The sequence below is a fragment of the Cylindrospermum sp. FACHB-282 genome (assembly GCF_014697195.1).
Taxonomy (GTDB): domain Bacteria; phylum Cyanobacteriota; class Cyanobacteriia; order Cyanobacteriales; family Nostocaceae; genus Cylindrospermum.
Genome location: NZ_JACJRJ010000010.1, coordinates 57,672 through 142,625 on the forward strand (window position 1 = coordinate 57,672; position 84,954 = coordinate 142,625).

General features: G+C 41.8%; 88 protein-coding genes, 2 tRNA genes and 6 pseudogenes (1 of these 96 cut by a window edge). 53 read left to right on the plus strand and 43 right to left on the minus strand.

Annotated elements, in window-relative coordinates; all coding sequences use genetic code 11:
• The 3 genes from efp to H6G32_RS07295 form a co-directional block, all read left to right on the plus strand.
• Positions 1–339, plus strand: the 3' portion of a protein-coding gene (gene efp, locus H6G32_RS07285) for an elongation factor P (protein ID WP_190456594.1). It extends 219 nt beyond the left edge of the window; only the last 339 of its 558 coding nucleotides appear in the window; its start codon lies off the left edge, out of view; it ends in the stop codon at positions 337–339.
• Positions 340–451: 112 nt separating this feature from the next.
• Positions 452–970 carry an acetyl-CoA carboxylase biotin carboxyl carrier protein gene (gene accB, locus H6G32_RS07290; RefSeq protein ID WP_190456597.1) on the plus strand — a complete coding sequence of 173 codons (519 nt, stop codon included), beginning with the start codon at positions 452–454 and terminating at the stop codon, positions 968–970.
• 62 nt (positions 971–1,032) lie between these two features.
• Positions 1,033–1,380 carry an ArsR/SmtB family transcription factor gene (locus tag H6G32_RS07295; protein ID WP_190456599.1) on the plus strand — a complete coding sequence of 116 codons (348 nt, stop codon included), beginning with the start codon at positions 1,033–1,035 and terminating at the stop codon, positions 1,378–1,380.
• A gap of 53 nt (positions 1,381–1,433) precedes the next feature.
• Here the strand turns inward: H6G32_RS07295 and H6G32_RS07300 are convergent, their stop codons facing one another.
• The 4 genes from H6G32_RS07300 to proS form a co-directional block, all read right to left on the minus strand.
• Positions 1,434–2,051: a GerMN domain-containing protein gene (locus tag H6G32_RS07300; protein ID WP_190456601.1), complete on the minus strand. Its 618-nt coding sequence runs from the start codon at positions 2,049–2,051 to the stop codon at positions 1,434–1,436.
• A 632-nt stretch (positions 2,052–2,683) separates the two neighbouring features.
• Positions 2,684–3,172, minus strand: coding sequence for a DUF3368 domain-containing protein (locus H6G32_RS27245; RefSeq protein ID WP_190456603.1), 489 nt, complete (start codon positions 3,170–3,172; stop codon positions 2,684–2,686).
• Entirely contained in the window at positions 3,169–3,450 is a 282-nt protein-coding gene (locus H6G32_RS07310; protein ID WP_190456606.1) for a UPF0175 family protein, read from the minus strand. Before H6G32_RS07310 ends, H6G32_RS27245 begins: the two co-directional genes overlap by 4 nt.
• A gap of 179 nt (positions 3,451–3,629) precedes the next feature.
• Positions 3,630–5,438, minus strand: coding sequence for a proline--tRNA ligase (proS, locus tag H6G32_RS07315; RefSeq protein ID WP_190456607.1), 1,809 nt, complete (start codon positions 5,436–5,438; stop codon positions 3,630–3,632).
• A gap of 392 nt (positions 5,439–5,830) precedes the next feature.
• On the opposite strand from proS, the gene H6G32_RS07320 reads away from it, so the two are divergent.
• Positions 5,831–7,213, plus strand: a complete 1,383-nt coding sequence (locus tag H6G32_RS07320; RefSeq protein WP_190456775.1) for a 1-acyl-sn-glycerol-3-phosphate acyltransferase — start codon at positions 5,831–5,833, stop codon at positions 7,211–7,213.
• Positions 7,214–7,317: 104 nt separating this feature from the next.
• Positions 7,318–7,899 (plus strand): hypothetical protein, encoded by a 582-nt coding sequence (locus H6G32_RS07325; RefSeq protein ID WP_190456608.1) that lies wholly within the window; start codon positions 7,318–7,320, stop codon positions 7,897–7,899.
• Positions 7,900–8,145: 246 nt separating this feature from the next.
• Here the strand turns inward: H6G32_RS07325 and H6G32_RS07330 are convergent, their stop codons facing one another.
• The 8 genes and pseudogenes from H6G32_RS07330 to cysE all read right to left on the minus strand — a co-directional run bounded on the left by H6G32_RS07330 (position 8,146) and on the right by cysE (position 13,076).
• Positions 8,146–8,721 carry a Uma2 family endonuclease gene (locus tag H6G32_RS07330; RefSeq protein WP_190456609.1) on the minus strand — a complete coding sequence of 192 codons (576 nt, stop codon included), beginning with the start codon at positions 8,719–8,721 and terminating at the stop codon, positions 8,146–8,148.
• Positions 8,722–8,856: 135 nt separating this feature from the next.
• On the minus strand, positions 8,857–9,399 hold the full coding sequence (locus H6G32_RS07335; protein WP_190456610.1) for a (2Fe-2S) ferredoxin domain-containing protein: 543 nt from the start codon (positions 9,397–9,399) through the stop codon (positions 8,857–8,859).
• A gap of 137 nt (positions 9,400–9,536) precedes the next feature.
• Entirely contained in the window at positions 9,537–9,740 is a 204-nt protein-coding gene (nifT, locus tag H6G32_RS07340; RefSeq protein WP_190456611.1) for a putative nitrogen fixation protein NifT, read from the minus strand.
• A pseudogene (locus tag H6G32_RS07345) lies at positions 9,715–10,003 on the minus strand (nitrogen fixation protein NifZ). Before H6G32_RS07345 ends, nifT begins: the two are co-directional and overlap by 26 nt.
• Complete coding sequence (gene nifV / locus H6G32_RS07350) at positions 9,990–11,123, minus strand: homocitrate synthase (protein WP_190456613.1); 1,134 nt, start codon at positions 11,121–11,123, stop codon at positions 9,990–9,992. The pseudogene H6G32_RS07345 and the gene nifV overlap by 14 nt, the downstream one beginning before the upstream one ends.
• Before the next feature lie 399 nt (positions 11,124–11,522).
• Positions 11,523–11,720, minus strand: coding sequence for a DUF2949 domain-containing protein (locus H6G32_RS07355; RefSeq protein ID WP_190456615.1), 198 nt, complete (start codon positions 11,718–11,720; stop codon positions 11,523–11,525).
• Between the two features lie 349 nt (positions 11,721–12,069).
• Positions 12,070–12,327: an Asr1405/Asl0597 family protein gene (locus tag H6G32_RS07360; RefSeq protein ID WP_190456616.1), complete on the minus strand. Its 258-nt coding sequence runs from the start codon at positions 12,325–12,327 to the stop codon at positions 12,070–12,072.
• Positions 12,328–12,329: 2 nt separating this feature from the next.
• Positions 12,330–13,076, minus strand: a complete 747-nt coding sequence (cysE, locus tag H6G32_RS07365) for a serine O-acetyltransferase (protein ID WP_190456618.1) — start codon at positions 13,074–13,076, stop codon at positions 12,330–12,332.
• A 610-nt stretch (positions 13,077–13,686) separates the two neighbouring features.
• Here cysE and H6G32_RS07370 point away from each other — a divergent pair.
• The 4 genes from H6G32_RS07370 (at position 13,687) to H6G32_RS07385 (ending at position 15,792) form a co-directional block, all read left to right on the plus strand.
• On the plus strand, positions 13,687–14,193 hold the full coding sequence (locus tag H6G32_RS07370) for a hypothetical protein (RefSeq protein WP_190456621.1): 507 nt from the start codon (positions 13,687–13,689) through the stop codon (positions 14,191–14,193).
• A gap of 36 nt (positions 14,194–14,229) precedes the next feature.
• Complete coding sequence (locus tag H6G32_RS07375) at positions 14,230–14,913, plus strand: hypothetical protein (RefSeq protein WP_190456623.1); 684 nt, start codon at positions 14,230–14,232, stop codon at positions 14,911–14,913.
• Positions 14,914–15,109: 196 nt separating this feature from the next.
• Entirely contained in the window at positions 15,110–15,442 is a 333-nt protein-coding gene (locus H6G32_RS07380) for a DUF433 domain-containing protein (RefSeq protein ID WP_190456625.1), read from the plus strand.
• The gene (locus tag H6G32_RS07385) at positions 15,439–15,792 is read left to right on the plus strand and encodes a DUF5615 family PIN-like protein (protein ID WP_190456628.1); all 354 of its coding nucleotides are present in this window, start codon (positions 15,439–15,441) and stop codon (positions 15,790–15,792) included. Before H6G32_RS07380 ends, H6G32_RS07385 begins: the two co-directional genes overlap by 4 nt.
• A gap of 13 nt (positions 15,793–15,805) precedes the next feature.
• On the opposite strand, the gene H6G32_RS07390 is transcribed toward H6G32_RS07385, so the two are convergent.
• A complete protein-coding gene (locus H6G32_RS07390) occupies positions 15,806–16,750 on the minus strand; it encodes an NAD(P)-dependent alcohol dehydrogenase (RefSeq protein ID WP_190456629.1) in 945 nt (314 codons plus the stop codon).
• 1,099 nt (positions 16,751–17,849) lie between these two features.
• On the opposite strand from H6G32_RS07390, the gene nifB reads away from it, so the two are divergent.
• From nifB to H6G32_RS07430, 8 genes and pseudogenes are all read left to right on the plus strand, one after another.
• Entirely contained in the window at positions 17,850–19,295 is a 1,446-nt protein-coding gene (gene nifB, locus H6G32_RS07395) for a nitrogenase cofactor biosynthesis protein NifB (protein ID WP_190456777.1), read from the plus strand.
• Between the two features lie 189 nt (positions 19,296–19,484).
• Positions 19,485–19,829: a 4Fe-4S binding protein gene (locus tag H6G32_RS07400; RefSeq protein WP_190456631.1), complete on the plus strand. Its 345-nt coding sequence runs from the start codon at positions 19,485–19,487 to the stop codon at positions 19,827–19,829.
• Between the two features lie 123 nt (positions 19,830–19,952).
• Positions 19,953–21,161, plus strand: a complete 1,209-nt coding sequence (nifS, locus tag H6G32_RS07405; protein WP_190456633.1) for a cysteine desulfurase NifS — start codon at positions 19,953–19,955, stop codon at positions 21,159–21,161.
• 217 nt (positions 21,162–21,378) lie between these two features.
• On the plus strand, positions 21,379–22,290 hold the full coding sequence (gene nifU / locus H6G32_RS07410; RefSeq protein WP_190456635.1) for a Fe-S cluster assembly protein NifU: 912 nt from the start codon (positions 21,379–21,381) through the stop codon (positions 22,288–22,290).
• A 189-nt stretch (positions 22,291–22,479) separates the two neighbouring features.
• Positions 22,480–22,833: a group I truncated hemoglobin gene (locus H6G32_RS07415; RefSeq protein ID WP_190456637.1), complete on the plus strand. Its 354-nt coding sequence runs from the start codon at positions 22,480–22,482 to the stop codon at positions 22,831–22,833.
• Between the two features lie 293 nt (positions 22,834–23,126).
• The gene (gene nifH / locus H6G32_RS07420) at positions 23,127–24,020 is read left to right on the plus strand and encodes a nitrogenase iron protein (RefSeq protein ID WP_190456639.1); all 894 of its coding nucleotides are present in this window, start codon (positions 23,127–23,129) and stop codon (positions 24,018–24,020) included.
• A 174-nt stretch (positions 24,021–24,194) separates the two neighbouring features.
• Positions 24,195–25,130 (plus strand): annotated as a pseudogene (locus H6G32_RS07425) (nitrogenase component 1); the annotation flags it as partial.
• A gap of 77 nt (positions 25,131–25,207) precedes the next feature.
• Entirely contained in the window at positions 25,208–26,611 is a 1,404-nt protein-coding gene (locus tag H6G32_RS07430) for a site-specific integrase (RefSeq protein ID WP_190456643.1), read from the plus strand.
• Here H6G32_RS07430 and H6G32_RS07435 read toward each other — a convergent pair.
• The 4 genes from H6G32_RS07435 to H6G32_RS26670 all read right to left on the minus strand — a co-directional run bounded on the left by H6G32_RS07435 (position 26,594) and on the right by H6G32_RS26670 (position 29,166).
• Positions 26,594–27,208: a Uma2 family endonuclease gene (locus H6G32_RS07435; RefSeq protein ID WP_190456779.1), complete on the minus strand. Its 615-nt coding sequence runs from the start codon at positions 27,206–27,208 to the stop codon at positions 26,594–26,596. The two genes, H6G32_RS07430 and H6G32_RS07435, sit on opposite strands and share 18 nt — an antisense overlap.
• Positions 27,209–27,584: 376 nt before the next feature.
• Positions 27,585–28,157 (minus strand): KilA-N domain-containing protein, encoded by a 573-nt coding sequence (locus tag H6G32_RS07445; protein WP_190456647.1) that lies wholly within the window; start codon positions 28,155–28,157, stop codon positions 27,585–27,587.
• Positions 28,136–28,366: a KilA-N domain-containing protein gene (locus H6G32_RS27055; protein ID WP_190456649.1), complete on the minus strand. Its 231-nt coding sequence runs from the start codon at positions 28,364–28,366 to the stop codon at positions 28,136–28,138. The genes H6G32_RS07445 and H6G32_RS27055 overlap by 22 nt, the downstream gene beginning before the upstream one ends.
• A gap of 149 nt (positions 28,367–28,515) precedes the next feature.
• Positions 28,516–29,166, minus strand: coding sequence for a hypothetical protein (locus H6G32_RS26670; RefSeq protein ID WP_242046521.1), 651 nt, complete (start codon positions 29,164–29,166; stop codon positions 28,516–28,518).
• Between the two features lie 329 nt (positions 29,167–29,495).
• Between H6G32_RS26670 and H6G32_RS07460 the strand changes: the two genes are divergently transcribed.
• Both H6G32_RS07460 and H6G32_RS07465 read left to right on the plus strand, forming a co-directional pair.
• Complete coding sequence (locus H6G32_RS07460) at positions 29,496–29,888, plus strand: hypothetical protein (protein WP_190456651.1); 393 nt, start codon at positions 29,496–29,498, stop codon at positions 29,886–29,888.
• Positions 29,889–30,050: 162 nt separating this feature from the next.
• A complete protein-coding gene (locus H6G32_RS07465) occupies positions 30,051–30,239 on the plus strand; it encodes a hypothetical protein (protein ID WP_190456653.1) in 189 nt (62 codons plus the stop codon).
• Between the two features lie 875 nt (positions 30,240–31,114).
• Here H6G32_RS07465 and H6G32_RS07470 read toward each other — a convergent pair.
• The 5 genes from H6G32_RS07470 to H6G32_RS07490 form a co-directional block, all read right to left on the minus strand.
• Positions 31,115–32,050, minus strand: a complete 936-nt coding sequence (locus tag H6G32_RS07470; protein WP_190456655.1) for an Arm DNA-binding domain-containing protein — start codon at positions 32,048–32,050, stop codon at positions 31,115–31,117.
• 176 nt (positions 32,051–32,226) lie between these two features.
• Positions 32,227–32,547, minus strand: coding sequence for a hypothetical protein (locus tag H6G32_RS07475; protein WP_190456657.1), 321 nt, complete (start codon positions 32,545–32,547; stop codon positions 32,227–32,229).
• 67 nt (positions 32,548–32,614) lie between these two features.
• Positions 32,615–32,971 carry a hypothetical protein gene (locus H6G32_RS07480; RefSeq protein WP_190456659.1) on the minus strand — a complete coding sequence of 119 codons (357 nt, stop codon included), beginning with the start codon at positions 32,969–32,971 and terminating at the stop codon, positions 32,615–32,617.
• A gap of 54 nt (positions 32,972–33,025) precedes the next feature.
• Complete coding sequence (locus H6G32_RS07485; RefSeq protein WP_190456661.1) at positions 33,026–33,400, minus strand: hypothetical protein; 375 nt, start codon at positions 33,398–33,400, stop codon at positions 33,026–33,028.
• A gap of 45 nt (positions 33,401–33,445) precedes the next feature.
• Complete coding sequence (locus H6G32_RS07490) at positions 33,446–34,096, minus strand: hypothetical protein (protein ID WP_190456663.1); 651 nt, start codon at positions 34,094–34,096, stop codon at positions 33,446–33,448.
• Positions 34,097–34,313: 217 nt separating this feature from the next.
• Between H6G32_RS07490 and H6G32_RS07495 the strand changes: the two genes are divergently transcribed.
• A complete protein-coding gene (locus H6G32_RS07495) occupies positions 34,314–34,481 on the plus strand; it encodes a hypothetical protein (RefSeq protein ID WP_190456665.1) in 168 nt (55 codons plus the stop codon).
• A gap of 242 nt (positions 34,482–34,723) precedes the next feature.
• Positions 34,724–35,272, plus strand: a pseudogene (locus H6G32_RS07500) (nitrogenase component 1); the annotation flags it as partial.
• Between the two features lie 187 nt (positions 35,273–35,459).
• On the opposite strand, the gene H6G32_RS07505 reads toward H6G32_RS07500, so the two are convergent.
• The 12 genes and pseudogenes from H6G32_RS07505 to H6G32_RS07560 all read right to left on the minus strand — a co-directional run bounded on the left by H6G32_RS07505 (position 35,460) and on the right by H6G32_RS07560 (position 44,523).
• A complete protein-coding gene (locus H6G32_RS07505; protein WP_190456667.1) occupies positions 35,460–35,747 on the minus strand; it encodes a hypothetical protein in 288 nt (95 codons plus the stop codon).
• Between the two features lie 244 nt (positions 35,748–35,991).
• Positions 35,992–36,288 (minus strand): type II toxin-antitoxin system RelE/ParE family toxin, encoded by a 297-nt coding sequence (locus H6G32_RS07510; protein ID WP_190456669.1) that lies wholly within the window; start codon positions 36,286–36,288, stop codon positions 35,992–35,994.
• Positions 36,273–36,458, minus strand: coding sequence for a hypothetical protein (locus H6G32_RS07515; protein ID WP_190456671.1), 186 nt, complete (start codon positions 36,456–36,458; stop codon positions 36,273–36,275). The genes H6G32_RS07510 and H6G32_RS07515 overlap by 16 nt, the downstream gene beginning before the upstream one ends.
• Before the next feature lie 353 nt (positions 36,459–36,811).
• Positions 36,812–37,339: a hypothetical protein gene (locus H6G32_RS07520; protein WP_190456673.1), complete on the minus strand. Its 528-nt coding sequence runs from the start codon at positions 37,337–37,339 to the stop codon at positions 36,812–36,814.
• Between the two features lie 117 nt (positions 37,340–37,456).
• Positions 37,457–38,995, minus strand: a pseudogene (locus tag H6G32_RS07525) (slipin family protein).
• 411 nt (positions 38,996–39,406) lie between these two features.
• A tRNA-Met gene (locus H6G32_RS07530) sits at positions 39,407–39,482 on the minus strand.
• 2 nt (positions 39,483–39,484) lie between these two features.
• Positions 39,485–39,579: transfer RNA gene (locus H6G32_RS07535), tRNA-Met, on the minus strand.
• A 443-nt stretch (positions 39,580–40,022) separates the two neighbouring features.
• Complete coding sequence (locus tag H6G32_RS07540) at positions 40,023–40,601, minus strand: hypothetical protein (protein WP_190456675.1); 579 nt, start codon at positions 40,599–40,601, stop codon at positions 40,023–40,025.
• 646 nt (positions 40,602–41,247) lie between these two features.
• Positions 41,248–41,814, minus strand: a pseudogene (locus H6G32_RS07545) (N-acetylmuramoyl-L-alanine amidase family protein); the annotation flags it as partial.
• 123 nt (positions 41,815–41,937) lie between these two features.
• Positions 41,938–42,156: a hypothetical protein gene (locus tag H6G32_RS07550; protein WP_190456679.1), complete on the minus strand. Its 219-nt coding sequence runs from the start codon at positions 42,154–42,156 to the stop codon at positions 41,938–41,940.
• Between the two features lie 129 nt (positions 42,157–42,285).
• On the minus strand, positions 42,286–42,936 hold the full coding sequence (locus H6G32_RS07555; RefSeq protein WP_190456681.1) for a GIY-YIG nuclease family protein: 651 nt from the start codon (positions 42,934–42,936) through the stop codon (positions 42,286–42,288).
• 285 nt (positions 42,937–43,221) lie between these two features.
• Complete coding sequence (locus tag H6G32_RS07560) at positions 43,222–44,523, minus strand: site-specific integrase (RefSeq protein ID WP_190456784.1); 1,302 nt, start codon at positions 44,521–44,523, stop codon at positions 43,222–43,224.
• Between the two features lie 445 nt (positions 44,524–44,968).
• On the opposite strand from H6G32_RS07560, the pseudogene H6G32_RS27250 reads away from it, so the two are divergent.
• The 16 genes and pseudogenes from H6G32_RS27250 to H6G32_RS07640 form a co-directional block, all read left to right on the plus strand.
• Positions 44,969–45,130 (plus strand): annotated as a pseudogene (locus H6G32_RS27250) (nitrogenase molybdenum-iron protein alpha chain); the annotation flags it as partial.
• 243 nt (positions 45,131–45,373) lie between these two features.
• Positions 45,374–46,909: a nitrogenase molybdenum-iron protein subunit beta gene (nifK, locus tag H6G32_RS07570; protein WP_190456684.1), complete on the plus strand. Its 1,536-nt coding sequence runs from the start codon at positions 45,374–45,376 to the stop codon at positions 46,907–46,909.
• Between the two features lie 201 nt (positions 46,910–47,110).
• Positions 47,111–47,437 carry a Mo-dependent nitrogenase C-terminal domain-containing protein gene (locus H6G32_RS07575; RefSeq protein WP_190456686.1) on the plus strand — a complete coding sequence of 109 codons (327 nt, stop codon included), beginning with the start codon at positions 47,111–47,113 and terminating at the stop codon, positions 47,435–47,437.
• A 123-nt stretch (positions 47,438–47,560) separates the two neighbouring features.
• On the plus strand, positions 47,561–48,928 hold the full coding sequence (gene nifE / locus H6G32_RS07580) for a nitrogenase iron-molybdenum cofactor biosynthesis protein NifE (protein WP_190456688.1): 1,368 nt from the start codon (positions 47,561–47,563) through the stop codon (positions 48,926–48,928).
• 207 nt (positions 48,929–49,135) lie between these two features.
• Positions 49,136–50,464 (plus strand): nitrogenase iron-molybdenum cofactor biosynthesis protein NifN, encoded by a 1,329-nt coding sequence (gene nifN, locus H6G32_RS07585; RefSeq protein ID WP_190456690.1) that lies wholly within the window; start codon positions 49,136–49,138, stop codon positions 50,462–50,464.
• Positions 50,465–50,522: 58 nt separating this feature from the next.
• Positions 50,523–50,936 carry a nitrogen fixation protein NifX gene (gene nifX / locus H6G32_RS07590; protein WP_190456789.1) on the plus strand — a complete coding sequence of 138 codons (414 nt, stop codon included), beginning with the start codon at positions 50,523–50,525 and terminating at the stop codon, positions 50,934–50,936.
• A complete protein-coding gene (locus H6G32_RS07595; RefSeq protein WP_190456692.1) occupies positions 50,933–51,409 on the plus strand; it encodes a NifX-associated nitrogen fixation protein in 477 nt (158 codons plus the stop codon). Before nifX ends, H6G32_RS07595 begins: the two co-directional genes overlap by 4 nt.
• 90 nt (positions 51,410–51,499) lie before the next feature.
• Positions 51,500–51,700, plus strand: coding sequence for a CCE_0567 family metalloprotein (locus H6G32_RS07600; protein ID WP_190456694.1), 201 nt, complete (start codon positions 51,500–51,502; stop codon positions 51,698–51,700).
• A complete protein-coding gene (gene nifW, locus H6G32_RS07605) occupies positions 51,697–52,014 on the plus strand; it encodes a nitrogenase-stabilizing/protective protein NifW (protein WP_190456696.1) in 318 nt (105 codons plus the stop codon). Before H6G32_RS07600 ends, nifW begins: the two co-directional genes overlap by 4 nt.
• Positions 52,015–52,024: 10 nt before the next feature.
• Complete coding sequence (locus tag H6G32_RS07610) at positions 52,025–52,813, plus strand: HesA/MoeB/ThiF family protein (protein ID WP_190456697.1); 789 nt, start codon at positions 52,025–52,027, stop codon at positions 52,811–52,813.
• Positions 52,814–52,931: 118 nt separating this feature from the next.
• Positions 52,932–53,303 carry a HesB/IscA family protein gene (locus H6G32_RS07615; RefSeq protein ID WP_190456709.1) on the plus strand — a complete coding sequence of 124 codons (372 nt, stop codon included), beginning with the start codon at positions 52,932–52,934 and terminating at the stop codon, positions 53,301–53,303.
• 248 nt (positions 53,304–53,551) lie between these two features.
• Positions 53,552–53,851 (plus strand): 2Fe-2S iron-sulfur cluster-binding protein, encoded by a 300-nt coding sequence (locus H6G32_RS07620; RefSeq protein WP_190456711.1) that lies wholly within the window; start codon positions 53,552–53,554, stop codon positions 53,849–53,851.
• 105 nt (positions 53,852–53,956) lie between these two features.
• Positions 53,957–54,205 (plus strand): FeoA family protein, encoded by a 249-nt coding sequence (locus tag H6G32_RS07625; RefSeq protein WP_190456713.1) that lies wholly within the window; start codon positions 53,957–53,959, stop codon positions 54,203–54,205.
• Between the two features lie 631 nt (positions 54,206–54,836).
• Complete coding sequence (locus tag H6G32_RS07630; RefSeq protein WP_190456715.1) at positions 54,837–55,301, plus strand: ankyrin repeat domain-containing protein; 465 nt, start codon at positions 54,837–54,839, stop codon at positions 55,299–55,301.
• Positions 55,288–56,574, plus strand: a complete 1,287-nt coding sequence (locus H6G32_RS07635; RefSeq protein WP_190456717.1) for a nitroreductase family protein — start codon at positions 55,288–55,290, stop codon at positions 56,572–56,574. The genes H6G32_RS07630 and H6G32_RS07635 overlap by 14 nt, the downstream gene beginning before the upstream one ends.
• Positions 56,575–56,592: 18 nt before the next feature.
• Entirely contained in the window at positions 56,593–56,967 is a 375-nt protein-coding gene (locus H6G32_RS07640) for a hypothetical protein (protein WP_190456719.1), read from the plus strand.
• 14 nt (positions 56,968–56,981) lie between these two features.
• On the opposite strand, the gene H6G32_RS07645 is transcribed toward H6G32_RS07640, so the two are convergent.
• A complete protein-coding gene (locus tag H6G32_RS07645; RefSeq protein ID WP_190456722.1) occupies positions 56,982–57,458 on the minus strand; it encodes a hydrogenase maturation protease in 477 nt (158 codons plus the stop codon).
• 162 nt (positions 57,459–57,620) lie between these two features.
• On the opposite strand from H6G32_RS07645, the gene H6G32_RS07650 reads away from it, so the two are divergent.
• A complete protein-coding gene (locus tag H6G32_RS07650) occupies positions 57,621–57,989 on the plus strand; it encodes an SET domain-containing protein (RefSeq protein ID WP_190456724.1) in 369 nt (122 codons plus the stop codon).
• A 53-nt stretch (positions 57,990–58,042) separates the two neighbouring features.
• Here H6G32_RS07650 and H6G32_RS07655 read toward each other — a convergent pair whose 3' ends face one another.
• Together H6G32_RS07655 and H6G32_RS07660 are read right to left on the minus strand one after the other, a co-directional pair.
• Positions 58,043–58,384: a XisI protein gene (locus tag H6G32_RS07655; RefSeq protein ID WP_190456725.1), complete on the minus strand. Its 342-nt coding sequence runs from the start codon at positions 58,382–58,384 to the stop codon at positions 58,043–58,045.
• Positions 58,372–58,788, minus strand: a complete 417-nt coding sequence (locus tag H6G32_RS07660) for a XisH family protein (protein ID WP_190456728.1) — start codon at positions 58,786–58,788, stop codon at positions 58,372–58,374. Before H6G32_RS07660 ends, H6G32_RS07655 begins: the two co-directional genes overlap by 13 nt.
• A gap of 543 nt (positions 58,789–59,331) precedes the next feature.
• On the opposite strand from H6G32_RS07660, the gene H6G32_RS07665 reads away from it, so the two are divergent.
• Both H6G32_RS07665 and H6G32_RS07670 read left to right on the plus strand, forming a co-directional pair.
• Positions 59,332–59,628 (plus strand): hypothetical protein, encoded by a 297-nt coding sequence (locus H6G32_RS07665; RefSeq protein ID WP_190456730.1) that lies wholly within the window; start codon positions 59,332–59,334, stop codon positions 59,626–59,628.
• Positions 59,607–59,978: a type II toxin-antitoxin system PemK/MazF family toxin gene (locus H6G32_RS07670; RefSeq protein WP_190456732.1), complete on the plus strand. Its 372-nt coding sequence runs from the start codon at positions 59,607–59,609 to the stop codon at positions 59,976–59,978. Before H6G32_RS07665 ends, H6G32_RS07670 begins: the two co-directional genes overlap by 22 nt.
• Before the next feature lie 94 nt (positions 59,979–60,072).
• Here H6G32_RS07670 and H6G32_RS07675 read toward each other — a convergent pair whose 3' ends face one another.
• The 3 genes from H6G32_RS07675 to H6G32_RS07685 all read right to left on the minus strand — a co-directional run bounded on the left by H6G32_RS07675 (position 60,073) and on the right by H6G32_RS07685 (position 63,340).
• Positions 60,073–60,495, minus strand: a complete 423-nt coding sequence (locus H6G32_RS07675) for a hypothetical protein (protein WP_190456734.1) — start codon at positions 60,493–60,495, stop codon at positions 60,073–60,075.
• Between the two features lie 203 nt (positions 60,496–60,698).
• Positions 60,699–62,294, minus strand: a complete 1,596-nt coding sequence (locus H6G32_RS07680) for a nickel-dependent hydrogenase large subunit (RefSeq protein ID WP_190456736.1) — start codon at positions 62,292–62,294, stop codon at positions 60,699–60,701.
• Positions 62,295–62,377: 83 nt separating this feature from the next.
• Positions 62,378–63,340: a hydrogenase small subunit gene (locus H6G32_RS07685; RefSeq protein ID WP_190456738.1), complete on the minus strand. Its 963-nt coding sequence runs from the start codon at positions 63,338–63,340 to the stop codon at positions 62,378–62,380.
• A gap of 607 nt (positions 63,341–63,947) precedes the next feature.
• On the opposite strand from H6G32_RS07685, the gene H6G32_RS07690 reads away from it, so the two are divergent.
• The 11 genes from H6G32_RS07690 (at position 63,948) to hypB (ending at position 75,286) form a co-directional block, all read left to right on the plus strand.
• Entirely contained in the window at positions 63,948–64,919 is a 972-nt protein-coding gene (locus H6G32_RS07690; protein ID WP_190456740.1) for a hypothetical protein, read from the plus strand.
• Positions 64,920–64,976: 57 nt separating this feature from the next.
• Positions 64,977–65,243 (plus strand): hypothetical protein, encoded by a 267-nt coding sequence (locus H6G32_RS07695; protein WP_190456741.1) that lies wholly within the window; start codon positions 64,977–64,979, stop codon positions 65,241–65,243.
• 8 nt (positions 65,244–65,251) lie between these two features.
• A complete protein-coding gene (locus H6G32_RS07700) occupies positions 65,252–65,476 on the plus strand; it encodes a hypothetical protein (protein WP_190456744.1) in 225 nt (74 codons plus the stop codon).
• Between the two features lie 355 nt (positions 65,477–65,831).
• The gene (locus tag H6G32_RS07705) at positions 65,832–66,698 is read left to right on the plus strand and encodes a NifU family protein (RefSeq protein ID WP_190456747.1); all 867 of its coding nucleotides are present in this window, start codon (positions 65,832–65,834) and stop codon (positions 66,696–66,698) included.
• Positions 66,699–66,936: 238 nt separating this feature from the next.
• Complete coding sequence (locus tag H6G32_RS07710; RefSeq protein ID WP_190456791.1) at positions 66,937–68,124, plus strand: hypothetical protein; 1,188 nt, start codon at positions 66,937–66,939, stop codon at positions 68,122–68,124.
• 692 nt (positions 68,125–68,816) lie between these two features.
• Positions 68,817–71,198: a carbamoyltransferase HypF gene (gene hypF, locus H6G32_RS07715; protein ID WP_190456749.1), complete on the plus strand. Its 2,382-nt coding sequence runs from the start codon at positions 68,817–68,819 to the stop codon at positions 71,196–71,198.
• 52 nt (positions 71,199–71,250) lie between these two features.
• A complete protein-coding gene (locus H6G32_RS07720) occupies positions 71,251–71,547 on the plus strand; it encodes a HypC/HybG/HupF family hydrogenase formation chaperone (protein WP_190456751.1) in 297 nt (98 codons plus the stop codon).
• 70 nt (positions 71,548–71,617) lie between these two features.
• Positions 71,618–72,736 (plus strand): hydrogenase formation protein HypD, encoded by a 1,119-nt coding sequence (hypD, locus tag H6G32_RS07725; RefSeq protein WP_190456753.1) that lies wholly within the window; start codon positions 71,618–71,620, stop codon positions 72,734–72,736.
• Between the two features lie 50 nt (positions 72,737–72,786).
• Positions 72,787–73,878 carry a hydrogenase expression/formation protein HypE gene (gene hypE / locus H6G32_RS07730; protein WP_190456755.1) on the plus strand — a complete coding sequence of 364 codons (1,092 nt, stop codon included), beginning with the start codon at positions 72,787–72,789 and terminating at the stop codon, positions 73,876–73,878.
• 239 nt (positions 73,879–74,117) lie between these two features.
• Positions 74,118–74,459, plus strand: a complete 342-nt coding sequence (gene hypA, locus H6G32_RS07735) for a hydrogenase maturation nickel metallochaperone HypA (RefSeq protein ID WP_190456757.1) — start codon at positions 74,118–74,120, stop codon at positions 74,457–74,459.
• Positions 74,450–75,286, plus strand: a complete 837-nt coding sequence (gene hypB / locus H6G32_RS07740) for a hydrogenase nickel incorporation protein HypB (protein WP_190456759.1) — start codon at positions 74,450–74,452, stop codon at positions 75,284–75,286. The genes hypA and hypB overlap by 10 nt, the downstream gene beginning before the upstream one ends.
• Before the next feature lie 11 nt (positions 75,287–75,297).
• Here hypB and H6G32_RS07745 read toward each other — a convergent pair whose 3' ends face one another.
• Complete coding sequence (locus tag H6G32_RS07745; protein WP_190456761.1) at positions 75,298–80,844, minus strand: trifunctional serine/threonine-protein kinase/ATP-binding protein/sensor histidine kinase; 5,547 nt, start codon at positions 80,842–80,844, stop codon at positions 75,298–75,300.
• Positions 80,845–81,212: 368 nt separating this feature from the next.
• Here H6G32_RS07745 and H6G32_RS07750 point away from each other — a divergent pair, with 368 nt between their 5' ends.
• Positions 81,213–81,488: a hypothetical protein gene (locus H6G32_RS07750; RefSeq protein WP_190456764.1), complete on the plus strand. Its 276-nt coding sequence runs from the start codon at positions 81,213–81,215 to the stop codon at positions 81,486–81,488.
• Between the two features lie 104 nt (positions 81,489–81,592).
• The gene (locus H6G32_RS07755) at positions 81,593–81,919 is read left to right on the plus strand and encodes a hypothetical protein (protein ID WP_190456766.1); all 327 of its coding nucleotides are present in this window, start codon (positions 81,593–81,595) and stop codon (positions 81,917–81,919) included.
• Positions 81,920–82,159: 240 nt separating this feature from the next.
• Here H6G32_RS07755 and H6G32_RS07760 read toward each other — a convergent pair whose 3' ends face one another.
• Positions 82,160–83,239, minus strand: a complete 1,080-nt coding sequence (locus tag H6G32_RS07760; RefSeq protein WP_375539789.1) for a chromosome segregation protein ParM — start codon at positions 83,237–83,239, stop codon at positions 82,160–82,162.
• 469 nt (positions 83,240–83,708) lie between these two features.
• Positions 83,709–84,719 (minus strand): hypothetical protein, encoded by a 1,011-nt coding sequence (locus H6G32_RS07765; RefSeq protein WP_190456768.1) that lies wholly within the window; start codon positions 84,717–84,719, stop codon positions 83,709–83,711.
• Between the last annotated feature and the right edge of the window lie 235 nt (positions 84,720–84,954).

Sequence of the window (84,954 nt, forward strand, 5' to 3'; positions counted from 1 at the left end):
TATAAAGAGGGCGAAGAGTTGGTCTTTATGGATATGGAAACCTACGAAGAAGGCAGATTGACCGTAGCGGAAATTGGCGATCGCGTAAAATACCTGAAAGAAGGTATGGAAGTCAACGTGATTCGTTGGGGTGAGCAAGTTCTAGAAGTGGAATTGCCCAACTCCGTGGTTCTGGAAATCGTGCAAACAGATCCTGGCGTAAAAGGTGACACAGCAACAGGTGGTACTAAACCAGCAATTGTGGAAACTGGGGCAACTATTATGGTTCCCTTATTTGTTTCCCAAGGAGAACGTATCAAAATTGATACGCGTGAAGATAAATACTTAGGCAGGGAGTAACTTTCATCTCGACAGAGATGCTTGATTGTGATTTCAATCCCTTGTCTAGAGGGATTAAATCCCTGCCACACTTCAAATTCTCACTTTATGGATAGGTCGAGGTAAAAAAACTGTGCCATTGGACTTTAATGAAATCCGCCAGCTACTGGTAACTATTGCCCAAACAGATATTGCCGAAGTAACGCTCAAAAGCGATGACTTTGAGCTAACAGTGCGTAAGGCTGTAAACGTCAGCAATCATTTGCTATCGGTAGGTCAAGCAGCCTTAAGCAGTGTAGTTAGTTCGGGAACACCTACAGGCCACCAGACGCTATCCACGCCGTTAACAGAAACGCCGACAGGTCGCGCCTTTGATAATGCCGCCTTGTCAGTTAATGCCCCCTCTGCAAGATTAGTAGAGGTGCTGTCCCCAATGGTGGGAACATTTTATCGCGCACCAGCGCCGGGTGAGGCGGCATTTGTGGAAGTGGGCGATCGCGTTCGTAGTGGTCAAACAGTTTGTATCATTGAAGCCATGAAGCTAATGAACGAAATCGAAGCTGAAGTTTCAGGACAAGTGATGGAAATTTTGGTGCCAAATGGCGAATCTGTAGAATATGGTCAGCCTTTAATGCGAATTAACCCTGATTAAGTATTAATCTAGATATCAAATGAGTCATTGTTAACACTCTCCGTTCTTGTGGGTCAATCCTGATGAAACAAGCGTTGCCTGTACCACCAGAAGTGGTGCAACAAGTAGCTGAATACTTCAGCCTGTTAAGTGAGCCGATGCGCCTGCGGCTATTGCACTTACTGAAGGATGAAGAAAAATGCGTGCAAGAGTTGGTAGAGGCAACACAGACGTCTCAGGCAAATGTGTCTAAGCATCTGAAAGTAATGTGGCAAGCAGGCATCCTTAGCCGCCGCAGTGAAGGAACTTGCGCTTACTACCGGGTGGAAGATGAAATGATCTTTGATTTATGCAATCGGGTTTGCGATCGCCTGGCCGCCAGGTTAGAACAGCAAGCCCGTAGCTTTCGTGTGTTAAACAGCAAAATCTAAGTCAGTTGTCAGCTGCAAAGAAAACCGATTGACCACTGACTACTGACTAATGACTAAAGTGGATAGTTTTCCTTAAAGCTTTCACGAGTCAGTGGCTGTTCGAGTTCCACACCTTCGCCGCCTAAAACATCCAACTGCTTGCCGTTCACCTCAATGTACACCTTGGCATTGGGATTTAAAGTTGTTGCAGTGTAGACAACTTGTCCCACGCGACCCATCATTGAGGTACTACCTCCTCCACTGGTAAAATCTTCAGATAAATTAACGTGGATCTCATCATTATCCATTTTCAGCCCCAGTAGTTTGGTGTCTTTAGGGATGGTTGTTGATTCTGTCCCTTCTGTGGGGCCTGCTAACAAAGCTTGGAAAGCTGCTTCTAAAGCTTGGTTTGGTTGGGTTGCGGCAATTTTCACTGGCTGGGGAACCAAATCAACGCCCTTTTCCGTTGGTTTGAGCCAATAGATATTAGCTGTTTGCTGATTACTTGGTGGCGTTGGTAATACCTGTACCGGCTGCTTGATAGTTTGAGAGGGATTTGACGTTAATGGTGCAGGAGTATTACCAGATTGCGAAGCAACCCAAGCCGCGCCGCCACCTACCGCTACAACCGCAGCTGAGACTGCTGCTATCACTCCTGAAGAAATACGGTTAGATCCTTGTTGGTCTTTCATAATGCAAAACCTGCTTGACTGAGGGCTGAAATGGTATTTTTTATGAGGAGCAGCCTGGTTAAAGACGATACTGACGAGGGGAGAGTTTCCGAAAACCTAAAGATGCCTTGATCAACAAAAATGTTGCTAAGTTGAATGTTGCCTGTTTAATACCAATTTTGGTTTTTAAATTAGGAATCCTCTTAGTTAAGCTATTTCAGCAATTTGTAATTCCGCTCTCATAGTCACTTTATCTCATCTTTAATTTTAGGTTGACAGTTCTAGTCCGTCACCTAAACCTGCATGTAAATATAATCGTTTCTTGAAATACGGATACTAAAACGGTGGATGGGAAGATATTTAATACTCTGCATCCTCATTGCTGGTCAAATTAAATATCCAGATATCTGGTGTATCTAAACCTTTGCGTACCACTGGGTTTAATTTATATCCTTGCTGCTTGAATCTACTCCTTTAATATATTAATCACTTCCTCAATGGCGATTTCCTGAAATTAGTGCTGGGATTTCTATAAAACTTAGATACCCGACTTCTTTAAGAAGTCGGGTATCTGAATATTTCAATTTTACAGCGTTTACAAGAGTTAGAAAAACAATTGCGGGATGCGGGAATCGGAGATTAAGAATCTAGGATTAAGACAACTCTTGTGCAGCTGATATAGCTTCTTGATAGAGTCGTGAACTAATGTGTTTACCTTCGGAGATTAAATCATCTAAAACATCTTTGACTCTGGGAATTAAACCTTGTTGTTTGGCTACTAATAAAATGCCAATTGTTCCAATAATTTTTAAGTTTCGAGATAAAGCAACTCGTCTAGCATCCAAGTCATCCATTAATAATTGATCAGCTGCCAACTCTTCAGCAATAATCATTGCAGTGCATTCACCTGAACCTAGACTCGTTGCTTTTTTTAGATTAGATAGTTTTTCTAAATTCCTAACTGATATTATCTCTATCCAATCTGCTGATTTGACTAAATTAACTGCTGGATGAGTTCCTGTTGTTACTTCATTATAAACTTCTTGCGGAATAATAACTTTACTAAAAATATCCCGCAGTAAATTGAGTTGTCCAACTTTTGCTAATTCACTTAAAGGTGTGGTATCAGAGACAATAATCACTTTTTATACTGGCTTAACATTTCTAATGTTTGAGTTACTTCTTGCTGTAATTCTTCCTTGGTTTGTGTGGGGAAGGGAGAGATTTTATAGCTATCCATTAAATCAGAAAGTTGCCACCGTTCAATTTCTAATAATTCTGCTGCACGTCCAGCACTAATATCTCCATGACGTAATAATGTCATGATGTATGCTTCTTTGGCTTTTTTCTCAGCTTCTAGACGATGAATTTCTGGGACTTCTGGTAAAATAAGGGTAAATTTGATTTCTGTTGTAGCCATTTTATTTTACCATTCCTAAGTTTAGAAAGTGTTGGGTTTCCTTCTTGCGTCAGTTTAATCTATAGCGATTCTAAATTTTTTATTTGCTTATATTTTTCAAGATTTACCAAATTTTACTAATACAGATATTAATAAACTAACTATGGCAGGCAAGATGCCTGCCCTACAAGGGTTTTATTTTAGCCCTCTGTCGCTTCTTTAACCCACTGTTTGAGGGTATTTACTACGTCATCAATGGCAATTTCTTGAGCTTCGCGGGTAGCGCGTTTGACAACTTCTACCTTGCCATTAGCGATCGCTCTCCCTGTGACTATTCTAAAGGGAATGCCAATTAAATCCGCATCTTTAAATTTTACCCCTGCCCGTTCGTCGCGGTCATCTAGCAGAGTTTCTACACCGGCTTGATTTAGTTCTGTGTAGAGTTTTTGGGCTACTTCGAGTTGTTGCGCGTCCTTTATGTTGGGAATGGTGACGATCGCATGATAAGGTGCGATCGCCACTGGCCAGATAATCCCATCTTTATCGTAAGATTGCTCTACAGCCGATTGCGCCAAGCGGGACACACCCACACCATAGCAACCCATAAATAAAGGCTTCTCTTCACCCTGTTCATTGGTATAAGTTGCACCCATCGCTTCGGAGTACTTTGTGCCCAATTGGAAAATGTGACCGGCTTCAATTCCCCTAGCGCTTTGTAGGGTTTGTTCTGGGTTGTGGAGAGAGCGATCGCCTGGTCTTGCTTTCCGAATATCTACTATGGTGGGAGGTAACTTAAACTGCTCACCCCAATTAGCACCAACTGAGTGAAAACCAGATTCATTTGCACCGGTGACAAAATTCTTTAACTCCACGGCTGTTTTATCCACCAACCGCACAAACTGGGAATGTACCGTTTTACTACCAGCGATATAGTCATCAGCGATATCGGTTGCAATGTAGCCTAAAGGTAGAGATTTCGCCGCCCAGGTTTGTTGCGCTTCTTCATTGGGTACAGTTAAAGAGATAATAGTTTTAGCACCGAATTGAGGAGCGAGTTTGGTCAATTCATTTTGCAACTTGACCTCATTAACTTCTTGATCCCCTCGGATGCTCACCAAAACCAACACCGTCAACCCATTATCATAAACAGTCTGGTAAAGGACATTTTTGACAACTTGGGTAGGAGAACAACTGAGTAATTTACACAACTTCTCAATTGTGTCAGTTCCCGGTGTTGGCTGTTTTTGGTAAGTTGTAAATATTGAAGTTTCAGCATCAGCAGCAAGAGAAACCGCCTTTTCGACGTTAGCGGCATATTTGCCATCTTCGGTGTAGAGAACTTCATCTTCTCCAGCTTCCGCTAACACCATAAATTCTGTCGAACCAGAACCACCAATTGCACCAGAATCAGCTTCAACTGCACGAAAAGCCAAACCAGAACGCCGCAGCATATTACTGTAGGCTGTGTACATATCCTGGTAAGTTGCTTTCAGGCTTTCTTCATCAGCATGGAAAGAATAACCGTCCTTCATAATAAATTCTCGTCCGCGCATCAAACCAAAGCGGGGACGAATCTCATCGCGGAACTTGGTTTGAATTTGGTAGAGATGCAGCGGTAGTTGACGATATGAGCGAATCATATCACGGGCAACAGTTGTAATTACTTCTTCATGAGTGGGGCCTAATCCTAATTGTTGCTCACGACGGTCAATTAGGGAAAACATAATTCCCTCAGCTTTGGTGTAGGTATCCCAACGTCCCGATTCTTTCCATAATTCAGCCGGTTGTAATTGGGGTAACAAACATTCTTGGGCGCCGGTGGCGTTCATTTCTTCCCGGACAATTTGGGAGACTTTTTGCAGTACCCGCCACATCAGCGGCAGATAAGCATAGATACCGCTACCGATGCGACGGATATAACCTGCACGGAGTAATAATTTATGGCTGGGAATTTCCGCATCAGCAGGATCATCCCGTAGTGTTACAAATAACATTTGTGACAGTCGCATCGTTTTTTCCCTTTCTAGAATTACTAATTTGTCTATCAAGTTTATAAAATACCTGGCGATGAGAAATCGCTAGGGTAGCTTATAGCGGTTTTAGCTTGGATACAATACGCTGTAGGGGCACAGCCAGGGCGAATGGAATTCGCTACACAAACAAAGTCCGCCTCCGCGGACTAAGGAAAAATTAAGGGTTTGAAACCCAGGTCGGTGGCCCTCCCTTTGGGAAGCCGCTACGCGTCTTGCCTGTGTAGACGCGGTTTCTAACCGCCCTTTTAACTACGAATGATCTGTATTGCACACAAATAAACACTGCAATAAAAAAACTCTATAAACATTTTCATTGTTCAGTCTAAACTGTCTCATCGCAACTTCAGGCGTAAACTACCTTGACCGATATGATTTATCAAGCACAACCACCCCTAGAGTTTATCCCGCCGGCGTTTAATCCGTTATTTCTCCGATTTTTTCATCTGTTGTTACCGAACTTGATCCGCTGGCAAACACCTATCAGCGAAATTGAAGCAGATAACGTCGAAGAGTTGGTGGATCTTTATCGCCAGTTTCAGGAAGGTAAAATCCGCTTTATGCTGGCTTTTCGCCACCCGAAAACGGATGATCCATTTGCTTTAACCTACTTGTCTTCGCAACTCGTACCCAAGATAGCGCGATCGCAAGGTATAACGCTACAGTCTCCGATTCATGCTCATTTTATCTACGATCGCGGAATTCCTCTATGGGCGGGTAGCTATGTCGGCTGGGTGGCTTCTCGTTTAGGTGGTACTCCCATTCAGCGGGGTAAGGCTGACTGGGCGGGGTTACGTTCAGCGCGGGATTTGTTTGCTAATGGCAAATTCCCGATGGCTGCGGCGCCAGAAGGTGCAACTAATGGTTTATCGGAGATTATCAGCCCTTTAGAACCGGGAATCGCCCAAATGGGTTTTTGGTGCGCTGAGGATTTGCTGAAGGCTGGACGCTCTGAGCAGGTTTTAATTGTACCAGTTGGGATTAAATATAGTTATGTGGATGCGCCTTGGGATGCGATCGCCAATTTGTTAAGCGAATTAGAAGCCGCTAGTGGTTTACCTCTGAATCAAGGTAATGTCGCTTCTGTGGAGTCCCTTTATCCTCGGCTGTTGACTTTGGCAGAACATTTATTATCTTTGATGGAGCAATTTTACACCCGTTTCTATCATCAAAAACTGCCAGATGCCAAGATTACAGATAAGGAAATTACAGATAGAAATGAAGCCCTCTCACATCGATTACAAGCTGTAATGAATGTAGCGTTATTTATTTCAGAGCAGTATTTTGATTTATCATCAAGAGGTAATTGGACTGACCGTTGTCGGCGGGTAGAACAAGCGGGATGGAATTATATATTTAGAGAAGAGTTTAAGGATATTACAGCATTATCGCCCATTGAGAAAGCTTTAGGCGATCGCATAGCTGAAGAAGCAAATTCTCGAATGTGGCACATGAGGTTGGTAGAAAGTTTTGTGGCGGTTTCTACTAGTTACATCCTCGAAAAACCAACGGTAGAAAGGTTCGCTGAAACAACTTTAATTTTATGGAATATGGTAGCCAAAATCAAGGGTAATTATCCTTCCCCGCGTCCGCAATTGGGTAAGCAAAAAGTAAAAATTACTGTGGGAAAACCGTTATCTGTTTCTGACCGGTTTCCGGGTTACAAAACTAATCGCGTCGGTGCAAAGCAAGCTGTTGCTGAGTTAACAAATGATTTACAGCAAGCCTTGGAGGGAATGATTACCAAGGGATGATAAGGACGAAATATTAATAATTAGCTTAACCTGTTAATTGCTACCTAAGTCATTGTATAATTTATAAGTTTTAACCCTATCTACTAAAAGGTTATAAAACTTAATTGACTACCATTGGCAGTTATCAGGTAAAAGTCCTAATCCAATCAGCATCTGAGGAAACTGCTTTGATTTCTCCAGCTAGCGCAGATGATATGCCCACGAATTGGTCTTGTAACTGGGTAAATTTTTGGCGAAATATGGATTTTGAGTGTCAAAACATAGTCAAAATCGTATATGACGGTCAAATTTGGGGATTAGTGCATTACAGTTTGTATCCATATTTTTATCCCGTTCCTGCTCCTCCCAGATTTATAGAAATAGCACATATAGAAGCCCACCCTACCAGTCGAGGCAAGGAGACAGAACGGTTCATAGAACCAATTGGCAAATGGTTAATATGGTATGCAACAAAGGTTGCTTTTGAGTTTTGTCAAACAGAAGCTGACGAGCCGCTAGTTATCCTAGAAGCTTTCGATACTGCTGTGTCATACTATAGAGACAAGGTTCAGATGGAGTATCTTGGTTTCTCACTTAGCACTCCTGGAGAAGATTTATATGGCTTCAGATTCTCACGAACAGCAGCAGCAGAATTCTGTCAGCGACACGAAAGCCAATTGGGAGGAGCAAAGCTATATGAACAGTGATGAAATCAGAGCAGGGTCAAGGGAGATGATGACTCATGCCCAAAGGCAAGCTTTTTTAAAAACATCTTCTTTGGGAAAACTATTCGGAGTTGCACATTTGTTGCCTGAAGTTACGGAGGTAAAAGAAGAGATACCAAAATATTTATCACACCTGAAGCGAGTACGGGGACTATTTAAAGATGGGGAACTAAAAAATGATCAGCATTATTCTAAAAGATTTCGCAATCTGGTTGATATGCGGATGAATCACCCTGGAAACACTTTAGATAAATCCAGAAATAAATCAGGGAAAGATGGGAGATTAACAAATTCATTAGGCAGAAAAATCAACTTGCGACGATAACCAAATTTAGCTTGGGAATCTTGATAAGGTTCGCTGTAACACTCTAGACAATTATTTAATAAATTAAATATCCAATAATCAGAAATATCTGCTTCTGCATAAAGAGGTAATTTCACCTCTTGGTCATATTTTAAAGAGGAATCTGCAATTTCAATTAAAACTAAGATATCAGCAGGGCTGGGATCATTTGCCAGATAGTCATCAGGATGATTTGGCACAATCGCCAAATCAGGTTCTGGTTCACTGTTGTCAGAAATAATAATTGGTTCTTGTCCTCTAAGAGTCGCCTTTTCTGCAACTATTTTGAATAGCTCTCGATACAACCGAGTATTGCAAACAGAATGCGGTTTACCTTTTGCAGCCATCTGAATTATTTCACCCTTAATTAGCTCAACTCGGTCATTCTCCCCAAAGAAGCCGAGTTCTGCTAGACGGTGATATTCAGCTATAGTGAAGCGTTTAGCAGTGACTACAGTCATAAAAACTACGGGAGTACAGAGCTATTGATATTTTAACTCTTTACTCAAAATTTAAGTAAATAGACCACGCGGTAGGGGCACAGCAATGCTGTACCCCTACTGTAAATAATGCATATTTAATTTTTACTGCTAGGTCTATTGAGTGAGGTGATTTTCTAGCAAAGATGCGATCGCCGCTGGTTGAAGCTTCTTGTACTCCTTTTTACCAATGGTTAAAAAGCAGTTAGGGGCGCTGCTGCAACGTTTTTGGCAATCGGTATGCTCAATTGTGACTTTGTCCAACAAACCGCGATCGCACAAAGTCTTCTCTAATTCTGATAATAACCCCTTACCACCCCGCTTGAGGCAACCAGATTTTTGACATACCATAATCTTGGCTTTAGGTTGGGGTGCTAGATTGTCAACTGGACAAAAGCCAATTTGATTTACCCGCGAAACTTTGAGTTTAATTTTACCTGTCCGTGGGTTTAACTTACAAATACCACAAACGCTAACTTGCTCACCAGAAACCAAAGATAAACCTAGAGACAAGCGTAACTCTTTAGGCAATTTAATTAGCACATTTCCCGATGAAATCGCCAATTGCAAGTATTTATATTTTCCAGGCTTATCTCCCACAAAACCGAGAAACTGCCCCTCGATGTTCAACTCCGATAACGTCAAGTATTTTTCACCCATGTTCAGCAACTCAAATTCCAAATAGAAAATAATAAACCCCACTCTAATGGGGCGATGTTGCTCATCTAGAGGAAGAAGGAAGAAGTAAAAACCTTTTTTTACCTTTTACCTTCTCTCTTCATTGTCGTGTGGAGTTTTTATGCGAGGCGTTTAGCTTCTACAGTTTGAGGTAAATTTTTAGATTCTGGCAAATTGGCAAATTCCAATTCCCAACCATTTGCTAAAGTTAAAATCTTCCCTTGCTCGCTGTCTATTTGTTTTACAACTTCTTCTTCTAGGTCTTTTTTGGCAACGTAGACAACCAAAGTACCAGCATCATTCATCCGTAGCATTACTTTCATGGAGTTTCCTCAACAGATTCTATTTCTTTCTTTTTACAACCGACAACGAACCCTGTATTTAAGAAATGCACGGCATAAATATAGGAACTCTGTAAATATGTGCCTATACTTGCTATATAACCAACTTCTCCCTTTTGCGCTAAAACTGCCCCAATTTCTTGACCGGGAAATGTACCATCATTTTTGATCAATTTGCGAATTCGCACTTTTTGACCAATTTCAAAAGCGGGTGGTAAGTCTAGTTCTAATTCATCGCGTTGCATGAGAAAACCTCTGTTCTCTTACTAAAGTCAACAGTTCTTCTGTAGTGAGGCAGCGTTTTTTCAATACCGACTGTTGGCGCACTACATCTAAAACAGACTGAGTTTCTTCTGGGTTCAAAAAGATGCCGTACTGTTCTAGCAAATTAGAAATTAAATGCCGTCCAGAATGCTTACCCAGAACTAAACGCCGTTCCCAACCTACTTCTTCAGGAGCATAAGGTTCGTAAGTTACTGGGTTTTGCAGCACACCATGTGCATGAATACCAGACTCGTGAGCAAAGGTGTTTTCTCCAACGATTGCCTTCCAAGGTGGGACGTTAGCACCTGATGCAGAAACAACTAATTGAGATAGTTCCAACAAACGCGGAGTATCAATACCTAAATCGATGCCATAGATGCGTTTCATCGCCATGACAACTTCTTCTAAAGCTGCATTTCCAGCCCTTTCACCTAACCCGTTAACGGTGGTATTTACAGATGTGGCTCCACCTTTAATGCCAGCTAAAGCATTAGCAGTTGCTAGACCAAAATCGTTATGGGTGTGAATTTCTAAAGGAATCGATAAAGCTGATACTAATCGCTTGACTTTTGTCAGAGTGGTGAAGGGGTCAAGTACTCCTACAGTATCGCAGAAACGAAACCTTGATGCACCCCATTCTTGAGCATTTAGTGCTACATCTAAGAGAAAACTTTCATCAGCCCTAGAAGAATCTTCTCCTCCCACGGCTACCCAAAGACCATTATCTAGAGCGAAGTGAATACAGTCTTTAAGTTTTTGTAAACTTACCCGCCATTGACCATGAAATTTAGCGGCGATTTGAATACCAGAAACGGGAATAGCAATATGTACTCGCTCTAGTCCGCAGGCGATAGAAGCTTTAATATCTGACATGACGGCGCGGTTCCAGCCTAGGAGTTTGGCTTCTAAACCTAAGTCAGAAATTGCCATAATTGCGTGTTTTTCTGCTTCACCCATGGCCGGAATACCGACTTCTAACTCAGGGATACCAATGGCATCGAGAAATTTGGCGATCGCTACTTTTTCTTCTAAGGTAAAAGCAACGCCTGCTGCTTGTTCTCCATCACGTAATGTAGTGTCATTAATTATGATTTGATTCATCCCAACCATTCCTCTCTTGGAATTATTCATAATATGTTTTTTCTACAATTCCTAGTAATGGTAGATGCTAGATTAATTGCTGAATACTTAAGGCAAATGCTAAAAACATCACCATGCTTAATGCATGATTTGTCATTCTTACTTAAATATTACATAATGATTCACACTGCATCTGTATGACAAGGAACTAAATTTTGGTATAATTTACGAATGGTTTTCCGAGGGTGGCTTGGGAATTTTGGCAAATAACAAATAGCTGACATAACTATTAGTAATTCCCAAAAAAATTAAGATGCTTAGTCCAGCAATCAAGTTAGAAATCATGTTACTAGCCTCATATTTTTTCTATTGTTGACCTGTAGATCCGCAATCTGCTTAAAAGTTTGACTTGTAGGTTAACTAAGGGTGGTCTGCTAGCCAATCAAAAATTCGCTCTAGTTGCTCTAAATTAACTAGACCATACTGCCAGAGGAGCATAGGTAAAGGGCCATTCTCTAACTCACGGTGTCGCAATGCTACAGCAATATCAGCATTTGAAAGTTCGAGTTCATTGTGCAAAAAATGGAGTAATTTTATATTGATGTTGCGATGTACCATAATCAATCGGACGTTCAAAGTTATTGAGCCAAGAAGAAATTAAAGAAGTGAAATTCCAAGTTATACTTGCTAATTTCGCCCTGATCAGGAAAAATTTGTCAGGATTTTTTAGATTGAGCAGGGTGGCAGAAACCCAAGGTTAGACTAACTATCTGCAATCTGCAAGAGAATTTGTTAGTGAATAGTAACTTCAGCTTGCCAGGAGAATAAATCATACGTGCATGATAAATTTTTTCCTGATCTTTTTTGGCTGAAGTATTCTAAATACACTCATCTGCACCCGATGCGCTATCACTCACACACTTGTGAAAAGAAAATATCTTGACCTCTGCCACTTGATATTCAGCACTCAAAACTCAGCGCTATAATTCCAGCAATGCTCTAGCCAGTCTAGTAATTCTTGGCGAGTAGCCAGAAATTGCATAACTATACTGTGGACAAGAATTGCTGTTAGTAAACTGTTTACTTGTACGTGCAAAGAACCATCAGGAAGACATGAAGAGGTAATCATCAACTCTTGCAAACGGTGATATATTGAATAGCGATCGCTTAAAGGAATCTGCAAAACTTGATCGCCTAGAGCAACATAACTACAATTGGGGTACATACTCAAGAATCCTTTTGATTACTCATCAGGGTTTGCAGTTGTTGTTCTAATTGCTCAATTCGGGAGTGCAAAGAACTAAGCACAGTTGCTTCTACATCGGGTAGCAATCCATGTTCTAGGGGACAGAGTTTGTCACTTTGCTTCCGGGAAATAATTCGGCCCGGAACCCCGACAACAGTGGAATCTGGAGGGACATTCCGTAAGACAATTGAACCTGCACCAATGCGGACGCGATCGCCTATTTGCAGATTACCCAAAACCTTCGCACCTGATCCCACCACAACATTTGCACCCAAGGTAGGATGACGTTTACCGCTTTCTTTCCCAGTTCCCCCAAGGGTGACACCCTGATAAATTAGTGTATAGTCTCCTACAATGGCAGTTTCACCAATGACAACACCCATTCCGTGGTCAATAAACACACCTTTACCAATCTCTGCACCAGGGTGAATTTCAATTCCTGTCAAAAAGCGCCCCAAGTGAGAAATTAACCGGGGGATAAAACTTACTTTCCGCAGGTGTAACCAGTGAGCAAGACGATGCAAACAGAGTGCATGAAATCCAGGGTAGCAAAACACCACCTCTAGCCAATTACGTGCTGCTGGATCGCGCTCAAAGATGATCTGAAAATCGCTCAATAATGGCTCAAAAAAACCGCCAGAGAGTAGATTTTTCCACAGAGAAGTAGCTGCTGTATCCTGAATCTTTGCTGTTTGGGTTTTACTGTCACTGTCTAAAGACTGTTGCATTGTTACTGTCTGGGTAAAAAAGCTTTGTGCTATTTTTATGCTTATATCAGTCCACTCCAAACTGGACAGTACATCAGACGCTGATTGGATCTATTGGAATGATTAAGGTTGTACTCAAGTACCTAAAACCCCCGCTCCAAGCATATTTGAAATTTGCCTTGGGGTAGGGGTACTAGCTTTTTAAAATAGGGGTACTAGCTTTTATCGGGTGGGGGGTTCAGAACTTATGTACTCAACAGTAAAACCTTTGTTTGTGGAAGTTTGCAGCCATTTATGCCAGATATTTGGCGATAGATTAAGCTGTACTCATTTGGCCGGAAATCGAATGTAGACAAGACTACAACTAGCAATTCTGTATACTCAGCTACGATTATTAATTTATGATTTTGGTAGTTAACAAACTATTTTTTTGATTTTTGTTCTCGGTTGTTTTTGCTGTATGCAGAGATACGAAATCAAACCAGGAATATTATAATTTGAAAGTTATCAGAATTATAGGAACCCAATACAGCTTTCCTTTGATGAACGGGATGATATTAAATGGCCTATCTCCTAGACACTAACACGTATATCTATTATTATTGTATAATAATACTCATTGGCATTCCTCATGGACAATAAAGAGTTATCAGCAGGACAAGCAAACTTAAAACTGGCGCTTTGGAATGTAGAAGCAGAATCGGTAAAAAGCTTTGAGGTGTATGCACAACTTCAAGAGCTTGGACTTCCAGAAGAAGTTGTCAGTCGCTTACATGAACTTGTCACTTATACAAAGAAGGTTGCAGGAAAAGTCTTTGCTGTCGGCAAGATTGTACTCTTCAAAATTCTTGAGTTTGTTAAAGCTCATCCTTTTTTGGTGGTGGGTGTTGGTATAGGTGGTGTTGTTGGGGCTGCTATTGTAGGTTTAATCACCTCAATACCATTTTTAGGCCAAATTCTAGCCCCATTAGCAACAGCATTAGGAATAGTTATTACTCTAACTGGTGCAGTATTTGGTAACAACCTAGATAAGCGGTTTCGGGGTGCAGGCGAAGAAATTGTTGAAACTGCTCAACTCTTCTTTGAACTCCTTGCAGACGTATTCAATACTGTGTTTCGTAGCGTTATTACTGCTTGAGCTTTAGCTTGAAACTTTGAAAAAACGAGGCTTAAAATGTCTGAAAATCAAAATCTGACAAAGGAACAACTACTCAAAACAATTGAGCAACTAGAGAAGAACCCAAATGATAAGGTCGGAATCCTTGCTGATGTAGGGGCGACTGCGTTAGGTGCTGTTGGACTCGGAGGATTAGCAGCAGCTATAGGAACAACAACAGCCTCTATACCCATTATCACAGCGATAACAGGTATTGGTATGTTTGTAGCTGCTACCCCTGCTGTAGTTGTAGGCGGTGCTGCTGTAGCTGGGGGTGCTGCTGCTTATGGTGTAGCAAGGTTAATCAAAAATGGTGGTTTTAATGAAGGTAAACGCAAGCAATTATTGAATGAATTGAAGGAAAGGTTGAGAGAAACTGAAGCCAAAGAAAGACAATCTAATTTTGATGAGGGTGACAAGACAAAGTTTCATTTGTTCTTGAAGGAACCACTCAAAGATAATTTGATTAGCCCTGATGATGCTCATCGACTAATGCAAGCTGTAGAGAATGGTCAAATTCCTCTCAGCGAAGCTTATAAACTTGTGGGACAGATTTTTTCGCCTAGCCAAACAACAGAACCTGAAAAAGTCATTATTCCTTGTCCAAAATGCTCCCAGAAACTACGCGCTCCAAGTAATTTGGGGCAACTGAATTTGACGTGTCCGAAATGTAAACATAGTTGGTCATGGGTTTCGAGATAATATTTGTAATTGCGATCGCATCAGTCATGTAGGGTGCGTTGTCGCAAAGCCCAACGCATCATGAACTTAGATATCCCAAAACGCCTACTCATTAGACATATCAGTGAAAATTAAATATGCATTTGAAATTAATACCGTCTAACTACGCCAACTAATTGAGTATATAATATCTAGTTAAGTAGTAGTCATTAGTCCTATGACCCTAGCACCGACCCAAACAAAGCAATATATCGAACAGCGCAATGAAGGTTACTGGATTGGGGAGACACGTATTTCTCTCGATTCAATTGTATATGGCTTTCTCAATGGAGAATCTCCTGAAAGCATAGCCGAAAACTTTCCTTTGCTTTCACTGGAACAAGTTTATGGTGCGATCGCTTTTTATCTTGCTAACCGAGAAGTTGTTGATGCCTACTTAAAGCAAGGTGAGACAGAATTCGAGCAATTACAACAATCCATGCGACAAAAGAATCCGCTTCTGTATCAGAAGTTGAAAGCTGCTCAAGCACAGAAGCAGCGCCAGGTATGACAGCAATTCGATTTCAAGCAGATGCTGACCTCAAGCAAGCGATTGTTACTGGCACAATACGTAGGCAACCAAACCTTGATTTTCAATCAGCATATACAGCAAAGCTTGAAGGCAAAAAAGACCCAGAGGTGTTAGCAATAGCAGCGCGGGAAGGCAGAGTTCTTGTCACCCATGACCGAAAAACGATGCCTACTGAGTTTGGTGACTTTATCATGTCACAAACCAGTGCTGGAGTTTTGATTCTTTCTCAAAGTCTGTCAACCAGTGAAGCAATTGAAGCACTTATCCTTGTTTGGGAAGCGTCTACTGCTGAAGAATTGGTCAATCAGATCATGTCAATCCCATTTTGATATAGTCGCTTAATTAACTGGTAATAGCGATCGCAATTTTCCCAGAAGCCCGCTCAGTTTCGCTATAAGCGTGGGCTGCGGCTAATTCTTGCAGGGGATATGTGCGATCAATCACTACACGAATTTTGCCCGCTTCAATCAACTCTTTTAAATAATCCAAGTCTTGAGTATTGGGTTTTTCCAAGACCAATTTAGCTTTTTGACCGGGGAAAAATGCTGTGATCAGGGTTTCCAGGACGCTTTCTGGAGTAGGTAAGGTGGTGATGTAGATGCCGTTGGGTTTGAGGACTCCTTTGCATTGAGAAAGCGATCGCTTGCCCACGGCATCAAAAATAATATCGTACTGCACATTACCTTTAGCAAAATCCTGTTGCGTATAGTCAATCACAAAATCTGCGTTCAGAGATTTCACCAAATCCAAATTTTTAGTACTGCAAACTCCCGTCACCTCAGCCCCCAAAGCCTTGGCAATTTGCACTCCAAAACTGCCCACACCGCCCGCAGCGCCATTGATTAATACTAATTGACCTGATTTGATCTGACCTTGGTCGCGCAGGGATTGTAGAGCCGTTAGTGCCCCTCCTGGGACAGCAGCAGCTTCTTCGTAGGTGAGGTTGCTGGGTTTGAGAGCCACCAAATTTTCGGCGATCGCCGCATATTCTGCATAAGCTCCCCCAGGTAAGCCAGTGCTGCCATAAATGGCGTCTCCTGATTTAAAGCGCGTAACTTGAGAGCCAACTTGCACCACCTCTCCCGCCAAATCAAACCCCAAAATTTTTGGGAATGTGCTGCCTGTAATCAAGCTAAACATCCCCTTGCGGATTTTCCAATCAATGGGATTAACACTACTAGCGTGGACTTTAACAAGTAACTGGTTAGACTTAATTTTTGGTGGCTCCACATCTTCATACTGCAACACCTCAGCAGAGCCATATTTCCTGATAACAACTGCTTTCATCGCTTTTCCTCCTGCCACCTTCTATGATTACAGTCTAACGACGGTTAGAGTTCATGGTAAACAATTGCGGCATTTTCACCGAAAAATCAGCCGTTAGGCAGAGAGTAGAAGTACTGTATTCATTTTGAATTTTGAATTTCCCCTTGGGGTACTAGTATTTATTCCTAGGCAGCAGCCCCAGAACAAAAAAAAGAGCAGTGAAAAATTAAATTATGTGAAAATCATCTGCTCAATGTACCTATTTATGGGAGGCTAAAAGCCTTATCCAGTAACGCTTATAACTGCTATTGAATAGCATTATTAATCCAAAACTTAAAAAAATATGAATTGCATTTTTCCCCAAAATAAAATGATATGTTGGATACAGAATTGAATTTCGCACGTATCTGGAGAGGCACGAATTAGCTTACTCCAGTTTTTCCCCCCTTCAACCCCCTAGAAATTATTGCCCTGAGCGGGATTTGAGGGACACCTGAGTACAGGCTAGCAGATCCAAAAAACAGCCAGAATAACGCTCAATGCCTTGTTGGTATTGAGTTTTAATTGAGTACAAAGAAATCCTGAACCCCGTTCCATAAATACTCGTACCCCAATGAGAAAATACTAGAACCCCTACCCGAAAAAAGATTTTTTAATTCTTGTAATGCCCCAATCATCAGGGTTTCAATTTTTGAGTACAAGCTTAATATATCCAATAAATTCTATCCCAGATAGACAAACCGCCTAACAATGGACGGCTGATATAAATCTTATATCGCCAATCACTCAACGCTCTAATCCAAAAAAACAAAGCGAAAAGTGAGTGGAGGGATGAGATAGCACTATGCCTCAATGAATAGAAGTTGAGTAGGTATACACCAATTCTACCCAAAACCAAAACGTTGACAGACACCAGCCAGAACCTCAAGAATGTAAATTTTCTTGGTCAGCCTGCCCGAATCGGCGATTAGCCGCCTTCATTAGGCGTCTACGCTACCGCTCCAGGGTTAACACCTAAGGGCAGCGTGAGTATCAGACTCGACTTCAATTCATGAGCATAGGGAGTAGCAACGGCATCTCCCACAGTGGCAGCCAGCCCACCGAACTTTTGCGAAATTCAATGACACTACCGGCTACAGGACTCCTCACATCTGATTATCAGGAACCAATAGTAACCCAAGCAAAATCCGGTGGTTGCGGTTGCGACAGCAACACTAGCGCCACGGTGGAAAGGGACGAAAGGCTCCAACAACGCATCGCCCAACATCCTTGCTACAGCGAAGACGCTCACCATCACTACGCCCGGATGCACGTTGCAGTTGCACCAGCTTGTAACATTCAATGCAACTATTGCAACCGCAAGTATGATTGCGCTAACGAAAGTCGCCCTGGGGTAGTTAGCGAATTGCTAACGCCAGAAGAAGCCGCACACAAGGCTTTGGTGATTGCAGGTAAAATTCCTCAAATGACAGTTTTGGGAATAGCTGGCCCTGGTGATCCTTTAGCAAACCCAGAAAAAACTTTCCGCACCTTTGAGTTGATTGCAGACAAAGCACCAGATATCAAGCTTTGCTTATCAACCAACGGCTTGATGCTGACCGAATACATCGATCGCATCAAACAATTAAATATAGACCACGTTACCATCACCTTTAACACCATAGACCCAGAAATCGGTGCCCAGATTTATTCTTGGGTTCACTACAAACGCAAGCGCTACAGAGGTGTTGAAGGAGCCAAAATTCTGCTCGAAAAGCAGATGGAAGGATTGCAAGCTCTCAAAGAAGCGGACATCTTGTGCAAAGTCAACTCGGTAATGATTCCGGGAATTAATGACCAGCATTTGGTGGAAGTTAATAAATACATTCGTGAGAACGGTGCATTTCTGCACAACATTATGCCGCTGATTTCTGCACCAGAACACGGCACACACTTTGGTTTAACCGGTCAGCGCGGCCCTTCACCTAAAGAATTGAAGGACGTACAAGACAATTGCGCCGGTAACATGAAGATGATGCGCCACTGTCGCCAGTGCCGAGCCGATGCGGTAGGATTGTTAGGAGAAGACCGCAGCCAGGAATTTACCAAAGATAAATTCTTGGAAATGACTCCAGAATATGACCTAGAACAACGCGCTACAGTTCACGAAGGCATCGAGAAGTTTAAGGAAGAAATCAAAGTAGCCAAAGAAAAGGCGAAAGTAGGCAAGAAATCTGCTAACAATCCGAAAATCCTAGTTGCAGTAGCAACCAAGGGTGGTGGATTGGTTAACCAACACTTCGGTCATGCGAAAGAATTCCAGATTTATGAAGTGGATGGTAACGAAGCTCGCTTTGTCAGTCACCGCAAGATTGACCAGTATTGTCAAGGTGGATACAGTGAAGAAGCCACCTTTGAAGGTATTATGAAAGCGATCGCCGATTGTAAAGCAGTTTTGGTTTCCAAGATTGGCAACTGTCCCCAAGAAAAACTGCAAGAAGCTGGCATCCAAACCATTGAAGCTTACGACGTAATTGAAAAGGTTGCTTTAGAGTTTTACGAGCAATACGTAAAAGCTAATGGGTAATGGGTAATGGGTAATGGGTAATGGGTAATGGGTAATGGGTAATGGGTAATGGGTAATAGTCTGAATAATTAGAAATTACCAATCACCTTTTTCCCAATCCCCAATCTCTAATCCCCAATCCCCAATTAGCAATTAGCAATTACCAATTACCTTTTTCCCAATCCCCAATTACCAAAAAGGTAAATAATCATGGCTTACCAAATTACTAGCCAGTGTATTTCCTGTGATCTTTGTCTGTCTGTCTGTCCCACCAATGCAATTAAGATAGTTGATAACCAGCGCTGGATTGATCCTGAACTTTGCACAAACTGCGTTGGTAGTATTCATACCGTACCTCAGTGTAAAGCTGGTTGTCCCACCTGCAACGGTTGCGTTAAACAGCCCAGCGATTATTGGGAAGGTTGGTTTGCCAATTATAACCGCGTCTTAGCCAAGTTAACCAATAAACAAGATTACTGGGAGCGTTGGTTTGACTGTTATTCCCAGACATTTTCTGAGCAATTACAAAAGCGTCCACGCCAAGTAGCAGCTTAAATCTTGGGTAAAGGGCAAACAGCAAAGGGCACAAAATATTGATAATTATCCCTGCCTCTTGCCTCTTGCCTCTTGCCTCTTGCCGAATTACTTGGCTCTTGTGAAATAAAAAAATTGGAAACAATGCAAAAGAACTGCATCTATCTCGATAATAATGCCACCACCCAGGTAGACCCAGAAGTTCTAGAGGTAATGCTGCCCTATCTGACAGATTATTACGGTAATCCCTCTAGTATGCACAGCTTTGGCGGACAAGTCGGCAAAGGGGTAAAAATAGCAAGAGAACAGCTTGCAGCCCTCCTAGGAGCCGATGAATCAGAAATTATCTTTACCAGTTGCGGGACTGAGGGTGATAACGCCGCCATCCGTGCAGCATTGCTAGCACAACCAGAGAAGCGACACATCATCACCACTCAAGTAGAACATGCAGCGGTGTTGAATGTCTGCAAACAACTAGAAACCCAAGGTTACAGTGTTACCTATCTTTCGGTGGATAGTCAGGGACAGTTGGATCTAAATGAATTAGAAGCCTCCCTGACGGGTAATACCGCCCTGGTAACAATTATGTATGCTAATAATGAAACTGGTACGGTTTTCCCAATTGAGCAAATTGGGTTAAGAGTTAAAGAACGAGGCGCTATCTTTCATGTCGATGCAGTGCAAGCAGTGGGAAAAATTCCGCTGAATATGAAGACTAGCACCATCGATATGTTAACTCTGTCTGGTCACAAGCTACACGCACCTAAAGGAATTGGCGCTTTGTATGTGCGGCGTGGGGTGAGGTTCCGTCCTTTCCTAATTGGGGGACACCAAGAACGGGGACGCCGTGCAGGAACAGAGAATGTTCCGGGAATTATTGCCTTGGGCAAAGCGGCGGAAATGGAACTGTTACATTTACCCGATGCGACCAACAGAGAAAGAAAATTGCGCGATCGCCTAGAAAAAACCTTACTCGCCGCAATTCCCAACTGTGAAGTTAACGGTGATCCTCAGCATAGATTGCCAAACACCACCAATATTGGTTTTAAATATATCGAAGGTGAAGCAATTCTGCTTTCGTTAAATAAATACGGTATCTGTGCTTCATCCGGTTCTGCTTGTACATCTGGCTCATTGGAACCTTCCCACGTCCTCCGGGCTATGGGTTTACCCTACACCACTTTGCACGGTTCCATTCGCTTTAGTCTGAGTCGCTTCACCACAGACGCCGAGATTGATCAAGTTATTGCCGTAATGCCTGAGATTGTCGAACGTCTCCGCGCCCTCTCACCCTTCAAAAATGACGAGGCGGGTTGGTTACAACAACAGGCACAAACTCTAGTGAATAAGTAATGGGGATCAGGATTAGAGGATTAGAGGATTAACAGGATTTATTTGAGAATGATTAATATTAATCCTCATCATCCTTTTATCCTTAAATCCTGATTGGTAATTGGTAATTGGTAATTGGTAAGGGTTTTTCCCAAACCCCAGTTCCCAATCCCCAGTCCTCAATCCCCAATCCCCAGTCTTAAATCCAAAATCTAAAATCCAAAATCTAAAATCGACCATGTGGGACTACACAGATAAAGTATTAGAGCTGTTTTACGATCCCAAAAATCAGGGAGCAATTGAAGAAACTGGCGAACCTGGAGTTAAGGTAGCAACTGGAGAGATAGGCAGCATTGCCTGCGGTGATGCTCTGAGACTGCACCTGAAAGTTGAAGTAGAATCTGACAAAATTCTCGATGCTCGCTTTCAGACCTTTGGTTGCACCAGTGCGATCGCATCTTCGAGTGCATTAACCGAAATGATCAAGGGCTTAACTTTAGATGAAGCCCTGAAAGTTTCCAACAAAGACATTGCAGATTACTTAGGCGGATTACCAGAAGCCAAGATGCACTGCTCAGTTATGGGACAAGAAGCCCTAGAAGCAGCCATCTACAATTACCGAGGCATTCCCCTAGCCACCCATGATGATGATGAAGGTGCCCTGATTTGTAGCTGCTTTGGTATTAGCGACTCCAAAATTCGCCGTGCAGTTTTAGAAAATAAACTCACCAGTGCTGAACAGGTAACAAATTATGTAAAAGCTGGTGGCGGATGCGGTTCTTGTTTAGCCAACATTGATGATATTATCAAAGAAGTACAGCAAGAAGTCGCCACATCACTCCGCAACAACAATGGCGTGAAGACCACTACAGATATCTCGACTTCTGGAAAGCAAAAACCGCTGACCAATGTGCAAAGAATTGCCCTAATTCAAAAAGTACTTGATGAAGAAGTCAGACCTGTATTGATCGCCGACGGGGGAGATGTAGAACTGTACGATGTAGAAGGCGACCGCGTGAAAGTGGTGCTCCAAGGTGCTTGCGGTTCTTGTTCTAGCAGCACAGCCACACTCAAGATTGCGATCGAAGCCAGATTACAAGATCGTGTCAGCAAAAACCTTGTAGTCGAAGCAGTTTCGCCCTTGCTGTAGAAAAAACACTCTTTACGAAGATACATTTATCTGTATCAGCCAGCAACTGAAACTAGGATTTGACCTAGATAATTCTCAACAATCAAGACTTCAGTCCTGCTAACAACAAACAGCATTTAAGCGGAAAAAATTCAACGCTTAATTGCCAACTTCACCATCCAACTCGCTTCACAGGAAAGGAGAAAGATTATGGGTTTATACGACAAAATCGGCGGACAACCAACAGTAGAAAAAGTCGTTGATGCTTTCCACAAAAACATCATGGGAGATAGCTCCGTTAGCGGTTACTTTGCTAAAACAGATATGGCAAAACAACGCGCTCATCAAATTGCTTTCTTCTCTCAAATCTTGGAAGGGCCAAGCCAATACGCTGGTCGTCCAATGGAAAAAACCCACACAGGCATGAAGCTACAACAAGCTCAGTTTGATACCATCGTCAAACACTTGAATGCTGCAATGACCGCAAGTGGTGTATCAGCTGCTGACGCAGCCGCTGCAATGGCTAACGTTGAAGCTTTGAAAGGCTCTATTTTAGGCAAGTAGGACTAAACCATTGATTGTTGACGAATTACTTCGTCAAGTCCTACCTATCTCTACAGGCTGTTGCATATTTCGGTGTATTTGTAAAGTGCCTAAGTTCTTTGTTTAGACAAAGGACTTAGGGTAAACAAAATTTTATCTAGGAAAATCAATGCTTTCAACAACAATAGTTTTTGCGGTAGAGCGATCGCCCCCAGCGACGTTCTACACAAGCTCACTGCTGTAGCTCAACAGGCGTGAGAAGCCCAGAGACAAGCAACACCCACCAACCAACCAATTGTAGGAAAACACGAACCATGACTGAAGAAAAGATTAGACAGATAGCTTTCTACGGTAAGGGCGGTATCGGTAAATCTACCACTTCCCAAAACACCCTAGCAGCTATGGCAGAAATGGGCCAACGCATCCTAATTGTTGGTTGCGACCCCAAAGCTGACTCCACCCGTTTGATGCTGCACAGCAAGGCTCAAACAACCGTTCTTCACTTGGCTGCTGAACGTGGTGCAGTTGAAGATATCGAAATCGAAGAAGTAATGCTCACCGGCTTCCGTGGTGTACGTTGCGTAGAATCTGGTGGTCCAGAACCCGGAGTAGGTTGTGCAGGTCGCGGTATCATCACCGCCATCAACTTCTTAGAAGAAAACGGTGCTTACCAAGACCTAGATTTCGTATCTTACGACGTATTAGGTGACGTTGTATGCGGTGGTTTTGCTATGCCTATCCGTGAAGGTAAAGCGCAAGAAATCTACATCGTTACATCTGGTGAAATGATGGCGATGTACGCTGCTAACAACATCGCTCGTGGTGTTCTTAAGTATGCTCACACCGGTGGAGTACGTTTGGGTGGTTTGATTTGTAATAGCCGTAACACTGACCGGGAAATCGATCTAATCGAAACCTTGGCAAAACGGTTGAACACCCAAATGATTCACTACGTACCCCGTGACAACATCGTTCAACACGCAGAATTGCGCCGGATGACTGTTAACGAGTACGCACCAGAAAGCAACCAAGCTAACGAATATCGGACATTAGCTACCAAGATCATCAACAACAAGAATCTAACTATTCCTACACCTATCGAAATGGAAGAACTAGAAGAATTGTTGATTGAATTTGGTATTCTTGAAAGCGACGAAAATACCGCAATGCTAGTTGGTAAGACCGCTACCGAAGCTCCTGTAGTATAACTCGCTGCTAAGAAATCAAACTCTAGCAACAGGAAAAAGGCAGAGAGTACCACATCATAGCTCTCACCTTTGACCAACATTCCCTTAATCCCTTCAGGGGACTCTAAGTCCCCAACCCCACAGGGGAAAACCCCCTTCCCTATTCCCGTTCCTTAGGAGCAAGAGAGACAGAAAATGACTCCTCCAGACAACAAGAAAATCATCGAAGAAAGAAAAGAACTAGTTAAAGAAGTTCTCAAAGCTTACCCCGAAAAAGCTGCTAAAAAGCGGGAAAAGCACCTCAACGTATATGAAGAAGGTAAGGCTGACTGCGGCGTTAAATCTAACATCAAATCTTTACCTGGTGTGATGACCGCTCGTGGTTGTGCTTATGCAGGTTCCAAGGGTGTGGTTTGGGGTCCTATTAAGGACATGATTCACATCAGTCACGGGCCTGTAGGTTGCGGTTACTGGTCTTGGTCTGGTCGTCGTAACTACTACATTGGTACAACAGGTGTTGATACCTTTGGTACCATGCACTTCACCTCTGACTTCCAAGAACGGGACATCGTTTTTGGTGGTGATAAGAAACTAGTCAAATTGATTCAAGAATTAGATGTACTTTTCCCTTTAAACCGTGGTGTTTCCATTCAATCTGAATGTCCCATCGGTCTAATTGGAGATGACATCGAAGCTGTTGCTAGAAAGACCTCCAAGGAAATTGGTAAGCCAGTTGTTCCCGTACGTTGCGAAGGCTTCCGGGGTGTTTCTCAGTCCTTGGGTCACCACATCGCTAACGACATGGTTCGTGACTGGGTTTTCACCAGAGCAGACCAAGCGAAGAAAGATGGTACACTCAAGTTTGAAGGTACCCCCTATGATGTAGCCATTATCGGTGACTACAACATCGGTGGTGATGCTTGGGCTAGCCGCATCCTGTTAGAAGAAATCGGCTTGCGCGTAGTCGCTCAGTGGTCAGGTGATGGCACCATCAACGAAATGTTGATGACCCCTAATGTGAAGATGAACCTCATCCACTGTTACCGCTCGATGAACTACATCAGCCGTCACATGGAAGAAGCTTACGGTATACCCTGTACAGAATATGATTTAATGTGTTTTGAACCCACGATTTAGTCCAGGCTTGACTTTGCTCAACTCAAACATTGTTCCAAATGGACTAAATTTTAAGCCAAATTTAAGCCAAAATGGAATTTAGCAATCAGGACGTTTTCGGCGATTTCACACCGCCAGCATCTACCGATGGCAGCTATCTAGGGAATCGGCAACAGATGAAAGCTACTCAGCAGCATTTAGAGAAGAAATTTGAGAAAGGTTTGGCAGAGGTTAAGGCTCGGTTGAAGGCAGGTAAGGTTAAGGTCGGGCTGATAGTTGGGCAAGGAACTATTCAATTGCAGGTATCGCTACCAATTAAGCCTGGGGATGTAGACACTAAGGGGACTGGGTACAAGCAATACAAAATCTCACTCAGCATCCCTGCAAATTTGGACGGACTGAGAACTGCTGAGGAGGAAGCACAGGAGTTAGGCAAGCTGATCGCCCGCAAGCAGTTTGAATGGAATGATAAATACTTGGGTAAACTCGCCAAGGTGGAGAACGGGCCCAATACTGTTGGGGAGATATTAGAGGAGTTTGAAGTTGAATATTTTAAAACTCACAAGTTGACAGAGAAGAGTAAGCATACTTTCTCTTATTACAAAGACCATTTAAAAAGACTGGTTGGAACTGACACGCTATTAAGTCAGGTATCTATAGATAAAAAGATTGCAGAGATAACTAATGATCATGCCAAGTACAGTGCTGTTAAAAGTTTGAAGGTATTAAGGTCAACTCTTAACCTGACTAGCTTTAGCCTGGAAGGAGTGAAGAGTACACAGCCCAAGAGTCAAGTTAGAGATATCCCCAGTGATGAGGATATTGTCAGGTATTATGAATCCTTTCACCGCTATTCGTTGTCTAGAAGCTTAACTATTAAGAAAGATTGCATAGATAGTTGGAAGATGTGGGAATGGGTCTATGGGATGCTTGCCACTTACGGTTTACGACCGAGGGAACTGTTTGTTAATCCTGGGATTGATTGGTGGTTGAGTCCTGAGAATAAGGATAATACTTGGAAGGTTCACCCAGATACTAAGACTGGTTACAGGGAAGCTTTGCCGCTCCATCCTGAATGGGTGGAGTTGTTTGATTTGAAGAATCGGGAAGCTTTGCAGATGTTGAAGTCGCAAACTTCTGACAGGACGAGTTTTACGGAAATCAACACGATTCGGGTTAACTGTTCGTCATGGTTTCGGCGGGTAAAGATTCCGTTTACTCCTTATGATTTGCGTCATGCCTGGGCAATTAGAGCGCACATGATGGGTGTGCCGATTAAAGCGGCGGCTGATAATTTGGGGCATTCGGTGGAGATTCACACTGAGATTTATCAGAAGTGGTTCAGTTTGGAGAACCGGAAGAAGGTAATTAAGCAGGCGGTGGATAAAAGGGATGATGTGGAGGCGCTAAAAGAAGAGAACGCACGTTTAAGGGCTGAGGTTGAGCGACTTAAACATGCGTTGGCACGGAAGCAAATTTCAGAGGTTCTGTTGTAAAACTTCTTTTGCGGTCAGGCGTAATTCTGGGAAGGTTAGAGATATTATCAAATCGTCGCCCCTAAACTGGGTTACTTGATATTCACTTTCAATCAAGGAATAAATTGATAGTGTGGGTAACTTGGGATTGCCGATGAATCGCCTGCCGCCTACTCCCAAGTAATCTATGATCCAATATTCAGGAATCCCTATGGCTTCATAGTCACTAACTTTATTCCCGTAATCAACTCCCCAATTAGAGCTAACGACTTCGGCTACGAATGGAACTGATGCGGCTTGGGTGACGGTTGACTGTTTCTGCCACAAGGGTTCGTTGGCTAGGTTGTCTACATTTAACAGCAGGATGTCGGGGCAATAAGCTGATTCTGCTGCTGGGGTTTTAACAAAGGCATTTTTAGTGATGGCGTAGGGCAGGTTTTTCCTAACTATCTCTGCTATCAACTTGCGACTTAGTAGCGCATTAACGAGTTCATGTTCCCCTAATGGCTGATTCATTTCGACAATTGTTCCGTTGTGCAGTTCATAGCGTACCCCTGTGTCGGGATACCATTCCGCGAATTGTTCAAAGGTTACTGGTTTTGGTAAGGCTTGAACCATAGTTAGCCCTCTTTGTGCGATCGCTCTTATTTTAGCCATGAATTAGGCGGGTAAAGATTCACTTATTCTTATCCATGAAATCCTTAAAAAGCGTCATCAGTGTCATCATTAACCCTGGAGGCTTTGCTACACAAGCATTAGACGCTGATGACAACAGCGTCATCAGCGTGTCATCAGCGTCATCAGTCAATAAGACGGCAAGGGGGGGGAATCACTAGTGATGACAGTGATGACACCGTGATGACACCGTGTCATCAGCCTGAAACAACGGCATATCAAGGCACTCATTAATGTGATGACACTGATGACACTTTTTGTGGTAAAAAAATCCCCACCGTCTAATAGATAGTGGGGGATGTGCTTGTTATTTACTGATTTACTTAAAACGTGTCATCCTCGGTATTCTCTCTCTCACCCAGGCATCAATCTCTTCTTTGAAGTAACCGAGTAAAAAGTAATGGTCTTCTTGGATTGTACCCAGTGCCTTGATTGTCCTGTAAACGCCTGGGTACCTGTCTTTGAAGAAATCAGGTATCACATCGTAATTACTAAACAAGTCTAGGTATCGGGAAATGGGGGTAAAGGTCTTAACTGGAAGTTGATATTTTTTATAGCAATAGTTCATCTCTGCCCTACCGAGAAGAAATGGCACATAATGCCAGTCACGACCCTCTAGAAATTTGTAGCGCTCCTGAACTGCTTTGTTAATGATATCCAAACCTTCTACTGTGTTTTGACGTGAGGCAATATCAGCCGCCAGATGCGGATCAGCGGTGACGTACCTGACGAAAACCTCGGCTACATAGTTAGCAAAAGCTGGGTCAAGGTAGCTGGCTAGGTGAACTGCCATTATTGGGTGAACCCAAGTTACCCAAGTTTGACCGACGCGCTCAACAATCCAAGGGCTGATTTCTGACCCCGTAATTTTCACACTCTCAAAATTTGACACACCCGCCTGGGGTGTGTGAAAAATCTCAGAGTTGACACACTATTTTTTAGGGTGTGAGAAAGATTGTCTGCTTTTGCTCTTGTCTCCGGTAACTGTTTCCATTTATCCAATCGGGAGCCAAAAGCCTTGCACCACTTCGTAGCGTTGATATAACCGTCGCCACGCTGGGTATCTTGCACCAATTCACTAAACTGCTCTATTTCAGACATGGGTTAAACTCCTGATAGTTGAATTTCCTTGATAAATGCGTCGATCGCCTTACCCGCCGTTGACTGTCTCCCCACCTTCAGCTTTTTCAGCACCTTATCCCGTGCCGCATCATAATCTACTGGTTGCCTCAGAGATTGGGTGTTATCTCTCAGGCGGCCAACTCCCCCAGGCGTTCATCTAACTCCCGCTTAACATCTGCGATCGCGCTTTCAACTTCCCGCTTAACAAAATCCTGGATGTCCACGCTGTTTGCGCTTCTGTTGTCGCTTGCAGGTACTCCCAAAACACTCATTAGCAGCCTTTTAGCTGTCAGAGCAAGAGAGCCTTTATCTTCCGGTGACTGCTGCAATTGCAATGCCTCAACCTCAAAATCTTGGAGACGGAATGAGATTAACTTGCTGGTGCCATTACCTGAGATTACTGGTTGCCAATTCAAATCAGGTTCTAACAGGTCTATTAGGTTTGCCTCTAATGCAGGTAGCTCATCTTCAGTGACAGAAAACCAACTAATGCGTGTCTCTAAACCAGCTTCTACAAACTCAACTATTCTGTGATGTCCCAGGAATCGGTTTTTTAAATTAACCGTCCTACCTATGTATAACAGTCTGTTAGACTTCCAGACTAGGTAAATTGCTGGAATGTCGGGTAGATTATTCCGATCTGCGACTGAAACAGATGGCAGAGTGGAGCGCAACATTCCTACGACTACTGATGTTTTATCGAGTCCTGTTGACTCAACCTGAGATGCAATAACCGATGCTAAATCATCTGGGCATCGAAGAGTAAGGGATACAGACATATCTTACAGTTGAATACAAAGTGTCTAACGAAAGTGTAACACTCTGAACAAGGACGCGCAAGACAGCGTGACACGTTTTGTAACACAAGCTATTGACAATTATTTTGGGGTGTCTTACATTAAGAAGACAGCGTGACACAAAAGATGTAGCGGTAAGTCGTAGCGGCGCACGCTCTCTTGATGTTGATTGCTTTTCTAAATAATTCAGAGAATTTCACTGTTTTGAAGTCAGCGCTTTTAAATGCGCCCCGGAGAGAGAGTCTCTTACCTCTCCCCCCACCGGAACGACTTCCCCAAAATCAATACCCTGATTAGGAGCCATAACTATAATGTTACACTTCGACCGTGTTCTGTCCAACTCACGGCAACTTTCCAGCGTGGGCAGAAGAGGATTTTTAACCACACTTGCACTAGGCACACTAGCGGCGGGAAGCGATTCTGTACAAAATCATCCCCCGGTCATGCCAGCTACCATGCCTCAGCCAAAATTCTGGTTTGGTCAACAAGTCTGCTTTGAGTGGGAATGTGATGACGACTTAGATATAACCAATTGCGGTAAATCCTTTCGTGACTATGGCGTTGTCGTCGGTATGACTTACCAGCAGCCCGGCTGCGATGATGGTTGGGTCTACTGGGTCAAGTGGGAAAAGTTAGGGGCTGACACCGTTGCTAAACTGCCTTTTACTGAAGCGGCGCACGAAGATGAGTTACAGCTAGCTTAGGACGCATAGACAGACAGCCCCTGGTTATTGCTGGGGGTTGTTTTGTGGCAGTGACAACGAAACTAAAGTTTAGAAGCTTATAAGGATTTTGATGAAAATATAAATCCACCCGTCACACCCGTCACATCCTTGCTAGGCAAGCATCACAGCCGTGACACCTCTGTGACACTACCCGTCACACCTGTCACAGCATTAGAAAGGCAATCAAGTGACGTGACACCTGTGACGCTACCTGTCACAGAGGTGTCACGGCTAGAACCCTTACCCCAAACCAGTGTGACGGGTGTGACGGGTAAAACCTCTACTAGAGTTAAAATTTCACAACGAATTAAATTAAATATTGGTGTTTAGTCAAAGGGTTAGCAAATATTTGTGCGATCGCCTTTTGAACTCAAGCCTGAACCGCTGAACCGCCAGATAAAGTACTAAAAACAAGTCCTGGTATTGATTACAAGTCCTTTTACCCGCCTGAACCCAGTTCAGGCACTCTTGAACCGCTGAACCAACGGACTGACAAGGGTTAGGTGAGAAACGTGAACCAGTTCAAACACGCCACTAAACTTACTCGTGAGCAGTGCTTGCATCTGATTAACTCCTGACCCGAACAGGATAGAACTGGTTCAGAGCTTCACCCAGGTAATAGATCAGCAGGAAGGCTAGAACAAATTAGAAATACCCATTTTTACCCTGTTCCTGTTCCGGCGTTCCAAATGTTCCAAATCATGGAACAGATTGCTGTGTCTTGTTCCTGGCTGTTCCCAAAACGTTCTCAGTGGGAACACTTTAGGAACAAGTTGGGAACAAAGTGATTGTGGAAGTAAAGGAAGTTCCTGCGGAAGTAAAGGAAGTACATAGTAGCAATGCTTCTAACAACTTGGAAGTACTTCCCCGGAAAGTAAAGTGAGTTCCATTTTTAATATTTATCCAGGGAAAGTGGGGGAAGTGGTGAAGTGGTGAAGTAGATAGGTTATGAACATTAGACAGATGGAAACCGCCAAAAGTGCTTATATCGCAAAGCTTGGGGAGGACAAAACTTACCGAAACGGCGTTTCAGCTGTCTGTTGTCTCTGTCTGCTGTCTGCTGTCTAAATTCTGTCTGCGGTCTGTCTGTGTCTGTCCATTGACCTGTAAGGATTCTGTCTATTTCTGTCTGTTCTGTCTATCTATCTAAAATTCGTCAATTTCAATAGTATTTGCATCAACCCAGACAGACAGACAGACCCGCGCTAGGTTTCAAAATCCACAGGTCTAACAACCAGTAGCTGAGTCAGCGTGAATTTACCCGTTACAAAATTGTTACGCCTGTTTGGGTCAACGACAGGAACAAGTGCCATCCGTTCCTCTAGCTCAACCGTTCTAGCGCTGGGTAGTTTATCAATTACTGCGGTGCTGGCTGGTTTATCTACTTTGGGTTTGTGAGTTTTGTAGCGGGATAGTGTCGAGTCAAAGTCACCCGTCCAAATATCGTCTTTTATCTCATCCCTAAGCGATCGCGCCTTCTCACGGTTAGCCGGGGTATCTTCCAGCCCAGTGCGTAGGAAGAACTGTTTTTCAAATCCCTTCACCCTAAACCGCAACGCCAACAGGTTAGACCGTGAGTCGATACTTATCCATTTATCCTCTTTTGTCCGCTGGTCAATATCTTGCTCATCTTGAGCGAGGGGGGTTACCTCACTGGTATCGGCGGTAATTGGTTCCTCTACTTCACTGGCGAGGGGAGTTACTTCATCGGCATCAGCAATAATTGGTTCCTCTACTTCACTGGCGAGGGGAGTTACTTCATCGGCATCAGCAATAATTGGTTCCTCTACTTCACTGGCGAGGGGAGTTACTTCATCGGCATCAGCAATAATTGGTTCCTCTACTTCACTGGCGAGGGGAGTTACTTCATCGGCATCAGCAATAATTGGTTCCTCTACTTCACTGGTACTAACGATAATAGGGTTAGCTCTTTTACTGACAGTTCCGAGTTTCAGGCACGCTCTCAAGTCATCTAGCAAGTCTTCAGCTTGGCTGTACTCTTTTGGTAGGTTACCCCTAGGAGACTTCTTAGCAGCATATTCAAGGATGTCATCCCAGCTATGTATAAGTTCTTCTATTTGTTTAAGCTTGGCTAGTCCATCTCTAATTCGTTCGGCGTCCTCTTCAGTTACTGTCAGCATTGGGAGCAGTGTATTTTAGTAATATTATATACATAATAACCTAGATTAATTGAATATCTAGTTACGATAGATTTGTATTATTCTTAACCATCGAAGTTACATCTGCGGACTGGCAATAAAAAAAGCGATCGCATTTCTGGGGTGAAGTGCGATCGCTTTTTTTGAATCTAACAAATCTATTCACCCCGAACGTTGAAGCCCTGCTCTCTTTTTAAGAACCCTTGCAAATCCTTAACATCTGAATTTAAACGATTGAACTTATGATCTATCTTTTCGTTTAGCGTATGGATAAGATAGTCCTGCATTTCCTTGTCCCCCACGTAGGATGTTTGATGGATATCAATCCTATTTTCATTTCGGTTCACTTTATCGGATAATTCGTCTTTAACCTTGTCAATGGCTCTATGAATTTCAGCCTCGACCTTAGCTATTTTGTAAATAATACCAACCACCGCTGCAACACTTAAGAACATATCAAGAGAAGTTTTTAAAACCATCCAGTTAACCCACGGTAGCTGCTACGTCTGACCTAATTTAAGCTAAAACCTGTCCGAGAGAATTACCCTAATCCCCTATAAATTCCCAAATACTTAGAGTGCAGTCCCTAAAATATTTTGGCGCTTGAAATGAAACTTTGTATGGAGCGGGGAACAGCAGAAATTTAATTATTTTAGGAGTGTAGAGAGGGATAAACAGTCTTTCCCCCTCTGCCATTCCCGCCATTCCTAGCGGCGCATCTAAAACCTGGCTTAAATACCCGCCTTTAATCCAGGTGTCACCTGCTGATGCTGAAGTTACTTGGATGCCAATAATTAAAGAAGTAAAAATGTGTAAAGGCTCGATTTCTGGGATTGGATTATTAAATGTTCCACTTAGGGTATTAGAAAATATTAAAGTCCAATCCGAGCTATTTTGAAACATTTTAATCCAAATATTTAAGAAGCATCACCCTCATAACACCATTGATATTATCTGTTAGGACAGTGGTGTTATTGTTGGTGATACAGTTTCAGGCAACAAGACAGCTATAATGTCTTTGATGTTGAGTTTGTCCGAAAAGGCTCCGTCATCTTTCGGAAATCTAATATGAACTCCTTCCCCCCATTTGTCCTGCGAAAAATATCCATACATAGAAACTATTTGTTTTGTTAAAAGCTGCCATTCTGGCAATTTTTCTAAATACCCGTAAGCGGTCTCACTAATCCAGTATCTTCTGCCTTCTTTGTCAGCCTTAACTAATACATTAAACTGTTCAACTAATGATTTCGCATCATTGCCAGACTCTTTGGCTACATGAACAATAGCCAAGTCCATTATTCCCAAGCATTCATCAATAGATAATACTTTCATTTCATTGCCCTTTATTTAAAATGTAACTATTGTCAATCTTGCTCACTAGAGAATAACGTAGGCATTACTAACTGGTGACCAATTGGCGGGAAACTCTTTCTCAGGGTCATAAAAAGTTATGACATTTGATGCCGTTGCAGAATTGCCCGTACCAGAAACAACTAGCTTTCTAGCTTTCCCTGGTTTAGGAAATTCAGCACCGAATACCAAATCTTTCACGTCGTTTTCTGTGGCATATTTAATACCTAGAGCCGCTAAATCAGCGTCGCCTATTCTTCCTATTGTCACTTTGGGCATATGCCAAGCATATTTAATACCCCTAATAGTGACGTACACTGTGCGAACAAAGCTTGACCCTTCAGCAGTCAAGTGCACAGATGGAAGTTTTCTATTTCTGGTAACCGTCCAACCGTCTACGCGGGCGCCGTTAAAATTTGCCGCTGCAACGTAACTGGATGATGATTTGGTTTGAAACCGCTTGCTAGCTTTGGCTGGTTTAGGATAACTAGGAGTCAATGCCGTTCCAACGGGCAATTGAGTTGTATCAGCAATTGTCGAAATGCCTAAAATATTTCGACTGGCTTTAGGTATATTAGTGTAAAACGCATAATTTAAAGCGCCCACACCCTGCTCATCTCCAGGATTGATTAAAACCGTACACAAATCCTTTGGATCATATTTGGTAGTGCTTCCCATGTCTGTCCTCCCTCATGCTTGAACAAAACAAGCTAAACACATTTACAATCTATATGCAACGCGCATTACGTCTACTGGGCAAGGTCAAAAGCCTGAGAAAAATCCTCAGGAACCCTTAGGGTTCCACAGAAGTAAAAGACTCTGTTTCAGTCATTGATTAAAATATCTTATGGAACTTACCTGTTACCCTTTAATGCAGCAAAAAAGCAGATTGTGTATGACGCGCATAGTCAGGCAGCGGCGTTCAAAATGGGGGCGAGGATACCAGTATGTACCCCGCCAAGGCTTAGTGCAGAGACTGGCAACAGAACTAGGATGGACAGAAGAAGCAGTACGTAACCAAATAAAAGAGGAAAGAGATTGGCTGCTAAAACAGTTGTATTGAGTGCAGACTTAACAGTCACCATAGGGTTAGACTGACCGCCGACTACTCACGGTGTCAAGGAAGTATTCAAATATGATGATCATTGACGGTGTTAAAAGTTAAGCCACAATTAATAAATCAAATTACTGTTTCGACTGGGTTTCAGGCTTTAAAACAAGGCAATTTAAGCCAAAATTAAGCCATAAAACTGCGCCATCTCCAGAGTGCTTGCACAGTAAAGGTTTTACGGCGTCAAACTTTATCTACCCTGGTTGGAGTATAATTTCTTCGGCCCCACCAAGATTGCTGAATCTTTACGGGAAATCGCTTCTAAATTTGACGCGAAAATCCAAGCAAATGCTGAGAAGGTAATTGCTAAGTACCAACCTACAATGGATGCGATTCTCAAGAAGTATCGCCCCCGTTTGGATGGTAAGACTGTTGCGATGATGGTTGGTGGTCTACGTCCTCGTCACGTTGTCCCAGCTTTCCAAGATTTGGGCATGAAGATGATTGGTACAGGTTATGAGTTTGCTCATAATGACGACTACAAACGTACCACTCACTACATTGAAAATGGTACCATCGTTTATGACGACGTTACCGCCTATGAATTTGAAGAATTCATCAAAGCACTGAAGCCTGACTTAGTTGCTTCTGGTGTGAAAGAGAAGTATGTCTTCCAAAAGATGGGCTTACCTTTCCGTCAAATGCACTCTTGGGATTACTCCGAACTTGGTAATGGGGGTTGGAAGTCGGGTAAGGCAAGGTTTTTTGGCGGCGGGAGAAAAAAGAATCTATTTCTAGCCTAAATGGGATTTGTAGGGTTCGTGGGTAACATTGTTTGTTTACTACTGGATATAGTATAACTCTGATTCTGTCTGGTTTTGAGGCGTGGCTTAAATTTGGCTTAAATCAAAAACTGTAAGGTAAAAGACTATTTTAATTGATGGTTTATTAGACTAAAATAAAATGCGATCGCACCTCAAGTCCACATTTTTATCGTATCTGCAATAGCCAAGAGATAAAGGCGATCGCTAAAAAGAAATCACCATTACCCAGAATGCTATGAAGAGAATGGCGATCGCTAATTTGCTCTTCCGCTACCACCGCAATGTAGAAACGGTCTGGTTTTGCAGTCACTGCCAGCCATAAGTAGGATACACCAAATATCAGAATCCAAGAAGATATAATCCCAAGATACAGTGGGTGAGCATTTGGCAACCCGAAAACCTCTCCTATACCAAAAATCGGTAGTGCAAATATGACTGCTCCGGCCAAGTTCATGATTGTACTTGCTAGCAGGGAATACTGAAACCACTTGGACATTACTTTTGTGATTAAGTGCAGACTTCAGATATTGTCGGCTAAGTCCAGCTTTTTAGTCAACATTCACGGATTTACCCGTTAGGTTGGGGTATTTGAGATGTGTTGTGATGAGGTACGCTACAGGAGAAATGCGAACTGACAAGTCAGCGCTTGCGCTATCGCTCTTCGCTGCGGAAAAAATGCGATCGCCTAATTTTCCAAATCAGAGTTCAATATTCTCTTGGGAAGCGTGCCAGAATCTAGCGACACTGATTTGCTTTTTATCGTCTTCAACTCTGTAAACAATACGATATGGCTTGAGAATAAGTTGACGGATACATGGATCATTGAACTCAGGTACTTTCTGACCTTTAATCGGAAACTGGCTCAACTCTTTGGTCTTGTTAAGCAACTTTTGACCCAATTTCCTTGCAGCTTCAGGATTATGCAGTGCAATATACCTAACGATATCTTCTAAATCACTAACAGCCCTGGGAGCAAGAACTATACGGTAGTCCATGATTCAATCATCTGCTCAACTGCTTCAATGGATACTCCTTGCCCCTGATCAATCTCGTCTAGCCCTTCTTGAACGGCTGCAATGAACTCAATCTCCTGAATTATATGGCGGATTGATACATCTGGTGGCAGACGTTTCACAAGTTCAAGGACAGTTTCTTTGTCGCTCATAACAGTTTGCCATCTTGTTCTGTGGTTAGTTACTATTTTAATCTAAATGTATAGTTTAGGCAGAGCGATCACTCGTCGGCGTTTGGGAAAGTGCGATCGCGCTGGATCAATCATAGAGTAGTAGGCATTGTATGGAAAATGAGATTGATTGCATAGATAATAAAATCACACTTTCTTAATCTAAAGTGGCACGAATAAGCGGGCGTAAGAAGATGATGATGGACAAAAAGCAACCAGGGTATCACCTTTGCCTATGTGACCTGGAATTGACTTAGCTTGGGCATAGATAGTTGAGCCATCACTCTTTTTGACTATATACAAGCCATCTTTCGCATTGTAGCCTTCATACGTAACTACAAACCATTCTCATAGTAAAATTCTCTGAAAATTCTTAAGTTATTCAAATCAATATTTTGCAATATATAGGAGTATTGGCTAAATTCTTGATAATTAATTTCATCTCTTATATAAGCTGCAAAAACTTTGAACAGCGCATCTGCTTTGGAAATCTGGTCGAACATAGTCAGAGCATTAATTAGCTCCTGCCCCATTTTTTGTCTATATTCTGGATCTGTATATTTATCTTCTAGAGATTTTCTAAATTTGTCATCAACCTCTTTAAAACCCGATACGAAAGATAGGATCTTTTTTATAAACAGGTAATCACGTACTGCAAAACCGGACTTTACTAGAGAATAAACTGACTTAATAATTGGAATTTTACTCAACGTTTCGTCTTGAAGGTTTTCTAAGAGCTTATCACCGCACACTTCAGCAATATTAAAAGCAGTATCTCTCATACCAGCTTCGGATATTGTTTTCATAAGAGATTGTTCTAGGCTTAAGTTTTCCTCATCCCTATTATTTTGTTTGCTGCTCATATACAGATTTCCTCAATTTAAAAGTGGTGATGTTTAGTAGTAGGGTGCGTCAGATTCCTCAGTTAATCATCTTTTTACTAGGTTATTTGTCTGACGCACCCTACAAGATTGTCAAAGTCACTGCGGATTCATGCGAATTAAGTCTGTCAAAATATTATCCAAACTGCCGTTAACTTGAATCCGATCAATCTTCTCGGCAATTCGTTCTAACACTTCCAATTCTTTCAAACGCAATGCGACGGGGTTATCTTCCATCACCTTAGCAGTATTCAACATACTCCGAGTAGCAGCAGTTTCTTCTCTGCGTCTGACTACGTTTGCTTGAGCGGCTTTTTCTGCTTCAACAACCTTACTCAAAATAGCCTTAATTTCCCCAGGTAAAATGATATCTTTGACACCTACAGAATCTACTTCAATTCCATAATCTGCGGCTTTTTGACGAATATATTCAGAGATACTTCTATCAATTGCACCTTTATCTTCTAATAAAGCATCTAAAGTCCGTTCACCCACTGCACCACGCAAGGCAAATTGCAATTCTTTGTACAAGAAACCGGAAATATCTGATAACCCGTTTTTTGCTTTCAATGGGTCTTGGATGCGGAAGCCAGCAGTCAAGTTTAAACGCAGAGGTACTTTATCTTTAGAGAGGATATCTTGACCGAAGATTTCCATGTTTTGCAGTCGCAGGTCGATGGTTTCGGTTTGAAAAGAACGTCCAAACAACCACCAAGCGTTTACCCCTGGTTGGAGTTGTGCTTGAAATTCTTGATTAATGTACAGTAGTCCGATGTGCTGTGCGGGAACTTGGCATATATGCAAACAGTTGCGACTGAGCAATTTTACGTCTGCTGCACCGTCAACTAACTCAGCCACTAAGGCAGACGGTAACTTTGCATCTGTGCTGATGTCAATAACTTCCACCTGAACACCTTGCCAAAATAGCTTGCGGCTTGTAGGTGGTAAAATAGAAATTACTTTACCCCGATATCGGACAATTGCTACTTAAAAACTCCGTAATTGTACGACTTCACAGTAAGCAGCAACAAAGTTGGGATGTTTTTCAATTAGTACATCTTCTAAGGGAAAATCTGGATTAGGCACAATTCGGCTGAGAGTCCGCACTGTAACATCTTGAGCTACAGACCAAAAAGCATACTCTCCTGGTTCCAGCGGTCGCACAAAATTGTTTTGCAGATATAGCAAACCAATCTCATATTCAGAGATTTGGAATTTTTTTATTCCAGTCAACGCAACTGAACGCAATTGCTGCACAAAAGAAATAGGCAATTCTAAGCTTTCTTGCAAATTGAAGAGATGAGATTCTACCTCAATAAAACCACGCCAAAATGCCCGCAATTGATTTGGAGTAATGATTAACCAATTCCGACACCAGTGGACTAAAGCGGTTTGATTAAATGCGGTTCTGACAATCAATAGATGTTTTTGCAGTTCGGCTGCATGATTTCGCAATAATAATTCTAAGTTTTCAATCTGTGCTTCTGGCTGGTTGAGGTCATAAGTTTTGACTTGCCAATGGCGACCAAAATAAGTATATGTACCAGGCTGCAAAATCTTCTTAAAGTCGCTGCGGTGATATAAAATGCCGATTTCGTTAGGTTTGATATAAAATGTTTGCCAGATAGAAATTTGCATATTTACGCGTTCAGATTTATTTTAGCTGCTTGTAGTATTATACTACAAATATTTTTGTACTCCGCAAATGCAAGTGTTTACAGTTCATCTGTGGGCAAAAACTTCGCCAAAACTGGATTAAGATGGCTGTAACTTTTTCCTGGCTGCTCCGTAGCAACCGAGAGCAAGAAAACATCCTGCAAATATGCCGTTCAGTTGACCATCTGGAAACCGAAGGGACACACTCAAGTTAGGGAGAAAAGCAGTTGCGCTTACTCATTTACTGTAGCCACCGAGCGTCACCCTTACGAGCAATGGCCGACAGCAAAACACTTGCACCGCAGAGTTTAGAAAAGGAGGGTTTCAGACCTTTTGGGATCTGTACCATATTGTCTACCGTGACAGGGTAGTGTCCTTTAACCCGGACAGGGATGGTTGAAAGTACAGGAATTGAACCTGTGACCCATCGATTATGAGTCGATTGCTCTACCAATTGAGCTAACTTCCGGGGGTTTGATACAGGAGTTGTTCGCGTAGCGTGCCGTAGGCATACCTGTGACCCATCGATTATGAGTCGATCGCTCTACCAACTGAGCTAATCAAACGATATAGTTTAAAGTACTAGGCGGTATACGCTGATCTCAAAGGATGGCGCACCAGTCAGGTATATAGAACCTAAACTATAGCTTTGCAACTTTGTTACTATCCCGCTTCTAATGTAGCACATTGTAAGAGATGTAGTGTAAGTTGTGGTGAAAATTGCCTGAGATGGAAATGGCGATCGCAAAAATCAGCTTTTGTCGGGTATTTAGGATGTTTGAAATTATGGTGCGTTGCAGTTTGCGATAATGCACCCTAGAAAGCCGTGCCAGTTGCGTAAGTCCTGAAGTTAGTTTTGAGGGTTTGTAGTAAGCACGGAGAGTGCTTAGAAAAAGCAGGACTAAAGTCCTTACTACGAACTTGCTGATCCATCAATTTAAACTTGACGCATTACTACGCCTTTTGTAAACATTGTACTCAGGGCAATTTTTTGTGGTTTATGATTATTTCAGTCAGGGAAAGCTAAACCTGTTCTCGGATCGCGGATATACAATCCTAGGGTGAGACTACGCATGACTTCATCCCAAACAGGTATTAATTGCTCTGCTTGATCTGCCCAATAATCAAAAGTAATCAAACACTGAACATTGGAACCTAAGCCAATGCAAGTCCGCGAAAAGGCTTCCCGTGGTTCTTCTTGGGTGTCGATAAATTTAATTTCCATCCAAACAATCCGGGCAGTTTGCCGCTTGACGGTGATGATTTTTCCCCTTTCAATAATATTGCGACTGTCTTCTTCCATCGCTTTTTTCAAAGCGGATCTGATGGGAAACAGACTCCAGTCTCCTGGTGGTAGGTGATTAAAAGATACTTCTAGACAGCAATCATCCTTAGGAGGTTTTTGATCCATGAACTTGAATGATTTTTCTTGTGGCTCAAACACCCAATTTTGAGGAACATTGAAGCGAACTGCTCCCCTACCTGCCACAAATATCTTATAGCCAGGAGTGCCATCCCAATGATGGTCTGGTTTTAATTCAAGGGTTTCTTTAATCCACTGGAGATTGCTTTTCTTGCGCTTTGCCATAGTGGTTTTTGTGAATCTGCTGCTTTGTTAATAGTACCAAATTCCTAGATGTCGAATATAAATAACAGGCAAGTTCAAACCTAGGGTGCGTTATCACTTAAGTTGCAAGTTGCTTGATTTACGCAGTGTCCACGCTCTTTCTGATGTTACTCAAGACCTGGGAGTTTACCAAAATAGATTAGTAACAAGATGGCTGAGATAGACAGCCACAGGTTTTTTGAAAGTTCTTGACTATACTTAAATTTCTCGAAATCATTGGGAAATACAGTAATACCCCGCTCGTATAAGTAACAAAACTCGAACCACAACCAGAGGGGCGGAATAATAATCCAAAATCCTATTAGTGCCTTTTTGAGATCATCTGGCCAATGGAAGAAAACAGCACTTACAACTGAGAGCAGCAGCAGAATTATGGTAGCTCTGGAAAATATGCTTGTTGGATTAGGCTTGACGCGATTCATTTTCACTAAAGGTATATATCATAACTATGTTTACCATAAATTTACCCATTAGATTGAGGTTGCAGAGATGATAATGCGATCGCGGATTTTTAGCCAGTTGCAGACATCACCCTAACTCTGGAATATGTTCATTTTCGTAGTTTTTAGTTTGAAATTGATATTTCCGCGAGATATGAGTTAAGTGATTAGGGAGTGATTGCACCCTGAAACCAGGCCACAACACCATCTGCTAAAACTCGCGCTAATTTTTTTTGTTCATCGGTGTTGGCTATCCATTCAAATTCTTCGGGGTTAGTCATAAAACCCAGTTCCATGACTACTGATGGTGCTGTAGAGGGACGAGTTAGGGCTAAGTTATTCCAAAACACCCCCATTGATGAACGTTCTAGCTGGTTAACTAGATAATTGTGGAGAAAAACGGCTAGGCTTTGGGCTTGGGAATGATACCAAAAAGTTCTAATACCTTTGGTATTTTCTGCATCTCCGTCCTCAGGTACTGCTGTGTAATGTATAGTTAGAGCGATCGCTGGTTGTTGTTGATCGATCATAGCTTGGCGATCGGACAACGCTATTTCTCTGTCATCTTCTCGCGTGATCACGACGATCGCACCTCGTTTAACCAATTCATCACGCAGCAACTTAGATACTGTCAGGCTAACATCTTTAGCTAAATATCCTGTTGGCCCAGCCGCGCCGGTTTCTTGTCCTCCGTGCCCTGGGTTCACTAAAATCTTAACACCAGATAAGGGTTGTAATTGTATCTGTGCAAAAGCTGGTGAAGAAATGAATATGGAACTGATCGCTAAACCTAAAATTGGTTTCACTTATTTATCTAGACTCCTAATAAAATCAGCATCTCTATAGTTCCACAGGTTTCAGGACGCTGTATGCTTTTGCTCGTCCGATTCTAGTAGTTGAGCAAGTTGATGTGCGGCAGCATGGGAATTAAGCGGTGACGAAATAGGATAGGTTGCTCCTTGTTCTAATGATGGTTCTTCATCTCTAGATAATTCGGAAACTAGAAACTGCATTACTTTTAGTTTATCTGCACGAGTGAGATTTCGCCGGGTAGGAAATAGTTCTATAGCGTTCATAATTGTTAGGTTGGAAAGGATACAATATCTCTATTGTTCCACAGGTTTCAGGACACTGGGGGGTCAGCTTTGGATATTTGGGATTATAGTGCGATGGCTGTTTAGAATTTGAATGTATGATCGCTAAGGCTATTTCTCATCTTGAATCCAACTTGGATTAACTAGATCAATAAAAACATTTCCCAACCACGGCTCATTAAGTGAAGGATTTATCATATCTGGTGATCCACCGAAAACAGCCCGCACTCGACGTAGAATATCAATTCTCTCTTGTAATTTCAAGATAATATATTGATGTTCGCGAGGAAGAACTTTGTAATGACTCCATATTGCAAAGATATGTTGAGTTAGTGCTGGAGAACAAGCAAACCACTCACCTTGCCGTCTGTCAGATTCAAACATTTTGTGACGTATTCGCTCCAATTCAAACCCTCCAGGTTCAAGCGCATGAATTATAAGCTGTCCAGAAGTTCCAGTTCGTAGATTCTGTAATCGACGAAGAATGTTTTTAGTTCTTCCAATTTTAACTTGAAGTCCAGAGTATGGATGAGCACCTGTAGGTGGCCCAGCCCAAGTTTCTGGCACAGCAAGAATGTAGTATATACTCTCAACAGTTCCAGATGGACAATTTTGAAACCAATAAATCCATTTACGTGCATCTTCTGTAGCTTGCTCTTGTGTAGGATACTTATGTGTGGAATAAAATATCTCTAGTTCCGGGTCACTAACTTCTCCAAAGTAATGAGCAGAGTCATCGCTTTTAATCTCTGTCTTGAACATTTTTAACACTTTATATATTTTAACAATGCTTATCTAACAACTTTTGAAACAACCTATCAGATGCCCAAAAAGATATGTTTTTAAGACATTGAGATTAGTAAATTCAGCCGGAAGTTCAATTTTGATAATTTTATCAATACCAATATGCGTTTTAATATTCATACTTTCCATAGACTGACCTCCTAGTTTATTATGTTATTACTAACTCGCATGAAAAGTTTTGACAATTGTTCACTAATAAATTATACTACATTACATACAAATGTGTTTATTGCTTAACAAAAATCAACTACGCTTATAAACCATCTCCATCTTTAGTTTTTCAACCTCCAACTGTAACCTCTCATTCTCCATACTCAACTTTGCATTATCCTCTTTAATCAAATCAACTTCATTCCGCTTATTTAAAGCTTGATTAATCGCTAACTTCCGCATATCTAGGGAGAACCAACGCTGATATGTTTGAGTGTGAACTTGCACACCATGCCCCAAATTATCCGCCGCTGCCTTGATTGGAATTCCTAGAATATGCGCTCGAATTGCCCAAGCGTGACGTAAATCATAGGGTTTAAAATCTAAACCGATTTTTCTAAACCACCAACTAATTCTCTGGATTAATGCCGTTATTTCCGCATGATTATTTTTGTCTTTTTTACTAATTGCCGTTGCTAGCATGTCTAAATATTTAGGATTTATTAAATCAAATTCCTCAATCCATTGTTTATATAACGGTAAAGCTTCTCTTTCGCCGGTTTTGCAATCTTTATCGACTTTCCAGGTTAAATCTAAATTTTCTGGGCTTAACCACCAATCAATATCAGGATTAATAAAAAGTTCCCGTGGACGTAAACCAAAAACAGCTAACATTCCATAAGTCCAGCGCCAAAGTTGCCAGCTATCTTTAACATTTCCATTAACTTGCTTACCTCTGTTAGTCAGGTAAATTTCAAACTTGAAAAATCCCGCTGAGATTTCTGCATCTGTAGGTATGTTGCGGGAATTATTTTCAGGCATTTTGGAAAACTGAGATAAATCAATTTTGATTTTGAATGTCGTGCAAAAGGCAGATATAGCTCTGGCTGCATTATATCTCGCCCATTCTTTATCAATTTTTTCAATTGAATTAATTAGATTTGCCGCAGTTGCTAAATCTTGGGGGTTGGTGTGGCGTTTTGTCCGGGAAAAATAATAAAAAAACGTATGTTCGCTTTTGGTAGTGCGTTTGTGAGTTTTAAAATACTCTGCTTCAAATTGTTCGAGTAATTCACCTATGGTGGCAGAGTTCTTTTTAATTGCCTCATTTCCTAAATATTTATCATTCCATTCAAAGCTTTTTCGAGCAATTAACTTTCCTAATTCATAAGCTTCTTCTTCAGCGGTTTTTAGTCCATCGAAGTTAGCGGGAATATTCAAAGTGATATTGTATTGTTTTCTCCCAGTACCCCTGATATCCTTGTCTCCCGGTTTAATTGGTAAGGTAGCGCGTAGTTGCAGAGATCCGTTTGATTCCCGAATTGTTACCCTTGTCTTTGCAGACTTCAACCGCAGATTTACCTGCTCTAATTCCAGTGTTAATTTTGTTATCATCATGTTCTCTTTGTAGTGATTGCAGACTTGAGCAAAAAAAACTGCGTCGGTAGATGAAATAGGCTCTAAGTCTGCCAAAGCTTGCTGATATCGTGTCCGTTTGACCTACTTAGTTTTTTACGTCCTGGTTATACATCGCTCTGAGGGGGAATTCAATATTCAAAAAAGCATTTCTTCTAGGACTTACGCAACTGGCATATTATTTTAAGTTTGTAGTGAGGACTTTAGTCCTCAAAATAAGGGCTGAAGCCCTTACTACAAGCAAAAAATTTTTATTTTTTGTGACACTTGCGTAAGTCCTGTCTTCATTTTGAATTTTGAATTTTGAATTTTGAATTGCTTATTAGCCTATATTTAGCCTAAAAATAAATGTGTTATCGGCAAACAATGTTTAGCACTGACACTGCTTACTGCAAACATAAAGCTGTTTAAAACTATTAAATCATCAAAAGAATACTCCGGCCCTTATCACGGTTACGACGGATTTGCTATTTTCGCTCGTGACATGGATTTGGCTCTTAACAGCCCCACATGGGGATTAATCGGCGCTCCTTGGAATAAGAAAGCTACAGCTAAAGCCACAGCTAAAGCTACAGCTAAAGCCTAGGAACTGGGAGTAGGGGCGGGGTTACCCCGTCCGTACAGGGATAGCTTGGGGTGTTTATCACCCCAGGGAGAGTTGGAAATTCAAAATTAAAAATTCAAAGTTCAAAGTTTTGAATTTTGCATCTTGAGTTTTGAGTTGTATTTCTACTTTCACCCAAAAAAGGCGGGGAAACCTCACCCCTAGGACTTCCACAGCACCTCCTCATTCCCGGTAAGAAACTACAGCAAGCTTGGAGATATAGAAATGCCACAAAATCCAGAAAAGATTCAAGATCACGTCGAGTTATTCCACCAACCGGAATATCAGCAGTTATTTGAAAACAAAAAGCAGTTTGAAAACGGTCACAGCCCCGAAGAAGTACAAAGGGTTGCAGAATGGACGAAGTCTTGGGAATATCGTGAAAAGAACTTCGCTCGTGAAGCTTTAACCGTTAACCCTGCTAAAGGTTGCCAACCTTTAGGAGCTATCTTCGCTGCTGTTGGATTTGAAGGCACTCTGCCTTTCGTTCAAGGTTCTCAAGGTTGCGTGGCTTACTTCCGTACCCACCTAACCCGTCACTACAAAGAACCATTCTCTGGTGTGTCTTCTTCAATGACTGAAGATGCAGCCGTCTTTGGTGGACTGCAAAACATGATTGATGGGTTGGCTAACTCTTACCAACTCTACAAGCCAAAAATGATTGCTGTCTGCACCACCTGTATGGCAGAAGTAATTGGGGATGACTTGCAAGCGTTCATCAACAACGCTAAGAGTGCTGGTTCAGTTCCTCAAGATTTCCCAGTACCTTATGCTCACACTCCTAGCTTTGTCGGTTCCCACATCACGGGTTACGACAATATGCTCAAGGGTATTCTTTCTAACCTGACAGCAGGCAAGAAGAAGGCAACCAGCAACGGCAAAATCAACTTCATTCCTGGGTTTGATACCTATGTTGGCAACAACCGGGAAATCAAGCGGATTGCTGGTTTGTTCGGTTTTGACTACACAATTTTGGCTGACAACAGCGACTACCTAGATTCACCTAACACTGGTGAATTTGATATGTATCCAGGTGGTACAAAGCTGGAAGATGCAGCAGATTCAATCAATGCTAAGGCAACGATCGCACTGCAAGCACACTCCACCCCCAAAACCCGCGAATACATCGCCAAAGAGTGGAAGCAACCAGTTACAGTTTGCCGTCCTTGGGGTATCAAGGCTACTGACGAGTTCTTGATGAAACTCAGCGAACTGTCTGGAACACCAATTCCTGAAGAATTGGAAATTGAACGTGGTCGCGCAGTTGATGCGATGACTGACTCCCACTCTTGGGTACACGGCAAGCGCTTTGCTATCTACGGTGAACCTGATTTAGTTTACAGCGTTGTTGGCTTCATGCTAGAAATGGGCGCTGAACCAGTGCACATCTTGGTTAACAACTCCAATGAAGTGTTCGAGAAAGAACTGCAAGCGATGCTAGATGCTAGCCCCTTCGGTAAGAACGCCACAATCTGGGGTGGTAAAGACCTGTGGCACATGCGTTCATTGATGTTCACCGAACCTGTTGACCTGTTGATTGGTAACTCCTATGGTAAGTACCTATGGCGTGACACCAAGACTCCTTTAGTGAGAATTGGTTACCCCATCATGGATCGCCACCACTTACACCGCTACTCCACCATCGGTTATCAAGGTGTGATCAACTTGCTCAACTGGATTGTCAACACAATCTTCGATGACATCGACCACAACACCAACATTCCTTCTAAGACCGATATTTCTTACGACTTGATTCGTTAAGAATCAGGACTTACGGAACTGGCATGGCTTTGTAGGGTGCGTCAGATATCAAAAATCTGTTGATACTAACCAATTTATCGGTCTGACGCACCCTACAATCTTATCAACTAAAAATAGGGGAGGGGAAATAGACACTTTCTATTCCCTATTCCCTATTACCCATTACCCATTACCCATTACCTATTCTCGAATTTATATCAGATGGAATCTACTACTCATTCTCACTCTCACTCTAATTACTCTCCACCTAATATAGGACAAAGAAATTCTGGGGGTATTCTCAATCCTTTGCGACGTTTGGTGGATGGAATCCCGGTTAAGAATTCTCGTTTCGCTCATCTAGTTTGTCAGGTTATTCCTTGCTGTTGCCCCTTTGAGCGCAGTATTCAAGTATTTGGGCGGACTTTCGATATCCCACCACTGTGCAAACTCAATCCTTTGTATGACGAGTTTGTCGGTATGCGATTTCGGGCTTTATCTTATCTGGCTGATGATTGTGGTGAGGATATCACAAAATACATTTGTTAGTCATTAGTTATTAGTCATTGGTCATTAGTCATTTGTTATGAGTTATTAGTTATGAGTTATTAGTTATTTTCACAACGAATGACTAATGATAAAAAACAACTTCTATTCAATATGAGAAGATAGATGAAAATCACCCAAGGTAAAGTTAACGAGCTGCTTAGTGAGCCAGGATGCGAACATAATCAGCATAAACAAGGAGAAAAGAAAAATAAGTCTTGCGCGCAACAAGCACAACCAGGTGCGGCTCAAGGGGGCTGTGCTTTTGATGGGGCGATGATTGCTTTAGTGCCAATTACTGATGCTGCTCATTTAGTCCACGGGCCAATTGCCTGTGCTGGTAATTCCTGGGGTAGTCGTGGGAGTCTCTCTTCTGGCCCGCAGCTTTATAAGATGGGCTTTACGACTGACTTGGGTGAAAATGATGTGATTTTCGGGGGCGAAAAAAAGCTTTATCAGGCGATTTTGCAACTTCAGAAACGCTATCAACCGGCGGCGGTGTTTGTTTACGCCACTTGTGTAACGGCTTTGATTGGTGATGATATCGATGCGGTTTGCAAAGCTGCGGCCCAAAAAACTGGCACTCCTGTAATCCCGGTAATTGCTCCAGGATTTATTGGTAGTAAAAATCTGGGTAACCGCTTTGGCGGTGAATCTTTGCTGGAATATGTAGTTGGCACTGCTGAACCAGAATTTACTACACCCTATGATATTAATTTAATCGGCGAGTACAACATCGCTGGAGAAATGTGGGGTGTGTTGCCGTTGTTAGAAAAGTTAGGCATTCGTGTCTTATCAAAAATTACGGGTGATGCTCGCTACAATGAAATTCGTTACGCTCACCGTGCCAAGCTGAACGTGATGATTTGCTCACGGGCGCTGCTAAATATGGCGAGAAAGATGGAGGAGCGTTACGGCATCCCCTATATTGAAGAGTCTTTCTACGGCATCGATGATGTAAACCAGTGTTTGCGGAATATTGCCGCTAAATTGGGCGATGCTGATTTGCAGGAACGGACAGAAAAGCTGATTGCTGAAGAAACAGCGGCTTTAGATTTGGCGTTGGCTCCTTATCGCGATCGCCTCAAAGGTAAGCGGGTAGTGCTGTATACCGGCGGTGTCAAGAGTTGGTCAATTATCTCCGCTGCTAAAGACGTAGGGATAGAAGTTGTCGCCACCAGCACTCGCAAAAGTACAGAAGAAGACAAAGCCAAGATTAAGAAATTAATCGGTCAAGATGGCATCATGCTGGAGAAGGGTAACGCCCAAGAATTGCTAGAACTGATTAAAGAAACTAAAGCAGATATGCTGATTGCTGGGGGACGGAACCAGTACACCGCTCTAAAAGCGCGGATTCCCTTCCTCGATATTAACCAAGAACGCCACCATCCCTATGCAGGTTACGTAGGCATGATTGAGATGGCGCGGGAATTGTACGAAGCCCTTTACAGTCCAGTGTGGGAGCAAATCCGCAAACCCGCACCTTGGGACTAAGCAATTCAAAATTAAAAACAGGACTTACGCAAGAACTCTCTCAAACCCTTCTTCCTTCTTCCTTCGTGTCCTTTGCGTCCTTTGCGGTTCGTTTAATCATGAATTTGCGTAAGTCCTAAAAATTAAAAATGAAGAATCTCAATTATGGGATTTGGCATTTTTAATTTGTGATTCTCCCCCTCCTTCCTGTCCCTTTGAAATTCAATCATGGCGATCGTTAATTTTGAGAATAAAGCTCTAACAGTTAATCCGCTGAAGCAAAGCCAAGCCTTGGGAGCATCTTTAGCTTTTTTGGGATTGAAGGGGACAATACCTTTATTTCACGGTTCCCAAGGGTGTACTGCTTTTGCCAAAGTTGTGTTAGTGCGGCATTTCCGGGAAGCGATTCCCCTAGCTACCACAGCGATGACAGAAGTAACCACCATTTTGGGTGGTGAAGAAAATGTCGAACAGGCAATTCTCACCTTAGTAGAAAAGGTGAAACCAGAAATTATTGGTTTGTGTACCACTGGGTTAACAGAAACCAGAGGAGATGATATTGAAGGTTTCTTAAAAGAAATTCGCTCACGTCATCCTGAACTAAATGATTTAGCGGTAATTTTCGCCCCAACCCCAGATTTTAAAGGTGCTTTGCAAGATGGCTTTGCTGTTGCTGTAGAAAGCATAGTCAAAGAAATTCCCCGACTAGGTGCAATTAAACCAGAGCAAGTAACGATTTTGGCGGGTTCTAGTTTTACACCGGGGGATGTGCAAGAAATTAGAGAGATTGTCACAGCTTTTGGACTAGAACCGATTTTTGTACCTGACTTGGGTGCTTCCCTAGATGGACATCTAGAAGATGGTTATAGTGCGGTGACAGTTAGCGGTACGACGCTAAAACAATTGCGTTCCTTGGGTAGTTCTGCTTTCACCATTGCTTTGGGTGAGAGTATGCGGGGTGCAGCCAAGATACTGCAAGAGCAGTTTGGCACAGCTTACGAAGTATTTAATGATTTGACCGGATTAGAGCCGGTGGACGAGTTCCTCCAAGCAATAGCAGTTCTCAGCGGTAACAGCGTTCCAGAGAAATACCGCCGTCAACGCCGTCAATTGCAAGATGCGATGTTGGACACGCACTTTTACTTTGGTGCTAAACGGGTATCCTTAGCTTTAGAACCAGATTTGCTGTGGTCAACGGTAGCCTTTTTGCAATCGATGGGAAGTCAAATTCATGCAGCGGTGACAACTACACGCTCACCATTGCTAGAAAAACTCCCAGTCAAAAGCGTGACCATTGGCGACTTAGAAGACTTTGAAGAATTGGCGGTAGGGTCTGATTTGCTGATTGGTAACTCTAATGTTAAGGCGATCGCCAAACGGCTCTCTATTCCTCTCTATCGTCTGGGGCTGCCTATTTATGACCGTTTAGGTAATGGTCAATTCACAAAGGTTGGCTATCGCGGCACGATGGAACTTTTGTTTGGCATCGGTAACCTATTTTTAGAGCAAGAAGAGTCATTAGTTATGAGTCACGCGTCATTAGTAAATAGCAAATGACCACGGATAAATGACCACGGATAAATGACAAATGACAACAGAAAAAGGACGAATTAAGATGAAAATTGCCTTCACCACCAGTGACCGAGTTCATATTAATGCTCACTTCGGCTGGGCAAAAGAAATTGATGTTTATGAAATCTCAGATAAGGGATATCAATTTCTCGAAACCCTGAAATTTGAAGGCGACCTGAAAGAAGACGGGAATGAAGACAAAATCACCCCCAAACTTGAGGCATTAGTTGACTGCACAATTGTTTATGTTACAGCAATTGGTGGCAGTGCAGCCGCTCGTTTAATCAAAAAGGGTGTGACCCCAGTCAAGGCCAAATCAGAAGAAGAAGAAATTGCTGAAGTACTAAATAAGTTAGTGCAAACTCTCAAAGGCAATCCTCCCCCTTGGCTGCGTAAAGCGTTACAGCCAAAAACCGCCACATTTCTCGATGAAGTTGAAGACGAAGCAACCGTATGACCTCAAATAATAGTGTACCCGGAACCACCACAATTGCCGAGTTAAACTCACCTTTTCTCAACACATTAGTCAAACAAATCCGTGGTCAAGATAGCTATGGATTTTATCGCACTTGGTCGAATGATTTGATTCTCAAACCCTTCATCATCACCAAACAAAAGAAACGGGAAATTTCTATTGAAGGTGAAGTTGATCCGGCAACTCAAGCACGAATCATGGCATTTTTTCGCACTGTAGCTGCTTGTATTGAACAAGAAACAGGTTTGATTTCTCAAGTTGTAGTTGATTTGAGCCATGAAGGATTTGGCTGGGCGCTGGTCTTTTCTGGTCGTCTGTTACTAACTGTAAAAACCTTGCGTGATGCTCATCGCTATGGCTTTGAATCCCTGGAAAAATTAGCAGAAGAGGGAGAAGCATTTGTCCAAAAAGGACTTGATTTAGCGAAGCGCTTTCCTGAAGTAGGCAACCTGTAACTAGTCATTGGTCATTGGTCAAACAGGTCATTAGTAAAAGACTTAAGGGTGACTAATGACTAATGATAAATAATCAAGGACAAATGACGAATGACAATTGAGGAACTCAAAGGGCAGATTAGGAAGCTAAATAGCAAAGCAGGTCAAATGAAGATGGATCTGCATGATTTAGCAGAAGGGCTGCCAGCAGATTACAAAACCCTGATGAATGTTGCGGCTGAAACTTTTGAAATCTACGACAAGTTAGACAAGCTCAAGCAACAGCTAAAAGAATTGGAGAATGGTAAATGAGCAGAACTATTGATGAATTCAAGAAACTCGTAGATGCAGAAGAATTTTTTAACTTTTTTAACCTGCCATACGACCATGAGGTTGTCCATGTAAATCGTTTACATATTTTAAAAAAGTTTTCTCAATACATCAAAGAGATTGATGATAATTCTACTGACTTGAGTCCAGAAGAAAAATTAAATCAATATTCTGCTGCTTTCCAAAAAGCATATCAGGTATTTCTTGTATCAACACCCCAAGAACAAAAGCTGTTCAAAGTGTTTAACGACAAGGCAAAAAATGTAGTCAAGCTGACAGAAATCACGTCTGATTAGGAGGTAAAAAGTGGTAAATCTGACGCCTACCGAATTAGATCGCTATCGTCGCCAAATGATGCTCCCTAATTTTGGTGAAGCAGCTCAGAAACGCCTGAAGTCAGCGACAGTTTTGGTTACAGGTGTGGGGGGATTAGGCGGTACGGCGGCGCTTTACCTAGCAGTAGCGGGTGTTGGGCGACTAATCCTAGTCCGGGGTGGTGACTTGCGGCGAGATGACATGAATCGTCAAGTTTTGATGACGGACGATTGGGTAGGAAAGCCAAGGGTATTCAAAGCCAAAGAAACTCTGGATGCGATTAATCCTGATGTTCAGGTGGAAGCGGTTCATGATTACGTCACCCCGGAAAATGTAGATGGGTTGGTGCAATCCGCTGATATGGCTATTGACTGCGCCCACAATTTTACAGAGCGCAATTTGTTAAATGAGGCTTGTGTGCGCTGGCGTAAGCCAATGGTAGAAGCCGCAATGGACGGGATGGAAGCTTACCTGACAACGATTATTCCCGGTGTAACTCCTTGTTTATCCTGTCTATTTCCAGAGAAGCCTGATTGGGATCGGCGCGGCTTTTCAGTTCTGGGGGCTGTTTCTGGGACACTAGCTTGTCTGGCGTCTTTGGAGGCGATAAAGCTGATTACCGGGTTTAGTCAGCCACTGTTGTCGCAACTGCTGACAATGGACTTAGTTCGGCTGGAATTTGCCAAGCGTCGTTCATATCGCGATCGCGCTTGTCCAGTATGCGGTAATACTGCCCCCTGGAGATACTCACACCCCCCATCTATTGAGTGTGAAGTCTAAAACGCCATTTCTCTTCACATAGCGTACATGAAATGATTCGTGGGTTTAAAGCTACATCACCCCGAAACAACCCACACCATAAATCACAACAACTAATCGCTACCAATCAGGAGATTTAATGACTATTACTTTAACTGAAAAAGCAGAATTTCGTCTGCGGGCATTTGTCCGGGGTTCCGCGCCCGAAACTAACGACGCAACTAAAGGTGTCCGCATCTGGGCAAAAGATGGTGGTTGCAATGGTTATGAGTATGGAATCGATATTACTAGCAAACCACAACCAGATGATTTAGCAATTCAACAAGGCAGTGTTTTGCTTTACATTGATGCCAAAAGTATGCCGTTATTAGACGGAATGGTCATCGATTTTGTTGAGGGAGTAATGGAAAGTGGCTTTAAGTTCACTAACCCCAATGCAACTGATACCTGCGGTTGTGGAAAATCCTTTAAAACAGGCGACTGCACACCCCCCGGTGTACCTTGCAGCTAATCCCATCTAGAGACTCCCCGTAGACGCACTCCGCCCAGTTTCTTGAAGAGTAGTAGTAAGTCATGGCGATATTGATTAATGAGCATAGTTCCTAGTAGCGCTACTCCACAAGAAGCCGCTACGCATCTACAACCAAAATAGTGATACTACGCACTCATGAAATCAATATTGACAGGCTTTGAAGTTGGGGATATTTAACAACTTCAAGAAAGAAATCTAATCCTATAACTTTTGAGGAGAATCGGAAAATGGCAAGCTATCAAGTTAGATTAATCAACAAAAAAGACAACCTCGACACCACAATTGAAGTTGACGAAGAAACAACTATCCTAGAAGCAGCAGAAGAAAACGGTATTGAGTTACCCTTCTCTTGTCACTCAGGTTCTTGCTCTAGCTGTGTTGGTAAAGTCACCGAAGGTGAAGTTGATCAATCTGACCAAATCTTCTTAGATGATGAGCAAATGGAAAAAGGATACGCTCTACTTTGCGTTACTTATCCCCGTTCTAATTGCACAATCAAAACACATCAAGAAGCTTATCTAGTATAAAGGATTGATTGGTTTACTTCTGTTGGTAAGCCTTGAAGTCATAGCTTAAAAAAAGGATGAAGGATATTTTGCATCCTTCATCCTTACCTTTAGAAACTACACTAAATGTATACCCCCTTTAGTATTATCGGCTGCTCATTAGAATTGCTGAAACCAGGAGAGCGAGGAATCGTCATTTTCTCTAAGTCTCAAGATGAAACAATCCGGAGAAAATTGATATTAATGGGGATAAGTTCAGGCACTAACATCACTTTAGAACAAGCCTTTCCCGCTGGTATTATTAAAAGAGACAACATATATTTGACAATAGATCGGGAAACTGCCCGTGCTATTTATGTCCGCATTATTAATTAATATTTGCTAATCAATAGCCTAGATTCAGAAAATTAAATGTAATCATTATTACTTATTCTATATTTTTTCTGTCTTGGAATCTTCATAAATGATTTATTATTCAAACTTTTGAAAGTGTTAATATATAACTAAGCTAAATTGTTGTCAGTCAACTTAGACTCCAGCAAAAAGCAATTACAGAATTATCTAATAAATTTTCACCTTAATTTTGGTTAAGCTTACTAATAGCTATAAAGTGTTAAGTAGGTTGGTAGTGAGGGCTGAAGCCCTGACTACGAGCAAATTTCAATATTTTTTACTTTGCTTAACATAGTTTGATTTCTTTTCGCCTACTTACTTAACCAGGCAATCAATGCTACTTAGAAGATTAATTTAATAATTAAAAACTTCAGTAATTAGTAGATTTTTTACCTTGCCATGAGTCTCTACTCAAAATTTTGTTGACTGGATAGGGAATAGTTAGAGGCTGAGGTAAATATAGCATTATTAATTAAATTTGTTGGTGTTTTTTTGCATCTCTAAATGGTTCGTAAGCTACCACAAATTTTTTACTATTCAAATATCATTTTTTAAGCATGGTGGGTAATATCCGCCATTACCTTTACCCATTCTTTGATGAGCAGAAATAGTTATGAGTCAACAAAGTAGACAAGACTTGAGTACAGTAACTAGCCAATGGCTAATAGCAAAAGGTTACAATGCTGAAGATTTAAATCAGCGTGGTGACAATGGCGATACAGCTTTGATGAAAGCTACCAGAGAAGGAGTTTACCCGGTTGTTAAAGAACTAATTGATGCAGGTGCGGATATCAACGCCAAAAATAACGATAATAATAATGCTTTGTGGTTTGCTTGTTTTGGCAATCACTATGATTTAATTAATTTTCTCATTGCTGCCAAAATTAACATTGACAACCAGAATGATAATGGGGCTACTGTTTTAATGTATGCAGCTTCAGCCGGAAAGACAGAAGTTGTCAAGTTGCTGCTAGAACATCATCCTAACATGAATTTGCGAAATTTAGACGATTATAAAGCTATTGATTTTGCTAGTAATATTGATGTTTTAAGGTTAATCAAGAATGCCACAAAGTAATATTTCCAGGGAAAACTATCATGAAAAGACTAAGCATTCTTACTTGTCTGTACAGATTGAGCCAAATTATGTAGATGCATCAACTCAACCATCGGCATTTAAAGTTTATCCCAAGTTTTATCGGAGATTTCAATTAAATATCGATAATCCAAATCATGCTTTTATCTGGTTAACTAGTGCGATTACCTTTGAGAAGCTGTATAAAGATGTCCCCTATAAACTGCGGGTAAATCCATCAGCCGGCGCTTTGTATCCGACAGAGGTTTATGTCCAGATTCGTGGTGTGGAGGGAATAATCGATGGTATCTACCATCTAGAAGTTGAAAATAATTGTCTAACTCTGATTTATGAATTAATTGATGATGGGTTAGAGAGTTATATTATACCGGGAAAGTGTATCAACGGATTCATTTTTTTAATTAGTTGTGTTTATTATAGGTCTAGCTGGAAATATCAAGACAGAAGCATGAGATATTGCTTTCTAGATAGCGGACATCATTTAGGTGCAATTGCTGCTTCAGCTTATCTTCACGAGAAAAACACCCAATTAATCTTTGATTTTGATAAACTCGGTCTAAATGCAGATTTAGGCTTTGAAAATAAAGAGTTTATTACTGGTTGTGTGATATCAGGGGAAGCGCAAGAAAAGAAAGTCAGACGCTTAAGGCTAAAAGTTCCTTTTGTCTCTGGAACTGATTATTTTGAACCTAATCAATTTATTGAAGATGCTTATCAAGCAACATCGGTACAACCTAGTAGCCAGCAAACACTAGAGTATCCTCAATTTGATTTGTGTCAAGATAAGTTTGTTGAAGCCGTTTGGAATAGACGTTCCATTAGACGGTTTCAAAAGTACTCTATTTCCGAGAAAGATTATTGCCAGATTTTTCAAGCCGTTCAGCAGCCGATACCGACAGAAAATTTTGAAGAAATAGAAATTTACTCGGTGGTGCATCGAGTAGAGGGGATGTCACCGGGATTATATAAAGGGACACATTTAATTAAAGCGGGTAATTTCAGCGAAAAGACGGGTTACTTGTGCATTAACCAAGCTATTGCTAGAGATGGCGCGGTAACTTTATTTTTTGTGTCCGATTATATAAATTATCAAACTGCTATGCAATTAGCCGGATTTTTAGGACAAAGAGTGTATCTATTTAGTAATTACTGGGGAATCGAGTGTAGTGGCATTGGCGCTTACTATGATGATGAAACTCAAGAGTTTCTCGGAACCAATAAGGCTGTACTTTATGCAATGACAATTGGAATATAACTAGGAACCTGAAGCGAGATGGCTAGAAAAAAATATTACTCAAATGGTGATGACTTCCATCCTATGCAACCGTCATCAGCAGATATTATACTGCGGCAGCAACTGGAGTATTCTATTAGTAAGTACTTTTATGAAGGATGCGATCGCACCATTCAAAATCTATTATCTAATTGTCGATGGTATGTCACAACCCGTGCGGGTGTGCTGACATTGGTAATTGAGTGTCCTGATCAAGTTACTAACTGGCGGATTTTGCAAAAAATTGTGCCTATGGGAACTATACTCAACGGCATTATTGATAGTGCTAAAATCCGCGTCTGTCCCCCAGAGGGTGAAGGATTACCCTTTGAAATGCGGGTAGATGAATTATCAGTTTACCGCGATTGGGCATAAGGCGATTTTGGATTTTAGATTTTGGATTTTGGATTGCTAATAAGTTCGGTTAATTCTGCAAAAACTAGATTGGCAGAATGTTGCACAGCAGGAGTTAACTCCAATCCAAAACCAAGATTTGCGGCTTCAATGAGGTAAACTGTCACCTCTTGAGGAAAATCATCCTGAAAGATTTTCCTACCAGCGGCTAGGGCATTATCCCAGCGGAAATCATGCAGGTTATAACTAGGTTCTGGCAGTGCTTCTAGTTCTTTACCTGGGACTTTAAATATAGCACCTGGTTCGGAACCTGTGGCACTAGCATCAATAATAATTAATGTTTGGCTGCCTCTGGCTTGAAACATCACTTCCATTCCAGCAGTGCCGCAGTCATAAACGCGCACGTTGGGGTGAGGATTTTGGGCGATAAATTGCTGTAGGCGTTGGGCAATTATCACGCCTACGGCATCATCATTACGGTTGAGATTACCACAGCCGATAATAGTTAGCATGGGATTTTTGTAAAGTTAAACTCTTAATATTTACGGAAGTTTTGTATGGCAGCATTCTGATTAACTTTATAGTTACTGTAGCAGTCCTAAATCCTTGACGAAATCTCTCTTTATTTTCTCTGCGTCTGGAGTGTTATTCCTATAAAATACTCTTCACAAATCATGCTAGTAGTTCGTGATACAGAGGCTAAAGGTAGAGGTGTATTTGCCCATAAGGATTTTGCTAAAGGAGAAGTTATTGAAAAAGCCTGTGTGATTGTTATCCCGAAAGAGCAAGTTAAGTTAATTACTCATACGGTTTTATTTAATTATTATTTTAATTGGCATGGAGAAAGTGGCGCTATAGCTTTAGGTTTGGCGTCACTTTTTAATCATTCTTATCATCCTAATGCGGTTTATGTGAAAAATTTTGCTAAAAGGTTGATTGAGGTGATTGCTTATCAGGATATAGCTGAAGGTGAGGAAGTTACTGTTAATTATAATGGCGTTGTGGATGATGTTACGCCTGTCTGGTTTGATGCGGTGGAATGAGTCTCACGCTTTCGTCGCAAAGACGCAAAGGAAGAGGAAGGAAGTAAAGTTAATTAAGCAGTGGCAAATTCAGTTAAAGGGCGTTCACTTGGAGGATGGAAAGCCAGCACAATATCACTTTGCGGAACTCCGGCTGCTAATAATTCGGTGGCTATGCCTTCTTCTGTCCAATCTTCTTCTATCCAAATTTTTTGGTTTTTAAGGCGAATGTGTACGGTAATGCCTTTAATTCGGTGTTTTTGTTGCCAGCCAAGCTGAAACCATAGATATTGATCGCGTTCATCATCCAGTGCTAAAAGGCTTTCTACTTCGTCATCAGGTGACGTATTACACAGGCGATCATATTCTAGAAGAATATTTTTAATGATGTTTCTGTAGTGACTTAATTTATCCATTGAAGTATTACCTCAGTTTCTACATCTACAACTATTAACAAGAGTTGATTTTGTTCAACTACTATTTTAATTGCTTTTAGCTGGAAAAAATTTTCATAAGTAGTTTGCTTGATTGCTAAATAAAGTTGATATTGCGGTTCGGTAATTTTAATCAGGTTACGATAAAGAATATATTGACCTAAAGCATTTTCAAAGTCATTTATTGGTGATTTTCCCAGAAAGCTTTTAATCTCAACAATAATTTTACTGCCGTTGCGTTCAGCTGCAAGTGTTTTCTCAGCAGCAAGATCGGCAAATAGCTTAGTCTCTTCATACTTGATGATGTAAGGATCATCTGTAATTGTCCAACCGTCCTTAATGATGGCCGTTTTTACAGCATTATGGTAGAAATCCCTAGCGGGCATAGAGTCACAGAATTATAGTAAGTATATTGTAGCAATGCCACAGTCAGATATTCACGCTTCTAGATGGGGATTTTGAGTGAGTCATGTAGGCGTTGGGGGATGATTCAACCTACGGTGTCACGATTGCAGTTGGGATTACCGTAGCTGATAATGGTGAGTATAGAATGATATTAACGATAAGCGTGTTAGACTACTCAAAGCAGTCGAATAAAAAAATAGTTAAGTGTTCCTACTTATTCTTAAAACAGAATGGCCAAGATTCTCAATCTAACAGGTCTATTTATTGGCTTTATTGGTGCTTTTCTTGCCTTCCTAGATAGTTGGCGTACAAGCTCACGTTTCACTGGGAGGGGTGTCAAACTTGGGTATGAACCAGAGTTGCAAACGTGGTTCTGGCGATCATGCGGAAATATTGGTTTCGCGCTCATTACGATCAGTTTTATAATCCAATTTATTGCCACCTGCATATAGACACTAGCATTCCAAAATAAACACTATAAATGTGTACAATAAGAATTGATGTGCAAGCTAAAGCCATAAATCATGCATCGCCGGATTAACATCACCTTGCCAGAAGAGACGATTAAACTAATTGATCAAGTTATCGAAAAAGGCGAATCTCCAGAGGAGACACTAGACGATGGCGCGGAAACGCCCGCTGAAAGTGTACGCAGTCGATTTATCAACGAAGCAGTACAATACTATATTAATGAGAAAGCCTTAGCCCACCTTAGAGAACAGTTGAAACAAGGCGCTATCCAACGTGCAGAACGTGATTTGGGGTTGGTTGAAGAGTGGTTTGATTTGGAAGAAGAAGCGTGTCAGATAAACGAAAAATAATTTACCCTAAACGTGGCGAAGTGTATTTGGTTAATTTCGATCCAACTGTTGGGGCAGAAATTAAAAAGACACGTCCAGCTTTAATCTTACAAAACGATGTTTCTAACCAGCACAGTCCTATAACTGTTGTCGCTGCTATCACCTCCCAGTTTACTGAACCTTTGTATCCCACAGAAGTGTTGATTAAAGTACCAGAAGGGGGTTTACAGATAGATTCGGTGGTACTCCTCAATCAAATTCGTTCAATTGACAGGCAAAGACTAATAAAACGTCTGGGAATTTTACCTCCAGCAATAATGGAACAGGTAGATAAAGCTATTCAGATAAGTCTTGGTTTGGTGAACCTTTGAGAAAGGTTGCAATTGTCAAATATACATCTCCCAAAGCCTCTAAAATAGCGTTCCCAGCCGGAGGCTAGGAACGAGGGAATTTAGAATTACAAATCTAGAAGGTTACGCCGTGTTTGGTGGCGATTTCTACTAGTTTTTCACACTGATGTTGTCCGGCTTTTGTTAATATCTCTTCGGCTTGTTCTGGTGTGCTACCGTCTTTGGGTATTAAGTATTTGACGTAAAGTGATACAAAATCAACTAGGGCTGCTACACCAGATAAATTGTGTTTGTCTGATTGTTGTCCGGCGATTACTGCTACTAAACCAGCTTTGATGGGGTCTGGTTTAACTTTCATGAATTGATCTATGAGTTTGGGGATGTATTCTCCTGGTGCTAAGTTATCTAATTTGGTTTTATCTGGTGTTAGTTTACATCCTGCGGCTGTTGCTTGCTCTAATACACACCATTCTGTAAATTCTTGTAGTGCTGCTTCGGGTAGGAGTGGGAGATGTTTGTGTAGTTCTAAATCAGACACTAGCTTACCTTATAAATGTTAGTTTTTTTGGAGCGCGTTAACAGCGTAGCTTACTGTTTATGTTGGTTTTGTGATGGAACTGACAGTTAAGAGAAACGAACCGCAAAGGACGCAAAGGACGCGAAGGAAGAGGAAGGAAGGAAGGAAGAAAGAGATTTTTTGCGTTCTTCTCTGCGCCTTTGCGCCTTTGCGTGAGAAATAATTTAAGCTGTGCGAAAACGGGCTAGTTCAACGCCTGTTTTGGCGTCGTGGGCGTGAACTGTGCAAACTAAGCAGGAATCAAACGATCGCGCAACGTGTCCTACTTCTACAGGATCGGTGGAATCGTGGATGGGTGTCCCGATTAAGGCTTGTTCTAGGGGGCCGCGTGTTTCTTGGCTGTCACGGGGGCCGAGGTTCCAGGTGCTGGGGGCGATAACTTGGTAGTTTTTGATTTTACCGCCTTCTACTTCTACCCAGTGGGAGAGGGAACCCCGCGCTGCTTCTGTTGCACCCCACCCGCGTCCATCTTTTTCTGTGGGTTTGATATACCAGGGGTCGTTTAATTTGAATTCGCGTAAGCAATGTTCGGCTTGACGATATAACTTGACAAGTTCGTGAACCCGTGCTAGCTGACGGACGTGAATGTTTGCACCGCGCATTTTTTTGAAGACGTCGAGGATGAAGCCGTCTTGGTGTTGCCAAGATTCGCCATGTTGACCACCGGCGACTAATTGACGCGCTAAGGCACCTGCTTCTAAACGTCCGAAGTCTTGGTGAAGTACTGCGCTTGACCAGGAATAGGCGTTATCAAAGTCTTTGGCGTTGTTGGCGGTGGGTTTGGTGGTGCGATCGCTTGGATGAATATCCTCGTTGCCTTCATCATACCAAGCGCGGGTTGTGTTCTCGCGGACAAAAGCCTGATCCATTAAGGTGTGTGTGTCTGCAACACTGTCATAGACGCCACTTTTCATGATTAAGGCTGCATTTCGACCTGCAATGGTTGGTTTTTGATATTTATCTTCGTGTGGCAAATATCCCCAAGTCACATATTTACCAACACCAACGCCATATCTATCTAAACCGATATCTAAACCCATGCGCCAATAAAAACCTAAGTCTGATTCTCGATGGTTTTTGTCTTCATCTAACCAATCCCGAAAATCATCATAAGTTTGGATTTGTTCATAACGTTCTAATGAACAACCCAACCACACCGGTTCTAACCAATTGGTGCGGAAATATTCGAGAATTGCCCAAGCGCGGGTAATGTCAGTTAAGGTGGGGGCGCACATGACACCACCAGGCACCATATAACTGCTGTGAGGCCATTGTCCACCTAAAAGGGCATAAATTTCTACAGGTTTGGCAGAAATTGTAATCCCGATTTCGTAAGATTTGCCTGTGTAGGCGGCAAAGCGGCGAACGGCTTCTTCATAAAAGCGGCTACGACGGTAATTTTTATGGGTTAAGTCAATGGCAAATAAACCATAAAAGTAGCGGGGAATGCTTTGAATGGTTTCGACGATTTGACCTAAATTCCTGGCTAAAATTGCATTGCGGGGAACTTCACTTTCCCAAGCTGTATCTAATGCCCAAGATGCACAAGTTAGATGAGAACCGCCACAGATACCGCAAATTCGCGGCGTGACAATTAATCCAGCTTGGGGATCTTTGCCGCGCAAAATCACTTCAAAGCCGCGAAAGAGTTCGGCATGAGTCCAGGCGTTCACTACTCGCCCATTTTCAATATCAACTCGCACATCTAAATCGCCTTCAACTCTTCCCACCGGTGAAATATCTAATGTTTCAATTGCCATGTTTTTTGGTGATTGGTGAAAAGTTGATTAATCACTTGTACAGGCGAGACGCCTGTTCTACAAATACAAACTGGGGAGTCGCCTTACACGGTGAAAAAGTCTTCATCTGCCCATGCTGGGGCGGCGTCTTTGGCAACAATTGTGAGGACGGCGTAATCTTTTTTGTTTACCCCTGGCGGTAATTCTTTAGGAACTCCCATGACTGTTTGGGTTTTAAATACGGTTCCTGGTTTTAGGTCAAAGAAGGGAAATTCTGGTTCTGTGCAACCTAAACAAGGCATTCCGGCGCGGGTTTTGGAAGAAACGCGGTTCCACAAAATGCGGTTGCAAGAGGAATGAGTCATCGGCCCGCGACAACCCAAGTCATAAAATAGGCAACCTTTGCGTTGACCAAATTCGGCAGTTGATGCTTTGTAGGCGAAGTGAACGTTGCGGGTACAGCCTGTTTGGGTATATGTGTTAAAGAAGGTTTGGGGGCGATGGAGGTCGTCTAGGGCGATATCAGCAATGCGTCCAGTGGCGATCGCCACTAATATTTGTGTAATCCAGTCAGGATGTGCCGGACAACCGGGAATGTTAATCACAGGTAATCCCGATTGTGTCAAAAAATCTGTGCCTAAAAAACCGCCTTCCTGACGCTTGAGAAATTGCAAACCCTGTGATTCGCTGGGGTTGGGTGACATGGCGGGAATTCCCCCCCAGGTGGCACAGTCGCCCACAGCCACAATAAATTTAGCAGCAGCGGCTAAATCTGTTAACCAATCTTTCATCGGGCGATCGGCGAATCGATTCCACTCGCCGGTACCATTGGGGGCATTAATCACGCTGCCTTCAAATACCAAAATATCTAAAGGAGTGTTACCTTCAACGCAATCCCACAAAAGTTTTTGCAAATTTGCGCCCAGTTCCAGCCCCAACGAGGGATGCCAAAGTAAATTAATGCCAAAGTCAGCAATCAAATCGCAGACTGTCGGTTCTTCAGCATTCAGAAATGACATGGTGTTACCAGAACAAGCACCACCTTGTAGCCATAGTACATTAGTCATCGGCTAAGTGTTTTTCTATTGTTTACCATGCATGATCTAGGTGATTCAAGCTTGTAGAGTCTCACCCATCTATCAATATTTATTATTTTAAAATAACGTATTTTTTAATTCAATTGCTGCTTATTAAACAAGAATTTATAATCACTCAAAACCATTTATTTCAATAATTTTTATATAAAAGTTAAGTTAATAGCAGACTTTTCAAAAAAAACATGAATTGCAGATCCCCGACTTCTTAGAGAAGTCGGGGATCTTGTTGTCCATTTTGTTGAGCGTTGGTACAAAGAATATTTCATAAAGTTTTAAATAACTTTAAACTATCTTTAATATTGGTAATTCCCCTCTAGATATTTTTAGATATAGTGCCGTATAGTTATAAAACTTGATTCATTAAATCCAAGGAGCATTTATTAGACCTCTGGTAAAAATGCCTGGTGATTAAAACTGTGGCTTCCCAGATTTTATTTCCCTAGGGGATTAAAAAAAGATGGGAAGGTTTGAGATTGGGGAATTAAGAGGAAACTCAAAATCTGCGTAAATCGATTTGCTATCTATCGCCCTGACTTGTGGGCGTTGACAGACTCGATTCCCCAACTGGCCGCTAATTATGACCCCTAGCATTACAGATTCAGGCGTTAAGGCTGCTGTTGCTGCTATTGCATCGGAGTCAGCAACGACAGCAGAAAAAATCCAGATGCTGATCGAAATGGCCCAAGGCTTTCAAAAAAAGCCAGAAACCGCCCAAGATTTGCGGAACGCAGTTTCCTTGTTTTACCGGGCTGATGAAATGTGTGGTGATGAATATCCTTTGCTAAAAGCCCGCGCCCAAGCGGGGATGGCGGGGACATTACAGACAATTCCCGATAAAGGCCCCCAACTGCTGCTGCAAGCAAAAGTCGGTTATGAGGAAGCGTTGCCGATTTTACAACAGTTAGCAACGCCTGTGGAAGTAGCAGAGGCCCAAATGAATATGGGGTTGGTGTTGCAGTCCTTGGTACAGTTTAATTTAGCGCGGATTGTAGACAGCATCCAAGCGTATCATGAGGCTTTGCGGGTGTTTACCTGGCAGGATTACCCCCAGGAATACGCGATTTTGTACAACAATATTGCGATCGCCTACCTGTCCATGCCCCTAGCATCAGAACGGGAATACTTGCGCCAAGGGTTAGCTGTGCAGTCATTTGAGGTAGCGCTGAAGCATATACAGCTGATTGATCACCCTAGAGAATATGCGATGTTGCAGAACAACCTGGGTAATGCATTGCAATATCTGGTGAGTTCCCATCCCCTAGAAAACAACTTGCGTGCGATCGCTGCTTATGACGAAGCCCTGAAAGTGCGTAACCCCAAAGACACACCACTAGAATACGCTAACACAATTTCTAACAAAGCCAACGCCTTATTCAACTTACCCGACGACCCAGAAAAACCAGAAGCAGGTAATCTACAAAACCTCTTGCAAGCGCGTACTTACTGTCAACAAGCCAGGGAAATCTTCACCCAGCACCAACAAATAGAACAAGCAGAAGTAGTCACCCAAGCACAGCAAGAAATTGAAGCAGAAATAGCTCACTGGTAACGGTAAGTATCAGCCAGAATTGCTTACTGTGGACTTGATAGAGAGGATAGCATTTTCATGAGAGAAATTTTCACCAGCCCAGAACTAAAAGATTTTCTCACAAGTTTAGCATCTGGCGAACTAAACCTAGCCACAGGATGTGCATGGGTAATCATAGCCACAGCCTTCTCAATGATTGGCGGTGCTATTGGCGGAATGTTATTAGCTGGGAAAGATTTAGGTTATCAATTAGCCGCAATGCTTGGTAGCTTATTTGCTCCCGCTGGTGTCATTCCCGCCATCATTTTTGGACTAGCTGTGCTGAATTTAATCACAAATAACTAGGAGGAATCATGTTAGAACTTGGGTGGTTTTCCGCCAAGTTATTTTTTAAAGGAAAGCTACTACGCGACCCCTTGTATTTTCTCCGTCAAACCGCAATTGGCATCATGATATGTTCCCTGCTATTAATATCACTAGCACAAGCTGACATTCCCGTCTGGATACCCATCATACTATCTAGCTTAGTCACGGGTGCATTTATGCCATTTCTCCTGAAAGACTTCAAAACTAAATGAGTACAGAGTTGAGCATTTAACCTTTTCATTTAATTGGCAAAACTCTATTTTGGGAACATATAGCTATCGATAAACCTTGCCGTTTATTCCTAGTTCTAAATTAGGACTTATGCACCGTGCAAATTTATCCTAATCTTGGGCTGATTTAATCGTTTTCTGAGACTTCATGGGACGTATTCTACCTGTAGCGTGCGTTCCCTAACGCACGAATTAGGATTCATCATCAATAAAATCAATACCCATATTTTTAAATATCCCCGACTTCTTGAAGAAGTCGGGGATCTGAACCTCTCGAAAATATTAATTTTGCAATAAGTCTATTCATTCGCCAACATTCAAGAGTTACTAATAACTAATGGTCAAACTGATTCAACACACAGCCACACTAGAAGAATTAGTTCAAGAAATAAATCGCTTCGAGGCAATTGTCTCTGAATGGGATGAAAGCCAGCGTTGCGTAGTTGTCGGCTTAAAACGAGCCATTGAAGCCTTACACAAAGCAGCATTAACACATTTAATTAAAAACCTCAAGCAAGAATCAATGTCAGCTTTGCGTCATGCTGTATCTGATGAATTAGTATACGCAGTTTTGCTTTATCACGAATTAGTCAAACCACCAAAACCACCCCTTCTAGAACGAATTCACACAGCCCTAGCAGAAGTCCGTCCCAGCTTACAAAGCCATCATGGGGATGTAGAACTAGTAGCTATTAAACCACCTGATACCGTCGAAGTTAAGTTAATTGGCACTTGCAGTAGTTGTCCAGCTTCCACCTTGACTTTATCTCAAGGAATTGAACAAGCAATTAAAAATCATTGCCCAGAAATCACCAAAGTAATTGCTGTCAATAATAGCCCTAATCTCAATCAAACTAATTCTAATTTAACAAGTCCATTTTCCCCAACCAAAGCAACCTATTGGGTGAAAGTGTCTACCGTTGAGCAAATTCCACAATCAGGCATATTAGCCGTAAAAATTGCTGAAAAATCCCTGATTTTACATCGTCAAGGAGATAATATTACCTGTTACCACAATGCCTGCGTTCACCTAGGATATGCCCTAGATACTGGTAAGGTAGAAAATGCGATTCTCACCTGTCCTGCTCACGGATTCCAGTATAAGCTAAAAACTGGCGAATGTCTAACCGCCCCTGATGTTTCTCTTCAGTCTTATGAAGTAAGAATTAAAGATGATCACGTTTTTGTGCAAATGCAACAATAATCTAACCTAACTGCGGTTAATATAGCAGTTCTTACTCGAATCAATGACAACACCAGAAACCTAACTCCCTTTCCTTGCAGGGGAGAGGTTAGTGTTTATTGCATCGAAAGGAGAAGCGCTTTATGAAAATATTTGTTTAACCAACCGCAGAGGATACGGAGAGAATAAAGAAAGAGAAGTTTTTACGATTTATTTAGGTTTGCTATACACCTTTGTCAAAATTAATCACACACCAAAATTGCCGCAAAAACTTAGAGAAACTTCCCCAAACTTCCTCCTCTCACTTCAAGGTGCAGAGGTAATTTTAGGTAACATTATTAAACCAGAACAATTAGCCATACCAATATTACCAAATTCCTCAACAATGTTTGGCCCCCGTGGTGCTTGTTTAATATCACCAACTGGCCCCTTGTGGGTGTCAGATACAGGACATCATCGCTTATTAGGATGGCGAAATTTACCCACCACAGATAGTCAACCTGCTGACTGGGTAATTGGACAACCAGACTTGAATCACGAAGGACAAAATGCTAAAAGTACACCAGGAAGAACAACCCTGAGTGTACCTACAGGAATTTGTGCTTGTGGGACAGGGTTAGCAGTTGCAGATGCTTGGAATCACCGAGTTTTAATTTGGAAAAATTTACCTGAAGATTGTAATGTCCCGGCAGATTTAGTGTTAGGACAAGCTAATTTTAGCGATAATGAACCAAACCGGGGAACCCAACAAGCATCTGCCAATACAATGCACTGGCCCTATGGAGTTTTCTATTATCAAGGACAGCTATTTGTTGCCGATACAGGAAATCGGCGATTGTTAATTTGGCAGCAATTACCAACAGAAAATGGTCAACCTGCTGATTTAGTTTTGGGACAACCAGACATGGTATCTCGCAATGAAAATGGTGGCAAATCTGCCTCAGCCGAGAGTATGCGTTGGTGTCACGATATTGCCTTTTGGGGAGAAAATTTAGTTGTCACCGATGCCGGGAATCATCGCGTAATGATTTGGCAAGGAATGCCCACAGAAAATAATACCCCTTGTGCAGTAGTTTTAGGACAAAAAAACTTTGATGTTGTAGAAATGAATCAAGGAGGCTATTACCCCAACGCTAGCAGTTTGAGTATGCCTTATGGTGTAGCGGTTGCAGGTGATTGGTTGGTAGTTGCAGATACAGCTAACTCGCGCTTGCTAGGATGGAAAAAGCCAGAATCAATTTTATCACTACAAGGTAAAGTAGCAGATGCTATCGTTGGACAAAAGAATTTTCAAAGTAAGAATGAAAATCGTCACTTTGGCTTACCAACGAGAGAAAGTTTAAATTGGTGCTATGGCATCAAAATTTGTGGACAAACAGCGGTAATAGCTGATTCTGGAAACAATCGAATTTTGCTGTGGAAGTTTAACCATAGTTTTATTCATTGAAAATTCGATAAATTGTGCGTTAGGGAACGCACACTACCGGTAGAATGCGTCCACTGACGCATCAAAAAATCTACAACATAATTTGCTGACTTATGCATTGACGAAAAAAGGTAAATATGTTCATCTGTTTTATTCATTGAAAATTCGATGAATTGTGCGTTAGGGAACGCACACTACCGGTAGAATGCGTCCACTGACGCATCAAAAAATCTACAACATAATTTGCTGACTTATGCATTGACGAAAAAAGGTAAATATGTTCATCTGTTTTATTCATTGAAAATTCGATGAATTGTGCGTTAGGGAACGCACACTACCGGTAGAATGCGTCCACTGACGCATCAAAAAATCTACAACATAATTTGCTGACTTATGCATTGACGAAAAAAGGTAAATATGTTCATCTGTTTTATTCATTGAAAATCCCATAAATTGTGCGTTATGCACCCTACGGGTAGGATGCGTAAAGAGACGCATCAAAAAATCTACTAAATAATTTGCTGACTTATGCATTGACGAAAAAAGGTAAATATGGTCATCTGTTTTATTCATTGAAAATCCCATAAATTGTGCGTTAGGGAACGCACACTACTGGATTCATAAAGAGTTTAATTTTTTCTTTATTCTCTTTTCTTTGCGTTCTTTGCGGTTAGTTAAAAAAATGGTTTTCATAACTCAGATAAAACTGCTATATGGCAATTGAACAAATTAGAGTTCGCGGCACAGTTCAGGGGGTAGGATTTCGCCCCACAGTCTATCGTCTCGCTAAAGCTTGCGGGTTGCGTGGAGACGTTTGTAATGATGGTCAAGGAGTCTTAATTCGGGTATCTGGGAGTGAGACAGCTTTAACAGAATTCATCACAAAATTACAGCAAGAATGCCCACCTTTAGCCAAAATCAATCAACTAACACGCACTCCCTATACAGGTGAATTCAACTTCGATGATTTTGTAATTTCTCATAGTGTGAGTAACGCAGTTAAAACAGAAATTGCCCCTGATGCTGCCACTTGTCCAGAATGTCAAAAAGAAATTTTTGACCCTTTTAGCCGATTTTATCGTTACCCCTTTACTAATTGCACTCATTGCGGCCCCCGCTTGAGTATTATTCACGCCATTCCTTACGACAGACAAAATACCAGCATGGCAGCTTTTGCTATGTGTGCCGAATGCAAGAAAGCATATAACGATGTAGAAAATCGCCGCTTTCATGCCCAACCAATAGCTTGCCATATTTGCGGACCTCAAGCTTGGTTAGAACGTGCTGATGGTAAAACTGTTACCGCTTCCATGTTCTCAATGTTAGATGATGTTGATGCTGTTTGTACCCTGTTACAAAAAGGTGAAATAGTTGCAATTAAGGGTTTAGGTGGTATTCATCTGGCTTGCGATGCAACACAAGAAACAGCAGTTCAAAAACTGCGCCAACGCAAAAAGCGTTATGATAAACCCTTTGCTTTAATGGCACGAGATATAGAAGTAATTCAAGAATATTGTACTGTTAATAAGAAGGAAAAAGAATTATTAGCTAGTTCGGCGGCACCGATTGTTTTATTAGATAATAAAACAGGCATTTCGCCTGTTGTACGGGAATTAAAGCAGAAAAAATTCACCATTGCAGCATCAGTTGCGCCAGGGCAAAATGCTTTTGGGTTTATGCTACCTTATACGCCTTTACATCATTTAATTCTCAGGCGGATGAATCGCCCAATTGTTTTAACCAGTGGCAACTTAGCTGATGAACCGCAATGTATTGATAATGAGGAAGCGCGAGAAAAGTTAAATAAAATTGCAGATTATTTTATTTTACACAATCGGGAGATTGTGAACCGGGTAGATGATTCAGTAGTGCGAGTAGTTGGTGATAAACTGCAAACAGTTCGCCGTGCTAGAGGATATGCACCAGCACCGATTAATTTACCGCCGGGATTTGAAAATATCCCGCAAATTTTAGCAATGGGTAGTGAGTTAAAAAATACCTTTTGTTTATTGCGAGACGGTGAAGCAATTATTTCTCAACATTTAGGAGATTTAGAAAACCCTGCGGCGTTGAAAGCTTATCAAGAAACCCTAAATTTATACTTAAATTTATTTGAGCATCAACCAGAAATTATTGCCATAGATAAACACCCCGAATATCTTTCAAGCAAACTTGGCAAAGAACTTGCAACCGCCAATCAAATCAAACTTTATTCTATTCAACATCATCACGCGCATATAGCAGCCTGCATGGCAGAAAACCGTATTCCCCTAGATTCAGCCCCAGTTTTAGGAATCGCCTTCGATGGATTAGGCTACGGTGAAGACGGCAAAATCTGGGGTGGAGAATTTCTGTTAGCCGATTATCGGCAATTTCAGAGATTAGCAACAGTTAAACCAGTAGCAATGATAGGTGGAGAACAAGCAATATATCAGCCGTGGCGGAACACCTACGCCCAATTAATATCCGCCTTTGGTTGGGAAGATTTAAAACAAAAATATGGTGATTTAGAAATTTTAAACTTTCTCGAACAAAAGCCACTCAAGCTACTTAACCAGATGATAAAACAAGGAATTAACTCACCCCCAGCTTCCTCCGTGGGGCGGTTGTTCGATGCAGTAGCAGCAGCAATCGGTATTTGTCGAGAAGAATGTAGCTATGAAGGACAAGCAGCGATAGCAATAGAAGCCTTAGTTGATAGCAACAGCTTAAATAAAGTTGAAGAAACGCTAAATTATCCTTTTAACCTAGGCGTTTTAGATAGTATTTATTGTATAGACCCTGCCCCAATGTGGGAAGCCTTGCTTAATGACTTACAGCAGCAAACACCTCAACCAGTCATAGCAGCAAAATTCCATAAAAGTTTAGCCAATGCCATTGTAGAGATGGTGAAGCAACTTTCCCAACAAAACCTGATTAATCAAGTCATTTTAACAGGAGGAGTATTTCAAAATCGGATTTTATTAGAACAAGTTACCAAACGCCTAAAAACATTAGAAATTTCCGTACTCACACACAGCTTAGTACCTACCAACGACGGCGGTTTATCACTAGGACAAGCCCTCATAGCTGCCGCCAAATCAATTACTTTTTAGTATTTTCTCTGCGTCCTCTGCGCCTCCTATCTCTTAAAAAAGGAAAATTAAAATGTGCCTAGGAATTCCCGGACAAATTATTGAAATCACCAACCCCGAACATAAACTAGCCATAGTCAACATTGGTGGAGTCAAACGCCAAGTAAATATAGCTTGTATCGTTGACGAACAACATCCCCCCGAAACCTGTATAGGAGAATGGGTACTAGTGCACGTCGGCTTTGCCATGAATCGAATTAACCAACAAGACGCCGCAGAAACATTACAACTACTGCAAGAAATCGCAGACACACAAACAGGAATAGAAATTCAAAATTCAAAATTCAAAATTCAAAATTCAAAAAGCTAATAGTTTCTTCTTCTTCTTCTTCCTTCGCGTCCTTTGCGTCCTTTGCGGTTCGTTAAAAAATTCCCAACCTATGAAATACGTAGATGAATTTCGCCAACCAGAAAAAGCCAAAGCCTTAAGCCGAGAAATAGAAAAACTCAGCCAAAAGCTAGGAAAACATATCAAAATAATGGAAATATGCGGAGGTCATACCCATTCCATATTCAAATATGGCATAGAAGAAATCTTACCCGACAGCGTCGAATTAATCCATGGGCCTGGTTGTCCAGTATGCGTCATGCCCAAAGGAAGAATAGATGATGCGATCGCCATCTCAAAAAATCCTAACATAATTTTTACCACCTTTGGCGACGCCATGAGAGTTCCCGGTTCCCAAACCAGCCTACTGCAAGCCAGGGCCACAGGTGCAGACATCCGCATGGTGTACTCACCCCTAGACAGCCTGCAAATAGCTAGAGACAACCCCGACAGAGAAATTGTATTTTTCGCCTTAGGCTTTGAAACCACCGCCCCCAGCACCGCCCTCACCATTCTGCAAGCAGCAGCCGAAAAAATTTCTAACTTTAGTATGTTTTCCAATCACGTCCTCGTGGTTCCCGCCCTCAAAGCACTACTAGAAAACCCCGACTTACAACTAGATGGATTTGTCGGTCCCGGTCATGTCAGCATGGTAATTGGCACCGAACCATACCAGTTCATCACCCAACAATATCATAAACCAATAGTAATTTCTGGATTTGAACCATTAGATATATTCCAATCAATTTGGATGCTATTAAAACAGCTAGTAGAAAATCGTTGTCAAGTCGAAAACCAATATAACCGCCTAGTACAAACAGCCGGAAATGCTTTATCCCTAGAAGCCATGAACAAAGTTTTTGCAGTACGAGAAAACTTTGATTGGCGAGGTTTAGGTGAAATACCCAACTCCGGCTTAAAAATTCGGGCTGAATATGCCCAATTTGACGCTGAAATTAAATTCACCATTCCTAACTTAAAAGTCGCCGACCATAAAGCCTGTAAATGCGGCGAAATTCTCAAAGGAGTCCTCAAGCCTTGGGAATGCAAAGTATTTGGTACAGCATGCACCCCCGAAAACCCCATTGGTACTTGCATGGTATCTTCCGAAGGTGCTTGTGCAGCCTATTACAAATACGGACGACTTTCAACAATAGCCAAGAGCACATAAACAATTCAAAATTCAAAATTCAAAATTCAAAAATAAATTAAATTTTAAAAATGAATAAATCAGCCCAAAATCCCCTCTTTGAGAAAATCGAACAAATCCGCCGACGCCAAGCAAAAGTGCGAGATACCCATATTACCCTCGCACATGGAAGCGGTGGTAAAGCGATGCGCGATTTAATAGATGATATCTTTGTTAAAAATTTTAATAATCCCATTCTTTCCCAATTAGAAGACCAAGCCACCTTTGATTTAGCCAATCTCTTACAACATGGAGATAGACTAGCTTTTACCACAGATTCCTATGTAGTAGACCCCTTATTTTTTCCTGGTTCTGATATAGGAGAATTAGCCATAAACGGTACCATTAACGATTTAGCCGTCAGTGGTGCAAAACCCTTATACCTCACCTGTAGCGTCATTTTAGAAGAAGGATTACCTGTAGAAACCTTGAGGCGTATAGCTGCAAGCATGAAAGCAGCCGCCCAAAAAGCAGGCGTGCAAATTGTCACCGGAGACACAAAAGTTGTCCATCGTGGTGCCGCCGACAAAATATTTATTAACACCGCTGGAATTGGCATCATTCCCGCAGGAATAAATATTTCTGCCTCCAACATTCAACCTGGAGATGTGATAATTGTCAACGGTGAAATAGGAAATCATGGAGCCGCAATTTTAATTGCCCGTGGAGAATTAGCATTAGAAACCAATATAGAAAGTGACTGTCAGCCATTACATGATTTAGTAGCAACCATTCTTAAAGCCTGCCCTCAAATTCACGCCATGAGAGACGCCACACGGGGAGGTTTAGCCACAGTATTAAACGAATTTGCCATCAGTTCCAACATTGGAATTTGCCTAGATGAACAGTCCATCCCAGTGAAAGAAGAAGTAAAAGGAATTTGTGAAATCCTTGGCTTAGACCCCCTATACTTAGCAAACGAAGGCAAATTAGTAATAGCAGTAAGCGCCGAAAATGCCAACAAAGTTTTATCAGCCATGAAATCACACCCCACCGGAAAAGACGCCCGTATTATTGGCGAAGCCATCCCCTCACCCCAAAGAATAGTATTATTAAAAACCGCCTTCGGCGCCCAACGCATAGTTGATATGCTAGTAGGAGACCAACTACCCCGAATTTGTTAAACCTTACCCTATTCATTCTTCTTACCTTCTTACTTTTCTTTCTTACCTTAGCGCCCTTAGCGTCCTTTGCGGTTAGTTAAAAAGATAAAAATGCACGAACGAGGAATCACCCAAAACATAATTGCCATCATCAGCGAACAAGCCAAAAATCAAAACCCTATTCATTCTTCTTACCTTCTTACTTTTCTTTCTTACCTTAGCGCCCTTAGCGTCCTTTGCGGTTAGTTAAAAACATAAAAATGCACGAACTAGGAATCACCCAAAACATAATTGCCATCGTCAGCGAACAAGCTAAAGGGCAAAAAGTACAAAGAGTATTATTAGAAATTGGCAAACTTTCAGCCATCATGCCCGATGCAATATTATTTTGCTTTGATATTTGTGCTCAAGACACAATTGTCCAAGGTGCGAAACTAGAAATTAGAGAAATTCCCGGTTTAGCAAAATGTCGCCAATGCGGTACAGAAATTTCTTTAGAAAAACCCTTTGGAATTTGCAAATGTGGTAGCCTGCAACTAGACCTAATAGCAGGCGAAGAACTAAAAATCAAAGAAATAGAGATAGAAGAAATATGTGTATAACCTGCGGTTGTTCCGATGATGCCGAAGCGAAAATCACCAATTTAGAAAACAGTGAAATTGAACACAACCATCATACCCACACCTTAGCTGATGGCACTGTTATCACCCATTCCCACAGCCAAGCATCACAAATTCACGCCAAAATCCATAATACAACCATATCATTAGAACAGAATATCTTAGCCAAAAACAACCTATTAGCAGCCCAAAATCGGGGCTGGTTCAAAGGTCGAAATATTCTCGCTTTAAACTTAATGAGTTCTCCCGGTTCTGGAAAAACAACCTTGTTAACTCGCATTATCAACGATTTAAAACATCAGTTATCTATCAGTGTAATTGAAGGCGACCAAGAAACAACTAATGATGCCCAAAAAATCAAAGAAACAGGCTGTAAAGTTGTGCAAATCAACACAGGTACAGGCTGCCATTTAGATGCATCAATGATAGAACGGGGTTTACAGCAACTAAACCCGCCATTAAATTCAGTTGTCATGATTGAAAATGTCGGTAATTTAGTTTGTCCCGCTTTATTTGATTTAGGTGAACAGGCAAAAGTAGTAATTCTTTCTGTCACCGAGGGAGAAGATAAACCAATCAAATATCCCCATATATTTCGCGCAAGTGAGGTGATGATTCTCACCAAAATTGATTTGTTGCCTTATGTGCAATTTGATGTACAACGCTGCATTGAATATGCCCGACAAGTAAACCCGCAAATTCAAATTTTTCAGGTTTCCGCCACCACTGGTGAGGGGTTAGCAAATTTGTATAGTTGGTTAACTGAAAAAGTGGCTCAGTCAAAAATACCCGAATCATATTTTGGGTAAAAGTTGTGAAGTCACTTTTTCCCGTTGCTGCCGAACTGAGAAACAGGAATACGGATGATAAACTCCGTTCCCTCTCCGGGTTTTGAGATGCAAGAGAGTGAACCACCGTGTTTTTCGGTGATAATTTGGTAGCTAATCGACAAGCCCATACCTGTTCCTTTGCCCACAGGTTTTGTGGTGAAGAAAGGATTGAACAATTGTTGCTGAACAGATTCTGGCATACCCAAACCATTGTCTGCAATGCGGATTTCGACTTGATCAGCATCAACTTTTTCAGTGTTAATACTAATAGTTGGTGTAGTCATTTGTCCTGGTTTCTCCACTAATGACTCCTCTAAAGCATCGATCGCATTACTCAACACATTCATAAACACTTGATTCAGTTGCCCTGCATAGCATTCCACTTGGGGCAGGTTGCCGTAGTTTGTGATCACGGCAATACCGGGACGGTCAGACTTGGGTTTGATGCGATGTTGCAGAATCATTAAAGTACTATCAAAGCCCTGATGAATATTAACGGCTTTGATCTCGGCTTCGTCCATGCGCGAGAAGCTTCGCAGGGAAGCAACTATTTGGCGAATTCTGTCTGCACCAACCCGCATAGAGGAAAGTAGCTTGGGCAGGTCTTCCAGCAAAAATTCTAGATCAATTGCCTGAGCTTCTTCTTCAATCTCTGGATGGGGAGATGGGTAATGTTTCTGGTAAAGTTCCAGCAGTCTTAGCACATCTTGGGTATAGTCGTTGGCATGGGTGAGGTTGCCAAAGATAAAATTGACGGGATTGTTGATTTCGTGGGCAACACCTGCTACCAGTTGGCCTAAGCTTGACATTTTCTCGGTCTGCACAAGTTGAGCCTGGGTTTGTTGTAGTTTGTGCAGGGATTGTTCGAGTTGTTCTGCTTTTTCTCGCTCTCGCGTTTCGGATGCTTGCAAAGCTTTGTTTTTAGCTTCGAGTTCTTGTGATTTGGCTTCTAGTTGTTGCAAGTAGGCTTGCAGATTGGTGTAGAGACGGGCGTTGTCGATCGCCACCGAAATCTGTGCTATCAACAGAGCTAGCACCTTCACCCGGTCGGGGGTAAAAGCACCAGGAATGAGATTATTTTCTAGGTAAAGAATACCAGTAAATTTGCCAGAGTGAATCAGCGGTAGACACAAAATCGACTTGGATTGGTGAGTGGTGATATAAGCATCAGCCCCAAATCGGTAGTCTTTAACAGCATTGTCTAAAACCAGGTTGTTTCTGGTTCTTTCGACATAGTTGAATAAAGCAACTGGGAGTAAGGGTAAATTAGTTTTATGCTCTGGGTTAACAACAATGCTAACCTCCTTACCTACAACCATTCCCGCTGCTTCTAGCATCCATTGAGCCTCGTGCTTGGCAATAAAGTAACCTTGTTGAGCGCCTGCATTTTCGATGACAATTTTCATCATTTTTTCGAGCAGGAGACTCAGCACCATTTCTTCTGACAGCACCTGTGAAGCTTTCATCACTGTCATCAAGTCGAGAATCTGAGCACCCCCGGTGGTGGTGGAGTTTGTTTGAATAGTTTGCAGGTAATGAGCTTCTAAATTTTCTGTGTTTGGCGATGTCTCACTACCAGTCACTTCGCTTAGAGACGCTTCGCGAACGCGTTTACGCAAAATTAATTGCGGGTATCTTTCTTCTAAATCTTTGACTTTAGCAATAGCCCCCCAATAGCTATAGGCGTAATAGGCATTTGTCATGTAGGTTTTGGCAATAGTTTCTTTACCCCATGAGAAATAGAATTTAGCTGCAAGTTCGTGAGCTAGGGCTTCTTCGTTGATGTACTCGTTTTCTTTAGCAAGAGCGATCGCGCGATCGTACATCTCTATTGCCTTTAGTTTTTCCCCTAAAACTCGGTGCCGTTCTGCCTCTACTAAATAGAATTTGTGTAAATGATTCATTGGGGCATGATGCGCCCATTTTTGCATTTTTTCTTGATTAGCTTGGACGCGAGAGAGGATGACGTTTTGCTCTGACTCTGGGCTATCGGCATATACCGCTAGCCGTACTAAAGAATCGTAAAAATGGAACAGAGGAACAACAGGCAATCCTACCACTACGTCTAAATACTTCTCTGCTATGGCAGTATTTTCCATCGCTTCTGAGTAATTTTCAAACCAGTAGCTAAGTAAAAGTTTGTTCCAATATATGTAGGCAACTCCCAATCTGTCGTTCGCTTGCTCGTGCAATGGTAATCTTATCTGCTCATCGCAGGCTTCACCCTTGAGGCGGCAAGTATTTTCACTCTTTCCCAGCAGATTTAATGTGGACTGCCAATAGGTTTCTAGATAATGAAGCGCTGTTTCTTGCTTGATTTTATGAATAGCATCTCTATTGATTGCCATCTCTGTTTCCAGGACAGTTAGTTCTTTGCCGCTAAAGTAAGCCAAATAGGAGTACATTAGTAGACCATAGGCAGCAAATTCTAAATCACCTGTCTCCAGTCCGCTAGAGTAAACTGACACCAAAGGTTCTAAGGTTTCTCTCAGATGATCTTTCCAAGGTCGGATAAATATATTTACTATCAGGAGTGTCTTGGCTTTGATTTCTTGAGCATTTAACTTTGACACTAGAGTTAAAGCTAATTGACCAAACTGATAACCTGAATCAATATCTCCCACAACTCCACAAAGCAGAAGACCATAATTGGCATAAGCAAAGGCAGAAACGGAAGCATTACCATATTCGACGGATAAATTTACTTGTTTGCACACCGTCAAGGGCACCAGTTCTGGCGCAGCCATGTATGCAGGAGCAAAGATGCTTGATAACAGTCGCATAGCTGCTAATTTATAGCGATCGCTCATTTGAGGCAGCTCAACTAAATTCTCAATTCGCGTTCCACTCAAAATTGCCGCAGTTTCCCCTAGTGCCTGCCCAATATCTGACGCGTTCGGCTCTTGGGGAAACTCCACCCCTAGCAGCTTTAAAACTTTTAGCCCCGTACTAACCGCTTCTAGCAGCCTGTTCTGCCCTATGTAAGCTTGTATCTGGACTTCATACACTTTCACTTTGTCCAGCAGCGTTTTAGCCTGGTTTTGGACTACCTCAACGAATCTCTGCATTCCTTCAAAATCACCGCTCAAAAAAGCTGCCTCTGCTGCTTCCTCATGCAGTGCTAATGTCAGTTCATATTGACACCTCCAGCTATCTGCTGCTAAAAGTCCTAAACCTACTTGCAAATATTTAACAGCGGAATCGTATGCTGTGGCTGCTTTCGCTCTATGACCTGCGATAAAATTTAGTTCTGCTAGTTCATATTTTTCTGTTTCAGATATTAGTAAATCAGTACCGTAATTGAGTTGGTTAACTAAAGCAAATATATTTTCTTTGCGTGCTTCTGGTGAAGTATTTTGCAGCAGTAATTGACCAATTTTCAGATGGGTTACTTTCTTTTGTTCATCGGGAATCAGAGAATACGCTGCTTGCTGCACTCTGTCATGTAAAAACTTGTAGTCAACCTTGACATCCTTTAAGGCAATCTCCCCTGAGTCCTCTTGACTAAAGACTAAGGGAATTTTGTAATCCTGATTTAAGGGCAAAATTAATCCAGCTTGAAGGGCTGACCACAATTGCGCCGCAGTTGTTAGAGAAGATGCTTCGTTGACGATCGCCAATACATCTAAGTTAAAAGTATTACCAATACAAGCAGCCAGTTTCAGGACTTTTTGCGTTTCTAATGACAGTTTGCGAATATTTCTCGCTGTCAGTTCTACAACATTTAGGTCAGTAATGCCGATGGCTTGAATATCTTTAATATCCCACTGCCACACTCCAGGCTCGAAGTCATAAGTTAACAAGTCTTCTTGATGCAGGGTTTTTAGCAGTTGGGTTAAGAAGAACGGATTGCCCCCGGTTTTGTGGAACAGTAACTCTGCTAGGGGTTTTGTGCATTCTCTGTCATTCAACGTATCCCCAACTAACGCTGCCACATCCGTTAACTGCAACGGTGCTAGAACGATGTTATTCACCACCGCACCTGCTGTTTGCATCTTGTCTAAACTGAGCATCAGTGGATGAGTGGGGGAAACTTCGTTATCGCGATATGCCCCAATTAACAATAAATATTGGCGTAGCCCATCGCTATCTGTCATCAATAACTCAATTAACTTCAGCGATGCCGAATCTACCCACTGCAAATCATCAAGAAAAACAACCAGCGGATGATCTTGCGTCGTGAATACCCCAATGAATTGCCCAAAGACGCGATTGAAGCGATTTTGAGATTCTGTCGCTCCCAATTGTGTTACAGGTGGCTGGGTACCAATAATTAGTTCGACTTCCGGAATCACATCGATAATGACTTGCCCGTTGTCCGACAACGCCGTTAACAGTTTCTCTTTCCACCCTTGAGTTTGGGCAGCATTTTCGGTGAGCAATTGCTGAATCAAAGATTGGAAAGCTTGAATCAAAGATGCATAGGGAATATTGCGCTTAAACTGGTCAAACTTGCCAGCAATAAAATAACCCTTTGCCCCCACAATCGGTTTATGAATTTCATTCACAACACTGGTTTTGCCAATTCCTGAATAACCGGAAACAAGCATCATTTCCCTGCTGCTACCTGCCACATCCTCAAAGGCAGTCATTAAAGTTGATACTTCTGTTTCTCGTCCATACAGGGTTTGCGGAATCAAAAAATGCCCAGATTTGTCCCGTCTTCCTGGTACGAAGTTTTCAATCTTGCCAGTCAATTGAAGTTGAAACAAGCATTCCTCTAAATCCGCTTTCAGTCCCCAAGCGCTTTGATACCGCTCCTCTGCTGTTTTCGCTAACAACTTCAAAATAATTGCACTAATCCCCTCTGGCACATTTCCCAGAACACGACACACGGTTTCTTGACACGGTGCGGCTGGCATTTTAGCAATGTGACAGTGGATCAACTCCATCGGGTCAGCAGCATGAAACGGCAAAGTACCCGTCAGCATTTCATACAAGGTCACACCCAATGAATAAAAGTCGGTGCGATAGTCGCATACCCGATTCATTCTGCCTGTTTGCTCAGGGGACATATAGGCAAGGGTACCTTCAAGCAAATTAGGATTGCTCAAGGTGGGATTTTCTTGATCAAGGCGCGAGGAAATACTAAAGTCAATTAGTTTGACTTCCCCAGAGTCGGGGTCAATTAGTATATTGTGTGGCTTAATATCTTTATGTATAATTTTTTGGGCATGCAGTTCTCCTAAGGTGTGCGCCAGATTAATCGCCACCTTGAGAAAAGTAATCAAGGTGGTTGCTTGAGTCGCAATCAGTTCTTTAAGCAAGCAACCCGGAACGTATTCCAAAACCAAAGCCAGACCATGTTGATAATTCTTTAACTCGTAAGGTTTGACAATGCCAGGAATTCGCAGCGGCTTAATGATTTGATATTCGTGGCGCAGTCGAGCAACATCTTCTAGGGGTGGATATTCGCACAAATGAGTTTTAATCACGACAGAGGCGTTATCTGTTTCTCGCCGTCCACGATAAATGACGGTTTTACTGCCGGAGTGAATGGTTTCAAGGAGTTGATAACCAGATAAAGTGGCTGTCATGGTATTCGGGGGCAATAGAAGTATCCTTAAAATGCCCATGCAAGTTTATAACTTTAGTATTTGAGACAAAACTACGCACTCTTTCACAAGCCGTTACAAATCCTAATTAATTCTCAAAGTAGCGTTAAAAGGTTGGTATTCAGAGGCTCTTAGCCTTCTCTATCTCCTGTGGTTGACGCTACGCCTTGGTGCAGTATTCCATAATAAATAGGAATTTAACCTGTTTTAACAGGTTAAATTTTTGTATAATTAAGTGTTAATGCTGTTGCAGTTATTTAAAATATATAATAAGCGTTAATATTATTTAAACAAGCACTCGATTGATAGAGTTTATAAAAAACTGAAACTATCTATCCGCATGGTGAAAAATGGAAACAATAAAATTGTTGGCGCATATTGGTACAGATGGGATATTACAAATCCAGACACCTACAGATTTTAAAGATAAATCTGTTGAAGTATTATTAGTTGTACAACCATTAGATAATATAAAAATTTCACCTAAAGAAGAAAGTTTACCCAAATATAATGCTTGGGGAAAACCTACTACCAAAACAACAATTCAAGAAGCCATTAATAGGATGCAACAACTGCGGCAAGAAGTCGCTGCCATAATCCCCCATTGGGGAGGAGATACTGAATGAGGATAAGTGGTACGGAATTTGCGGTAAGAAGATTGCGGTTAATACCACACAAGCTGCTTAAGTATTATCTAGCATGGAGGAAGTAAAAATAACACACTCCAGATATGAAAGTCGATTTTTCTAATGGTCAGGCACAAGTGATAAACTATTCCGATTCTAAAAAAGAAATAGATGGAAATATTTACTTGGATGAAAGTGTCTTAGATAGGCTAAGGGAATGGAAGTGGTTGGAAGAAAACATTCTGGAACAACTTGAGTTTAAAATTTTCAAAATATCAAACAAGCACTGTTCATCATACCAATGGCTAATTGCCACTCCGCCACGTGCTACCAAGCATCTCAGCACAATAGCAGAATGGCGTCCCGATATTAAAGGTGAGATTAGCATTAAAGAATTTGACGGTCAAAATAACTACATTTGTAAATACTAATTTACTGAATATTTTTAGCCTTGTGCCACACCTTGGATATGTGTGGCATATTTTTTAACAAATCTAAGGCATTTATGCTCATGTGTCGTTACTTCCCATAGTGCAATTATTGATAAATCTTTGAAATACTCGTTATAAATGTCTGTGATTTTCTATTAGTTTGTAATTGTAAGATGGCTACACAAGCAGTTACAAGCCAGAATATTAACTGAGCAGAATCTTTCCAAAATGCAATTGAATTCATAAGTGTATATTTTTCCTTAATTGAGCCTCTCCATAAATATACTGCCCTAAAACATTAGCTTGTCGGGAAGGTGCGGCTAAATAGGCATTGACTCTAGCTGCTCTAAGCAGACGTTGTACATCTTCCCAAAAAAACTCTCCGCCACCACCAGTAATAATCACATCTGTCACCCGCTCTGGCAACCAAGCGAGGATACGGGAGCAAATTTCCCGTGAATACATCTCGATTAAGTTGGGGAGAAAATCATCTAGGTTAGTGGATTTACTAGCACCTTTGGGGCGGTAAAAGCGTTCTCCCTTGGGTTTGTTGGCGGTAGAAATCAGTGCTAATGATTGACTATCAGCACCTTCTATCTCTGCTGCAACCATCTCATAAAAATTGCTCATTCCAAATTCTTCACTTTTAGAAGCATATCTAACAAACCGGAAATTATCCACCATGATCATGTCAATTGTTTGATAACCAATATCAACAATCCCTACTAAGATTTTCGTAAAATCAGGAAGTGCTGTGCCTTTATTGGGTTGAGCTTCTGACCACAGCAAACTACCATAGCCATCTGGCATTACCCAGACTTTGGTAATGTGCAAAGATAAAGCTTCACCTCGGAAATTCATCACATGGGGGCCAGTTACCAAACTGATCAACTGTTCTTTTTCTTCTTCGTGTTGCTCTAAAGATAGAAAAGGTAGACTCAATACAACGGCAATTTCATCTTTGAGTTTAAAGTAGCCAGCACTTCCTAAAACTTTTACTAGTGCATCTTCTACTTTCGATTGTCCGTGACCTAAATTAGCTCCCAAATCAGATCCTAACTGACCAACAGCATAGCCACTGCCTTCATACTCCAGCCATAAAGCCATCAAAGGGTCAATCGCTTTGGCTTCAAACACACCGCCACGAATTTGTTCGATTGATATTTGCTTCACATGAGCAGGAATAAAGGCTACACCGCTCGGTTCTCGGCTGACACAAGCCTTTGTGCTGGTTCTGCCTAAATCAACACTGAGAATAATTTTGCTGCCAATATTTTTGGTTGTTAACCTTTTTTTAGTTTTTATCTTTTTGATTGCTATAGTTGCTGCTATTGCTTCTAAAAGACGTGCATAGTAGTCATCAGGAACAATAATTAACTCTTCTTTTAGTTCGTAGAGAAGTTGGTTAGTTTGTTCTACTGCTGTTTGAAATCTGTTTAAAGCGTCTGCTGTAGGTTCTCTGTCAATCTCCCACATTAAAGAAATAAGATTTTGCTGTAATCTCACTGCTAAACGCAAACAGTCTTTTTCTATTTCACTTAATACGTTTTGACGAGTAAAATCACTAATCTGCTTTTTGGTTTCATCAGCAAATTCATGATATTTTTTCTCTAAATTTGCGTATTTGTCTGTTAATTCATTGGCAACTTCTCTGTGATGTTTGGCTGCTTGTCTGTCCTTTTCGCCAACAGCATGAGCAGTAAAAGCACCTGCAACAGCACCAACGGCCACACCTACAGCACCGAATACCAAAGGTAGGATAAAAATCATAGATTTTTTGACTAATTATCTAGGAATGAGGAGGAAGGTAAGGAAGTTGAGAATCAGGCAATAACTTACTATCTGCTGATGTGAGTCCTAAAGATTTTGCAATAGCGACTGATTCCCGCAAACGTTGCATAGCCCCTTCTACTCCTGGCGCAATTGGACGATTTGTAATGTTTTGATTAATTGCTTTTGCTTCAGCCAAAAATTCTAGATTTTTATTGTGTTCATAAATCAGTTCATTTTCAATTGCTTGCAAATGCGCTAGTTCGTGCTGAGTTAAAGACTCGTAATATACTCTTACATCCTGTTTATGGTCATCGAGGATTTTGAAAAACTCAACAGCCATAAGCACAGTACCACCAATAGCTAATGCAGGTGCAGATGCGGTTAATAAAACTCCGATTGGTGGAAAAGCTGCTGCTAATGTTGCAGTTGCAAATGCCGTTGTACCTCCAACTGCACCACCGATAACGGTATCTTTTAATGTCGCTGTAGTCGCTTCCTGTGCAGAAATTTCGCCTCGGACTACACGCAGAGCATTAGTTAGAAGCGAAAAAGGAGCGGCTGTTAACGCACCTACGGCAGCCCCCACAGGTGCAGCTTGAAGACCGGCTTTAACAGCACCAGTCAGGTTGTCAAACTGCCATTTGGCATCTAATCTCATTTTCTCTTGCCAAGTCATGGTTTTACCACCACGAGCAATATTGGCTTTGCCATTCTCCCATTTGATATTGTTCGGATTATTAGAACCTCCTTTGCTGTGAGGTTTGATGTGACTAGCGTGCTTATCAGATAGGTACTGTTCGGCATTACTAGCCGCAGATTGGCTGTCTATACCTGCGCGTTGAGAAGGGGGAATCTTCTCTAACATTTCTTGGGCTTGTACTCTAGTTCTTGTAGGTTCTCCAGGACGAATACCGCTTTTATAAAATCTACGTGCTGCACTTAAAGGTAAATCCTGTAAATTGGCGTGGTAAATGTTGGTTGTCGCAGCAGCATTGACAGCAGCATTCCGCTGGGAATCTTCAGACATGGGTAATTACCTTTTTTAGTTTATTTTTTTGCAATTTACTAATAATGCACTGCCATCAAATTTGATAGCAGCTTTTAATATAGGAATAATATTTGATTTTTGAAAAAAAATAAGAGATAATACGGAGAGAGCATACAAGTCTAAAACAGAACAATGATAAAGCAGTATTTAGAACAAGAGATACCTGCGGTGGGTGGAGTCATCGGCGAACTACAGGAATTTATAGCTCAAAATC

Bases quoted from the DNA above. Each gene is read 5' to 3' on its own strand.
- cysE (WP_190456618.1), bottom strand. From the start codon at position 13,076: ATGCAACAGTCTTTAGACAGTGACAGTAAAACCCAAACAGCAAAGATT.
- H6G32_RS07630 (WP_190456715.1), top strand. From the start codon at position 54,837: ATGAGTCAACAAAGTAGACAAGACTTGAGTACAGTAACTAGCCAATGG.
- H6G32_RS07635 (WP_190456717.1), top strand. From the start codon at position 55,288: ATGCCACAAAGTAATATTTCCAGGGAAAACTATCATGAAAAGACTAAG.
- H6G32_RS07600 (WP_190456694.1), top strand. From the start codon at position 51,500: ATGACAATTGAGGAACTCAAAGGGCAGATTAGGAAGCTAAATAGCAAA.
- H6G32_RS07700 (WP_190456744.1), top strand. From the start codon at position 65,252: ATGTTAGAACTTGGGTGGTTTTCCGCCAAGTTATTTTTTAAAGGAAAG.
- H6G32_RS07575 (WP_190456686.1), top strand. From the start codon at position 47,111: ATGGAATCTACTACTCATTCTCACTCTCACTCTAATTACTCTCCACCT.
- H6G32_RS07475 (WP_190456657.1), bottom strand. From the start codon at position 32,547: ATGGTTTTAAAAACTTCTCTTGATATGTTCTTAAGTGTTGCAGCGGTG.
- H6G32_RS07655 (WP_190456725.1), bottom strand. From the start codon at position 58,384: ATGGATAAATTAAGTCACTACAGAAACATCATTAAAAATATTCTTCTA.
- H6G32_RS07400 (WP_190456631.1), top strand. From the start codon at position 19,485: ATGGCTTACCAAATTACTAGCCAGTGTATTTCCTGTGATCTTTGTCTG.
- H6G32_RS07680 (WP_190456736.1), bottom strand. From the start codon at position 62,294: ATGGCAATTGAAACATTAGATATTTCACCGGTGGGAAGAGTTGAAGGC.
- H6G32_RS07645 (WP_190456722.1), bottom strand. From the start codon at position 57,458: ATGCTAACTATTATCGGCTGTGGTAATCTCAACCGTAATGATGATGCC.
- hypB (WP_190456759.1), top strand. From the start codon at position 74,450: ATGTGTATAACCTGCGGTTGTTCCGATGATGCCGAAGCGAAAATCACC.
- H6G32_RS07490 (WP_190456663.1), bottom strand. From the start codon at position 34,096: ATGGGAAGCACTACCAAATATGATCCAAAGGATTTGTGTACGGTTTTA.
- H6G32_RS07755 (WP_190456766.1), top strand. From the start codon at position 81,593: ATGAAAGTCGATTTTTCTAATGGTCAGGCACAAGTGATAAACTATTCC.
- H6G32_RS07620 (WP_190456711.1), top strand. From the start codon at position 53,552: ATGGCAAGCTATCAAGTTAGATTAATCAACAAAAAAGACAACCTCGAC.
- H6G32_RS07690 (WP_190456740.1), top strand. From the start codon at position 63,948: ATGACCCCTAGCATTACAGATTCAGGCGTTAAGGCTGCTGTTGCTGCT.
- nifV (WP_190456613.1), bottom strand. From the start codon at position 11,123: ATGAATCAAATCATAATTAATGACACTACATTACGTGATGGAGAACAA.
- H6G32_RS07495 (WP_190456665.1), top strand. From the start codon at position 34,314: ATGACGCGCATAGTCAGGCAGCGGCGTTCAAAATGGGGGCGAGGATAC.
- H6G32_RS07625 (WP_190456713.1), top strand. From the start codon at position 53,957: ATGTATACCCCCTTTAGTATTATCGGCTGCTCATTAGAATTGCTGAAA.
- H6G32_RS07540 (WP_190456675.1), bottom strand. From the start codon at position 40,601: ATGGCAAAGCGCAAGAAAAGCAATCTCCAGTGGATTAAAGAAACCCTT.
- H6G32_RS07460 (WP_190456651.1), top strand. From the start codon at position 29,496: ATGTTACACTTCGACCGTGTTCTGTCCAACTCACGGCAACTTTCCAGC.
- nifU (WP_190456635.1), top strand. From the start codon at position 21,379: ATGTGGGACTACACAGATAAAGTATTAGAGCTGTTTTACGATCCCAAA.
- H6G32_RS07665 (WP_190456730.1), top strand. From the start codon at position 59,332: ATGCATCGCCGGATTAACATCACCTTGCCAGAAGAGACGATTAAACTA.
- nifE (WP_190456688.1), top strand. From the start codon at position 47,561: ATGAAAATCACCCAAGGTAAAGTTAACGAGCTGCTTAGTGAGCCAGGA.
- H6G32_RS07415 (WP_190456637.1), top strand. From the start codon at position 22,480: ATGGGTTTATACGACAAAATCGGCGGACAACCAACAGTAGAAAAAGTC.
- H6G32_RS07300 (WP_190456601.1), bottom strand. From the start codon at position 2,051: ATGAAAGACCAACAAGGATCTAACCGTATTTCTTCAGGAGTGATAGCA.
- H6G32_RS07695 (WP_190456741.1), top strand. From the start codon at position 64,977: ATGAGAGAAATTTTCACCAGCCCAGAACTAAAAGATTTTCTCACAAGT.
- nifB (WP_190456777.1), top strand. From the start codon at position 17,850: ATGACACTACCGGCTACAGGACTCCTCACATCTGATTATCAGGAACCA.
- hypA (WP_190456757.1), top strand. From the start codon at position 74,118: ATGCACGAACTAGGAATCACCCAAAACATAATTGCCATCGTCAGCGAA.
- H6G32_RS07685 (WP_190456738.1), bottom strand. From the start codon at position 63,340: ATGACTAATGTACTATGGCTACAAGGTGGTGCTTGTTCTGGTAACACC.
- H6G32_RS07470 (WP_190456655.1), bottom strand. From the start codon at position 32,050: ATGCTGACAGTAACTGAAGAGGACGCCGAACGAATTAGAGATGGACTA.
- H6G32_RS07390 (WP_190456629.1), bottom strand. From the start codon at position 16,750: ATGAAAGCAGTTGTTATCAGGAAATATGGCTCTGCTGAGGTGTTGCAG.
- H6G32_RS07385 (WP_190456628.1), top strand. From the start codon at position 15,439: ATGACAGCAATTCGATTTCAAGCAGATGCTGACCTCAAGCAAGCGATT.
- hypF (WP_190456749.1), top strand. From the start codon at position 68,817: ATGGCAATTGAACAAATTAGAGTTCGCGGCACAGTTCAGGGGGTAGGA.
- H6G32_RS07515 (WP_190456671.1), bottom strand. From the start codon at position 36,458: ATGAGCGACAAAGAAACTGTCCTTGAACTTGTGAAACGTCTGCCACCA.
- H6G32_RS07765 (WP_190456768.1), bottom strand. From the start codon at position 84,719: ATGTCTGAAGATTCCCAGCGGAATGCTGCTGTCAATGCTGCTGCGACA.
- H6G32_RS07720 (WP_190456751.1), top strand. From the start codon at position 71,251: ATGTGCCTAGGAATTCCCGGACAAATTATTGAAATCACCAACCCCGAA.
- H6G32_RS26670 (WP_242046521.1), bottom strand. From the start codon at position 29,166: ATGTCTGTATCCCTTACTCTTCGATGCCCAGATGATTTAGCATCGGTT.
- H6G32_RS07485 (WP_190456661.1), bottom strand. From the start codon at position 33,400: ATGAAAGTATTATCTATTGATGAATGCTTGGGAATAATGGACTTGGCT.
- H6G32_RS07355 (WP_190456615.1), bottom strand. From the start codon at position 11,720: ATGGTACATCGCAACATCAATATAAAATTACTCCATTTTTTGCACAAT.
- H6G32_RS07370 (WP_190456621.1), top strand. From the start codon at position 13,687: ATGGACAATAAAGAGTTATCAGCAGGACAAGCAAACTTAAAACTGGCG.
- H6G32_RS07510 (WP_190456669.1), bottom strand. From the start codon at position 36,288: ATGGACTACCGTATAGTTCTTGCTCCCAGGGCTGTTAGTGATTTAGAA.
- H6G32_RS07750 (WP_190456764.1), top strand. From the start codon at position 81,213: ATGGAAACAATAAAATTGTTGGCGCATATTGGTACAGATGGGATATTA.
- H6G32_RS07520 (WP_190456673.1), bottom strand. From the start codon at position 37,339: ATGAGCAGCAAACAAAATAATAGGGATGAGGAAAACTTAAGCCTAGAA.
- H6G32_RS07310 (WP_190456606.1), bottom strand. From the start codon at position 3,450: ATGGCTACAACAGAAATCAAATTTACCCTTATTTTACCAGAAGTCCCA.
- nifX (WP_190456789.1), top strand. From the start codon at position 50,523: ATGAAAATTGCCTTCACCACCAGTGACCGAGTTCATATTAATGCTCAC.
- H6G32_RS07550 (WP_190456679.1), bottom strand. From the start codon at position 42,156: ATGAACGCTATAGAACTATTTCCTACCCGGCGAAATCTCACTCGTGCA.
- proS (WP_190456607.1), bottom strand. From the start codon at position 5,438: ATGCGACTGTCACAAATGTTATTTGTAACACTACGGGATGATCCTGCT.
- hypE (WP_190456755.1), top strand. From the start codon at position 72,787: ATGAATAAATCAGCCCAAAATCCCCTCTTTGAGAAAATCGAACAAATC.
- H6G32_RS07660 (WP_190456728.1), bottom strand. From the start codon at position 58,788: ATGCCCGCTAGGGATTTCTACCATAATGCTGTAAAAACGGCCATCATT.
- H6G32_RS07320 (WP_190456775.1), top strand. From the start codon at position 5,831: ATGATTTATCAAGCACAACCACCCCTAGAGTTTATCCCGCCGGCGTTT.
- nifW (WP_190456696.1), top strand. From the start codon at position 51,697: ATGAGCAGAACTATTGATGAATTCAAGAAACTCGTAGATGCAGAAGAA.
- H6G32_RS07615 (WP_190456709.1), top strand. From the start codon at position 52,932: ATGACTATTACTTTAACTGAAAAAGCAGAATTTCGTCTGCGGGCATTT.
- H6G32_RS07295 (WP_190456599.1), top strand. From the start codon at position 1,033: ATGAAACAAGCGTTGCCTGTACCACCAGAAGTGGTGCAACAAGTAGCT.
- H6G32_RS07435 (WP_190456779.1), bottom strand. From the start codon at position 27,208: ATGGTTCAAGCCTTACCAAAACCAGTAACCTTTGAACAATTCGCGGAA.
- nifK (WP_190456684.1), top strand. From the start codon at position 45,374: ATGCCACAAAATCCAGAAAAGATTCAAGATCACGTCGAGTTATTCCAC.
- nifH (WP_190456639.1), top strand. From the start codon at position 23,127: ATGACTGAAGAAAAGATTAGACAGATAGCTTTCTACGGTAAGGGCGGT.
- nifS (WP_190456633.1), top strand. From the start codon at position 19,953: ATGCAAAAGAACTGCATCTATCTCGATAATAATGCCACCACCCAGGTA.
- H6G32_RS07335 (WP_190456610.1), bottom strand. From the start codon at position 9,399: ATGGGTGAAAAATACTTGACGTTATCGGAGTTGAACATCGAGGGGCAG.
- H6G32_RS27055 (WP_190456649.1), bottom strand. From the start codon at position 28,366: ATGTCTGAAATAGAGCAGTTTAGTGAATTGGTGCAAGATACCCAGCGT.
- hypD (WP_190456753.1), top strand. From the start codon at position 71,618: ATGAAATACGTAGATGAATTTCGCCAACCAGAAAAAGCCAAAGCCTTA.
- H6G32_RS07380 (WP_190456625.1), top strand. From the start codon at position 15,110: ATGACCCTAGCACCGACCCAAACAAAGCAATATATCGAACAGCGCAAT.
- H6G32_RS07505 (WP_190456667.1), bottom strand. From the start codon at position 35,747: ATGAACTTGGCCGGAGCAGTCATATTTGCACTACCGATTTTTGGTATA.
- nifT (WP_190456611.1), bottom strand. From the start codon at position 9,740: ATGAAAGTAATGCTACGGATGAATGATGCTGGTACTTTGGTTGTCTAC.
- nifN (WP_190456690.1), top strand. From the start codon at position 49,136: ATGGCGATCGTTAATTTTGAGAATAAAGCTCTAACAGTTAATCCGCTG.
- H6G32_RS07705 (WP_190456747.1), top strand. From the start codon at position 65,832: ATGGTCAAACTGATTCAACACACAGCCACACTAGAAGAATTAGTTCAA.
- H6G32_RS07430 (WP_190456643.1), top strand. From the start codon at position 25,208: ATGGAATTTAGCAATCAGGACGTTTTCGGCGATTTCACACCGCCAGCA.
- H6G32_RS07555 (WP_190456681.1), bottom strand. From the start codon at position 42,936: ATGTTCAAGACAGAGATTAAAAGCGATGACTCTGCTCATTACTTTGGA.
- H6G32_RS07650 (WP_190456724.1), top strand. From the start codon at position 57,621: ATGCTAGTAGTTCGTGATACAGAGGCTAAAGGTAGAGGTGTATTTGCC.
- H6G32_RS07360 (WP_190456616.1), bottom strand. From the start codon at position 12,327: ATGTACCCCAATTGTAGTTATGTTGCTCTAGGCGATCAAGTTTTGCAG.
- H6G32_RS07560 (WP_190456784.1), bottom strand. From the start codon at position 44,523: ATGATAACAAAATTAACACTGGAATTAGAGCAGGTAAATCTGCGGTTG.
- H6G32_RS07330 (WP_190456609.1), bottom strand. From the start codon at position 8,721: ATGACTGTAGTCACTGCTAAACGCTTCACTATAGCTGAATATCACCGT.
- H6G32_RS07480 (WP_190456659.1), bottom strand. From the start codon at position 32,971: ATGTTTCAAAATAGCTCGGATTGGACTTTAATATTTTCTAATACCCTA.
- H6G32_RS07745 (WP_190456761.1), bottom strand. From the start codon at position 80,844: ATGACAGCCACTTTATCTGGTTATCAACTCCTTGAAACCATTCACTCC.
- H6G32_RS07375 (WP_190456623.1), top strand. From the start codon at position 14,230: ATGTCTGAAAATCAAAATCTGACAAAGGAACAACTACTCAAAACAATT.
- H6G32_RS07595 (WP_190456692.1), top strand. From the start codon at position 50,933: ATGACCTCAAATAATAGTGTACCCGGAACCACCACAATTGCCGAGTTA.
- H6G32_RS07640 (WP_190456719.1), top strand. From the start codon at position 56,593: ATGGCTAGAAAAAAATATTACTCAAATGGTGATGACTTCCATCCTATG.